Below are 115343 nucleotides of genomic sequence, written 5' to 3' on the forward strand. Positions count from 1 at the left end.
CTGATTGGTGCCGAACAAGGTTACAACATTGGGGTTATCAGAACGCAGGAACTTTTAGGAGCCCGCAGAATAGACGGAGCGCAACAATTTTTTTCAAGAGCTTATGATTTCGGGTTTTCTAAAACACGTGACGAAACTTTAAATTTTTGGGATGGCGATAAAGTTTTAGGTGATGTTATATGGATGATCCGTAAGTTTCAGCCTGATGTCATTATTACCCGCTTTCCACCTGATCCGCGTGCTGGTCATGGCCACCATCAAACATCGGCGTATCTTGCAGAAAAGGCTTTTACTTTGGCAGCGGATTCAAAGTCATATCCGGATCAGTTAAAATTCGTAAAAACATGGCAGGCGAAGAGATTGGTTTGGAATACTTTCACTCCCGGGTTCAGTAACAAACCTCCCACTGATGAGAAAAATCCGTACATATCCATTGAAATCGGTGGCTTTAATTCTGTTTTAGGTAAATCATATACTGAAATTGCGGCAGCAAGCCGTAGCCAGCACCGTAGCCAGGGATTTGGAAGTGCGCCAACCAGGGGTGACAGAATTGATTACTTTTTACACAAAGAAGGTGAACCTGCGCAAAAAACTATTTTTGACGGAATTGATTTGTCGTGGAAAAGAGTAAAGGATGGCGATCAGGCTCAATCCTTAATATCTGATCTGATAAAAAATTATTCAGTTAATAATCCGTCAGCTTCTGTTCCTGAGCTGCTCAAACTCAATCTGCAATTGATGAACATGGATTCTTCCAGTTTGTACATCAAGGCCAAAAAAGAAGAAGTAAAAGATCTGATCATGCAATGTCTCGGACTTTGGTTTGAAACAAATCCAAAAGACTTTTCCGCTGTTCCCGGCGATCTGGCCAATATTAATATATCTGTCATTAAAAGATCTGATTATCCTGTCAAACTGGTTTCAATGCAATGGACAGGCAAAAACGCTGACAGTACCCTGAATTTAGGATTGGAAACAAATCAGGCTAACACATTTCCAATAAAAACTTCCCTGCCACAAACTTTAAAAATAAGCCAGCCTTACTGGTTGGAAAAGCAAATTGTAAAAGGAAATTTTCAAATTGACAATCAGCAGGATATTGGCTATCCGGAAAACAGGCCAGAAACAGCAACTACATTTGTATTTGACGTTGATGGACAAAAATTTAGTTTTTCGCGCCCCTGGATATACAAATCAACCGATCCGGCTCAAGGCGAAATTTACCGTCCTTTTGAAATACGTCCGGCTGTAACTTCCAATATTAATGAACCTGTTTACATTTTTTCATCCGTTGAGCCAAAAGTTTTAAGTGTGATGGTTGAGGCACAAAAAGACAAGGTAAAAGGGAGTGTAAAACTGGATCTGCCTGCTGGATGGAAATCAGAGCCTATTTCAGCGGATTTTGATATTGCTGAAAAATATCAGGAGCAAAATTTCTCATTTACCATAACACCACCTGCAAAAGACCAGGAAGTGTATGTCCATACAATTGCAACAGTAAATGGAAAAACATACGATAAATCAATTAAAACAATTGCATATCAGCACATTCCATCCCAAACCATATTTCCTCCTTCGGCAGCAAAACTGGCTAGAGTTGATGTAAAAACAACAGCAAAAAAGATAGGATACATTGCCGGTGCCGGTGATGACGTCCCGTCTGCTTTAAGGCAAATCGGTTGTCAGGTCACGATATTGAATGAAGCTGAATTAGCAAAAGACCTAAACACGTATGAAGCAATTGTTGTCGGAATCCGTGCTTATAACACAGAAGCACGATTGGCGCATTACCAGTCAAAGCTAATGGATTATGTTAAAAATGGGGGAACGGTAGTGGTTCAGTATACCATACCAAGAAGCCAGAAAGTAGCACAAATCGGACCATATCCATTGGAAACCGGTATGGAAAGAATAGCAGAAGAGAATGCCACAATGAAATTTTTAATTCCTGATCATGTATTGCTTAACTATCCAAATAAAATTACGCAAAAGGATTTTGACGGATGGATTCAGGAACGCGGTTTGTACTTTGCACAGGATTGGGACAAAACAAATTATCAGGCAATTTTTGCTGGTAATGATACAGGGGAAAGTGTTAAAGAGGGAAGTACCCTATATGCCAAATATGGTAAAGGGCATTATATTTATACAGGGTTGTCTTTCTTCCGGGAACTTCCGGCTGGTGTTACAGGAGCATATCGCTTGTTTGCCAATATGATTTCGTTAGGAAAAAAATAGAGTTGGATTTCAGCAATCGGCTTTTAATTATCAAACTTAATAGTCAAAAGCCGATTGCTGACACCCTATTTCACATTTTTTCGACGGTTGCGCTGGAAATCTTCCAGAACGAATCCACCCAATCCCTGCAGGTTGCTGTAATAAGCTCGGCCATTATTAATCTTGGTAAAATTCTGAACAAATTGCTTCAGATATGGATCGGTTGCAATCATAAATGTTGTAACCGGAATATCCAGTTTCCTGCATTGTGCAGCTAATGTCAGAGTTTTATTAATAATCTTACGATCAAGGCCAAAGCTGTTTTTATAGTAACGAATCCCTTCTTTAAGACAAGTCGGTTTTCCGTCAGTAATCATAAATATCTGCTTATTCCGTGTTTTTTTACGGCGCAAAATATCCATAGCAAGTTCCAGCCCGGCAACTGTATTCGTATGATAAGGACCTACTTCCAGGTATGGAAGATCTTTAATCTGAATCTGCCATGCATCATTTCCAAAGACAATAATATCCAGCGAATCTTTTGGATATTTAGTCCTGATTAATTCAGCTAAGGCCAAAGCAACTTTCTTTGCAGGCGTAATTCTATCTTCTCCGTACAGGATCATGGAATGACTGATATCGATCATTACAACAGTAGAAGTGGTCGTTTTTTGCTCCCGTTCCACAACTTCAAGGTCATTTTCCATGAGCATAAAATCACCGATCCCATGATTAACCTGTGCATTTTTTATGGATTCAGTCATTGCAATCTGGTCTAGCGTATCACCAAACTGAAATTGACGGATATCGCTGCTCAGCTCGTCCCCTACTCCCAAATGCGGCGTGTGGTGATTTCCTCCTGATTTAGACCTTTGCAATTTGCCAAATATCTCGTCCAGAGCACTTTTACGAATGCTTTTTTCGGCTTTTGGCGTCATGATGATTTTTGTCTCTCCTTCCTTTTTCTCCTCAGTAATGTAACCTTTCTTTTTAAGGTCATCAAAGAAATCACCGATTCCGTAAGAATCATTCGTAAGCGTATATTGACGGTCCAACTCACTTAACCAGGACATAGCTTCGCTGACGTCTCCGGAAGTCATGAGCAATAACTGCTGAAAAATATCGAACAGCTGATCAAATTTGCTATTGCCATTTTGTTCAGCCGGTACAAATTTGGTGAAACGATGTCCCCGCATAATTTTTGTTTTTAAACCTGTTAACGTTAATAAAGTTACGATTTATTACAACGTATTGTAAAACATCAGATTATCATCATTCAAAAAAAACAGAGAGCCTTTTCTCTGTGGCCCTCTGTTTTGATATGCTCGAATTTTAATATCTTATGCTTCTTCTGCACAAAATTCTTCAAATGCCATTTGCAAATGCTGAGCGATCATTTCAGCAGAACGGCCTTCAATGTGATGACGTTCAACAAAATGGATAAGTTCGCCATCTTTAAACAAAGCTACAGCCGGTGATGAAGGTGGATATGGCAATGTGTATTCGCGCATTTTTGCTACAGCTTCCAGATCAGCACCTGCAAATACAGTTGCCAGATGATCGGGTTTAATTTCGCTGCGTGTTAAAGCAGTTCTTACACCAGGACGTGCTGCACCAGCCGCACAGCCACAAACTGAATTGATTACTACCAAAGCAGTTCCTTTTGTATTTTGCATGAAGTTATCTACTTCTTCAGCAGTCGTTAAGTCCTGAAAGCCAGCATTTACCAGCTCAGCTTTCATTGGAGCCACCATGTGTGGAGGATACATATTTTTATAAGTTTAAAGTTATTTATTAAGCTATAAGCTGCGAGCAATTAGCTCTCTGCTAAAATTGTAATTCGAATATTAAAAATTTCTTTTTTCCAGACTGCCGAAAGCCAACATTACATAAATCCTAATTCCAGCTTCGCTTCTTCTGACATCATCTCGGTGGTATATGGCGGATCAAAAGTAAGTTCAAGACTCACATCATTAACGCCCTCCACTTCCCTGATTTTTTGTTCTACTTCTCCCGGCAAAGTACCTGCTGATGGGCATGAAGGGGAAGTTAACGTCATAGAAACAAATACATTATTAACAGGAAATATTTTCAAATCATATATAAGGCCAAGCTCATACACATCCACGGGAATTTCGGGATCATAAACGGTTTTTATTGCCTTAACTACCTCTTCTCTTAATTCTGCCTCAGACATTGTATCAGCGTTTAGCTATGATTTTTATATATTAATTATTACTTGCTGCAACCGGAATACCTTGATAAGCAACACCGTAAGCCCTCATTTGTTTCAACATGGATGCAAGGCCATTTGATCGTGTTTGTGCCAAATGCTGATGCAACCCGACTTTATCCATAAAATAAATATTAGCCAGCGCAATTTCCTCTGGTTTATGACCCGAAAGTACTTTTACCAGCATATTTACAAGACCTTTCACAATAATAGCATCGCTGTCAGCTTCAAAGACCAACTTTTCTCCATCCATATAGGCATGAAGCCATACTAATGATTGACAGCCTTTTATAATATTTTCGTCAGTTTTAAACTGTTCGTCTAATTTAGGTAACTGCTTTCCGAGATCAATAATATACTCGTACTTGCTTTCCCATTCATCAAACAATTCAAAATCCTCAATTAGTTCGTCCTGTGCTTCGTTTATTGTCATTATTAAACAAATCTTTAATTAAGCAATCGCTGTTCTTTTCTCAATCCAGTCAATAATAGACTCTGCGTCTTCTAATCCGGCCTTGGCAACTTTGACATTTGGATTTCCTTCATAACTCATGGAAAGATGAAGTGTATCATAAGCTGCCACGAACGACGTTAAAAGTTTTTTATCAAAAGCTGATAATTGCTCTGTATACCAATCAACATGCTTTCTGCCTTTACTCTTTTTCCCCAAATAGGAATCCAGAGCTACAATGACACCTGCATAAGCTGCATGCCCTGCTAATTTTACGTATTTTTTATCCTGATAATATCCATCTTCTTTTTGAGCCTTTCACTCAAAATTTCCTTTGCATTGTCTAGATACCTTCTGGCTTCCTGAATAATATTGTTCATTCTCAGTTTGCTGATATATGTTTAGTAACAAATTCTCAGCTCAGCATTCTTTTCACCTTATGTAATCCATTTATAAAAAGATCAACTTCTTCAATTGTGTTGTAAACAGCAAAAGAAGCTCTGGTGGTTCCTGTAATCCCAAAACGCTGCATAAGAGGCTGTGTACAATGATGCCCTGTACGTACTGCTATTCCCTGCTGATCAAGGATCACACCAATATCCTGATGGTGAATTCCTTCTATAACAAATGATACCACACTTACTTTTTCCTTCTGCATTACCAATTATCCTCAACCCATCTATTTCCAGCAAAGCATTTGTTGCATGCTCCAGCAACTCGTGTTCATGACTGGCAATATTATCTTTTCCCAATGTATCTACATAATCCAAAGCATATTTAGCAGCGATTACATCTGCGATATTAGGCGTACCTGCTTCAAATTTGTAGGGTAATTCGTTGTAAGTTGTTTTAGCAAATGTTACTTCCTTAATCATCTCCCCACCACCACGATATGGCGGCATTGCATCAAGCAATTCCTTTTTGCCAAACAAAATACCCATTCCGGTAGGGCCATAAATCTTATGCAATGACAAGGCATAGAAATCACAATCAAGGTCCTGCACATCAATGGTAATATGAGAACTGGCCTGTGCACCGTCAATAAGTACCTTTGCACCAACTTCGTGTGCTTTTTTTATAATTTCTTTAATTGGGTTAATGGTACCCAATGCATTAGAAACATGCACTATAGATACAAATTTTGTTCTGTCTGTAAGCAGTTTCTCATATTCATCCATCAAAAGTTCACCATCATCATTGATCGGAATAACTTTTAAAATGCATCCTTTTTCCTCACACAGCATTTGCCAGGGCACAATATTGGAATGGTGCTCCATGGTGCTGATAATAATTTCATCACCTTCTTTTAAAAACTTCCTGCCATAAGTCTGAGCTATCAGATTGATGCTATCCGTAGTTCCATAAGTAAAAATGACTTCCTCGGAAAGCGGCGCATTGATAAATTTCTGCAAACGCCGACGCGAATCTTCAAAAGCGGACGTAGCTTTTTCCGCCAAATGGTGAATTCCGCGGTGAATATTTGCATTATAATGCTCATAATATCCCGCCAGGGCATCCAAAACCATCCTAGGCTTCTGAGTTGTAGCGGCGTTATCGAAGTAAACGAGTTGTTTCCCGTTAATAACTTCATTCAGAATCGGGAAATCATTTCTAATGGATACTATATCAAGAACTTTTTCGGAAGCTATCATATTTACTCATGTTAATGGAAAAGCAGGTTGTAGTACATACAGTCTTACTCCAGTTTAATCAGGAAACAAGAACTATTTTTCAGTCAGTTTCTCTGCAATTACACCTTCCAGATATTCACGGATAGAGTCAATCTTTATTTGTGAAACCACATCAGCACAAAAAGCAAACATTAATAATGACATTGCTTCCGGTTTGGATATTCCACGTGACCGCATGTAAAATAATGCCTCTTCATCAATTTGCCCGGTAGTAGTTCCATGTGAACATTTCACATCGTCAGCATATATTTCCAGCTGAGGTTTCGTGTTCATTGTGGCTTCGGTGGAAAGCACAATATTTTTACACGACTGAAAAGCATTGGTTTTCTGGGCATCAGGGCGAACGAATATTTTTCCGTTAAAAACACCTTTTGACTTATCTCTCAGAATACCTTTATACAATTCATTGCTTTGAGAATTGGGTTTGCAATGATCCGCTACTGTATGATTGTCAACATGTTGTGTTCCATCTGGAAAATACAGCCCATACATATGCGCCTCACAATGTTCACCATCAATAATAATATTCAGATTGTTACGCGTAAAATGTCCGTTTAAGGTGACGGTTCCAGCGTAAAATTGCGAATTGTCCAGCATGCGAATCTGAGTGGTTCCAATGTGGTAAGCCTTTTCGCTTTCATTCTGTACTTTATAATACTCCACACCTGAATCTTTTTCCATGTGGATTTCAGTAACTGTATTCGTAAAAGAGCGTTCAGTACCTAACGTCCTGAATGCTTCCGCCACTTTCACATGTGCATTACGGCCAACTGCAATAATATTGCGCGGCTGGCTTCCTACATTTTGAGTACGTGCATCGCTCACAAAACGAAGAATTACAGGATGTTCAACAGTTTGGTTCTCAGGAATATGGATGAACAAACCATCATGCGCAAATGCAGTATTTAAAGCTGTAAATGCATCAGTGTCGTCTTTTACAAGCTCATCAAAATAAGTATTGACAAGTGTAGGGTTCTTTTTGTAAGCATTTTGTAAAGAATCAATAATAATCTGATCCGATGAGGAAACAATCCTGGATAATTCAGGATGGAAGTGGCCATTTACAAAATACAAGATATTGGCAACATGCTCCGGAATATTCAGATCTTCAAGATCAGCAATTTCCAAAGAGCTTACTGCATTAAAATTATATGATTCGCTGATCAGTTCCCTGACATTACTGTACTTCCATTCTTCATTTTTAGGAGTAGGAAACCCGAGTAAGTCGAATCGGGCAAGAGCAGCACGTTTTTTCTGGTGAAAAGCTGAACTCGCTTCACCATTCATTACTAATTCCTTTGCATAGAAATCAGCAACTAATTTTGTTTTTAAATCTATTGTTTCAGTACTCATTCCTTAATCTGGGTAATTGGTATTGGAAAATTGTAAAAAGCTATTGATCCGGCACACAGATCAATGCGAATTTTCTTAGCTTATTGCTTCGACTTCTGCCTTAATCCAATCGTATCCTTTTTCTTCCAATTCGAAGGCAAGTTCTTTCGTTCCTGACTTCACAATTCTCCCTTTGTACAATACGTGTACGTAATCAGGAACAATGTAATCCAGCAAGCGCTGATAATGCGTCACCACAATGGCAGAGCGATCCGGAGAACGAAGCGAGTTAACTCCCTCTGCTACAATACGTAAAGCATCAATATCCAAACCAGAATCTGTTTCGTCCAGAATAGCAAGCTTTGGTTCAAGCACAGCCATTTGGAATATTTCATTACGTTTTTTTTCTCCTCCCGAAAATCCTTCATTTAGAGCACGTTTCAGCAGAGAATCATTCATACTAACCAATTTTGCTTTTTCACGTACCATTTTCAAAAACTGGGCTGCATCCAAAGGACTTTCTCCTTTATACTTACGTATTTCATTAACAGCCGTTTTAAGAAAATTAATTGTAGTAACACCCGGGATTTCAACAGGATACTGAAATGCAAGAAAAATTCCTTCTGCGGCTCTTTCTTCTGCTGCCATTTCCAGCAGGTCTTTACCTAAAAACGATACACTGCCAGTTGTCACTTCATATTCTTCTCTTCCTGCCAAAACCGACGCCAAAGTACTTTTTCCGGAACCATTTGGCCCCATAATAGCATGCACTTCACCCGGCCTGATCGTCAAATTGATACCTTTTAATATTTCTTTGCCTTCAATGGAGGCACGTAATTCGTTAATAGAGAGCATACTAAATTTATACTTTTATATGTAGTTCGTGGTAATTTACCGCAAAAGTAGTAAGCTTTGGTGGTATTTTAAAATAACTACCAGGCCCGTAGCCACCTTATGTTTGCATATTCTATAACCTTTTTACCAGCTAGCCCGTTCCTTTTTTTGTATATTTTAATCTTAAAATACAGCTTGTTTAACGTGTATAACTTTTAAATAAAGAATATAGCTTTTACTTTGCACAAAAAGCACTTCATAAATCTGTATGAAAGCAACTATGGTTGAATCCCCTGTTATCAAAGTTTCTTCTGAAACAGCTACGTTAAAAAGATTACTGATCCATAGTCCTGACAGAGGTTTGGGCAAGGTAGTACCATCCAAAGCGCAAGACTGGTTATTCGAAGATATCGTTCATCTGGATACCATGCGCCGTTACGAATATGATTATTATGTAAAACTGCTTCTCTACTTTCTTGATCCGGATAAGATCAAAGGAAAACTTGAAGAAATTGATAATGATCCGTCACGGTCGTTTTATATTCCGGGCAGCAAAAATTATTTCGATTCGGATAAAGTAATTGATATTCAAAAGTTATTGGGAGAAATTCTGGAACTGGAAACAGTTCGTGTAAAACTTACAGCAGCTATTTGCGGTATTGAAAAATGCTCGTTTCAAACCCAGCAGGAACTCAACACGTATGATCCGCATGAACTGGCAAAAATATTCATTTCAGGCTCTTATTCTGATAAAAGGATGCTGTTTGCCCCGCTGCCAAACCTGATTTTTATGCGGGACATTGGTATTGTTATTAATGAATATATCCTGTTGAATAAACCTGCGAAAACGGCACGAACCAGAGAATCCATACTTGCCCAGTTCGTGTTTTTTTATCATCCGATGTTTGCCGATATTAAAGACAATATCATTGAAATACCTGATAATGAGCGGCACTTTTTACTACCGGATGATGAAAAAGCAAGTGATTTTAACCGGTGTACACTGGAAGGAGGTGATGTCATGATGGTTTCTGCCAAACATCTGCTGATCGGATGTAGTGAAAGGACTTCCATTTACGCTGCCCAGCAGGCAATGAAAGTCCTTTTTGAACGAGATATCATCAACACGATAACGATAATAAAAATCCCAAAGAAACGGGACTACATGCACATTGATACCATATTTACGCAGGTAAAAACAAATATCTGGGTATTGCTTGGCTCATTGGCCAGAACTGGTGATGAAGCAAAAAAGAAGGATGTTCTGCACTTTTTTGCACCAAAAGAAGTAAACCACGAATTCAGGATTCTTCAATTTAAAAAAGGACAGGAAGACAAACCCAGGGAAATAGAAAACCTGGAAGACCTTCTGTCAGATATCAGTATCAATGAACTGGGAAGTACTGAAAAAGTACGCTTTATTTATTCGGGTAACAACGAATTTCCATACGGTGAACGTGAACAATGGACCGATTCCTGCAATTTACTGGCTGTGAAAGACGGAGTAGTAATTGGCTACGACAGGAACGACAAAACACTCGACGCCTTTCGTAATGAAGGTTTCCGGATTATCAGTGCCAAAGATCTAATTGATAAATTTGAGCAGAATGAACTATTGCCTGATACTTTAACGAACACATTTATAACACTTCCCTCTGCTGAACTTTCAAGAGCAAGAGGAGGATCACATTGCATGAGCATGCCAATTTTACGGGAATAATTATCTTGGAAAAAGACCATTGTTTTCATAAATTGCAATATAATAAACTAATAAATACTCCTATGCGTACGATAACTTCAACTGCTCAGTTACAGCCGCAGTCGACTTCCCATATCATGATGATACGGCCAGCTCAATTCGGATTTAATGCTGAAACTGCTGAAAGCAATAAATTTCAACGGGACAGCTCTGCTCAGAATACACTCGATTATGCACAGCAGCAGGCAAGAGAGGAATTCGACCTGATGATTTCCCAGATGGAAAAAACGGGCATTGATGTCAATGTTTTTGAAGATAATGATGATAAATACCGTCCTGATGCTGTTTTTTCAAATAACTGGGTTTCTTTTCACCAAAGTGGCAAGGTTGTACTTTATCCGATGATGGCCGAAAACCGTAGAAATGAACGCAGGCTGGATATCATTGAAGATCTGAAAAAAGATTTTAAAGTTGAAGAAATTATTGACCTGACTTATTTCGAAGAACAGGGCAAGTTTTTGGAAGGAACCGGAAGTATGGTTCTGGACAGAAGATATAAAATTGCTTATGCCTGTTTATCACCACGTACACACCCGGAAGTACTCGAAGCATTTGCACAAGCCCTAGGTTATGAAGTAATAAGTTTTACCGCTTCAGACGAAAATGACAATTTGATTTACCATACCAATGTATTAATGTGTGTAGGCGATATTTTTGCAGTTGTTTGCCTTTCAGCTATTAAAGACCCGGATGAGCGGCAAATGGTCAGATCAACCTTGGAAGACACCAATAAATACATTATCGATATATCCCTGGATCAGATGAACCATTTTGCGGGCAATATGCTGATGGTGCGAAATAAGAAACAGGAAAAGTTTGTTATCATGTCCACGCAGGCTTATGAATCGCTTTCTAAAAAACAAAGGGAGGTCTTAAATGATTATGCACGGATTGCCCACACAGATTTATCTTTTATCGAAGGAAATGGCGGAGGTTCAGCACGCTGCATGATGACCGAGATACACTTACCTTTAAAGTAAGATTTGGAAGTTATTAAAAAGATGTCAAGTCAAAAAAAGAAGTCAACTTTTAAAAAGTTGACTTCTTTCCTTCAGTATTACGGGTTAAATTTTAATCCTTCAGATCAGCTTTAACTTTATCAATTTTGTTTTTCGTATTTGCCTTGAATGTATCCCATTTATCCGCAGTTTCGGATTGAACATCTTTCCAGGACGCTTGAAGATCTTCTTTCTCTTCGTTTAATTCTTTTTTACGCTCCTGCCATTTAGCTTTTTCTTTTTCAGTAGCTTTATCCATTTTGGCGTCAGCCTCTTCTATTTTTTTATCAATATTTTTGACTGCATCATCGATATCGGCTTTAAGAGCATCTTTATCTGCTTTTACTTTATCTTCAAATTCGTTGCCTGCTTCTTTAATATCTTCTTTTGCATCTGCAACATTTTCGTCCATATCATTTTTTGCTTCTTCTGCGGTTTCATTGGCAGATTCTTTGGTTTTCTCAGAACAGCTGGTAAAAGTTAATGTCCCAACCATTAGTAATGAAGCAACTAAATAAGTGATCTTTTTCATTTTTTCTGTGTTTATTTTAATATTATATCCCGCTATATTAATAATAGCTAATTCATTTACTGCACTAGAAAAATCCAACCAATACTAATTTTGTACTAATTGTATAAATTTTGTAGAAATAAGTCCTCAAAGTTGTACCTTTTAAAGTAAAGTACCCACAAAATCTGCCGGAATGATATTCAATGGTTAAGTCTCGGTTCTGCTTTCAACACCAATTTTTGGATAACTTTGTATCCTGCTCCTACATAAGTTTTATACTTTACCAATGTTTCAATTAAGCATTATGCAAAAATCAGGTTTACTCATTTTTCTCTTAATTTCAGTTTTAATCCATAAAACCGTTTTTGCTCAAACAGATTCTCTAACTTCAAAAACACTGGATGAAGTTACCATCAATGCCTTCGAGTCTAAAACAAATGCTTTATCAACGACAGCAACAGTCGGGCTACTCACAACAAAATCGCTGGAACGTTATTCTCCCACTACCTGGACTAACGCGATAAATGTCATTGCCGGTGTCAGAATGGAAGAGAGGTCACCGGGAAGTTACCGTTTCTCTATTCGTGGCAGCATGCTTCGCTCTCCTTTTGGAATACGCAACGTCAAGTTCTACTGGAACGGAATACCCTTCACTGATGCTGGTGGCAATACGCCCCTGAACTCTCTGGATTTTAATGCCGTACAAAATATGCAAATTATAAAAGGCCCGGGCAGCAGCTTGTATGGAGCCGGAACTGGCGGTGTGGTTTTATTGCAAAGCCGTACCAGCAATAATGCCCAGAACCGCGCAGAGCAAAGTGTAGGATTTGGAAAATATGGTTTTCAAAGCAGAAGTACCAGCCTTGAACTTGGCGACATCAGCATTCAGTACGGCCATAGTGAACAGGATGGCTACCGTGATCACAGTGCAATGGGCCGCGACGCGATTCGCTTTTCGTCAACCAGCAAAATTGGTGAAAAAGGCATGTTATCCTTATTGGGTATGTATTCTGACCTGCATTATCAGACACCGGGGGGAATAAACCTGGCTCAATACCAGAATAATCCCCGGCTGGCGCGGCAATCTACACAGACGGTACCTGGAAGCGAAGCACAAAAAGCGGCTATTTATACCAAATTTGCTATGTTGGGCGGCAACTACTCCTTACGGCTTTCTGATAGCTGGACGCAGTCAAACGCACTTTATCTGACCACCAACGACTTTGCCAATCCATTTATAGCCAATTACGAAAAACGGGACGAACTGGGAATCGGCGGAAGAAATATCTGGCAGAACATCTCTCAAATTGGCTCAGTCCGAACAAACTGGACAAGTGGATTTGAATGGCAATACAGTAAGTCGGCACAAAGGAATTATGATAATAAAGGTGGTATTCCCGATAAACAGCAAACTGTCGAAGATATCCGTACGACCAATTTATCTGTTTTTAGTCAGCTGGAAGCGGTTTTATTCACTGATCTTACGGTTACTGCGGGATTAAGCTATAATACATCCCGTTACAGATATGAGCGTTTTTTCCTACTTCCCTATACCAACGAGCAGCGTACTTTTGATGGCATAGTTACTCCAAGAATTGCGCTTAATAAAGTAATTGCAAAAACCTGGGCGCTGACCGCTTCTTACAGTAGCGGATTTTCTCCACCAACGTTACAAGAAGTCCGCCCTTCGGCAGGAGGTTTTTACAAAGACCTGAATGCTGAAAAAGGAATGAATACTGAAATTGGTATTCGTAAAATTGATAAAAATTTCAATGGAGGAATCAGTTTGTACAGCTTTGGATTACGACAAGCCATCGTGCGAAGAACCGACGAAGCTGGTGCAGAATACTTTGTCAATGCAGGAAAAACGCGTCAAAATGGGCTGGAATGGAATCTATCCTATGACTTTTTGACCAATGCTCATCTACCTCTGACATTCCGGTTATGGAATTCAGGAACATGGACCAAATATACCTTCGAGGATTTCAAGCAGGCAGAAACAGACCTGAGTGGTAAACTTATTCCGGGAGTTCCCCGTTTTTCACAAAGTACAGGCTTGGATATATTGTTTAAGTATGGTTTTTCAGTATTTGCTACTTATCAGCATGGAGGTTCTTTTTATCTGAATGATGCAAATACAGTTAAAAATACACCTTATAATCAATGGACCGCACGCGCTTCCTGGAAGAAAAACTGGGGATCACACTTTTATAGCGAATTATCAGCTTCCTTGGAAAAAGTAAATGCCGGAATTTACAATCTTGGCTACGACCTCAACGCTTTTGGAAACCGTTATTACAATTCAGCTCCAAAAAATAACCTGTGGGCAGGTGTGAAAGTCGGCTGGGAATGGGGAAGAAAATAATTAACAACTAACAATTAACCATTGCACCTTTACATTCATATTCCTTTTTGCCGGCAGGCTTGTCATTATTGTGACTTTCATTTTAGTACCAATACTGCCAGCAAACGTGCTATTGTTGAGGCTATTGCACGAGAAATTATTCTGCGAAGCTCTTATTTGCCCACAAAAAAGTTAGAAACCATTTATTTTGGCGGAGGGACTCCGTCGCTGTTAGACGAGGCAGAACTTAATTTATTGCTTTCTACTGTTTACACTCAGTTTGAAGTAAATCCGTATGCTGAAATTACGCTGGAAGCTAATCCGGATGATTTAAGTCAAGAAAAACTGGAACAATTAAGCAAAGTAGGGATCAACCGCTTAAGTATTGGTATACAATCTTTTCATGAACCACATCTGACATTATTGAACAGAATTCATACAGCAGGGGAAGGTGAAAATTGTGTAAAATTGGCACAGGGTGCTGGGATCCAAAATATATCGATTGACCTTATCTATGCTATTCCGGCACCGGATCACAGCATCCTGAAAAATGATATTCAAAAGGCGTTTGAGTTAAATATTTCCCACATTTCTGCGTATTGCCTGACTATTGAACCGCAAACGGCTTTCGGCTCATGGCTGAAAAAGAAAAAAATAAGACCGATTGATGAAGAATTTGCAGCCAGCCAGTTTGAAATACTGGTCAGCTCTTTGCGCGAAAATGGTTTTGAACAATATGAGATTTCCAACTTTGCGGCCAATCAGCAATATAGCAAGCATAATAGCTCTTATTGGAAACAGCGGCCATATTTAGGAGTAGGACCTAGCGCACATTCTTACGATGGAATAAGCAGAGAATATAACATATCTAACAACGCGAAATATTTAGCAGCTATTCAGCTGGATGTAATACCGGCTACATATGAATTATTGTCTCCGGAAGATGTAACAAACGAATATCTGCTGACTGGTCTACGAACAAAATGGGGAGTACAACGAGCTAAACTGGATCATTTATCGAATGGCAAGTTCCGCTTACAGCATGCAGATCAATTAAAAAGTTTGTCGGACAAAGGCTGGATAAGTATTGAAGATGAGATCATCACGTTAACAGAATCCGGTAAATTATTCGCTGACCGAATTGCCAGTGATTTGTTTATTGACTGATTTTTTAATTAAAAAAGCAATGTTAAAATGCATTCGAACTTCGGCCGCATTAGTCCGAAAGCTCAACCTGGCAGCATTTTAACATTGCTTTTCTTCTCAGCTTATTCAGAAACCAACTCAGCAGTTAGAGAAAGTTCGGCATTCAGTACCTGAGATACCGGACATTTCTTTTTCGATTTTTCAGAAATTTCTTCAAATTTCTCAGCAGTTATTCCGGGTATTTTTGCCGTCAAATCAATATGACTTTTTGTTATCTGCCCTTTTGAAGGATCAAGTGTAATAGTTGCAGTAGCATTTAATTCGTCAGCTGTGAAACCTTCTGCATTTAAATCAAAGCTTAATTGCATGGCAAAACATCCCGCATGTGCCGCTGCAATGAGTTCTTCCGGATTAGTTCCTTTGCCATCAGCAAAACGTGTGTTGAAAGAGTATTGCGTATTTTCTAAAACAGTGCTCTGGGTGCTCATTGTTCCGGTACCTTCTTTTCCTGTACCTTTCCAAACTGCTGTTGCTTTACGATTGATCATATCTTTTTATTTTTAGAATAATAAATTGTTTTTAATCTTGTAATCACGAAAAGTACGATCTAGCTGCGTTCTACGCAAGTTAATTTATTATTAAGCGTTTCAATTGCAATATCTGGCACTACTTTGTTAACGAAGGTTAACGTCCAATTGGAAATTAAACTTTATCGTTGTAGTTTGATCCAAAGTAAAAATCATTTTTAACTCACCATTACCTAATAAACAAAATGAACAAGAAACTAATCCCGTTGTTATTTATAATTGCAGTACTATTTCAGGCTTGTTCCGGATCCGATGGACGAGATGGATTACCAGGCGCTGATGGCGTAAATATTGTTGCCCAGACTTTCGAAGTTGAAAACGTAAATTTTACTGCTGCTAACTCTTACAGTTATCTTCAAACATATGCTTCCGCAAAACTAATCGATGTGCGTGAATCAGACGCTGTTTTTATATACGTTCTTTGGGAATTAGCTGATAACGGAAATCCGGTGTGGAGATTACTTCCGCAGGCTATTGACATGCCCAGAGGTGTTACTTACAATTTTGATTACTCGCCAGCTGATTTTTCTATTTTCATTGATGCACCTACCACAGCCTTAAAAGCTGCGTTATCTGCTGATTTTACACAGAATCAGACATTTAGAATTGTTGTTGTTCCTTCTGATTTTACTGCAAGAAAAGGAGGAGATTCTGTTGATTTCAATAATTATGAAGCCGTGAAAAAATATTTCAACCTGGACGAAAGCAAAATCCCCAATGTTAAGGCAAATTAATTGCTGGCATTAATTTTTTATTGATTTTATTATCAACATATAATCCGGTAACTTAGGTTACCGGATTTTCTCAAGCTATGAAACTACTATTTACCATTCTTATTGGTTTATTTATCTGCACTACCACTGTTGCACAAAATTTTGCTAAGGAGACCGAAATTTTCAGGCAAAAATACAAGCAGGAATTTATCAAAACAGATAATTCGCCTTTGAAAAAGGATGATTTACAGTATCTTAAATTCTATGATCCTGATTCTACATTTCAGGTTCCTGCCATTTTCAGCAGAGCGAAAAACAGCCAGTCTTTCGAGATGCCAACATACAGCGGGACGAAAAAAACTTTTGTAAAATATGGCACGATCAGGTTCCGGCTTTACGGAAAAAGACAAACTCTGACAGTTTACAGAAGCCTGAGTTTACAAACACTTCCCCAGTACAGAGATTATCTTTTTCTGCCTTTTAAAGATAAAACCAGTGGAAATGAAACCTATGGCGGTGGACGTTATATTGATTTAAAAACCTCTGATGTCAAAGACGGCAATTTTATACTTGATTTTAACAAAGCATATAATCCATATTGCGCTTACAGTGAAGGATATAACTGCCCTATTCCTCCAAAAGTAAATACGATGCCGGTTTCCGTTGAAGCTGGTGAAAAGAATTTTGGCAAAGAGCATGAAGTGAGTACTAAATAAAATTCGCTGTCAAAAGAATAAGAGTCAAAAATTCAGGAATTCAATCAAGCTCAAATAATATGAAAACACCATGAACCGAAATCCCTGTTGATTTGGCTTTCCAGCCATTTTTTTCATAAAATTTAACAGCTTTTATATTATCAACCAAACATTTTAGGGTTAGTGGTTCCTTAATTTTCTTCCTTACTTCATCAATTAGCAGACGCCCTAAACCATTCCCACGGTATTCTTTTTTGATATACAAATGATGTATAAAATTGTCGGGGAGCCATATTGAAACAAACCCGGCCACTTTATCATCAATCTTCGCAACCAGCATTTCTTCTCCTTTGGTATCCAGATTGAAACTATATTTCTCCTGATTTTCAATCCTGCCAAAAGTTTCCTTTTTACTTCTTCATAAAGCTGGCTCAGTTCTGCCCTATCCTCTTCATTAAACTCAGAAATTCTAAATTCCATTTTACGTTATCTTATTTCAGTGCGTTATTACTTTAAAACTGTACCAATGGGTAAATTCATGGACATAAAAAAGCCCGGCAATAAATTACCAGGCAAATTTATTCAGTCTTAAAACTAAACTTTTAGCAATTCTTTTTGTTTAAGAATTCTTTCAAAAACCTTGATATCGTGTTCAGAATTAAAGATACTGAACGGCAGATTGATAAACTGTCCCTTTGAAATTATCAACACATAAGCATCTTTATCCTTATAACCATCCAGGATTTGTTCCCATTTCATCACACTTCCTTCTTTCTGGTTCAGCTTCATTAAAATCTGACGATTGTCAATTTCGTACTGAAACTTTTCAAACATTGGCTTGTACTGTGCTAATTGCGTAATACCCACAAACTGAATTACCCAGAACAGCAGATATAGAATCACACCTACAAAAATTGTTACATAAATCCAGATATTTGGATATAAACCTGTCAGACTAACTACTGCATTGATCAGAATAAGAGCTAACGGAAGTAATCCCCATTTCAGCTGCGATTTTAAAAAATAGCGCATGGCAAGGTTGATGTACTTCTTTGTTGGCAGCGCATATTTTTTTGTACGGACCGCTGCCGGATTCGTAGGCATTTGATAAACAGGCTGGTGTTTGTTCACCGATACTTTGGCCATAATTCAGTTTAAAATTAAGCAGTTTTTTTATTATTAATGTTTGCTCACACAAGACACGAGACACTATAAAATCTACTATCCTATAACAATCAGCAACATTAAAATGAGGTACAAAGTTAGAAAAAAGCAACCGACTTCCACAGAAAGCATTTGAAATAAAAAAACAGTTATCAGATTTTAATGTAATTTGCGTTAGAAGGGCAATCGGTTTTCATATCAGGCTTAGGATTGGTAAACCATAGTTGTAGCCGAATTCGGAAAGCTGAAGTAAATCATCTGAAATAACCAATTTTACATAAATGAGTTTTCTTTTTCCCTCTTTTCTTTGGGGCTTGTTAGCCATTTCCATTCCAATCGCCATACATATATTTAACTTCCGGCGTACCAAACGGGTTTATTTTACGAATGTGGCATTTCTGAAAGCTGTTGAAACTCAGACACGTTCGGTTCGCAAAATTAAACACTGGCTGATCATGGCAGCACGGATACTGGCTGTGGCGAGTTTGGCATTTGCTTTTGCACAACCTTTTTGCCCGGTAAAAACAATTTGGCAACTGACAAAAAGGGGATTACCAGTTTGTACCTGGACAATTCGTTCAGCATGCAGAATGAAGCCAATAACAAACGGTATATAGACTTAGCTACCAGTCATTTGAGTGATTTGCTGGGACTTTTCCGTAATGCAGCTTCACTGCAGTTAATTACCAATGATTTTTCGGCACAAGAACAGGGACTTTATCGTGCTGACAAAATCCGCGATATGCTCACCACCATTGGCCTGGCTCATACACCGCGTACATTACAGGATGTTTATAAACGACAGGAAAACCTGATCGCCAGACACCAGGGAACTGGTAAAAACCAGCTTTTCTGGTTTTCTGATTTTCAAAAAAGTACAGTTGGCGATTTGTCCGCCTTAAAAATTGATACGGCCAACCAGTTATTTATAGTTCCTGTTCAGGCTGTACCTGAGAAAAATGTATTCGTTGACTCTGCCTGGCTCAATACGCCGTTTATCAGGGAATTACAAAACAATGTATTATTTGTAAAAGTCAGTAATTCGGGAAAAGAGGAAGCAAAAAATGTGGTACTCAAACTTAATCTGGATAATACGCAGGCATCTACGGCTTCTGTCAATGTTCCTGCAAATGGCAGTGCTACGGCAAAATTCAATTTTAACCTGAAAGGAAAAGGTTATAAAAAAGGACAAATCACTTTTGATGACTTTCCGGTAACGTTTGATAATGATTATTACTTTGTGTTGAATGCGTCGCCAGTGATTAGGATTTTACATATATATGGCCAGAAAACCAGTGCTAATTATATCCAGAACGTTTATGCAAATGATAGTTTGTTTGCATTGCAAAGTTATAGCGCAGGAAATGTAGACCAGGGATTAATAAAAAATGCTGATATGGTGATATTGGAAGGTGTAGACCAGATCAGCGGATCGTTACCCCAGGAGTTACAGGATTTCGTATTAAAAGGAGGCAGTGTTTCCGTTATTCCTCCTGCTTCTCCGGATGCCGGCAGTTATGCGGCTTTTCTGCAAAATATGGGAATAAATGGTTTATCCGTTGAAAATAATTCTGCCCCTGCTCCTATTGCCATTGCAACCCCGGACAGAAATAATCCATTTTTCAGCGATGTTTTTGAAGAATCCATCCGGCAGGAAATGAACCTGAATTTGCCATCTGCATCACCCGTATGGACCTGGAATAATGTTGGCCAGCAATTGCTTTCCCTACGTAACGGTCAGCAGTATCTGAGTCAGATTACAAGAGGAAACGGAAAGGTATATCTTTTTTCAGCACCACTGAGCGCGGAATACGGATCAATGGCCCAACACGCAATCTTTGTTCCCGTCATGTATAAAATGGCCGCCATGAGCGTGCGTGCCCAGAGAACTGCTTTTACATTTGATGAAAACCCGATCGCACTGAACATTGATAAAGTAACACCAAATGCAGTTTATAAACTTCGTCGTAATAAAGTAGAGATCATTCCGGTTCAGCGGATTACGGGCAACCAGTTATTATTGGAAATCCCGCAGGGTGATCAGCTTGGGGAAGGACTGGACGCCGGATATTTTGAATTGCTGCTTGATAATAAAGTGGAACAGCTTATTGCGCTCAATCACAATAATAAGGAATCGAAACTCGATTATTATTCACCTGAAGAACTCAAAACAATCTTTGCCGGACAAAAAAATGTTCAGATTTTTGATAGCCTGAATGATGATGCATTTTCACAAGAGTTTCAGCAGCAGAATATGGGCACGAGTTTGTGGAAGTATTTTCTGTATGCCGCCTTGTTCTTTTTGCTGGTAGAAATTGCTTTGATCAGGTTTAAGGATTGAGAATTGATTTAAGATTTGATACCGTAAATTATTGTAGTAACATCACGAAACGTTTCTCTGGAACCAGGTAAACGTTTTCATGCTATATTGTCGCTACCGATGAGAAGTCCCGCTATGACGATTTATGAATAAAAACCTTGTTGTATAATTTACTTATTCCTGTAATATTTTACTATAAATAAGTAATTAGACTTCCAAAGGCTTTCTCGTTCTGACTTTTTACCCCAATTTTGCATTGTACATTATTATTATAAAATGCTTTCATCCCGAATAGGAATTCTTGGCGGTGGCCAGCTAGGGCTTATGCTCCTGCAAGCCGCCATTGACTGGAATCTTGATATTCATGTTTTAGATCCCGATGCAGAAGCTCCCTGTCGGAAAATTGCCCCAAAATTTACACAAGGTTCTTTACAGGATTACGATACGGTTTATAATTTTGGTAAAGATCTTGATGTCATTACCATTGAAATAGAAAAAGTAAATGTCGAGGCGCTTGAAGCATTGGAAAAAGAAGGAAAAAAGGTTTATCCCCAGCCTTCTGTAATCCGGCAAATACAGGATAAGAGAATACAAAAGCAGTTTTACCTTGAAAAAAAATTACCAACCGCAGATTTTATCCTGACAGAAAATCGCGAAGATGTTGCCAGGCATCTGGATTTTTTACCCGCATTTCATAAACTGGGACGTGATGGATATGATGGCCGCGGTGTTCAGCGTATTACATCAGCAGCAGATTTAGATAAAGCATTTGACCAGCCGGGTTTATTGGAAAAAGCTATTCCTTTTCAAAAGGAGTTAGCCGTGATCGTAGCAAGAAATCCTTCCGGTGAAGTAAAAACATTCCCTACTGTTGAAATGGTTTTTCACCCGGAGCTGAACCTGGTTGAATACCTTTTTGCACCAGCTGAAATTGATTCTGACATTGATGGCAAAGCCCAGGAAATAGCCAAAAAAACAGCCGAATCCTTTCAAATTGTAGGTTTACTGGCCGTAGAGTTGTTTCTTACAACTGATGGTGAAGTATTGATCAATGAAGTTGCACCCAGACCGCATAACAGCGGCCATCATACGATTAAAGCCAATGCAACTTCTCAATACGAACAGCACTGGCGGGCTATTCTGGATCTGCCGCTGGGAAGTACCCACACATACGGACCTTCTGCAATGGTCAATTTATTAGGTGAAGATGGTTATCAGGGACCAGCGATCTATGAAGGAATGGAGAAGTTATTAAGTACCGAACAGGTATTTCCATTTTTATACTGGAAAGCGATTACGAAACCATTCAGGAAAATGGGTCATATCACCGTCATGGACGCGAATATTAACGCTTTAAAAGAAAAGGTGAAGTACATTAAAGAAAACATAAGAGTAATCAGTAAGTAAAAATGGTTGGAATAATAATGGGCAGCCTTTCGGACAGAAAGGTGATGCAGGAAGCAGCAGATGCACTAAAAGAGCTTGGAATTGCGTTTGAAATGGAGATTGTTTCGGCACATCGTACGCCGGAAAGAATGCTTGAATATGCATCTGCCGCAAGAAGTCGCGGTCTAAAAGTGATTATTGCAGGAGCCGGTGGTGCTGCGCATTTGCCTGGGATGGTTGCTTCGCTTACTTCGTTGCCCGTAATCGGGGTACCGGTATTATCCAGTAATTCTATTGATGGCTGGGATTCTGTTCTTTCAATATTGCAAATGCCATCCGGAGTTCCGGTAGCAACAGTTGCCTTGAACGGAGCAAGAAATGCGGGAATTCTGGCAGCGCAGATTATAGGAGCAAGTGATCAGGAAGTTGGAAAACGCCTTGACGTTTTTAAAGAAAGCTTAAAGGAAAAAGTAGCTTTGATGAATGAGGAGTTAAAAAATCAGGTTGAAAAATAGCCTGTGTTTACTATTTTCGTAAAAAGTATCACTACAACATTGAATCGGTAAATAAACTATGGAAGACGAGTTCCCTAAAAAAAGAAACATACGTCCAGTTGAGAAATCAAATCTGCCGGTAATTACCCTATTTGTTTTAGTACTTTTGGTTTTGGCAATGCTCTACGTTGGTTATGAATACATTTCAGATAGTCCTTCCAATGCTAACGAACTTGCAACTATTGTCGTAGATACATCCGCAGAACAAACAAATACGGCAGAGCCAATTACAGACGAACCCGTTTCAGAAAGCGAAGAGTCAAAGCCCGAAAAATCCAAACCGGAAACTGACGAAGAAAAAAAACTGGATCCGGAGAAAGAAACTGTACGTGCCATTTCTGCTTCATCAATCGGTGGAAAAGAAATTACACATTTGGTTAAAAGTGGTGAAAGTTTTTCAGCTATTGCATCCCGTTATAACCTTAAAACCGAAACCTTAAAAGGATTGAATTCTTCTACACCTGACCTTAAATCGGGGGTTACAAAACTTAAAATACAGGTAAAAGCCATTCATACGGTAGGTCCGGGAGATGTGCTTCGAGTTGTTGCTTCCAAATACGGTGTAACCAAAGAAGCAATTATGAAGGCAAACGGTAAATCCAAAGATTTCACTGAAAGAGGAGAGAAACTGGTCATTCCGTTTCCGAGCAGGAAGTGAGTTTAGGAGTTTAGAGTAAAAAGTCCAAATTAGATCAGTTCAACTGCTATTTTGGACTTTTTACTTTTTATTTTTTACTTCTAAACTCATAAACTCTGAACTCTCTCAAAATCCGCCCGGTCTTCCACCGCCCCCTGGAAAACCACTACCACCGGGAGCACCACCGCCTTCAAAATCCCCTCTTCTGTTGTTATTCTGAACCGGCATTTTTCCAAAATTCCTTAAAGTGTATGTGAAAGTCAGCATGGCGTATTGTGTTAAAACACGGCTTGTTACATCTTGTACGTATGTTTCAGTGACAGTACGGCTGATGCTGTTATTTTGTTTCAGGATATCAAAAACTGTAAGTTTTAATTCACCGGCATTATTTTTCAGGAATTTTTTGCCAACACTTGCATTCCATAAAGTAAAGTTCTGATTATATCCGGCTCCCAGTCCTCTGTAAGACTGGTTACTAATATCTGACTGCACTACAAATCCTTTACCAAAAATCCAGTTCACGCGGCCGGTAATTGACTGTGTATAATAGTTGTTATTTAGATTCGGCTGTATAGAATTACGAACCACATTATAGTTTCCTGAATAAGAAGCCGTAAAATCCAGATTTTCGCTGATATTACTACTCACTACCAAACCCTGCGAATAAGCATAGGTGTTTGAAAAATTGGAAACATCATTGATCATACCAGGAGAACGCACATAATTAAAGCCACTTGTCAGGTTAACGTTCAGTTTTACAGGCGCTATTGGTTTTCCATATGTAAGGAAAGTACGTGCATTCCAGCTTCCGTCAACATTAATTGGTGAGGTAAGCTTGGCCCCCTGTTCAAGCACAATACCGTTTGGCAAAGTCGTAGGTTCCTGGGCAATGAAAGTAGAATTTACAATCGCATTGTTTGTTTGCGTCACCGACACCATAGCATTGAAATTATACGGACGATTGGCTCCTGCAAGCGAATAACGCATATTAAACATGTTTCTGTATTCCTGTTTCAGATCAGGATTCCCCGCAGTAAGAGACAATGGATTGCTGTTGTCAATCACATTTTGCAATTGGGTAATTGATGGCTGGTTGGTTGAACTACGGAAGAAAGTCCGGAATTGCGTGCCTGATTTCGAGCGGTAAGTCAGCATCAAGTTTGGCAGGATATTAGTAAACGACTGGTCAACCGTACCAACATGCGGTGCTAACTGGCGACTGTATAATCCTGTATTCTGCAAATCAACACCAATATTGGCCGACCAGCTATTTTTACGATACCGGTAGCCAATACCTGCACGGTTTGTTGTGTATCTGTTGTCAAAATTATTAGAAAGAAGCGTATCCAGATCAGAATAGGTATTTTGATCAAAAGCCATGTTATAGGTTTCCTTCTGGGAATTACTGTTGCTTACCGTCAGGCCATAATTAAATTGAAGCTGTCCGGTTGTACTGATCGGTTCCGTGTAGATCAGGTTTCCACCCAATGTAGTTCCATTCGAGTTGGTATAACTTTGCTGATCAATGGTATCTCCCCGCATTTCTATATTCTGAAAGTACATGTTTTTAGAATATAGATTACTGCTGCCGTTTTTATCATTCAGCTGTGTGTTCAGGTTAAAAGAAATACTTCTTCCTTTTTTGCTGAATGCGTGACGGTAAAGAATATCATTGTTAAAATTGTATCCGCTGGTTTTGCTGTTCTTGTCATTATCCGAACTGTTCAGGTTACTGCCATGCGCCAGGCTCGTTAAACCTGCTTTCACACTTCCCGAATGATTGTCCTGAAAACTAAGACGAGGCGTAATGATCAATGAGTTATTTTTATCAATGGAGTACTCAACCCGAAAGTTAATTCTGTGATTGGAATTGGTAGTAGAAGTACGGCTTAGTTCGTTATAAAATTGGTTTCCGGTTCCGCCTGATAAAAAATATTGCTGTTCCGTATTTTGTGTGTTGGTATTGCCAGTCCTGTTAAAGAAATAGCTTCCTGTAACGTCGACTTTTTTGCCAAATTTGTTTGCATAATTCAGTCCAAAAGAATTGGTTCCCGTGATACCGCTTTGGTTGCCTACCAGGAAGTTGTTGGATGCACCACCACCTCCTCCCCTTGCGTTGCCGCCACTGCTTCCGCTCACTCCCAGCAGATCCTGGCTCGAAAAGTTTTGCATATTGATATTATTGCTCAGGCCAATCACTGAAATCCGCTGGTCACCTTTGAAAAAACTGACATTACCACCTGCCTGATAACGACCATCCAGACCAATTCCTGCAAACACTTTTCCGAATTGTCCAGCCTTTTTATCTGCTTTGGTAACAATATTGATCGTTTTTTGTCCGCTGCCATCGTCAAAGCCGGTGAACTGTGCCTGATCGCTCAGTTTGTCAAATACCTCAATTTTATCTACAATTTCAGCAGGTAATGATTTCAAAGTAAGCGCGGCATCATCTCCAAAAAATGGCTTACCGTCTACCAATACACGATTCACTGTTTCACCGTGCGCCGTTACTGTCCCATTTGTAATTGTAATTCCCGGCATTTTCTGGATCAGGTCTTCCGTAGTCGCATCACGGTTTGTTTTAAAAGCCGCCGCATTGAATTGTGTCGTATCACCTTTTTGTTCCATGGCCGTCACCTGCCCCACAACCTTCACCTCTTTCAGGGTCGAGGCCGTTTCCACAAGTTGAAAAGTACCCATATCCTGCACATCAGAACTGATAGTAACAATGCGCGAAACATCTTTATAACTCAGGTATGTAACCTTCACCAGATAAGCAGTTTGCACGTTCAGGCCCGAAAACGAAAACTTCCCGTTCACATCCGTAGTAACATATTCAGGCTTGGCATCCGGCACATTACGGCTCACCGCCACATAAGCGCCAACGACAGCCGAACGGTTTGTACTATCAATGACAGTTCCCGTAATCTGCGCATTTTGTGCCTGTGTATATGCTGAAAACGAAAGACATATAAAGAACAGGAAGAGAGTGGTTATTCGGTTCATGATTTCTGGTAAAAAGGTGTTCGCAAGGTTAGAGCACCTTTTCCCGGAATAGTTTAACCGGTTATTGTGTATTGGGGAAATGATCTGCTGATTGGATGGTTTTGTCGATGAGTCGGGAGGATTTGCCGATGGAGGTTAGTTTTTCAAATTTAAGAAAAATGTGAAAATGACTTAAAAGATTTGAAAAACACTTATTATTTCCGGTAATTGTGAAAAGTGCTTAAAAGAATGAGCCGTTGCCTGTATCTTCACAGACTTACTTTACTTGTATTTTTATATTTATAATACAGGAATTCCATGTAATCTTTATTAGTGTCCCGCCAGCGAGTCTGTACAGTAAATGGCAGCTTGTCTTATAACTTAATACTGTCTTTTTGCCCCGCTAATTCTTTCATACTTACAGGAGCCAGCGTATGCCCAAACATCGCCAAAACCTGATTTACCTTTTTCATATTAAGATTTTCTTTCCCCTGCTCTATTATCCTGACCACAGTAAGCGCAACCCCGGCACGTTCTGCAAACTCTTCCTGTGTATGGTTTACTTCCTTGCGTTTAACTTTAACAAATTCAGACAGTGATTTCATTATATGCATTTGCATCGATTATATGTAAATGTATATACATTATATGTGATTGCATATAGTTTTTAGAAATCTAGATGAATTATATTCGATTGCATATAATTAAGGCTTAAAATTAATGCTGATCATCTACGATTAGAATGAACTGCCAATTATTGTTCATCTCTTTTAATATGAGTGCCTGAATATTTAATCCGAAAAGTACCTGATTCATAATATTATCTGCCGTAGGTATATTTGGTGGGTAGAAAATCGATTGTTATATGAGCACGAGGCGTTCCGATGGAACGCTTGGTAATGTCTGTGCTGGTGTTTTTTCTACCCACGAATTGTACCTACGGCACAAGATAGAAATGCGTCTTAACCACTTCACAAATTCTACTTTTACTACAATTGATGGGAATTTCTATTCTATTAAAATCAACTTATCATTAATATAAAGACCATAAATTCACCTTCATTCCATTATTCCAATCAATTTCGATAAGGTGTAAACTTAATTCCTTTTATTTCTTGCAGGTAAGCTGAATAACCAAAATTAGCAACGATAATTATCATGATAATGAGGAAACAGACCGGTGTAACTATTTTTATTTTTTCTGAAAATCTCATCTTTTTAAAAGGAATCAGCGAAATTAACAGACCAGGAGTCAACCCAAATAGAACAATAGTTATCAAACTGCCAACCAAATCAATAGCAAATATTGCCCTATCATCAAGATCAGTAGAATTATACGCTGCAAAATATTTAAACTGGATGAAGAAGTGAACCAGTATCATCAGGAAAACAGCAATCCAGATTATTTTTAATTTCATTTTAACAGGCATATTTAGTTAATAAATTTCATCCATTTGCGAGGATATTGTAAAGTAAGAAATTTCGAAATTCTGATATTATCTGCCGCAGGTAGATCTAGTGGGTAGAAAACCAATTGCTGAACATGACACGAGTCGTTCCGATGGAACGCTTAGTAATATCAGTACTGGTATTTTTTCTACCCACGAATTGAACCTACGGCACAAGGTACAGATGAGCACTCTTAGTAACTATAAGACCAATTCGGTCATTTTACCCAGAACTTCGTGGTACCGATTTGGAATATTGGACTTTTTAGAGCCAATTAAAGTTCTTGGATGTTTTGTTTGAAAAGTAAGGGCAGGCAGTGAACCATCTGTAACAGAAAATTTAGTCAAAAAACCATCTGACATTATAACTTCCCTGTCAGGATTAAACACTTTATTGATCCAGCCATCGTATTTAATTCCTGTAAGAAAAACAACAATATCAGGTTTCAGAATAGCAATTTCAGTTTTTAGTAATTCAAAACCCTCTGCATTTCTTTCTTGCAGTTTATAATCTGGTGTCGTGCTGTTACAATCAAATTTTGAAATGTTTGTCCAAAGAAATCCATTGGTTTTTCTTGATACATCTGCATTTTGCCAATTGATATTATAAAAAAGCTTCTTGAAAAATTCCAGAACGGGCTTTTTAAATATCTTAAAGGCTTATTGTCTTTATAGTCAGCAGATTTACCAAGATTAAAATTTGAGTAATTTGTCTGTAACTCCTGCAAAGTTGGTTCGAGATTCATTTGTCCCCAACTATGCGTTTCTTGCCCTACGAACAGAACTTTATTTTCCATTTTTTCATAATCGTCGAAAACGTCCATGAGTAATGGAGCGGAAACATTATTTTCCCAGAATTGGCTGTAAATGGAGTTTAGATAGATTTGGTAGGTTTCTTGTAATTGTTGGTTGAGGGTTGGGATATTCATGTTTGAAATAAAACTGTTATTTTAATATGGAAATTCTCGTTTACTATCAGTTAAATAATATAATAAAAGCGCACGGCTTATTTTATAATATTCGTAAAAGTCATCTGCTTCTAAAAAAGGATTCCAATCAGAACCCCATTTAGTTTCTGGATGAACAAACTGAATTCTTTTCTTGTACGCTTCTTTGATATAATCAAACAAATCGCTCCCATCTGGAAATTCTTCAGCAAATTTTGTTTCGAGAAATTTAAGATTCATTTTGCCTTTACCACCCCACTTTTGATACAATAACTGTAAGTTGCCTTCCAAACTAAACAGGACGTGCCCAATGGCATCCTCAGCAAATGTACGGTTGTCCCAAAGCATTATTGCCTTCATTAGATGTACAGAAGTCCTCATTAATAATTGATTTCTCACGCTGTATGCCTTTAAGAATGCGAAAAAATCGATTTGACAATTAATAAAATCCTTGAAATGGTAACCAATTTGATTAGCATCTTTTTGCTCTCCTCCATAGTAAGATTGCGAACTGAATTGCAATTTAAAGGACATCAATTCCATAAATACACTTACTATGAGATTATCTGGAATATTATCTACTATCCTTGCATCCAATTCCAGAGTCTCGAAACTGTTAAAATATATATGGTCTAAGCTTTTTGAGGAACAAATAATAGCTGTTGCAAATTTTAATTCATTCCTAGTAATTATTGTAATCTCCGACGAATTATTAAAATGTGTTTCGCTTTGGTAATTATTTTTAGTTAATAAAACCGGTTTAAGATTATACGTAGTGTATCTAAAATTACTGTATGAGAATGAAATGTCAGGATAAAAACCTAGGCTTCCTAAAATTCGAAAACGATAAAAGTATTTTGTTTTATTAAAATTTAATTTGCTTGAAACTATATTAAAAAGTTCAACTTCCTTCTTCTTCAAGTGGATGTTTGCAGGTATGTATGAAAGTAACTTATTTATTATTTCAGGACAAATGAGATAATCTTTCAAGTGAATAGGTGGCTGACCCGCTGACAATAAATATAAAATTTTATCGAATATGTAAGACAGAGTTTCCTTATTCTGAGAGGTCTCCCGAGTAAGTTTTTCAACCATATCTTCTAATGTTTTCTCAAGGCCTTCCCTTTTAGAAAAATCCAATTTTCGAATATTTTAAGTCAATTTTAATATTATCAGACTAATTCGCTAAATTTTGTATTTCTTTCACTTCTTAAGCTTCCCGCAAAACCTGCTGCATCAACTGTTCATTTTGCTGTTGACTTTGTCAATACCTCTTCCAGGTATTGCGTTTGTTTGTACCAACCAGCAGTTTCAATGGCAGGAGAAATGAATTTGGTACAGATATCACGTTCGGAGAGTAGTTTTTTATTCATAGGGTAAATTTTTCCCAATGTACTGATTTTAGTAAGAAGAGTACTAATAGTTACATTTCGGCATATCGAGCAATACTGCTGGCCTTTACAATCCATCCAAGTTTATCAACCTACCCCAAAATTTATTAAATTGAATTTTCCTTACTTCTTTTACAAAAACCTCTTACTTTGTAAAAATCACTTTCCAGCCATGATCAATACATTTTATAAAAATTCTGCTCTCCTTTTGTTTGCTGCTGTTTTCCTGTTTGGCTGTACAGATTCAAAGGATAAATTTCCCAATGAATGGAGTTTCGACAAATCTGAAATTACGGATAACCAGCCAGCCAGTACCGAGAAACTCAATGTGGATGTCTATCTGGATGTTACGGGCTCGATGGAGGGATTTGCGGGTTCTTCGAGTACAAATAATTTTGGCAAACTACTAGATGATATTGAATCTACCTGCCAGAATACCTGGAAAAAAACGGATATTAAATACTATAAATATGGAAGCAGAGTTGATACGATACAGCGCGCGGAATTTGTATCCGCTAAAAGTGACAGAAATACGTTTAAAGGAAAGGACATTAATAACAAGACGGATTTTACCAATGCCATTCAGAATACGGACCCGAAAAGAGTCAGTATTTTTATTACTGATCTGTTTTATAACAACAATGATGTCAATTCGGTAGTGGCTGCAATCAAGGAAAGAAGTATCAAAAATGGCATTGAAATTGGTGTTGTGGGTTTGTCCAGCGATTTCGACGGATGTGTGGGTGACCTGGGGCCCGGCGTTCCGTGTATGCCGGTTAAAGCGCCCAGACAGATTTTTGCTCTTGTTTTTGGTGACAAAACCAACATTGGTTTGTTCTGGAAGAGTCTGAGTAAAAAGTCCTATATCATGCCAAGTCAGTTTTTGCTGCTTACGAATAAACCAACAACAGATTTTACGGTTAAACTGGATAAGGACAGAAAAAGCAAATCGATCAATAAAAGCAGTCTGCCTAAAAAAGACTGGGAGAAATATGAAACGATTTATGCTTTCACAATGAAGGAACGGGAAAAAGAGGCTTTGTTGCATCTGGATATGACTTTGCAGTCGGAGAAGGATATGCCGGTTTTTACTGAAAAGAATCTCAAGACGATGGTTTTTAAAAGATCAGCAGCCAGTAAAGATTCCGTTGCGGCAGACAATGAAGTGAAATTCAGTAATCTTAAATTTTCGGGCAAACAGCTTACAGCCGATGTTGAATTGTCGAATACTGATCCCGAGGGAAAGTATTCTTATGCTGTTTATTTGGGACTGGACAATACGATTCCGCTGCTTATGCCGGCATGGGTCAAAAAAATGAGCACGGATTCCAACAGTGATGTTAAAGATGGCAAAACACTGAATCTGGAAAAGCTGCTTACCGATATTTCAACAAGCCATGTTACGGCCAGGCAGCCTAAAATTGCCAAGTTTTATATCTATCTGGAAAAGAAATAATAAAAAAATAAAATCTAAACCTTCGAGTAAAAATGAATAAGAGTCCGATTAATTATTTACTAACTGCGGTTATTGGTGCTGTTCTCTGGGCAGTCATGGCTATTTTCCTGGCCAGTTATTTTTCAGAAAACCCAAGTCTTGCTGCAAAATACCCGGAAGATCTGGCCACAGAATTACGTTTTGTTTTTGGTCTCGGAACCTTACTGAGTGTTGGATTTGCCTGTTACTGGTACTATTACGGAAGCCAGGACAGAGTTGCAGGGGAATTGTCGGCAGCTAAAACGAAATGGAGGTCTTTCTTTTTTGTACAGATACTCATTGCAGTAGTGCTGACTTTTGTGATCGTTATCCAGAACAGAAAAGAAGGCATTGAACCGGAATGGTTCATCACTTATTTTGGCGTGCTTTGTTTGCTGACTTTCATATTATTCTGGGTTACGACCTTTCTTTTTTCGCCCCGTACGGTGAAATTTATTCCATTCGGCAAATAACTAATTTCCTTCATCATGATCAAAAACGTATTAATAGGAATAGGCGGTACCGGTTCCAGAGTGATTGAATCCGTTGTGCATTTGTGTGCGGCAGGATTAGGTCCGGATAAATTGCATATTTTCATGATCGATCCGGATCAGGGAAATGGTAATCTGACGAGGACAAAAACACTAATTAAAAAATATACTGAGCTGAGACAGAAATTCCAGCGGACAGGAAAAAACAATTCTTTTAAAACTGAAATTATTATCCCGCCAGGTGACGAACCTTTTATCTGGAGTATATTTGAAGAGCGGGATTATAATCTGGCTAAATTTATCAACTACGATAATACAGCCAAGCAATGGCCTGAAATTGCAGATCTTGCCAATATCCTGTTTACCGAAAAAGAACTTACTACGCCTTTAAACGAAGGATTCCGGGGACATCCGTCCATTGGTGCTGTGGTAATGGCCGATCCGCCCATGAATAAGTATCCTTTCAAAATGCTGTGGGATGGAATTGAATCCATGGGCAAAAATGACCTGAGGGTTTTTATCGTCGGTTCCATTTTCGGAGGAACGGGTGCTGCCGGATTTCCAACGCTTGGATCACGCCAGCTGATTAAATTCAATGAAGCCATGCATGCCAGTCTGGGAGGCGAAAACAGCCGTGTACTGCTTGGCGGCGCTTTGGTACTGCCCTATTTCAGTTTTGCGGTGGATCATACCAGAAGTCAGACCGATTCGATGTTTGTAACCACAAGTGATTTCCCGATTGCTACCAAGGCCGCCCTGCAATATTATAATGATAAAGAACTGGGTTTTGACAATTACTATTTCATTGGAGATTCTCTAGCACAGCAGGTTGGGGAATTCAGCGTCGGAAGTTCTACTCAGGAAAATAAACCGCATTATATTGAGATGGTAAGTGCACTTGCCGGATTTGATTTTTTTGAACAGGCCAGCGGAAGTTCCGGAGATGAAAAGAAATACTTTCTGGCAAGCCGGGAAACTGAAAAAATTGACTGGTCAGTTTTGCCGCTCACACGCATCAGTGCTAATCTTACAGACCAGAGAAGAAAATTCAAAAGTGCCGTTTCTGATTTTACCATTTTTGCATATACCTATTTAACCTACGGAAAAAAAGAACTGAAAATGTCGCATAAGGACGTTTCCATTCAGCCATGGTATTCTGATAATTTCAAGAGAGATTACAAAGAAGAAAGTCCGTTATACAATCCGCGCCATAGCCAGAACAGTGATCTGTATGCAGTGGCGGATGATTATCTGAACAGTTTTCTTTTCTGGATAAGTTCGATGGATGATAAAGAAAAGGTGGCGTTGATTGACAGTGAAAAGCTTACGCGAGGTGCTATTACATCAACTAAAAAATTGGATCTGATTGATCCCGAAGAAAACCGCGGAAATATTGGCCAGGTTATAAAAGGAGAATCCAAGCACCTTGATTTCAATGCGTTCCGGGCTGGTGACGGGCTTCAGGACGCCATTATTAACAACAATACCATCAGTGCCGGAAGCAAATACCTGAATATTTTTTATGATGCCGCGGCCAGGTTTAATTCCAAAAATCTGGTGAATAACTAAATCTTCCTGATCTATTATGCCACAAAAACATTTATACCTTCCTAAGCTGGTCACTGGTGCAGATATCAGTGAACCGGCTTCTGATGCACTTTGGGAAGATAAACAACGAAAAGTAATATTATCTATAAGCAACGGAATCGAACTGGACGAGTCTGCCCAGACGAGAGGCGTTTCTTCGATCCCTGATATTTATGCAAGGCCATTAACATTCCTGGGCGCATTGCGTTCAGAAAACCATCCGTTGCGTCAACGAATTGTGCAGGAATGGAGAGGATTACTGAGTTTACTGGCATTGCATAGTGTAAAACCCGATCTGGGAAAACTGCAAATTCTGCCCGTAGCATTTAACAATGAAGCATTTTGTACTGCCTTAAAAAACCTGGCTCCAAAAAGTATTCAACTACAAAAAAACGGTACGGAATATAGCTGGACAGATGTATTAATCATTAAGTTTGGTGATATTCCAATCGGTGCATTTTCTCCTGCTACGCTGGTGTACACATCGGCCGATTATAACAGGAAATTGAAAGACCTGCCCGGATTCGCTCTAAAAGATAGCGACGGCTATTTAAAAGCGCCTGCCAAATCGGAAGGACTGGAATATGTAGGAAAATGGCTGGAAAACTTTATTGCACAATTCAATGCCATTGCCCAGACCAGTGTTTCAGACACCAACGGACATTTGTATGTGGGTGATATGAACAAGCTTCTGGATACGTGGCTGAAAGAAATTAAAGTTGAGCTTGGTGTAGCGCCGCATGACAGCATTCAATCCGTTAAAGTTAAAATAGCGGAGGAAATTCCTGAGGATATCAGTAAGAACCAACCCGGTTTTTTGTCCCGTTATGGCATTTATCAGGAATTGCTTAAACCGCTGATCAAGGAAGATTCCACGGGCGATGGTTTTAAATCGGATTACAGCCTAAGCATGGAGAGAAATCATTCCGGCTTCAAGGAAGTTGTAATCATCACTTCGTCGCTTTTAAAACAGAACAAAAATCTTTGGGATGGAACACATCCGGGTGAATTAGGTGAAATAAACGATTCCTTCATTTCCGGCTTTTTCCCAGGTTCTTCTGGTACGGAAATTAACCGTATCAAATTACAGAATGACAACTCGATATGGGTTCGGCCTGCATTATACTTCCTGACGGATACACTGTTAAAAAATAAAACAGACTATGATATTCTGAATACGGATGAGCGCTTTTTAAATGCAGGAAACACAGAATTTTTGTTGCCGTTTAAAAAAGAAATCCTTCAATTTTTCACACCTGACCAGATTCAGGATATCCTGAAACCAACTTTTTCCAAAACAGACGGTAAGGTAGAATTTACATTTACGATCCCACTGGTAAGTGGACAGTCGGTTGAAATAAAGAAAACTTACCGGTCTAAATCCGATGGATGGAGAATAGGTGACGGAGAAATAGTTGAACTGGAAGTACCGGTTCTGGATATATTCCCCAATTTTCTGGGCGATTTCTGGTGCCAGTATTTTATCCTTTGTTCGGACAGCGATAAATTCAGGATCACTCCGGTTAATTACGCCACACCTTTTGGACTCACAAGAAAAGAGCAGCGACTGGAAACGGATACTTCTAACAGTAAAGCGGAGATCATCAAGGTTTCAGGTTATAATTCATTTCCCGAAGCATTGGAATTACAGGATCTGAAAAATCCATTGGGAATTATTTTCCTTAGAAAGAACCCGGAAATAACGGACGGAGGTTTTGATAAAGAAGAACTGGTTACGATCGGTGTGGATTTTGGTACTTCCAATACCAATATTTATTATCTAAAAAACAATCATCCGCAACGTCTGAAACTGGAATTCACCAAATATGTAAGGAGTGTTTTCAATTCAGTGCCTGCAAAAAGATCCAATCTTTCGAATAACTTTTTTGTCCCGACACAGGATATTGAACTGCCTACGCCTACTACGCTGCGAAGATTTACTTCCGGGGTTTCGGAGAACCTCCTTTTGGATTTCTTTATCTATTTCCCGAACGAGTATACCTATCCAAGAAACGTATTTTCTAATATCAAATGGGATTCGGATGATTCTAAAATGAATTCTTTCATTCAGGCACTGTCATTTCTTTTGCTGATCGACCTGGTAAAAAACAGGCTTGGAAATATCAGGTTTAAATGTACCTATCCAAAGTCATTTTCAGATCAGCGGCAAAGTGCTTACAATGCTATGTGGAAAGCTTGTCTGTCATCGGCTTTTGTATTTGATACAGATCTGAAAGAATCACAGGACTCAAAATGCCTCATATATGTTTCGGCTGACCAGAATCAAAAAAGATCCTATATCAGTAATGACGGGACTTATTTTACAATTCCAACCAAAACAAACGGTGTATTTAATATAGACATTTCACCCATTTTTGTATCCGAAGGAGAATCAGCAGGACATTATTTTTCAAGCCCACAGATTTATTCAAACAATACTGACCGGGCCAACAAAACATTTGGAGCCGTTTGTATTGACGTAGGTGGCGGTACAACAGATTTTAGTGTATGGTTCGATAACAGAATTATTTATGACTGTTCTATAAAACTGGCTGGTGGCCAGTTATCAAGTGTAATCAAAAGTAATCCAAGGATATGGTCATTGCTTTTTTCCGCAGAAGCGGTCAATGCATTACAAAATGTGATAAATCATGACGTCCAGTTTTCATCAGTACTTAATTATGTACTAAAAAAAGAAGATGAGGAAATAGGAAGAAGGTTAATTAGTCATGTAAATAACAGGGATATCGCCTGGCTTCGTCGCACTCTCGCCATTGAATTCGCTGCTTTATCATTTTATGCAGGTCATATCTGTCTTGCTATTGATGAATTTTCCGGAAAGAAATTGTCATCTGCTATCAAAGAACACGGTATCAGGCTTCACTGGGGAGGAAATGCGGCCAAATTTATCAATTGGATCGATTACGGAAAATATGATGCAAATGGAATAGCTGTAAAATTCCTGAATGCCATGTTCCTCAACGCTATTATCAATCCTTTGCTGGAAGCAAGGGTAATGAGGCCCGCGCTATTGGTGCAGGTTCAGTCAAAAAGGCATAAAGATGAAGCCTCGGGAGGTGTAGTACTAATGAACGATCACATTGCAAGTGCGGTAGATGATGCACCGGCATTAGACGATTGGGACATGTACGGGGAAACCAAGGTAGATAAAATGGAAGGTTATGTTGTTGGAGAACCTATTCAGATTTCAGACAAACTTTTACAGCATTTTGATGTAATTTCAAAAGAGATGCTGTTTGATAACAGGACTTCAAAAGTGCGGTCTGTAAAGCTTGAACAGTTTGACGAATTTATCAAATTGCTTAATTTCATTGGCAAACGAACCGGACTCTTTCCGGAAGGCTCGGAAGTAAAACTCTCAGAAGTAAATAAAACCTCGATCCGTTCTGAAATTATTAGTGAATTTGGCGATATCGCATTGTTAGAGGAGTCTAAAAGGACAATTCAACCCGTGTTTATCATGGCTGTAAGCCGACTTTTAACAGAATATAGTAACATAGCAAGATGATCCCGCACGTAGGTATAGATTTGGGTACAACATTTTCGTGTGTCAGTTTTCTGGATGAAAACGGTATTCCCGTTATTATCAGGAGCAGTGACGGACAGCAAACAACGCCCTCTGTAATATGGTATGATGGAAAAGTTGCATATGTAGGAAAAAAGGCCAACGACCGGAAATTACAGGTAAATTCCCCTATTTATGAATTTATTAAAAGAGATATAGGAAAAAAGGTTGCCCATAGATATGTAATCAATGGTTGGGATTTTGGTGCATGCGGAATGTCTGCCGTTATTCTCAAAAAATTAAAAATGGAGGCCTTTTATCACTTTAAAAAAAAGGGATGGCTTTCTCCTGATGATACAATTCAAAATCTGATTATTCCTGCAGTAATTACTGTTCCTGCATACTTTGGGTCAAAAGAACGTCATGAAACAAAATTGGCAGGAAATGCTGCCGGCTTTGAAGTAATTGCCATTATTAATGAACCAACAGCAGCCGCACTGACCTACGGATTTAATTTATCTGACTCAAAAAAAATCCTTGTATTTGATCTGGGCGGTGGGACCTTTGATGTAACGATATTACAAATTGGTAATGGTGAGGCAAAAGCAATTGCTTCGGATGGTGCAGATCAGCTTGGCGGAAAGGATTGGGACGCGATTATCGAAAATTATTTGTTCGCAGAATTCGAACGTCAGACCCAAAACGAAATTCCTGATGATATGAGCTGGGAGTTGCAAAAACAGGCTCTCGAAAGTAAATACCAGCTTTCGGAAAACCCGGAAGCATCTATATTCCTGAATGCCTCGGGAAGTAATGCGGAAATAACTTTGTATCGTGAAAGGGAAGAAGACGACTTTGCTTTTTATGGCGATGGGCTTAGTGCGCTGGATGAGGATAACAAATTCTATTTTGAAGAGCGTTCGGAAAACTTACTTACACTTTGTAAAGCGATCATGCATAGTATGCTTGAAAAAGCAAAACTTACGTGGAATGACATTGACGATATTGTACTGGCCGGCGGTTCATCCCGAATGCCAATGATCCCCAAAATGCTGGAAAATATTTCCGGAAAAGCGATCAGGCGGAATATACCAGGATATAATTTTGATACAGCGGTTTCCCAGGGTGCTGCACTTTATGGAAGGAATACAAACCGGGTGATTGACATCAGTTCCAAATCTATCGGAATAGAAGTAAAGCAGGCCGGCAAACCAATTATTGAACATCTGATTAAAAAAAATACGCCACTGCCGTTTAGAATTACCGACACTTTCCCGGCAGAGGAAAATGCCGTATTGCTTGTTTATGAAGGTGAAAGTACCAATCCTGTTGATTGTATTTTAAGAGGCCGGCTTGAACTTGGAAATCCATCAGGACAGGTTATCGTAGGGTTAGCCATTGATATTTCGGGAGTTATTTATGCAACGGTTGAAGCTAATGGAGCAAAAGCGCAGCTCAAAATAAAATCCGATGATGATGATATAGATTTTAAAGAATTGAAGGAGAAAATTGATCTAATTGATATAAGGCTTTAAATACTTCCTGTTATGAATGACTCTTCTGATTCTCCTGATAAAATAATTGGCGGTAATTCTTCCGGCACTTCTGGTCCCGAAAAGGTAATTGGCAGTGAGTATTCTAAGCAAAATAATTCTGAAAAGGTGCTTTCGGGAGATGAAAAACCTGAACGGGCAGCAGAGCCAAGACCAAGCCAGTCTGAACCGGAGCCTTCCTTTGAGAGCATTGAAACCCTAATATCCAATTCTACAGGAAATGGAGCTTTAAAAGCTATACCTGCCGATTTTGAAAATAAAAACGGCTCCTGGTCTTCCATTTTATCAGATAATCCATTTGATAATTTATACCTTGATTATAAGCAATTCAAAACCATTTCGGATGAAATGGTTTCAGGCAACTATGAAATCCTGACTAAATTCTGGAAAGAAAAATTCCTCAGTTTAAATGGAGTTGCCCGTGAAAAAATCAAGATCAGGTATGGAGAATCAACAATTAATGATGCCCTAAAAAAACTGGATCTTGCACAACAAAGAATAAAAACAGCATCAGGAAGATTATTGTATTTTGAGGAAAGAGAAAAAAACGCAGGCAAAACGGGATCGAATCTGTTAAGGAATTGCTTGAAATGGCTATTAATGAGGGAAGTCTGGCCGAGCGGTCTGCACGTTCACTCGTTAATAAAGGAATAGAAAAAGGCTTAACCCGAATTGAAATTGTTGAATACATTTTAAGTGTGCTCGGGCAAAATAATTTCATGCCACGGGCTACTCAAATTTCTGCCGATCCATTTAAAAATCAATGGATGACAGATGAAGCTTATACCATTTTCAAAAGAAGATTAATTCCGGATCAGGAATGGCTAAACGAAAAGGCAAGTACGCTTGAACAGTTGGGTGAAATAACATTCAGGAAAAAAACAGAATCAGAATACTTTTTAAAAAATACTAATTTTTTACCTCCAATAGTAAATAAGTTAACTGACAGTGCATCAAGGGCTGCTGAGTTCCAAAGAATTATTGAAGAGGAAACAGATACGGAAAAGCGCTACCTGAAGACAATTTATCACATGGACCCAACTTTACCTTTCCGTTTCCGGGGAGGTAAATTCAATGATATTTCCGGGCTTCTGGATAATGCGTGTGAAACGGCTGAGTCATTTTGGGCGGTTGTAGATATATATACAAAGAACCATCTGCATATATGGCTCGCAGAATCGGCACCGGAAGTAGCGAAATTGCTTCCAGAACAAAGAAACCTAATCGGTTTTCTGACTTTTTTGTATATCGTAAACAGGAATTATCCCTTTTATCTTAACAACAATAAATATACGAGTCCGGAATCCCTGGTGCAGGATGCAAAAGTCAATCAGTCGATTTGGATACCAATTGCCCAATCTATGGAAAATGGGTATTTGCCGATCTGGTTCTCAGGTATAGGAAGATCAGGTTTGATTCCAAAATATAATGCTGATTTAGAGAATATTATAAGATCAGGATTGTATGAAGATAAAGAATTAAAACTGGCAGCGGCACAAACTCTAATGTTGGCTATTGACCCCACTGCTACGCCCGTGATCAGGGCAAATGTTAGTGAGATTAAACAATTACAGATTGAGGGTGGCAGTACGGCAAACTCTTCAATTAAGTTTAAATTGACAAATCCGGGATTTGTCAAAGTTTTGGTAAAACTGGATAATGAAATTGAAGGGGTTACTTTGAGCGAAAGCACATTTACATTGAACAGTTATGTTAATGAAATTGAAAAAGAGGTTGTTTTAACAATAGACTCATTAAAATTAATCAAGGATAAACTTTATTCGTTAAATTTTATTCTTGATTCTGCCTATGGAACAATTCAAATACCGGTTGAGATAAATGTCGTTTTCCCGAAAAAAGCTTATGCTGCTAAACTTTTCCAGTATGCAGTTTTTTCAGGACTATATTTTGGTGGTTTTCGCTATCTGTTAGGCTTGTTTTTGGGCTATAGCGGCTGGTTGGTCAATGATCCGTATTTTGGATTTTCTGCTTATGCAATTAAGAGTTCCCCACTTACAGCCTTTTTCGTATTTGCATTATTTATTGCCGGAATTATATATTTTTTTAGATTGGTTAAAAAAATAGAGAAGATATAAAGTTATGAAAAGCGGTAGGTCGATATTCTGGGTTGTGGTAGTTGCAATTTTTGCCATTTATATTTTACGTACTCCATTAGGTATACTAAGCTCTATGTTTTTTATGCCCATGGATAAACTTTTATTTATTTCACATTCAATTCCACCTGTAATTATGTGGGCTTTGTTAGGTATTTCAATAGGCTTGATTTACGGCTCATACATAGCAATTAAAAAATATAAACTGAATTTTAAGCTGCTTCTAACTCCTGTTGGTATTTTAGTATTATTTATAAGTCTGACCTTATTAACTTCTTTCATTAACAGAAAGTGGTTTCCAAATAAAGGCCTGACAGCCGCCTTTGAAAATGCTTATTCGAAAGGAATTCTCGCTGTTGAAAAGGAACAGTATGGTGTAGCAGCGAACTACTTTAGAGAAGCTTATCAATTAGATAGTGAAAACTCAAAATTAAGCAGTCTGGCAACAATCTATAAAAAAATGGCTGATGAAAAATGCGAGCAATACAATTCTGCCAATAAGCCTGACCTGAAATATATTCCCAACGCTTATTATAATTTTACAGCAGCACTTACTGGCAAATTTGTACCTGACGTGTGCAATTGAAATTGGCGTTTCAAAACAAAGTGCGATTACAAAATATAACCGCACTCAACCATTTTTCATTTCAGCCAAACCTTTAGCAATCCCTCATAATTTTCCAAAAACCTCTCGTAAGTCCGCTTTAATTCAGGCAAAGCAACACTTAGTGTACTTGTATCATCCGATTTTAACCTCCATTCTGCATCCCGGGCTATTTCGGCCACTTGTGAAACACCTACGGTGCCGGCACTTCCTTTGAGAGTGTGTAAATTACTTTTTACGGTAGCAATATCTCCGGCCGCATAGGCAGTAATTGCTCCGTCTACAAGCTCATTCGATTCAGTAACGAAGTCTTCAAAGACAGATAATACCAGGTCCGCCCCTCCTATTCCGTTTAACTGGTCTATAATTTCTTTATCTAAAATGGGCAATGCAACGGTTTGAGCTACTTCTTTTTGCTGTGCTTCCAGTTTGTGGACTTCTATATTACTAATGAGGTCTTTAACTTTTCGTATCAAAGTCTGGGCACGGATTGGCTTGGCAATGTAATCATCCATACCCTGGCTCATAAACCGGTCACGATCTTCTTTCATGGAATAGGCCGTCATGGCAACAATTGGTGGCAATTGATTCAGGAAGCGTTTTTTAAGCTCCTGGGTCGTTTCAACACCGTCCATATCAGGCATTTGAATATCCATGAAAATGATATCGTACATCACATCTGGCGATTTCATTTTGGCTTCCACCATATCTATTGCCTGAAAACCGCTCTCCGCCAGGTCAACAACACAACCAGATTTTTTCAGAATTTCATTGGCTACTTTCCTGTTAACTGCATTGTCATCCACCAACAAAATGACAGGATGATAATCAGAAAATATATTTTCAATTGGGACTTCTTCTATCTGGAGCGTAGTACTCATCTGTGCAATGGAAGTTTCCTGGGTTTCAAAAGTAAACCAGAATGTACTTCCCTCACCCGGAACAGAATCGACACCAATCTCTCCATGCATCAACTCACCCAGTTGCTTGGAAATAGCCAGTCCAAGGCCAGTTCCGCCAAAGGATTTACGTGAAGAATTATCCAGCTGAGTGAATGAAGTAAACAAAATCTGCTTGTCCATTGCACTGATCCCTATTCCGGAATCCTGCACTTCCACTTTTATCTTATGAAACTGCCCATCTTTTTTTACCAGTTTCAAAAATACTTTTACAGCTCCGTGATCCGTAAATTTAAGTGCGTTGGATGTCAGGTTTGACAGTATCTGAAGCAATCTGGTTTGGTCAGCAATAATAAATTTTGGTATATCTTCGGCAATGTGGTAAGTAAGCGTATTGCCCTTGCTTTTAGCCGTTTGCCCAAACAATGAAACCAGTTTCAGCAATAGTTCTTCTACTACAATCGGAGCTTCGTGCAGCTCCATTTTGCCTGCTTCAATCTTCGAAAGATCAAGGATATCGTTCAGGATGTTCAGGAGCGTTTCTGAAGATCTTTTGATCGTCAGTACATAATCCTTTTGTTCAGTATTCAGTGGTGTTTCTCCAAGCAAGTCAATCATTCCAATCACACCATTCATAGGTGTACGGATCTCATGGCTCATATTAGCAAGAAATCCCTCTTTCACTTTCAACGAACGTTCGGCATGTTCCTTAGCTTTCAACAATTCGAGCTCATTACGTTTCAATTCTGTTATGTCCCTTGCCAATACTGCTACTTCTGCCGGCTTGCCTTTGTCATCCATGAACATGAGCATATTCACCATGAACTGGCGCTCCGTTCCGTCCTTTCTATACAATGAGATTTCAAAATTCCGTAAACTTCTGCTACGCCGCAGTTTGATTAGCGCAGAATGTATTTTTTTCTGTCTTTGAAAAACTCAAACATCTGATGTCCGATTACTTCATCCGGAAGGTATCCAAGTCGTTTTAAAACAGACTGGCTGATCATTGTAATTTCTCCCTTGCGATTGATACGGCAATAAATATCCTGTAAATTCTCAAAAATTCCACGAAAAAGCTCCTCACTATGCCGAAGTGACAATTCTGCTTCTTTTCTCCTGGTGATATCCCGTGCAATGCCTGAAACCTCCTCGATTACCCCGTCTGCATAATGAATCGGGTTAAGATAAAATTCAAGCCACATTTCTCCGCCGTCTTTTCTTTCAATCCTGAATTCAAAATACTGTGGTTCTCCCCTTAAAGCTTGCCTGTATTTACTTTCCAGCGTCCGGCGGTTATTATTCCCAACCATGCGCCAGCCAAATTTTTCGGCACTCACCTGCAAAGTCGGCCTCACTCCCACCTGATTCTGAATCAGATCTGCATAATTTTTATTGAATGAAGTCAGCTGAAGTGATTTATTAACAGACCATATCAAATGTGAGCTGCTGTCGAAAATTGCATTTAGGCGGGCAACATATTTACTCAGTTCCTCCTCACTTTGTTTTCTTGCAATAGCAATGGCAATCTGTCCGGATATAAATTCCAGCAATTCCAGATCCCTGGCATCGAACATATTCGGATCATCATAGGATTTAACCCCGATTATTCCTGTAACGCGATCGCCAATACGTAAGGGTACGCAAAGTAACAGTTTCGGAGTTATTCCATACAAATGCAAACTATTGGTTTTGGCCAGTTCTTCAATATCCTCTCCAGATAAAAACAAGGGTTTGTTTGATGCAATTGCATATTCTGTCACACCATTTCCTAACCTTCTTCTCGTAAATCTTACATTCCCTTTGAAATACTGATCAACATAATAAGGAAAATACAGGTAACTTTTGCTCGGGTCATATAAAGCAATAAAAAAATTCTCAACATCAATTATTTTGCCTAATTCCTGGTGAATAGTATGGTAAAAATCATCCAGGTTCTGGGTATTAACTGTCCAGTTGGCTATACTGTAATAAAGATTCTGTGCTTTCTCAGCCCTTATTTTTTCTGTAAAATCATTCAGGATACAGCGAAAAGCAGTTGGTTTGCCATTGTCGAAGCGGCAGTTCACGCTTCCGGAGACAAAAACTTTTTTCCCCTCCTTACTCACAAACACGGCTTCAAAATTAGGGTTAGAAAATCCTTGTTCGATAAGCCGTAGCTGTGCCTGAGCTTCTTCCTTATGTTGTGGATGTAGAATATCTTCCATCCTCATTGAAGCGATTTCATCCAGTCCGTAACCCAGGATTTCACGCCAGGCTTTATTTACAAATATAAATTTGCCATCAATAGCAACCAGCTGAATCAGGTCACTCGTATTGTCGACCAGATCCTGCAACTGGGAATTAGACTTGGCAATTGAAGATTCCATTCTGCGGCGACGGGTAATATCGTCCCCTACAACTGTAATGCAGGTAACTTCGTCGTCTTCATTCTGCATCAGAACAGAATTAATAGACAGCGTACGCAGGGTTCCTTTTTTGGCTAAAAATGGAATTTCCCGTTGTTCCAGTTTTCTTTTGCCCTGAATTCCTTCTTCAAGCATATCCCTGATCTCATATTCCTCATCTTTTGGGATCAGTTTATCAAAAATACTTTGTCCGACCAGCTCTTCTTCCGTCCAGCCGGTTTTTAAAAGTGCATGCGTACTCACGTTCCGGATTATAAAGTCCGGCGAAAATGTAATTCCAATCAATTTCAGATGTTGCAGTGTAGCGTGTATTGTGTGCCAGTCAGTTGGGGACGATATCATTTCCATAGTATCCGGATCATCGTATTTTTAAGGTTCCTTCCAATTCTTTATTCGATAAATCTACGAATTAAGCCGTAATTTTGACTCGTGAAAATAAATTATAAAAATCGGAGTGATTCGAAAGTCCGTGCCAAAAAGCATTTAGGCCAGCACTTTCTGAAAGACATGAACATTGCACAACAGATCGTGGACGGTCTGACAGGGCATACAGGTTACAGTAAGGTTCTGGAAATAGGGCCTGGAATGGGAGTATTGACCCAATATCTGTTAAAAAAAACTACATTTAGCACTTATGTAATTGAAATTGATACTGAGTCAGTTACATATCTAAAAAAGCATTTTGAAGAGCTTACGCCACGTATTATTGAGGGAGATTTCCTGAAATATAATACGGGTGAAATTTTTTCTGAACCCTTTGCTATCATTGGTAATTTCCCCTACAATATCTCATCACAGATCTTCTTCAGGGCATTACAAATCAGGGATGAAATACCTGAAATTGTATGTATGTTACAAAAAGAAGTGGCACAGCGCATTGCATCTCCTCCGGGAAATAAGGATTATGGGATTTTGAGCGTTTTGTTACAGGCATTTTATGACATTGATTATCTGGTTTCCGTACCTCCGGGTGCATTTGATCCACCTCCCAAAGTGCAATCTGGTGTGATCAGGTTGCGCCGGAATGCAACAGCTAATCTGGATTGTAATGAAAAATTGTTTTTCAGGGTTGTAAAAACCGCTTTTAATCAAAGAAGAAAAACGTTAAGAAATGCATTGAAGCCCATTGGCGACTTTACTGATCATCCGTTGTTGACTAAACGTGCGGAACAGCTAAGTGTGAGCGATTTTGTAATACTTACACAATTGGCGGAAAAATTAATTAATCCGGCTGAAATCAATATAATAGATGGATTGGAATTAGCAGATGATGAAACATCAATAAGCTGAAGTGATCGAAGATCAATGTTTTCCAAACTGTTAAAAGCCCCAATCGCTAATTGCTAAAAGCTACTACCAATGACTTTTGAATTAACCAAAGAATATGTAGAGAACATTCAGGAATTAATTGCAAATGAGGATTCTGCGGCTATTCAGGCCCAAATGGAAGGACTTTTTGCAGCAGATATTACTGGATTAATTTCAGAACTGGGAACTGATAATGCCAAATTTCTGATCAATCAGCTTGAAACTGAAACGGGTGCAGAAATTCTGGCAGATATGGATCCAAATGAAAGGCGTGAATTCTTAAAAGCGTTTACATCGGAGGAAATTTCAAAGTTTGTCAATCTATTTGATTCAGATGACGCAGTGGATTTGCTGAACGAGCAACCCATCCGGGTTCGTGAAGAAGTAATTGCATGGCTGGAAGACAGGGAACAGGCGCGCTTTATTCTTGATCTGTTACATTATGATGAAGATGTAGCCGGTGGTTTGATGCAGAAAGAACTTGTAAAAGCGAATGTTAACTGGACTGTTAATGAGTGTATTGAAGAGCTGCGCAAACAGGCGGAAGATGTTGGAAAAGTTTATGCTGTGTATGTGATCGAAGATAATGGAAAACTTCTGGGTATATTGTCTTTGAAAAAAATCGTTCTGGCACACAAGGATACCAAGATCGAAAGTTTGTATGATAAGGATGTCATTTTTGTAGAAACCTACCGCCCTGCCGAAGAAGTTGCTGAACTTATGCAACGTTACGATTTGGATGCATTACCGGTTGTGAACGTTCAGGGCAAGCTTTTGGGACGTATAACGATTGATGATGTCATTGACGTAATTACTGAACAGGCTAGTTCTGATACACTGGCAATGGCGGGTATTACCGGTGATGTTGAAGAAGACGATACGATCTGGCAGCAAACAAAAGCAAGGCTTCCCTGGCTTTTAGTAGGAATGATGGGTGGAATTCTGGCCGCAAAATTCATTAGTTTCTTTGAGGGAGATTTGAAAATCATTCCGGCAATGGCCGCTTTTATTCCAATTATCGGTTCAACCGGAGGAAATGTGGGTATCCAGACTTCCTCAATCATATTGCAAAGCCTGGCGGATAAAACAGGGCTGGACACTATAGTTGGTCAGAGACTTGTACGTATGTTTGCTGTTGCTTTCATCAACGGATTAATAATCAGCTGCATTGTTTTTGGTTTTAACCTATTGATAGGCAACCATCTGCAACTGGCATTAGTTGTTTCAACTGCCTTGATGTCAGTTGTATTTCTTGCATCTTTTATGGGGACAGTAACGCCAATAATTCTGGACAAAATTGGGATAAACCCAGCCGTTGCATCCGGTCCTTTCATCACCACGGCCAATGATTTAATTGGTTATGGGGTGTATTTTGGACTGGCGCATTTACTTCTGGATTTGTAAAGATTATGATTTTAATAAGATAAAATCATCCTAAGAAATTTACTGAGTGTAAACCATCTTTTAAGTAAGTTTTATATCCTTTCTTATTTTTTCCACAACTGTTATAGATGCACCCGAAAGTGCAGCTATTTTAGCAATATCAAAGTTGGTATTTAAGAGAAGATTTTTTACAAAATTTGCTTTTTCCTCTTCACGGCCTTCTTCACGGCCTTCTTCCTTAGTTAGCATTTTAATAGTTTCAATGATCCCCATAGTAACTGTTTCTCCCGTTAATCGGCATCTTTAAAAAAATCTCAGTAAATCAGGGAAAGCTTCCTCAAAGGCGCTTTTAGTTAAAAAATCATTTTTTCTGCGCATAAAAAAAGAAATGCGATTTATAGTGTGTGATTCGTACTAAAATCTATGCAAATTTATCCAGAAATATTATTTCCCCTCATAGCTTTTGGGATCGATAGCTTCCGGAGCCCAGTTTTGAAAAATTCCAGCACTTTCTCCGGATCGTGGCCTTTTCCTTTTTCCAGATATGCCGAACTTTGAGTATGTAACCGTTTCCCATCACCATCCAGAACAACAAATACAGGAAAACCGAAACGCTGCGGATAACCCAAAGATGCAAAAACTGCTTCATTTTTGTTTTCCGGACTATAATTTACATGCAGCATCACATAATTCTGATCTCTGAAAGATTTAAGCGTATCATTACTGTTTACCAGTTTATCAAACAAAATACACCAGCTGCACCAATTACCTCCTAGTTGCAGCAAAACATGTTTACCATCTTTTTTTGCCTGTTGCACTGCCTTAGCTATATCTGCTTTTGCATCTGCTTCCGGATGATAAATAGTTGCTTTTTGCGCAGTAGCCCTGAACGAAACAAAAAATATAAAGAGCAATAAAAGGTTTTTCATAATGAAAATATAGAATTGAAAAATTAAAAATTGAATTTAACACTCACTTAAACTGATCGGAATGTTAACCGCCAAACCTGCCTCGGATGTTTCCTTGTACCTGTGATTCATATCCAGTGCAGTTTGCCACATAGTTTTTACCACATTGTCCAATGACACCTTGGCATTTTCAGGATTACTTTGCATGGCAAGCTGGGAAGCTGTTATGGCTTTAATGGCTCCCATTGTATTGCGTTCGATACAAGGTATTTGCACCAGACCTCCTACCGGATCACATGTCATACCAAGATGATGCTCCATAGCAATTTCAGCTGCCATGAGACATTGTTCTACAGATCCGCCGGAAACCTCTGTTAATCCTGCGGCAGCCATAGCGGAAGAGACACCAATTTCTGCCTGACATCCACCCATTGCTGCGGAAATGGTAGCGCCCTTTTTAAAGATACTTCCTATCTCACCAGCTGTTAACAAAAACCTGAAAATGTCTTCCTCTGTGCCGTTACAAAATGCGATATGATATTGGATAACAGCTGGAATAACACCTGCAGCCCCATTTGTTGGTGCGGTCACAACCCGGCTGTATGAGGCATTTTCTTCATTTACTGCCAATGCAAAGCAACTAACCCAATCGAGTGTATAATTGAAACCGGTTCCACCAGAACAAATCGCCCTTAGCCATTGCGCATAATCTGCGCATTGCTTTTCGTTTAAAAGCTTTTGATTTAATCCGGCTGCGCGTCTTTTTACATTTAGGCCACCTGGTAAAATTCCTTCAGTCTGGCTTCCGTGGAAGATACTTTCTCTCATCACATGCCATATATTCATCAAATCTTTCCTGATCACTGTTTCATTACGCCAGACTTTCTCGTTATCCAGTACAATTTCCCATATTGGTTTACCAGAAATCTGATGCCAATTTAACAGATCCGAAGCGTGGTCAATGGGATAAGGCAACACAGAGATTTCTTTTGTATTGTCCTCGTCTGTACTATTTTCCTGAATCACAAAACCTCCTCCAATTGAATAATACGTTTCCCGTTTTTCTCCAAGATTTCCGCAATCTGCAATGAATGTAATTCCGTTGGGATGAAACGGCAATGACTCTTTTATCTTAAAAATGACATCTTCTTTTAGGGTAAAAGCAATTTTCATGTCCCCTTGCAAAAAAATAGTTTCATTGATTGCAATCTCAGCCAGAATACGGTCAATGTCAGTGGTATCAATAGTTACAGGATCATATCCGCTTAACCCCAGAATGACCGCAATATCAGTTCCATGTCCTTTACCAGTTTTGGCTAATGAACCATATAATAAAACTTTTACTAACTGAACATTTTCTAAGCCAATAGTATTTTCAAGCGTTTTCAAAAATAATTGCGCCGCACGCCAGGGACCCAGGGTATGTGAACTGGAAGGACCGATACCAATTTTAAAAATATCAAAAACCGAAATACGCTCTTCTTTCATTATGTTTTATATTCTCTTAAACATGTAATTCAAAATGAATAAATATTTGTTAAATAACGGATATATAAGTTACATGTTAACCAATTAATTACAGAGTCAGATATTCATTAACATAAGATACTATAATTTGTATTTCAATAGCAGTTTGCACCCGACAGAATATTTACCTAATTGACTACATTATAACAAATATTCATAGGATCAGCACCTTCAGGTGGTTCTTTAACAATCAATCCCTCTATTTTGACCATCTTTGCCAAAGACATAAATTTTAAGGATTGGCTCAGTATACCATAGTATTCACACCCAAGAATTATTCTTTTATTCTGCAAAACATTTACAGAAGATTACAACATGTACAAATTCATCGTAACTGTTATGGATTTTGGCACTTTAATGAAACTTTATTCTGCTTGAAACTTAATTAATTTAGTAAAACACGCAAATGATAGCAGTTATCCAAAGAGTAAGTGAAGCTTCTGTAACTATTGAAAATATAATTCATGGTAAGATTGAAAAAGGATTTTTAGTTTTACTTGGTGTAACACACGGAGATACAAAAGAAGATGTGGAATGGCTTGGACGCAAGATTATTGGAATGCGTATTTTTAGCGATGAAGAAGGAAAAATGAATCTGGATTTAGCTGCGATCAATGGTGATGTTTTGTTAATAAGCCAGTTTACATTGCATGCCAGTACAAAAAAGGGAAATCGTCCGTCGTTTATAGAAGCTGCAAAACCAGAAATTGCGATTCCGCTTTACGAATTGATGATTACATTTTTGGAAAAAGAACTGGGAAAGTCAATTCAATGCGGGAAGTTTGGCGCTGATATGAAAGTGGCGCTGATTAACGAGGGCCCAGTTACTATAGTTATTGATTCCAAAAACCGGATTTGAAAATAAGTATTAATTTGTCCATAAAAGCCAATTCTCGTATCTAAAAATCACATAATATGACTATCGAAGAAGCTCAGCAACAGGTTGATCGCTGGATCAAAACATACGGAGTACGTTATTTTTCTGAATTGACAAATATGACTATTCTCACGGAAGAAGTAGGAGAATTGGCTCGAATTATGGCAAGGACTTATGGAGATCAGTCTTTTAAAAAATCAGATTTAGGAAAAGATTTGGGTGATGAAATGGGCGATGTACTGTGGGTATTAATATGCCTGGCTAACCAAACCGGGATTAATCTGACCGAAGCATTTGAAAAAAATATGGCCAAAAAGACTGACAGAGACAAAGACAGGCACAAAGAAAATGAAAAATTACTTTAATCCCTTAAAATTTTAAACCAACCGCAATTCTGTTTGTGGATGGCTTTACATACCAACTATAGCTGCGTTTTTTTATATCTAATGTTTTATTATAGAGATTAACAGCCTTATCTTTTTTATTTTTTCCTGTTACAAAAACAACAAGTCCGGAAACTGTTAATCCTCCGCCTAATGCAAGTATGGTAACGCCATTATTACTGCTTTCCTCATCAGAAAAGCCAGAAGCTATGAGTTCTCCCAGAGCAACAAATACTCCAACAGTTGTTATGCCAGCTCCAACAAAAGCCAAAATCCCACCTGACTTTTGTTCCTGGCGACCCTTAGCAAAAATGTTAAATGCAGTTGAATCGGTGCAACTTAACCTGTCCAATACTTCTCGGGTAGGAAGTTTTCTACTGCCTATAAAATATTTCCCCAGCCTGCTTTGAATAGAAGTTAATGAATCAACATGGGATGTCCGAATATTTATGCCCCTTTTATTTAAACTGTCAGAAACCATTGAAGATTGCCCGTAGGACATGGAGCAAATTAAAAACGGCAATAAACAACAATAATACTTAATACACTGACAATCCATATTGTTAGCAAAGCATAAAATACAAAAAAAGCCCGTCGTTTGACGGGCTTCAAATATTTACATATCAAGTAACAACCTCATTGGATCTTCGAGCAATTGCTTTACCCGAACAAGGAAACTTACTGAATCTTTTCCATCAATTATACGGTGATCATACGATAGGGCCACATACATAATAGGACGGATTACAATTTGCCCGTCTACTACGACTGCTCTTTCAACGATATTGTGCATACCCAAAATCGCAGATTGTGGTGCATTGATGATCGGTGTTGACAACATGGACCCGAAAGTACCACCATTTGTAATGGTGAAAGTACCACCGGACATTTCATCCAGGCCAAGTTTACCATCACGGGCACGAATCGCCAAACGAACGATTTCCTTTTCAACTGCTGCAAAAGAAAGGGTTTCAGCATTTCTGATTACCGGTACAACTAATCCTCTCGGTGTTGAAACTGCAACAGAAACGTCAGCGAAATCATTGTAAACGATTTCTTCTCCGTCAATAGAAGCATTTACTCCCGGGAAATCTTTTAAAGCAACAGTTACCGCTTTTACAAAGAATGACATAAAGCCTAAACCAACCTCATGTTTTTCCTTAAACTTATCTTTGAATTTAGAGCGAACATCCATAACTGGCTTCATATCAACTTCATTGAAGGTAGTTAACATGGCCGTTTCGTTCTTAACTGCAACCAAACGGCGTGCAATTGTCTTACGCAAAGAAGACATTTTTTCACGACGTTGTCCGCGTGATCCCGGTATTACAGGAGCGGATGCTGGTTTGGCAGGTGCCGCAGGAGCTGCTGCTTTTGCAGGCTGGGCAACTTCGGCTGGTTTGCTTCCGGCTTTCAGTGCGTCATCCTTCATAACACGGCCACCTGATCCTGAACCGTTTACATCTTTAACATCTATGCCTTTTTCAGCCAGAATTTTTGCTGCAACAGGGGATGCATGTTTATCTATTGATCCCTTTTCTGATGCATCGGAAGTTGCAGGAGCCGGTGTAGAAGCCATAGGAGCAGATGTACCATTCCCAGCACCTGCTTCAATAGTACAGATTAACGCACCAATTGCAAGTGTATCTCCTTCTTTCCCCACAATCCTCAAAGTTCCGGCTGCTTCAGCAGGAAGTTCAAAAGTTGCTTTATCGGATTCAAGTTCACAAAGGATTTCATCCACTTCTACATGATCACCATCATTTTTGCTCCATGAAGCGATAGTAACTTCTGTAATAGATTCTCCTACAGCTGGAACTTTCATTTCATATGCTTTGCCCGTTGCAGGTGCTGACGGGGCAACTGCGGCAGGAGCTGCTTCCGGCTCTTCAGCTTTTGCAGGTGCTGTTTCCACTGGAGCACTTTCTTTTGCAGCTGGAGCGGGCTCCGCTTTTGGGGCGGCTCCGTTTGCAGCTGAATCTATTGTTGCGATCATATCACCAATATTCAGCGTATCGCCTTCCTGCGCTTTAATATGCAAGACACCTTCTGCTTCCGCAGTTAATTCGAATGTTGCTTTGTCCGAATCAAGTCCGCAAATGACTTCATCCATTTTCACAAAATCCCCATCATTTTTGAACCAGTTTCCTATTGTAACTTCGGTAATCGACTCGCCAACGGGCGGTACTTTTATTTCAATTTCAGCCATTTTATCTGCAATCTTGTTATCGAATTTTTAGTGTCTTAATTTTTTAAAGAATTATTATTCAAAAGCCCTGTTTATAATTTCGGCTTGTTCTTTGGCGTGAATTTTAGAGAAACCTGTTGACGGAGATGCACTCGATTCACGTGCGATCACCTGTAGGAACCTTGAACCTTTATACATACGCAGCATAAATGTCCAGCCTCCCATATTGAAAGGTTCTTCCTGTACCCAATATACTTTTGCATTTTTATATTGATTCAAATGCGCATCAATCTGGCTTTGCGGGAATGGATGCATTTGTTCAAGACGAATAATGGCTACATCATCACGTTTATCCGCTTGCTGTCTTTCAAATAGTTCATAATATAGCTTTCCAGTGCATAGTAATACTTTTTTTACTTTTGCAGGGTCAGCATAGACATCTCCGATTGTTTCCTGAAAAGAACCCTGAACCAGATCGTCAATGGATGAAACACAAAGCGGATGTCTTAACATAGACTTTGGCGACATTACGATCAATGGTTTCCGGAACTGGGATTTTAACTGACGACGCATCATATGAAAGAAGTTGGCCGGAGTTGTAACGTTTGCTACGATCAGGTTGTAATTCGCCGAAAGTTGCAGGTAACGTTCAGGACGGGCATTGGAATGTTCCGGACCTTGTCCTTCATAACCGTGAGGTAATAGCATTACCAAGCCATTCCAACGATCCCATTTAGTTTCACTTGAAGAAATAAACTGGTCAATTATTACCTGTGCACCATTTGCAAAATCACCAAACTGCGCTTCCCAAATCACCAATGCATTAGGATTGGCCATAGAATAACCAAACTCAAATCCAAGTACTGCATACTCTGATAAAAGCGAATTATATATCATGAAAGGACCCTGCCCTTCTTCAATATGCCCCAGACTGTTATAAGAATAATTAGTTTCAACATCGTGCAATACAGCATGACGATGAGAGAACGTACCGCGCTGAACATCCTGCCCGCTCAAACGAACAATATTTCCTTCAACCAGTAATGAACCGTAAGCCAGTAATTCAGCAGTAGCCCAGTTTACCTCTTTTTTGTCAAAGATCATTGTTTCGCGATCTTTGAGCAGTTTATCAATTTGCTTTAACCGGTTAAAACCTTCAGGTGTTTTAATCAAAGCTTTACCAATTTTTTCCAGAACTTCCAGAGGAACTCCGGTTTCAACAGATTTCTCAAAATCAGCAGCGGTGGCTTTGCGTAATGAATGCCATTCCTGTTCCAGTTTGGGCATTACATATGGCAATGTTTTTTGTTTTACCATATCAAGCCGTTCCTGCAAAAGCTGCTTGAACTCCTTATCCATGGTAGCTGCCAACTGCGCATCTACATCACCTCTTTCCACCAAGACTTTCTGATAAATCTCGCGTGGATTCAGGTGGTTTTCTATTGATTTATATAAAACCGGCTGTGTAAACTTTGGTTCATCCGCTTCGTTATGCCCATGACGGCGATAACAAACCATATCAATAAAAATGTCCTTATTGAATTTCTGACGGTACTCCACAGCCAGACGCATACAGAACACCACAGATTCGGGATCATCACCATTCACGTGCAGAACCGGTGCATCAACAATTTTAGCAATATCTGTACAGTAAATACTCGATCTTGCGTCAGCAAAATCAGTTGTAAAACCAACCTGGTTATTAATAACAAAGTGGATAGTTCCACCAGTATAATATCCGTTTAGTCCCGACATTTGGGTTACTTCATAAACAATTCCCTGCCCGGCTACTGCTGCATCACCATGAATCAATACAGGCAAAACACGGTCGTAGTCACTGTCATACATGCCGTCGGCCCTGGCGCGGATATAACCTTCCACAACAGGATTAACAGCTTCTAAGTGTGACGGATTCGGCGCCAATTTCAAATGAACTTTTTCGCCATTTTCAGCTGTGATCTGGCTTGCAAAACCCATATGGTATTTCACATCGCCGTCTCCCCAAACCTGATCCGGTAAATTCCCTTCGAATTCATTAAAGATCTGACCGTATGTTTTTTGCATTACGTTAGCCAATACATTCAGCCTTCCGCGATGCGCCATACCGATCATTACTTCTACCACACCCATTTCCGCTGCCTTGTTGATCATGGCATCAAGCGCTGGAATAGTAGTTTCCCCACCTTCCAATGAAAAACGTTTCTGGCCTAAATATTTGGTATGAAGGAAATTTTCAAAAACAACTGCCTCATTCAACTTGGAAAGTATATGCTTCTTTTCGTCAATAGAAAATTGCATATCGAGTGCTTCCTTCTCAATTTTCTTGCGTAACCAGTTCTTTTGCTCACGGTCACGAATGTATAGATACTCAAAACCAATGTTTCTTGTATAAATAGTTTTCAGCGAATCGACAATCTCACGAAGAGTTGCAGGCCGTCCAAAAACTTCTACTCCTGATTCAAATACGGAATCCAGATCTTCGGGTCCGAGGTTAAAATCTGCAAGGTCAAGCTGTGGCTGGCGGTCTTTTCTCTTTTGAATTGGATTTGTAGTAGCCAAAAGATGGCCTCTTGAACGGTAACCGCGAATAAGATGCACCACTTCCATTTCCTTTCGGACACGGGCCTGATCTATCTTACCTGTAGTTGCTGCCTCCTTGCCATTAACCGTGCCATTTGCATGTCCGTTACCATTAACAGGATACTTTTGAGAGAAATCGAATCCCTCAAAAAACTTTTGCCAGCCTTCATCTACTGAAGCTGCATCTTGCTTATAGGAATTATATAAATCCTCTATGTAAGCGCCGTCGGAATTTGCTATATATGTGTATTTATCCATCACAAATGTGATTATTTCATTTACAGGGCAAAGTTACAAGAGTTACGTAAACAATGCACATAAAATCTCCTTTTAACTTTGTCCAAAATTATATTGAATTGATCTAAATGTTAATACTTCTGAAAACCATTAGGATTAGGCACAAACTTCAGCATAAGCTCATGGATTCCTTTCGGACCAGAGTTGGTACTGTAAATCTGTTCTATTTGCTTGGTGCTATAAAAATATCCAAGCCTGATATTTTTTCCAACCTGAACTTCTGCCGTAAACTGTAAAAAATTTATACCGGTGCCGCCAGTCTTTGCTCCACCGCCCATTCGGTAAGAAGCTCCCAGCCCTATTTTTTCATTAAACCAGAATCTTGCTCCGAGATCAACACGTAAATCCTGGTCTTTTTCCTGAACAATTAATACATGTGGCAATAGCATAACGTCTTCATTCAGATCGTAACTTCCCCCAGCCATTATATATAGCGGGCGACGATAAAAATAACTAAGTGCCTGATCTCCAAATCCATGTTTTAATATTTCCGGTTTTGAAACACCAAGATAAAACTGATCCGAGCGAAGCCATGCACCTAAACCAAAACTCCCCAGCGCCCTGTTATTTGCAAAAGAAGTTCCATTTGAAATAGGCAATACATTTATCCCTCCCTGAGCTCCCAAACCTAATTTCCAGGTATCTGATATTCCCAGGTGATATGCAAAACTAGCGGATAAAGCGGTCGTTGTAAAATAGCTGGTCTGATCGTTCAATGCCTGAAAACCTACACCGAACTTCCCTTCCCCAAAAGTTCCGTCGGCTGCAAAAGTCTGGCTCAATGGAGAATTGGGAATCGAAAACCATTTTCTACGGAGTACAGCAGTCATGTTAAAAGTTTCGCGAACACCCGTAAATCCTGGATTGATTGCCATAGGATTCTGTACATACTGCTCATTCATCACCTCTCTTTGCCCGAAACTTTTTTGGACACCCGCCGAAAGCAATAATAGGGTAAATAATGCTGTATAAATTTGGTGCCGATAATGTGTTGTCATAAAAGCAGTTTTTTAATTATTGGAAATGGCAATTATTAAAAATGGCACGGGAAGATTTCCCCTGCCATTTTAACAGAAAATACTAAAATTTATTTCTTAGAAATCATAACCAAGAGTTAGGTAAGGAATTGGCTTATTCGTATATCCATTATCAACGCCCCAGGCATAATCAAACTTCACATAAAACCCGAATATCGTTGTTCTTGCACCAACACCGTATCCCATCAGATAAGGATTTTTAAAATTAGTAACTGTTGCACGGAACGGATCGTCATCAGTACCAATTATTTGCGTGTTCAAACTGTTGTTTTCACTAAATGGCCCTTTGCCTGTCCAGGCTGTACCAATATCTCCAAAACCAACAATCTGGAAGTTACGCAGAAAGCTTGAAGTGATTGACCCACGGTATAAGTATTTTACTAAAGGAATCCGGAGTTCAGCATTCAAAAGCATATAACTTGTTCCTGAAAGGCGATTCAGATTAAAGCCACGCAAATTAGTAGCAAAGTCGGCGAAGAAAATATCACGGTTATCAATCGTTGGTCCAAAGTTTAGCGGATTATCACCGGTACGCGTTTCTTTTCTGTTTGAAATCCAGTTCTCCATACCTCCCATGATATTCTGTTTAGGAGCCTTCCCGCCCGAATGGCTGGCAGAAGCGCGGATTGCCAGGATCAGATCCCGGTGTATTTTTTGATAATGACGAAAATCAAGGCTAACCCGGTTAAAGCTTTCATTAGAATTACTCATTCCCAGATAATTGTCATACCTGATTTTGAAACGGGTACCTTCCATCATATTCATACCATTGATCCGGGTATTGTCAAATACATACTCGCTCCTTAGTCCGCCGTAATTAGATACAAGATCAGGATTAGGCAAAACGTAAACATCTATCATACGCGTAGAAGTGAACATTGGAGACAAAGTAAGCCTGCTTCTTGTTGAAAACGGATAGGAAGCGGAGAACATCAGCTGATTAAAGCGATATTTCTGCGGGCTTCCTTCTGAATCCATATAAAGACTTTTCCGGTCAATACGAACTCCAAAATCAATGCGATAAGTATTGTTGTTATACTCTGCAAAAAGATCGCTGTTCTTGAAATTGGATGAAATGAAAAACCCTGCTTTAATTACATGATTTTCAAGCAGGTCGTTCATTGACAATGATTGTGCATAACCAAATCCCCGGATCGGATCAATCCGCCAGTCTGAACTTGCATCATTGGTGATAAATAATCCTTTATACTGAAATGGCCCTTTGATAGCAATATTTTCTCTGGTCGCTTTAACTCTGGATAATGTTGGGGTATTAGCAAAAGTTCCTCTGCGTTGTTTGGACTCAAATGCCTGTAATACATCCGGATCAAACTGGTAATTATCTGTATCTACCTCTCCGTCTTTAAGTGCAAGTTTAGAGTTTTCAGCCGGTTTTTCTGTAGTTGCAGCAGAATCTTTTACAATGGGCTTTCCATCAGCAGCGGGATTTACCGGAGCCACACCACTTGTTGTCAGTGATGGCGTATCCATAATAACATTACTGTCAAACCCATTTTTAAAAGCGGCTGTGTAAAAGCCATCATTGAGATAAGTATACGCTATCCCGCCCCCTGATTTCAGGTTAATATCTGCCGATCTGAGATTATAAACATAATTAGTCAACTGCGCACTCGAGCTGGATGAGCGATTAAGCTTATACAAGTTACTGACTCCCTTTGCATTGGAAAGATAAATAACCTCATTTTCGTCCGCATATACAGGTGATACCCGTACTTTTCCGTCAGTCTGCAATAATTTCGTAAGTGTACCGGTTCTTGGCGTACCATCGTGCTGGAAAAGCGAAAGTGAACCAGCGACCGTTTTGTAGCTACCTTTTACACCAAGTGAATCAGAAGGACGATTGGAAGAAAAAACCACTTTTCTGGATGAACCCTGAACGAAACGCGGAGAAAGATCATCAAATAAATCATTCGTTAACGGCAGCAATGATGCCCTCGCAACACTGATCAGAAATAAATCATTCTGACCGCCTTTATCCGCACTCACTGCCAGCATATTGCCGTCTTGTGATATGTCCATATCGACAATCTGATCCAGTCCCCGGATATTGCGCCTCAGTTTAATTTTGACCTTTTTTGTTCCTACATTTTCATACAGATAGAAATTTTTACGGCCGTTTTCAGAAGCAAGAATTGCCAGCGTATTGTTTTTTGACCAGCCCAGAAGCGGTGGCTGGTTATTTACTCTACCTCCAACCAAATCCATTTTACCCTGGCGGATTACTTTTTTTGACCCGCTTTCGCTGTCGAGCAGGTAAACTCTGTAACGGCCATTTTTGATTTCACTTACAGCAGTCCATTTCTTATCCTGTGATATTTTAACTACCGCACCGGCATCGGAAGTGCTGAACTCATTTAATTTAAGTTTCCAGGAAGGCTGGGCATCGGTATAAAACTGTTCAGCATTCTTGTTCAGGTTCATGTAATACGCACGCCAGTCTTTCAGAAAACGGTTGTAGGAGGAAATTCCGAGCGTACTGGTAATGCTGGTTTGTTCTGTTCTGATAATTCTGGTAAGATTAAGGATATCAGAAATTTTGTCCTTGCCATAACGCTCCGCAATATAATTCCAGATCGAATGACCGATCAGCGTAGCATCGTTCCCGGTGAGCAAAGTCGGTTTTCTTACATTTCTGTTCTTGAAAAAATCACGCATGTAATCATTCAGTTCAGGCGACCATCCTTCTGATATGTAAGCCGCCGTTCCAGACATGAACCACTCCGGCAGTGTAAGTAACAAAGAGCTCTGCAAAGCTTCTTTCATGTTACCACCATAGAGCATATCATACACGAAAAGTAAACTGATATCTTTTACCAGTTTCTTTTTAAATCCAATCTGGTCACCGGTGTAGGCAACTTCCACTCGCGATTGGGCAAGATCCAGTTTCTGGTCATCCAGATTATCAGTTGTAGACAAGCCCATATTACTTTGTTCAAGCTCGGCAGGAGAATTATAAAGAAATATTTTTACCCGGCTGTAAGGTGTCCAGCCAAGAATGTCTGTAATTTTATCGAACTCGCTTTCTGCGTACTGGGCAGTAAGCTTGGCAAGTTCCGTCCCACCCTGATAATGGTAAATTTCGAAATTCGTTGTTTTAAAAATCTTCCAGTTGAAAGTTTTGTATTGAACCCGGTTTTTGCCAAAAGTTTCCTGTGAAGGATAACGTTGAGCAACTGATTCCGTACATAACCCCAAAATTGCAATCAGACTAACCGAAACGGTTAATAAAAATATAGATTTTACTCTCATAGTGCTTAGGCTAACTTCAATGGAAATATAACGAAAAATACCTTTTAATATTCGCTAACGGATTCAATTCTTTATTGTTTACTAAATGCTGTACAAACTCATTGGCAAAAAACGGTGCCAGTGTTACGCCTTTCGTCCCCAAACCATTGAATATGCACACATTGTTGTATTCCGGATGAATACCCACCAGAGGCCGCCTGTCCATTACAGAAGGGCGAATTCCCGCAGACTGCCCGGTTACGGTGTAAGGTATCTTTATTAATTGTTTTAATTTATCTTCTAATTCCTTCGCTGCATCATCGGTACATTCCCAATCCAGATCATCCCACGAATAGGTTGCACCTAATCTGAAAGTGTTTTCTGTAACAGGAAGGATAAAAATTCCCTGGTTAATAATGTACGGTTTTATAGCCTTTTCCGTGGCAACTTCAAGAATCTGTCCTTTTACCGGGTTAAAAGCCAGCCAGTCGAACATACGATTATGAACGGCAGCAAATCCCTGGCAAAGTATTATTTTCGCATATTTCTTGCCTTTCCATTCAATATAATTATCGTTTATATTTAAATCATTGATATCAAATTTCTTATCAAGATACTGGCCGTTTTGAGAAAAATACTCTTTGCTTTTATCCAGCAGCAAAGGCAGGTCTATCCAGCCTGAACGGACAACCTCCAATCCGCCATACTCCATCCGTACATACTCCGAAATCGGTTCCTGATCCTGGCTTTCTCCAATGTAATGTGCAATAGAACTATCACCCGAATAGGCTAAATACGTATTCTGTTCTTCAATAGACCTAAAAGGGCGATAAATAGGTGCAGGATGAATAAATTTTGCATGCAGCTTTTCTTCTAAACCGGAATAAAATGATTCTGCATAGGGAAATAAGTCATCTGCAAGCCACGTTTTTGCGAGCTTTTTACCAGTTAGAGGATTAAAAATTCCAGCAGCTACCCTTGACGAAGAAGGAGAAGAATCATCATTAATGATTTGAAAACTCTGACCGCTTTCGTGTAAATGCCAGGCAACCGAAGCTCCGCCAATTCCGTGTCCAATAATAAGGTAATCAAAATCTGTATCCGTACTGTTCATTTTGCCTTTTTCATTTCCCGGCTACGCAACGACGAAGTGATTCTTTCGTCTGCAAGCCTGACAACCATTTCTACCTGTTCATCAAGTGTCATCAGAGAATTATCTATATAAACAGCATCCTCAGCCTGACGTAATGGACTTTCGGCACGATTGGTATCAATGTGGTCACGCATTCTGAGATTTTCAGCAATTTCTTCCAGACCGATTAATTCTCCTTTTTCCAATAATTCCAACTGTCTGCGCTGCGCCCGTATCAACGGATCGGCAGTCATAAATATTTTCAGTTCGGCATGTGGAAATACAACCGTTCCAATATCCCGGCCGTCCATAACAATCCCACGTGACTTGCCCATACGCTGTTGCTGAGCTACCAATGCATGTCTCACTTCTGCAATTGCGCTTACATCACTCACTTTTTCGGATACGTACATTTTCCTGATTTCATCTTCAATATTCAGTCCGTTCAGATAAGTATCGTTGCGGCCCAGTTCAGGATGGCGCCTGAAAGATATCTGGATCTGGCTTAATGCATTTTCAATTTCCCTTTTGTTCGTACTACTTATATGATTTTGTAAAAAATATAAGGTAACAGCTCTGTACATGGCTCCCGTGTCGATGTACGGATAGTTAAGCTGCTTTGCAACCAATTTGGCCGTTGTACTTTTACCACAGCTGGAATAGCCATCAATTGCAACAATTATTTTAGGCATAAAAATCAGGCAAAAATATAATGTCTGCAAAAGGCAGACTGAGTATAGTATGTCATTAATTTTTCAAAAATACTTCAATAAACGTTATGAAGCACTTCAAATTAACCGAAAGTATATAATAGAGATGCTCAACTGTTTTATCAAAAATCAGCTGAGCGTAATTTGCAAAATTAGGGGAAAGTAAATGCGGGAAACACCTTTTTTATAAACTTACTTAGAAAAACAAGCTTACGATTTGATATTCAGCTTGCTTACCTGCTTACCCGGTTTCCAATAAGGGCAATTGGGCTTTGAGTTAATTACAATCTTAATAATCTCAAAACTAAAAATCCAGTAAAAACACTACCAGACTCCTGGCTCCATGTGCACCAATCACAAGCGACTGTTCAATATCAGCAGTCTTCGACGGCCCTGATATAAAACAACCCCAACCCGTTGTATCTGCTAGTATTTGATAGGCATCGTGCATGTTGTTCACAAGTTTGTTCCGTGGAATTACAAAGGCAAGATTTTGCGTAATAAATGGTAATGCACGATGCGGCAGGTGATTATCCGAAATCCATACAGCACCGTTTTCAGCCACACCAAATTCAGCTTCCAGAATTGCAACTTCAATCGTTTCTAGTTCATGAGGATCTGAAATATTCAGGCTAAAATCAGCCCAGTCTGCCAGAGCAGGAATTGTTGTGGCGCGGTTGACGACGCCGGCATACATTTCGTTAGCCTTTGCAAGAAGCTCCGCATAAGAATTTATCACAATTACCTCAGTGTAAACTGCCGCCAGTGTTTCCGTAAATTTCGCTTCTGTATTTTCGTAATTGCTTTCAAAATTAATTTTAGCCGGCAATTCAGTTTCTGCCGGTTTATTTAATTTGATTTGCTGAAGCATTTTTTCGCGTGAACTCATTCTTCTGATTTATAAAAATTTCAATTCAACCTGAAAATATCACTAGTGTTAAGTTAAGCGTAATTTTGCCACAAAGAAACTAAGATACAAAGTATAAGAAATTGAAAATAAGAATCTTAATAAATTTGTGACTTAACGGGTCGCCGCGATGGCAAACGTCGTTTCATTCTTGACTTAACTCTGGTACTACTTATTTCATTACTTTCTAACTCCTAATTTCAGCCCCTACTCTTTCCGGTTTCTTACATACCAATCTCTGAAACTTTCCTTTGGTGGCTCTGGCATATCACGTTGCTTATACCAGGGATTCAATGAATTATTAACCATAAAAGGCATCGCCCTCATCACCGACCTACCCAATTTTCCGGACCATTGATAAAACCTGGGCTGGGACAAGACCATTGACATCGCTTTTACCCCGACTTCCTTTGCTTTGGGAACATGCCCGCCTTTTACCAAAACCTGCCGCCACTTATATAGTTGTTCGTGTATATCTATTTTAACAGGGCAAACATTGGAGCAGCTTCCGCACAAAGTACTGGCAAAAGGAAGATCGGCATATTTTGTCATATCCAGGTTTGGGGCCAGAATTGAACCAATCGGACCGGCTACTGCACTATGATAACTATGTCCGCCACTTCTTCTGTATACAGGACAGGTATTCATGCAAGCTCCGCAACGGATGCATTTTAATGAATTTCTGAAATCCTCACGTCCCAGTTGTGTGGTTCGTCCGTTATCAACTATAATAAGGTGCATTTCCTGCCCTTCTCTTGGTGTCTTAAAATGACTGCTGTAAGTAGTGATCGGCTGGCCCGTCGCACTCCGTGCAAGTAAGCGCAAAAATACACCCAGATGCTCTTGTTTTGGAATAATTTTCTCAAATCCCATACTGGCAATATGTATGTCGGCCAGATGTGCACCCATATCCGCGTTGCCTTCATTGGTGCTTACTACAAATCCACCCGTTTCAGCTATCGCAAAATTAACACCTGTCAACGCGGCTCTTCGGGTCAAAAACTTATCACGTAAATGTTGCCTTGCAGCTTCCGTTAAATATTGCGGATCAGTGGCTCCGGCTTCCGTTCCCAAAAATTCATGAAACAGATCACCAATGTCTTTTTTCTTTAAATGGATGGCAGGAAGTACAATATGACTCGGCGGTTCTTTCCGAAGTTGCACAATCCGCTCACCTAAGTCACTGTCGATCACATCAATACCGTTATGAATCAGAAACTCATTCATATTACACTCTTCGGTCAGCATGGATTTGCTTTTAACCATTTGTGTTATATCGAATTTCTTGAGTAGTCCGAGTACAATCTCGTTATGTTCTGCACCATCAGCAGCCCAATGCACATGTATGCCGTTTTCTTTTGCTTTTTGTTCAAAAGATTCGAGCAAACTATCCATGTGAGAAAGTACATAATGCTTTATCTGAGATGCTGATTCTCTTAATTCTTCCCATTCAGGCAGTTGCATCGCTGATTTATCGCGCTTTTTACGAACAAACCACAATGTTTCGTCATGCCAGTCTACGTATGACTCGTCCTTATTAAAGGTTTCGGCAGCCTCCGAATGTTCAATTACTGATGTAGACATAGTTTTGTTAACAATTAGATAATAGTACTATTTAAAGAACTTGAATTGTACTTTTCACATTCGTTGCATTATTCCAAGTTTGTGAATTATTTAATAAACAACTTTTCAAAATCAGGCAAAAAGCTATTTTATTGTATTGCAATATGTTATACTTTTGACATACAAAGTTTTTCGATCGATGTATCGGAGTTTGATTAAAGTTTAATTAAACTTTTCTTAGACACAATTAAAATTTTCGCTCCTATGAAAACTAAAAACACAATTCTAACAGCTGCCCTGATCGGCTTGCTTTTTTCAGGCTCAGCATTCAATAGCAATGCACAAGCCAACGTAACTACTTCTGATAAAACTGCTTCAACTGAGAACAAGTTGAGCATATTAGAAGTTAAACCTATGCAATTCAGAGTTTCATACAATAAAGTAGCTTCAAATACTGTCCTGGTTCGTATTTTGGATACAGATAAAAATATTCTGTTCTCTGAAAACAAAAAGGCTGATTCAAATTATTTGAAATATTTCGATCTTTCTACACTTCTTGATGGTACTTATACTTTCGAGATCCTGGACGGAAAAGAGAAGTTTTCACAATCATTTGACATTTTGACCAAAACCAGCCGTGTCGTTTCTTCTATCAATTAATGACCGTTTAATTCTCAGATTCTGACACAGGCGCGGTGCGCTTCCGAAACTTTGTAAAATGCCGGTCCTCGTTTAGGGTACCGGTATTTTTTTTATTCCGATTGTCATTGATTGCCTGATTATCAATAATTATGACAATATTCAATAATCACCCCCGTTTTCCCGGGGCTGAGGTATAGGAGCCTTTCGGGCTGGCTTTTGCTATTCATCTTTTTAGCAAATTATTCCGTTTGGCTTTTCGACCTTTTAACCTTTCGCCTCCTACCTTTCAAATTGCATTATTCAAAATTTCTGCAATATGCTTGACCTGAACTGTGGAGTTCTTTCGTTTCAAAATTCCTTCCAGATGTAACAGGCAACTCATATCCGAACCTGTAATATATTCGGCATGATGACGCAAATGATCAGCTACCCGGTCCTTCCCCATTTTAACAGAAACGGCTTCCTCACTTACACAGAAAGTTCCTCCAAATCCGCAGCATTCGTCTTTCCGGTCCAGCTCTACCAATTCAAGTCCCTGGACTTTCCGCAATAATGTTTCTGGCTTGGAGAACGGTGCCGCATTCAATTCTGACATTTGGGCTAAATGCAAACCACGCTGCCCGTGACATCCCTGGTGCAATCCAACCTTATGCGGAAAGTTTGCTACAATGCTGTCGATTTTTAAAACATCAGTAATGAACTCAACCAGTTCATATACTTTCTTTCTAATCACTTTTGCCTCAACTGGCTTGTCTTCCAGCTTCAAATGTTCCTTAATATGCAGTACACAACTACCCGAAGGGGAAACAATGTAGTCAAACTCAGAAAATGAATTTGCAAACAGATTGTTGCAATCCTTGGTCAAATGCTCAAATCCTGAGTTTGCCATCGGCTGTCCACAACAGGTCTGATTGAGCGGAAAACTTACCGTACAACCCAGTTTTTCCAATAGTTCCAGTGTCGCAACCCCAACCTGAGGATAAAACTGATCCACGTAACAAGGAATAAATAATCCGATCTTCAAATGTGAATAATTCATTTTACCAAAATTCTACTGTGGCAAGAATAGGATAATGATCCGAAACCATGGGATAATTTCTTACCACCTTATAGCTCTTCACACGCACTTTGTTATTAAGTAATACAAAAATATAATCCAGCCTGTCTCCTGGTAGCCCTTCATTCCAGGTTTCCAGTTGAGAGCCCTGAGCTGCGTCCTGCCAATTTTTCCTGAAAGAAAAATATGGCTGTTCGTTTGGCTTTGCTCCCATATCCATCCCTAACAAAACAGGCTGTATACTTCCTCCAAGCATCTGATTTATGTAGGCCGCCTGCATAGCCCTGTCAAATACTGATGCATATTCAAGTCTGGAATTACAAAAGCGAAACGTAAGATTTCGTGACTGACGGATCAGTCCGCATAATAAAACTTTCGGGTCAGCTCCAGCCGTATTTGGTAAACTTATCGTCTGGGTTTTTTCAAACGGCCATTTTGACAAAATGCCAACGCCCTGGGTTCCATTTTCCGACCTGTCTGCAACTCCATAAGCGTAATGCATCCCAGTTTGAATAGCCAGCTGACGAAGCTGAAACTGTGTTTTTCCATTACTTATCAAACTATCAACTGCCTGCAATGATACCAGATCAGGCTTATTTTCTTTGATGATCTTTAAGATATCCATCAAGTTCGTTTCACCTCTAGAATTCTCACCATGCCGGATATTGAAACTCATTATTTTGATTTCAACAGAACGGCGGGATTGTGATGCAAGCAAAGCAAATGTGCTGCATAAAAGGATTGCTGTTAATTTAAACTTCTTCAATATGATAATTCAGCTAGGTTAATCACTCTTTCATACATTTTTCGCTATATACGAAAATGTATTTTAAATTAAGTTTCAGAGAGAATTTCAAAGTTGAGTACGTATTGAGCAGTAATAATTTAACTTGAAATAAATCAATCGATTTCTCCTTCCATAGCAAATATTTTTTTCATAATCATCCATTTTTCACCCTCCTTTGCGGAAGGTAACCCTTCCTGGTATTTCCACATTAGCTGTTCCCATTCCTGTACTTTTGGATTTTCGGCGTCCATTTTAGCTTTCTCTTCAAAACTAAAATCATCTTCCGTTTCCATGATCATAAACAGACGGTTTTCAAGCCGGTAAATATCCATTTGTGTCACGCCTGCTTCCCTGATACTTTTTTCAATTTCAGGCCTGATCTTCTTATGGAATGCTTCATATTCAGCAATCATTTCAGGATCATTGACAAGATCTACGGCCAGACAATATCTTTTCATGCTTTTACAAATTCTTTGATTTCCGACCCCTTCGCTGCAAAATACACTACATATCCAAAACAAACCATTGGAACAATTAACGCATAAGCCGGTCCGAATTTAAAAAGTGCACCGGCAATCATCGGCATGACAGCACCTCCTACAATCGACATTATCAAAAGGGACGAGGCCAGTTTAGATTCAACACCTAATCCTTTGGTAGCCAATGCAAAAATCGTAGGAAACATGATCGACTGGCAGAAATACGTAAGACTCAAACAGATTACTGCTATAAGACCGCCTGAAACCATTGCCAGTAATACGAAAACCGTCGCACCGGTTGAGTACCACAAAAGCACCTTATTAGCAGGGAATTTACTCATCAGTGTTGTTCCGACAAAACGGCCTAAAAGGAACAATACCAGAGCAAAAGACGCATGATAACCGGCAATCTGTGTGGAAGTCAGCTCAGTTTTTACACCAGTTATGGAATTGATTATATGCATATAACCTTCTGCCAAAACCCAGTGCGCTTCTCTTGCAAAATCAAGTTTAAAATCTACAAAATATCCCCATAAAACAGTTTGTGCACCCACATTCAAAAACTGTGCGATAATTCCGTAAGTCATATGTTTATGACGGAACAGTGAGAAAATCGAGATTTTTTTACTGCTTTCGCTTTCTGCTTCGCCTACATCGGGCATTTTGGTAAAGGCAAACAAAAGAGTTACGAATAACACTAATGATCCAATAGCCAGATAAGGCGGCTGTACAGAAAGTGCTTCCTGAATACGAATCTGTTCAGCCTGAGCAGGTGGCAATGCAGTCAGTGCTTCCCGTGAATACTCAATAGGTGAGAAGATAAACAGTGCACCAATAATCGGGCCCAAAACCAGGCTGATCCCATTGAAAGACTGTGCAAAATTAATACGCCATTCTGCTTTATCAGGATCTCCAAGTACTGTAACATACAGATTCGCCGCAGTTTCCAAGAAAGCCAGTCCGCTTGCAATAGTGAAGAGGGCAAAAAGAAAAAAACTGTATTCCCGCATGGAAGCCGCAGGATAAAATAAAAATGCACCGCTGGCATAGAGAAGTAATCCTAAAATAATTCCTTTTTTATAACCGTATTTTTTCATGAAATATCCTGCGGGCAAAGCCATGAAAAAATATCCCATATAAAAAGCAAAGTCGATTACACCAGCCTGAAAACGGCTTAAATCCAGCGCAATCTGAAATTGCTTGATTAGTGAACCATTCAGTGAATTGGCTAAGCCCCACAGAAAAAACAGACTGGTTACCAGAATCAAAGGAATCAGATAATTACCCTTTTCACCCGTTTTATTCTTAATTGTAACCTTTTCCTGCGAAGGTATTGCAGCCATGTTTCACTTTTTTAAGAGATTAGGAATAGTAAAAGTTTATTAATTAAGAGTACCGTTTCTTGGGTTTAAACTCTGTTTCGGCTCGTTACTTTTAAGAGACCAGATGTTTTTATTATAATTTAAAACTTAATCATTAATCAAGATTATAAAACTTCACAGCGTTATTGCCCATAATATTTGCCTGCTCGGGTTTAGATAACGTGCCGATAAAATCTGTTACTATTTCTTTCATATCAGCATATTTTGCAGCAACCAGGCATACCGGCCAATCCGATCCGAATAGTAATCTATCTATACCAAAAGATTCGAAAACAACATCCAGATAAGGGTTAAAATCAGATTTTTTCCAGGTATACCAATCTGCTTCTGTAACCATGCCTGAAATTTTGCAGCTTACATTTGATAATTCCGACAGCTTTGTGATACCTTTTGCCCATGAATCAACTTCTGCTTTTTTAATAAAAGGTTTCGCCATGTGATCCAATACAAAACGAACATTCGGCAGTTGTTTTGCAAATTCAAAAGCTTCTGAGAGCTGGTTTGGATAAATCAGAATATCATATGTAAAGTCAAAAGCTGCCAGTTGCCCTACTCCTTTTACAAAATCCGGTTGTAAGAGAAAACCATCCGGTTCGCCCTGGACGATATGACGAAATCCTTTTAGCTGTTCAAATTGTGAACAAACTTCAAGTCGATCATATAAATTGGCAGCTCGAAAATCAATCCAGCCAACTACTCCTTTTATAAAATCATTAGCACCTGCCAAATGCAGTAAAAATTCAGTTTCTGCATCGGACTGATCCGATTGCACTGCTACACATCCATCAATTCTATTTTCATCCAACACAGGTTTCAGATCGGCAGGAAGAAAATCACGCTGAATTGTTTCCATTTCAGGCGTAATCCAGGAATCCTTAACCGGATCAAAAATCCAGAAATGTTGATGGGAATCAATTTTCATTGATTGTAAATGATTAATGGTGAATGATCAATTGGCCGAAAAATATGTTTACAGGTAATAATTTTAATTTTCAACTCTCAATATTCAATAATAAGAAACAATGAAAATTGAGCATTGAACATGATCCGCCGCAGCGATTTGGTTATTGAACCTTAAAAATGTTTCCACGTCAGTTATAGAACCGCTTTCCAGGCGACTGCTTCCTGCTTTTGTGAGCCTAAGCCTTCAATTCCAAGTTCTACAATATCACCTGGTTTCAGATAAACCTGCGGTTTCATTCCAAGGCCAACTCCGGCAGGTGTTCCGGTTGTGATCATATCACCTGGCAGCAAAGTCATAAACTGGCTCAGATAACTCACGAGGAAAGGAATATGGAAAATCATATCAGACGTATTGCTATCCTGTATTTTCTTTCCATTTAATGAAAGCCAAAGATTCAGATCATTTGCATTGGCTACATCCGAAGCAGGAATAAAATACGGTCCAAGTGGTGCAAATGTGTCGTTGCTTTTACCTTTAACCCATTGCCCGCCACGTTCCATCTGAAAAGCACGTTCTGAATAATCATTGTGAACTGCATAACCTGCTACATAATCCAGCGCATCGGCTTCGTCCACATAACTTGTTTTTTTACCAATAATTACCGCCAATTCTACTTCCCAGTCTGTCTTTTCAGAATTTCTTGGAATGATTACATTGTCATTCGGCCCGCACAAAGCAGAAGTTGCTTTAAAAAATATGATCGGTTCCTTAGGCAATTCTGTTGCTCCTGATTCAAAAGCATGTTTGGCATAGTTCATTCCAATGCAAACAATTTTAGACGGACGAGCAATACATGAGCCAAAACGGAAACCTTCTTCTACTTTCGGTGCAGAATCAGCATTTTTTTTAAGCCATTCCGAAAGACGGGTTACGCCATCGGTAGCAAAAAATTTCTCATTATAATCTTCCCCAAATGCGGATACATCAATCTGTGTTCCATCGGAAAGTTCAACACCAGGTTTTTCTTGTTCAAAAGCACCAAAACGGAATAGTTTCATTTTCATAAAAATTTATTGTTACACAGAGGAATTAAGAGTCAACAAAGAGAACCACAGAGTTAAAACATAAATCGAAAATAAACTCTGTGCACCTCTTCCTTCTCAGTGAAACTCTGTGTAATCTACATTAGAGTTTTAATTATTCAGCTTCTCAAATCCTCCGTCGATCAGATAATCGCATCCGGTTACGAAGCCTGCTTCGTCTGAGCAAAGGTATAATGCCAATGCACCAATTTCTTCCGGTTTCGCCATACGGCCAATTGGTTGGGTTTTGGATAATTTTTCAAACATTTCTGCTTCTCTGCCCGGATAGGTTTTAGAAATAAATCCATCCACGAATGGTGTATGTACACGGGCAGGAGAAATGCTGTTGCAGCGAATTCCATCAGCCAGATAATCTTTTGCGACTGACAAAGTCATGGAATAAACAGCTCCTTTTGTGGTTGAATAGGCAAAGCGGTCAGGAATCCCGACGGTTGCGGCAATGGATACCATGTTGAGAATTACTCCCCCGCCATTGGATTTTAAATGTGGAATAGTAGCGAACAGGCAATTGTAAACTCCTTTTACATTTACATTTAACAAGCGGTCAAAATCTGCTTCAGGCGTTGTATCTGCTTTTCCAATGTGCGCAATTCCTGCATTATTTACCAGAATATTAATCGGATGTTTTGTTGCAATAGCATCAATAATACTAATTACACTGCTTTGCTTTGAAATATCCAGCGCATGCGCTTCTGCAGAACCGCCATCTTTTTTAATATCTTCAGCAACCTGATTGGCCAGGTCAATATTTAATTCAAGAATATGAACGTGGGCGCCTTGTTTTGCAAAAGTTTTAGAGATAGCCAAACCAATGCCGCTTGCTCCTCCTGTTACCAGGGCTACTTTGCCAGTTAAATCAAACATGTATTATATTTTAAGTAATTTATATTCTATAACATTTGGTCACCCGCCTGTAAATAAAAGATTTTTAAACTGTTTCTTTACTCAACTAATTTATTTGCCTTGGTAATCTAAGTATGCAGATTTGCTTTATGCCTAAATCTCAACTCATCATTCTGAATTCCTTACAGAGAAACGCCTCTTTTCCAGGGTATGAAATCATCCTGGCCCAATTGCTGAGCTTTTGTCAATTCCCCACTGGCTACTTTAATGACATATTCCAGCAGATTTTCAGCATTTTGTTCAATGGATTGTGTTCCGTCTACAACTGGGCCGCAATCAAAATCTATTACGTCCGGCATACGGTTCGCCAGGATTGTATTCGTTGCCACCTTTGCAACCGGGCAAATCGGGTTACCAGTTGGTGTTCCTAATCCGGTTGTAAATAAAATGACATTAGCACCGGCAGCACTTTGCCCGGTTGTCGCTTCGACGTCATTTCCGGGTGTACATACTAATTGTAAACCTGGTTCTGTTGCACGTTCTGTGTAATTGAGTACATCAGAAATATAGGCATTCCCTCCTTTTCGGGCCGCTCCTGCTGACTTGATAGCGTCGGTAATCAGTCCGTCTTTTATATTTCCCGGTGAAGGATTGAAAGCAAATGCAGAACCAACAGCTTCGGCTTTCCCTGCATAGTCACGCATTAATTTTTCAAACTTTTCCGCTTTTTCTACCGTTACACAGCGGTTGATCAGTTCCTGTTCCACACCATTCAGTTCAGGAAATTCTGCAAGTAAAGTTTGCCCGCCAAGCCCTACAACAATGTCAGACAAGTGGCCCAAAACCGGATTGGCAGATATTCCTGAAAATCCATCAGAACCACCACATTTTAAGCCAACAGATAATTTGGACAACGGCGCATCTTCTCTTTCAAACTGGTTGATTTTCGTCAGGCCCATAAATGTTTCTTTTATGGCGCCGGACATCAAAGAATACTCAGTCCCTTTCTGGTGCTCAAATGCAAAAAATGGTTTATTGAAATGAGGATCACGCTTTTTGATTTCATCTTCAAGTGTAGTAAGCTCTGAGTTTTGGCAACCCAAACTTAAAACAGTAATTCCAGCTACATTCGGATGAACTGCATAGGACGCGAACAGCGAACATAAAGTATTGGCGTCCATCCGTGTACCGCCGCAGCCGCCTTCATGAGTCAGGAATTTCACTCCATCTACATTTTGGAACGGACGGTTATTTATTTTTTTTACAACAGGCTGTTCTGTAAAAGTTTCAAGGCTTTTCAGTGTACGCATATCCCCTGCCTGATACAAATGCAGGAATTCGCGAACGTGCTCACGGTAAATATCAGTTTGTGCATATCCCAGTTCACGCTCAAAAGCGTCTTTCATGATCAGAACATTCCTGTTTTCACAAAAAACCAGCGGAACTACGAGCCAGTAATTATAGGTACCAACGCGGCCATCAGCACGGTGATAACCTTTAAAAGTACGGTTTTGCCATTTGCTTACATCTGGCTGAATATATGAATATGGCTGTCTCCTGGCAGCGCTGTAATCCTGGGAATCATGCTTTAAATTAAAAGTCGTAATTGGTTCGCCGCGTTTGATAGGCTGTTTGGCGCGGCCTACCAGTACTCCGTACATAATAATAGCTCCGCCAGTTTCTATATCTTCGGTAACAAACTTGTGCTTGGCCGAAACGCCGTAAGGTAAATTATAATGCACGCCGCTCCACTCCGCATCCGTACCGGTTGGCAGGTCACGCAGCGCAACAATGACGTTGTCTGAAGGGTGTATTTTTAAAAGGTTAGATGCCATGGTGAATTTTGAAATAGTAAATTCCTGTAAATATCTGTGATGCGTATAAAACAACTCTTTGATCAAAATTACTTCTTAAAACAGAAATAAGATATGAGCCAGGATAGGTTGAAAATGATCTATAACTGCAAAATCAAATACTTACCTTGAATTTTCATACAAATGAATAGAATTATTTAAACACATTATTTTACAATACTAGCATATTTTTCAACTATATTGGCATGTTAATCAAACATAGTCTGCATTAGTTGTTATTATAACTGTGAAACCACAATTATTGAAGGTCCCGAAAGGATTGAAACAGTCATTCAGTATACGGCGCGATGTTGTACTATATTTTTATGATCGCTGGCATTATCACCCTGAATTAGAACTGGTTCATATTGAACAGGGATCGGGAACCCAGTTTGTGGGAGATAATATTCAGAATTTCCAGAGCGGGGATTTAATACTGATTGGCCCGAATCTGCCCCATTACTGGCGCTGTGACGAAAAATATTTTCAGGGTGATACCAGTTTATATGCCCAGGCGACGGTTCTTCATTTTTCCGAAAATCTGTTTGGAGAATCCTTTCTGAATTTACCTGAAAACTCAGCGATCCATGAATTGCTTGAAAAGGCTAAAAGAGGCATGAAGCTTTTTGGTGAAGAGAATAAGCTTGTAAAAGCACTTTTGCAAAATTTACTGGATCAAAAGGAAAGTAATCCGCTGATCGCTTTGATGCAGATATTGCAAACTCTATCCCAAAGCCAGGATATTAAACCGCTTTCCAATACGGATTATCAACAGGAATTCGATCAGCACGATACCGACCGCATCAATCAAATTTATCAATATTCGTTAGCCAATTTTCAGCAAAAAATTTCGATTGAAGATATAGCGGAAGTGGCCAGTATCAGTCCGCATTCATTTTGCAGGTACTTCAAAAGCCGAAGCCGAAAAACTTACACCCAGTTTCTGCTCGAACTCCGGATTGGGCATGCATGCAAACTTTTGCTGGAAGGTAAATTAAGCGTCGCCCAGATTTGCTTTGAAAGCGGTTTCAACAACTTTGCCAATTTCAACAAATATTTCAAAATCCTGACCAGGAAAAGCCCGCTGCAGTATCAAAAGGAATACCGTTTGTGAGGTGGGTGCATTTTAAATTGTCCTAAAAAATCACCATGCGTTTCATCGGAACGCCTTTTGATTTTCTGCAACTGATTTAACATAAGATGCAATCAGCTACAAATTCCATTTATGTAAGAGTAAGATGTAAACCAGTTTTGGTTTCTTAAATAACTAAACAAGAAAAACTGATTTCTAAATATGGCTTGCTTTTTTCATCATAAACTTATAGGGATTGGATTATCTGCATTTTTGTCCTTACAATTGAGTAATTGTTTTGCCATTGATCTTTACATATCAAAAACCGGAAATGACAAAAATCCGGGAACAATTGGCAAGCCGTTAGCAACATTTGAAGCAGCACGAAATAAAATCAGAAACATACATGAACCGGTAGTTGTTCAGATCAGGGAAGGAATTTATTATTTAAAACAACCTGTAATTTTTGCTCCGGAAGATTCGCGTAAGCCGGAGGAAAGTGTAATCTACAAGGCTTATCCGGGAGAAAAAGTGGTGATTAGTGGTGCAATTGAGCTTAATCTCAAATGGAAGAATTACAAAGGAAATATCAAACAGGCTTCTATTTCAGAGAATATCGTTTTTGACCAGCTATTTGTAAACGGGAAACAGCTGCGAATGGCCCGATTTCCCAATTACGATTCTACTGCCAGTCATTTTGGCGGATATTCAGAAGATGTACTTTCCCCCCAGAAGATTAACAACTGGAAAAATCCCGAAGGCGCATATATCCATGCATTGCATAAGCACGAATGGGGTGGTTATCATTATCGCATAACAGGAAAAGATAATGAAGGTAAACTCATAATGGAAGGCGGCTATCAGAATAACCGCCAAATGGGTATGCATGACAAATACCGGTTTATTGAAAATGTTTTTGAAGAACTTGATACGGCCGGGGAATGGTATTACAACAAAAATGAAAAGGTTTTATATGCCTATTTTACTAAAAGCCAGGACATTGCAAAAGTAAAAATAGCAGCACCGCAATTAAAACATCTATTTGAATTCAGGGGAAGTGAAACAAATCCGGTACATAATATTGGTTTGGAAGGTTTAGAATTTGCGCATGTATTACGCACTTTCATGGAAACAAAAGAACCCCTGCTCCGAAGTGACTGGGCGATATATCGTGGTGGAACGGTCGTTTTTGAAGGCACTGAAAATTGTTTTGTCAGGAAATGTTACTTCAATGCAGTGGGTGGAAATGCAGTATTTTTTAGCAACTACAACCGTCATAGTGAAGTGTCAGGATGCCGTATAGAAAATGCCGGAGCCAGCGGTGTCTGTTTTGTGGGTGATCCGGCTGCGGTACGTTCACCTAGTTTTGAGTACAATCAGTCCATTGCATTTGAGGAGCTTGACAAACAGCCCGATCCAAAAACGAATAATTATCCGGCAGAATGCAGTGTTTCTGATAATCTGATGTATGGACTCGGACAGGTCGAAAAGCAGGTTGCCGGTGTGGAAATTTCAATGGCAATGGACATTACTGTGAGCCATAATACGATATATAATGTACCGCGTTCAGGTATTAATGTAAGTGAAGGAACCTGGGGCGGTCATATTATTGAATATAATGACGTGTTTAATACCGTTCTGGAAACCGGCGATCATGGCTCTTTCAACTCATGGGGAAGAGACCGGTTCTGGAATCCAAACCGGGAAGTGATGGATAAAATAACAGCTGCACATCCGGAAATCATACTACTGGATGCACAAAAAACAACGATTATCCGCAATAACCGTTTCAGGTGTGACCATGGCTGGGATATTGACCTGGACGATGGCAGCAGCAATTACCATATATACAATAATCTTTGTCTGAATGGCGGACTTAAATTGCGGGAAGGTTTTCAAAGAATCGTTGAGAATAATATTATAGTTAATAATAGTTTTCACCCACATGTCTGGTTCGCCGGCAGCGGTGATGTTTTCAGGAAAAACGTGGTATTGAAACCATACTATCCAATTCAGATTAAGGAATGGGGAAAAGAGGTAGATAATAACTTTTTTCCGGATAATAAAGCATTAGCCGAGGCACAAAAAAATAAAACAGATATGCACAGCCTTGCAGGTGATCCATTATTTGAAAATCCTGCAAAAGGAAATTATGAATTAATGGCAGGAAGTGCTGCTTTTAAACTGGGTTTTGTAAATTTTCCGATGGACGATTTTGGCGTTGTTTCTCCTGAACTCAAATCGAAAGCAGCAAAAATTCCATTGCCTGACATTAATGCGATTTCTGAAAATAATGGAATAAAAGAAATGACGTGGCTGAAAGCTAAGCTGCGAAATGTAAATGGTTTGGGTGACCGTTCAGCTTTTGGTTTACCAGACGAAAAAGGTGTGATTATAGAAAACATTCCTTCCGAAAGTATTCTTTCAAAATCGGATCTGAAAAATGGTGATGTGATACGTACGATGAATCAGAAAGAAATTGAAAGTATCGTAAATCTCACTGACGTCTACCAGGAAATTAACTGGCAGGGAAAATCCGAAATGGAAGTTTTCAGAAACCAGCAACTGATTAAACTGATTGTTTTATTTAAATGATTTTATTGGACAGAATTTTAGGATCACTTGTTCAAAGTTTTAATGGATTTTATCATTCTCATTTCCTCGTTCCTACACTTCCTCTTTTAACTTTTTTCCATTCACCATTTCCCAAACTTTATGAAATTTAACGCCCGTTTTACTCTCATGAAGCGTTAATTTCTTACTTTCCGCATTTTATTATTCATCCACAAATTCGTTAACCATAATGAACGTAAATCTTATTAATCTTTTTGATAAAACCATTCAGGAAGTTGAAATTTCTATTCAGGAGCAACTCATAAGCCGGATAGAGATTATTGGAGCTGAAAATCCTGCATTATCTTACATTCTCCCTGGATTTGTAGATGCCCATGTACACATTGAAAGTTCTATGCTGACACCAGTTCAATTTGCCCGTCTGGCTGTTGTCCACGGAACGGTTGCTACTGTTTCTGATCCGCATGAAATTGCCAATGTAAACGGTGTGGCCGGAGTGGAATTCATGATCGAAGACAGCAGGCGTGTTCCTTTCAAATTTTGTTTTGGCGCTCCCTCCTGCGTTCCTGCTACAGTTTTTGAAACAGCAGGTGCTATTGTGAGTCCGGATGATATCCGGGACCTTTTAGCAAAAGACGAAATTGGCTATCTGGCGGAAGTGATGAATTTTCCTGGTGTCCTGAACGGAGATCCCGACATGATTGCTAAAATCAATTGGGCAAAACATTTTAACAAACCTATTGACGGCCATGCACCGGGATTACGTGGCGAAGCTGCAAAAAAATATGCAGAGGCCGGCATGACGACCGATCATGAATGTTTTACTTATGACGAAGCACGTGAAAAAATAGATTATGGAATGAAAATCCTTATCAGGGAAGGTAGTGCCGCCAGAAATTTTGATGCACTTATTCCGCTTCTAGCCGAATTCCCGGATCAGATCATGTTCTGTTCCGACGACAAACATCCTGACAATCTGGTAGAAGGACATATCAATGTATTGGTAAAAAGGTCACTGGAACTTGGCCACGATTTGTGGAATATCCTTCGCGCCGCCTGTTTAAACCCGGTTTTGCATTATAAACTCCCGGTTGGCCTGTTAAGGGAAAACGACTTTGCTGATTTTATTGTCATTGATAATCCGACTGAATTCAACATTCAACAAACCTGGCTGAACGGAGAAGTGGTTGCTGAAAATAATAAATCCAACTTTCCTGACCTTCGCAGTAGTCACATTAACCAGTTTAATTGTAATATAAAAAGTCCGGCTGATTTTCAGTGTTTTGCAAATAAAGTTTCATCAGGAATAAGGGTAATTGAGGCACTGGAAGGTCAACTGATTACAAACGAATTAATTGAAGATATTTTAGTAAAAAATGGATTAATCGTTTCTGACACGGAACGAGATATTTTGAAAATTACGGTCGTCAACCGATATCAAAATTCTGAACCGGCAATTGCATTTATCAAAAATTTTGGCATAAAAACAGGGGCAATTGCCTCATCAGTTGCACACGACTCACACAATATTATTGCAGTAGGATGTGACGACGAAAGTATCAGCGAAGCTGTAAATTTGATCATTGAAGCAAAAGGTGGGGTTGCTGCAGTTGGAAACGGAGAAAAACATTTGCTGGAACTGCCCATTGCGGGTTTAATGAGTGATAAGGATGGTTATCTTGTAGCGGAATCTTATACAAGGCTTGATCAGTTTGTGAAGACCACTTTACAATCAACGCTTAAATCTCCATATATGACTTTGTCTTTTATGGCTTTGCTGGTGATTCCTTCTTTGAAACTAAGCGACAAAGGATTGTTTAATGGAGAGAAATTTGAGTTTATATCTCTATCAGTATAATAGGTTAAAATAGCACAGTACAATTGTATCATTAAATTGTTAAATGAAATTTTATCTTAAAATATTTTTATAATATGTTTTTTTATAAATATATTTACAAGTGTAAAAATGACCCTTATTAAATCATATTCCTAAACTCAATTAAATTCCTAACCTAAAATGGCTCACCTGCGCTACAAACAAGAAGAAGAACTCAATTTCTGGGATCAGTTCAGAAAAGGCGACGAAAATGCTTATGCATGCCTTTACCGCTCTTACGTCCACATTCTTTATCAGTATTGTTCACAGTTCACGATTGACAAGCCACTGATTAAAGATTGTATTCACGATCTATTTGTTGAATTATGGAAAAACCGGGCGACATTGGGTGACACCACTTCCGTCCGTTTTTATTTGATGGCCTCTATTAAAAGAAAACTGGTCCGTCATTTAAATGCGCAGCAAAAACACACAAGCAACGAGGATATTCCAGTTGAGTACTGGCATATTCACACACCATCTCACGAACACCAGCTTATTTCAGAAGAAGAATTTGAGGCTACTAATCAGCATTTAAACGTAGCAATCAATGGTTTACCCCGCCGTCAGCGAGAAGCAATCTTCCTGAAATTTTACATGAATCTTAACAACCACGAAATTGCTGATCTGATGAAAATTAACATCCAGTCGGTTTATAACCTGGTTTTTGGCGCATTAGGAAATCTGAAAAAACAAATGACCTTAGAAAGATTAACGTTCTAACTGTTTCCTTTTCCTCTATTGTAATGAGAAAGCGCGGCGAACTATGCCGCGCTTTTTTTGTTACATAAGGAAGTATAATATTCTTAATTTATTCAATAAAACTCATTAATGACTTTGGTAACTACACCACTCGCCGAACGTCTCCGTCCACGACAACTGGATGACTATGTTGGTCAGGATAAGTTATTAGGCCCGAATGGCCCGCTTCGAAGGGCTATACTTCAGAATACCATTCCTTCCATGATTTTGTGGGGTCCTCCCGGCGTAGGTAAAACTACATTGGCATTGCTCATGGCCGATGCCACCAAAAGGCAATTCCATAATTTAAGTGCGATCAGCTCAGGCGTGAAGGATCTGAGAGAAATTCTTTCCCGTCCATCCGGGTTATTCCCACCCATTCTTTTTATTGACGAAATTCACCGGTATAATAAAAGCCAGCAGGATGCATTGCTTGGTGCCGTGGAAAAAGGGCAGGTTACTTTAATTGGGGCTACAACAGAAAATCCTTCCTTTGAGATAAATTCTGCACTTCTCTCCCGCTGTCAGGTTTATATTCTGGAAGCATTTGGAGAAAAGGAATTAAAGGAACTTATTCAGCGGGCGATTACGAAGGACCAGTGGTTAAAAGAAAAAAATATCACTTTTACATCCTATGATGCTTTGTTTCGGTTATCGGGCGGTGATGGGCGAAAGCTGCTTAATCTGCTGGAATTAGCTGTTTTAGGAAAAGGAGAAGTAGCCGAAATTGAAATAACGGATGAGTGGGTAACCGAAGTTGCCCAACAAAACATTGCTCGTTATGACAAATCCGGCGAGCAGCATTATGATATTATTTCAGCATTTATTAAATCATTGCGCGGAAGTGATCCTAATGGTGCTGTTTACTGGATGGCACGTATGATTGTAGCAGGTGAAGACCCATCATTTATAGCCAGAAGAATGCTTATTATGGCATCCGAAGATATTGGAAATGCGAATCCAACTGCGATGATTATGGCCAATGCGTGTATGCAGGCAGTAAATGTGATCGGTTATCCTGAATGCCGTATCATACTTTCCCAGGTTGCGATTTATCTGGCCACTTCTCCGAAGAGCAATGCCAGTTATATGGCCATTGGTGATGCTATTGAAGCTGCCAAAAATACCGCTCATTTGCCCGTACCACTTCATTTACGTAATGCACCAACTAAACTGATGAAACAAATTGGTTACGGAAAGGATTACAAGTATTCACACGACTATGAAGGGAATTTCGCTAAACAAGCTTTTTTACCAGAAGAATTAAAAGGGAAGAAATTTTTTGAACCTGGGCCTAATTCAAGAGAAGAAGAAATCCGCAAGAAATTACAAATGTGGTGGGGAGACTGGTACGGCTATTAGAGTACTACTTGTACCAAAACATGTTTGAAGTGTATTAATAAAAAATGTCTTCCTAATCTTATTGCTTATTAAAATGACTTTTTTTCTCCCGCTCATGAGCAAGATATTCGGAAATTTGCTGTTTGTTACTTTCAAGTTTTTCCTGAAACTTAGAAAATGAACGTTTGACATCCAGAACGCTTTCCTGATTGATCTGTGGCCAGACAATTGAAACTGCTGTGGCTAATTTCCTAAGGTTTTCCGGAGTTTGCTTCCTTAAAATAAATGCTTCCATTAATTCAATTCCTTCTTTTGTGTCTTTAAGGTTTGAACCAAATATTTCATAACCCGCAAGAGTATTTTTTCCTCTTTTCATCATACGAATGAGATTAAAGCAAATATTCTAATTTAGGTACATAGGCATAACTAATCTACGTGTGCAAATTTAGAATAAATTCTATTAAGATGCTAGACTAATCATAGACAATTTACCTCTAACATATTTTATACATTATTATACAACCCGACGTATTGTAAGCATCAAAATCACGTTCTATAAGTAACAGAAGCTATTTTGGTTAAAAATCTATACCATAATATACATGTTGCGTCCAGTCCAACAATTGAGATGAATGAAATTATAGCTGCCCGGTTACAAACCTTTGCTTACACACAGAACTATCATATTGAATCCGAAAATTTGTCCTGATAAGATATTTAAAAAATTGTAAAATACCGTGAAATGCGAACTAATGTAAAACTGTTGACCCTGTGTAAATAACAGCCAATGTGTGGTGAAAAAGGGGCAGTAAAAACTATTTTTATAGCCACATCAACTTTATTTAGCTGCTACTAATAGGTTTCTTTCCGATAATCTGTTAAATTTGTACTCGAGGTCTGTCCAAAACAGAGCTCATAACGTTGAGTAAAATCGGACATCCCTGGGCTTTGCCTTAGGGATGTTTTTTTGTTTAATATAAAACGTTCTGTGTTAGGCAATTATCTTTAACTTAATATACTATTATTTCAATTGATAAAATAAAACTAATTGAAATCAAATATACTTTTCCATGTAGAATTTATTCAATAAATTTAAATGAATAACTATTTTTTCAGATCAAATTGACTGCTTTTATTGCAATTTCGTATCGAAATAAGCTTCTCGAATTAAATTTTGGTATGTTTTTTGCAAGGATTTATAAATAATTTTGCTGCCCGGATTTCAATAATCATGCCAGATTAATTGTATTGCTATCAATCTCTTTTAGGTTGAAAATATCATTTTATTGTTTTCAGCTGCTGGTACTAAACCTTATTTTCAATCTGTTATGATTGAAATCCTCTTAAAAAATTCTGTGTGTTTTAATAAAAAAGAGCCGTCGATCTGGAATCAACGGCTCTTGTCTTTGATAATTTCCCGGTTATAGTTTTATAAAATTGCTTGTATCCTTCTTACCGTTCTTGTATAGAATCTGAACAATATAAAGTCCGGGAGTCAGGTTATTGGTTCTAATACCGGTAGTCTGTGAATTATCTGATTCAAATACCACTTTACCTGATGCATGAACTATCCTGACCGATTTGATCTGATTCCAGTCATTTACCCCTATTTCGAGTTTTTCAGTATTCAGAACAGGATTCGGGTAAATTTTAACTGTCTCATTCTTACCGAAATTAAGGCTTTCAATACGACTATATGCAAAGGTACCGTCATGATCTTTCATCTTTAAGCGATAAAGATTTTCACCTTCGGAAGGTGAATTGTCGGTAAAATAGTAATTTGCCGATGAAGTACTTTCTCCTTTAGCAAGCTGGTATCCAATTTTCAACCATTCCTTTCCATTACGGCTGCGTTCAATATCAAATCCTTCGCTGTTAGATTCTGATGTAGTAATCCACGTCAATGAAGCACTTTGCTCCTCCTTTACTGCTTTAAACAAACTTAATGTGACCGGAAGAGGACTTGCAGCAATTATAAATGTAAAAGTTGCAACATCCTGCTGAATCCCGTCAGTTATATAAATATCAAAGGTATAAGTATCCGCTTTCTCGCTTGTTATCGGAACGGAAGTACTTAATACTCCTGCCGAACTCAGGCTAAAATTTGGCGGAAGGCCGGTCGCCGAAGTCCTTCCCAATGGATTAGTTAATGAATAGGTATAAAAAGCGGCTCCTTTTCCCCCTTCAGATTCAGAATTTGTTATGCTGTTCAATCCACTGGAGTATGAGGTCTGTCCAACATATGCAGGTGCATACTCACCTCCGGTTAAAGCCAGCTCCACGTAAATTGTTACCGAAAAATTTTGTTCTGAAAAAACGACCTTATTTAAAGTTTGATCAAAAACTGTTGCATTAAATGCCACCGGCAAGCCCGTCCCGGTTCCTGGCCCTGGAGTACCAGTAATGGTACCATTTGGATTTAATATCAATCCGGCTGGTAATCCAACAGCATTCGAAAATTGATAATTGCTGCCCGGTTCGCCTGAAATTACGATTTGTTTACCAGAACCCGCATTATACAATTTACCCTCAACCAAACTGGCAGGATTGGTAAAAGTCGGTTCGTTTAGTATGGTAATCTGAGCAGTCGCCACAGCTGACCTGTTTGTACAGCCAGTCCGTGACGCCTGAACGTCGTAGGAAGTATTACTGGTTAAAGCAGGAGTAATATATGGATTGCTGGTACTGCCGGATGGTGTCCATATTACTCCGTCACCAGCACTTACTGTTGCTAATAAGGAAGCTGTATTTCCACTGTATACGGATAAGTTTGGTGTTGTTACCGTTGGTGCCGGTGCAATGCGCTGGATTTCATATACCCTTAGAAAGCCTAATACATTTAACAATCCCCCCACCCGGATCTCTATTCTGTCAAATTTCCCTGAACTGGCAAAAGTGACATACCCTTTTGTTGAACCCGATAAGAGCTGAAGACTCAATAAGCTGGCATCCGCTTTGCTGTCTACTAATGTATCGCCACGGTAAGTATAAACTCCAACTTCGTCTAATAGCCCTAAGCTTAGCAGATTAGCAGGATTTTCCAGTAAAACTTTTACAACATCACCTGTACGTGAAGTACCAGGATACAAAACTTTTAGATATGAATATTCTGCAATAGCTGCAACTGCGGTAATTTGTGCATAATCACTTTCATTTCCGTTAACAGCGTTGGCGGGGTCTGAGACGGTGGTAGTAAGGCCGGAAACCAAACTTCCCGTTGAACCGGAAAGTACATCCACATAATTGTCGCATGCAATAGCACCAGTTTCAGCTTCTTCATAATAAGCGTCATAGAAACTGATAGATGTTGAGCCTATAACTACTGCGCCAAAAGAAACGCGTACACGGTCATATGCCAGCGTGGTAGATGGTGTATAAATATATTCGTATGTATTGGTTCCATTTAAAAGATGCAACAAACTACTTCCTGAAAGCACCTTTGCGGATCCTACCCTGTAATCGGTTGAAAAAAATGACCCGTCTGTGTCACCTCCATTATAAGCCTGAACAGTAATTGTTGGCAATAAGGCAAGCAAGGAAACTCCGGAACCAATTTTTATATGGATCGGCTTATTTGTAACAGCTGCCGGAAATTGTACCCGCTGATACCTCGCGCCTACTAAATTAACTGATAATACAGATGCAGTTGAGATGTCACCGTCTTTTGCTTGATTATCATTTGCTGAAGTTCCCAATCCACCAATCATAGTGGAACCGGTTGCATAAATTCTCTTTACGGGCTGCTGAGCGAAGGAAAATGAAATTGGAAATAATATTAAAAGCAAAAGTGGCAATAAAACAGAAAAAGAATCAGCCTTAAATTTAAAAGTAAAAGATTGTTGATAAAATAACCTGATAAAAGTTTTCATATTATAAGATGAGTTAAAATTTTAGTAAAAAAGAATAAAATGACAGACGTTAATTTTTTTGTTTTTTACAGCATAATTCCCCCTAACACATACCAAAATATGCCAGGGTAAAATGTGAAATGTTTAATTGTTTAAAATTTTGTTTTACTTTCTAATTTGATTAAAACGGTATTTTTTTTACAAAACAAGTTCAACCGGCAAGTCATAATGATTTGCCGCTATTTGCGTGTCATTCAAAATATGTGAAGGATTTTTTTTGGTTTATTAATTCAAATTCTGATAGAGATATTAAACTTAAATTCAATTTTCACTGCTAAACTGTTTTGCAAATAAAATATTATAACCGGTCAAATATTGCCATCAAATGAAACTAATTATTTAATTAAATACAAATTAATACTACCTTTCAAAATTAATTTTAGCTATACAAATAGTAACTAAAAAAGGCTACAATTGTATTATTTAGATAACCAATATTTGATTTATTTTATTTAAATTAAATAGATTTTATAGAATAATATTCTACAATCCCTTTTGCCAGCCCATAAACAACAACCAATGTCAATAATCAAATTATCCTTAATAAATAAAATAAGGCATCGTGTTGTAGAATAAATTTATTCTACAACACGATGCCTTATTTTATGGCTTGCATATTAAAAAATACTGAAAAATTCTTAATTACGTATTCCGGTAACGGTTAGCGAAATAGCAGTAATTCGTGACGGTAATTCTAGAAATTTTTTAAAACTATTTTTCCTATTGCAGAGCCAGACTCTAATCTGGCGTGTGCTATTCTCAGGTTTTCCGCATTTATGGGAGAAAGTGTATCTCCAAGAGTAGTTTTAATCTTACCGCTATCTACCAGACCGGATACTTCATTTAAGAGATTATGCTGTTCAATCATGTCCGTAGTCTGGTAAGTGGACCTTGTGAACATAAGCTCCCAGGAGATGGTGACACTTTTATTTTTGAATAAATTAAAATTCAAATCACCAGCGGCCTCAACGATCATACATATTTTTCCCTGTGGTGCAATCACTTCGGACATTACTTTCCAATATTGTAAAGTGTTATTAACGTTAAATATGTAATCCACCTCATCGGTACCAAATTCTCTTAATTGTTCCGCAATGTCTTTAGAATGATCCACAATATTATCCGCTCCCAATTCTTTTATCCACCTTGCAGATTCGGGGCGGGAAGCCGTAGCAATCACTTTTAATCCTGCAAGTTTAGCAAGTTGTATAGCAATTGATCCAACACCACCGGCACCACCAATAATCAAAATACTTCTATCACTATTTTGCTCAGCATTTCGGCTGATCCCTAACCTGGTAAATAACCCTTCGTAAGCAGTGATGGTTGTAAGTGGCAAGGCTGCTGCCTCTGCAAAACTAAGAGAACCCGGTTTTTTTCCAACCAGGCGCTCATCTACTAAGTGAAATTCACTGTTTCCTCCCTGCCTGGTCATTGTTCCGGAATAATATACTTCATCACCCGCTTTGAATAATGAGACATCTTTTCCCACCTCTTCTACAATCCCGGCTACATCCCATCCCAAAATTTTTGGAACTCCTTCGATCTTATCTTTTGGAGAACGAACTTTATAATCAACCGGATTTACACCAATTGCTTTTACATTTACAAGCAAGTCTCTTCCTGTTGCCACCGGTTTGCCAATTTCCAGGTCCAGTAAACTTTCGGGATCTTCTATGGGCAGGTATTTATGTAATCCTACCGCTTTCATCGTGCTTCTTTCTAAGCCCATAAATAACTCAATTTATAATTTTAAAGTGACTGGCAACGTTACAATTTTTTATAAAAATCAGGGATGGGATTGAGTGCAACATTTTTTCTCTGGTGCCAATATGGATACACAGGCTCTCTTTCACTTGCTGCATCCAGCTTTTTGACCTGTTCCAGCGTCAGGTTCCATCCAACAGCTCCCAAATTTTGTTTCAACTGTTCTTCATTTCTTGCACCAATTACAACATTGCATACAGTCGGCCTTTGCAATACCCAGTTCAGTGCAACCTGAGCCACGGATTTTTCTGTTTCTTCCGCAATTTCGTCTAGTGTATCAATGATTTGATAAAAGAAATCCTCTGCAAGTTCCGGCCCTTCTCCTCCACCCTGTGCAATTCTGCTCTCTGTCGGAATTGGCTGATTTCTACGGTATTTTCCGCCCAGTCTCCCTGCCGACAATGGGCTCCATACTATTGTACCTACCTTTTGATCCAGTCCTAACGGCATCAGTTCCCATTCAAGTTCACGGCTTAGAAGTGAGTAGTGCGCCTGGTGTGCAATGTATCTGGACCAGCCATATTTTTCGGAAACTGACAAGGATTTCATCAAATGCCAACCGGAAAAGTTGGAGCATGCAATGTACCGTATCTTTCCACTTATAACGAGATCATCCAGTGCGCTCAGCGTTTCCTCAACGGGTGTATTACCGTCGAATCCATGCATGTGGTAAATATCAATATAATCGGTTTTTAATCTTCTCAGGCTATCTTCACAGGACTTGATCAAATGAAACCTGGAAGAACCGTAATCGTTCGGCCCATCACCCATTTTGAAAGTCGCCTTGGTAGATAAAAGGATTTTGTCCCTCAATCCGATCACTGCTTTACCCAAAATTTCTTCCGAAAGACCTTGTGAATAAACATCCGCAGTATCAAACAAATTTAGCCCAGCGTCCAGACAAAGATTAACCAAATGGCTTGCTTCGTCGGCCTGTGTATTTCCCCATGCCTTAAAAAATTCACCACCACCTCCAAAAGTGCCTGTTCCAAAACTTAAAACGGGCACTTTAAGTCCCGATGCTCCCAATTGCCTGTATTCCATATTTATGTTCTTTTAGTTAATAATCTATTTACCCTCAAATTCGTGCAATTAATCACAATTTCACCTTTTTTAAACAGACACACGTTATATTCGATAATGCTTATTGATTTATTAAGATTCAAGGATCGAATCCATACTGATTTATCCGGTTGTTAAAAGATACAATGAAGCGTTTCCTGAAAAGAACAGGTTTATCCATATCAATGAAGTAGAAATATCAACGGGAGGCATTAATTATACCAGGTTCTACTCTTTAATTTACCACAACATACCTTTGATACACCACAATTAATTATCAAAGGGAATTAACACTGCGTAAAAACAATTGTATTACCATTCAATTACTAATTAATTATGAAACTCAATCGTTTTTTTACGCATTAGGGCTGCTCGTATTGATATTAACTGCATGTAAAACGGAGGATGAAATTGAATCAGAATCTGCATCAGTAACGGCATTAACCTGCGCATCCGCTACATTTTCAGCAACATCTACCAAAGGAAAAGCTTATAATGGATCCGCAACTGTACCTTATACCGGTGGAAACGCTGTAACTTATTTAGCAGGAAGTGCAGTTTCCTCCACTGGTGTTACAGGACTTACTGCAACATTGACGCCGGGAACACTGACAAGCAATTCCGGTAATCTTTCGTACACTATCACCGGAACTCCGGTATCAGCAGGTTCAGCCGCTTTTGCTATCACTTTTGGCGGAGTGAGCTGCAGCATTTCTCTTACCGTTTCCGACTCAACAACCAACACTGTTGACTGCCGTACAGCCACCACTACCGTAGCAAAGGTAGTTTGTGCTGTACAGGCTTTCCAGGCAACACTTTCCGCAGTACAACTTGCTACGGTTCAATTAAATTTAACCAAGGCAAATGCCATAAAATGGTCAAACCTTCCGGGTGGCGTGAGTATTCGCAATGGACTGGAATTCAGTACACTTACCGCTACGCAACTAGCTGCAGCAAAAGCAGTCATTGCAGCAGCTTCGGGCACCGCAGCGGGCGAAGGTTACAGTGAATTTACCCAGATTAATACGGCTGATAATGTATTGAAAACAAAAGCAGGTAATGGGTATGGTTCTGACTTATATATCATTGCTTTTTTAGGAACTCCAAGTACAACAGGCACCTGGATGCTTCAATTTGGAGGTCACCATTACGCCCAGAACATTACTTATAATGCAGGCGTTGTGGTCAGTTCTACTCCATCACATCAGGGAATTGAACCAAAAACCTGGACAACCACCGGTACCACTTATGCACCTCTGAAGACAGAACATGATGCCATGGCGGCTATGCTTGCTTCACTAACAACTACACAGCTTGCTTCTGCAAAACTGAGTACTACATTCAGTGACGTGTCATTGGGGCCAAATAAAGACGGACAATTTCCAGCAACTAAGGTGGGTTTGGCGGTAAGCTCATTAACTAATGCGCAAAAACTACTGGTACTAGCTGCAATGAAACCATGGACGCAGGATGTGGATGATGCAACGGGAACAGCCATGCTAAAAATATATGAAAATGAACTGAGCGGAACATACATTGCTTTTTCCGGAAATGCTGCACTAACAAATCATGCAGATTATGTGCGGATTGACGGGCCAAGTGTGTGGATTGAATTCGTGTGTCAGTCAGGCGTTGTATATACGGATGAGATCCATTACCATTCTGTATACCGTGATCATACCCGTGATTACAATGGATTATAAAATGAAGCTGATAATCTGATAACTTATTTACCATCAGCCGTATAACAAATCGGCTGATGGCAGTAATCACGTTGGTTTTATACTAAGTAAATGAAACTGTTTAACTGCTCATCACATACCAAATTCATTATTACTGTCGGATATCAAAACGAATGGCGTAGCGATTGAATTGCAAATAGCTCTGGCCAGTCTGGCAATTTAAGCTTAGGATGGAGAAAATCCGAGAAACATTTCAACAGTTTACTGACTTTTATAAATTATTTTCTGCACTGATTTCTGAACGAATCCCAGCTACATATTCTGCTGAAACTTCCAGTGCCTCACATATAGTTTCTTCAGGAAAACCTTTTAGAAGCATAGTACGGGTATTTTTGTATAATGCTTTGTCAAAACCAATTTCCACACCTTTTTCTATACCTTCTTCTATACCTTTTTCAAGCCCTATTTTTTTCCCTTTTCTAGAAAAACATCCAAAGTGCTCATAACTGTTTCCTTTAATGTAAATGGTAAAGATTCTAATATTTCGATAATCCTTGGCTCTTTAAGAGCACTATTTCCGAATAGATAAACGATTAAGCTTTTTTGTAAGTTCACAGTTGCATTTTCCGTAAGAACCAATACTTTACCCGCATTATCGTTTAGCCAATTTTTCTGAAAGCTATGTTTAAGTGCAAGCAGGGCTGCTACTAGAAACTTGTTATTTAATAATTCTACACTTTCATCCGATATTGAACCGAGATCATTGTAAATATAGTCGAAATCGGGAATAAAACGTTTCCACTCCTTTTCTAAATTTGCGAAAAGGCTTCCCACACCTCTATATTCCCATCTTCCCTGTCCATGGTATAGCAGTATTGGAATAATAATTGATAATTTTTCTTTGTTGTCAATCTGTTTCTGAAGAGCCGAAAAAATATATCCCCCAATTTGAATTGGAGTGTATTTATCTGCAAAGCTTTTATGTTCAATTAGTAAAGAAACCTTTACTTCATTTTCATTATTTTTTAACCTACAGGAATAAACAATGTCCGACATCGTTTTTCTTAATTGTTCAGAAACATAAGAATCCGGTATCTGGGTTAAAGTTGAAAAATCCAGTTTATCGGAAACAAATGAGGGTAAAAAATTCTGAAAATAGTCAATTGCAATACCTTTGTCAGCCAGGATTGCTCTTATAAAATTGTCGTGTATTGTGATGTGGTGTTTGCCCATTTTGCAAATATACGTATATACATAGATAGCCGCGATCTGGTCATCGGAATTCTAAGTAATATTGAAATTCGGCAAATCATCCGATGCGCTTCAACGCATAGTATATACATGTATTTTTTATCTTTATATGTGATAGATATTAAACTCAATGTTGATGCGTCTGTTCATATATCTGCTTCTGAATATTATCAGTATTTACTTCTTCTCCTGTTCACCCAGCTTGCCGGAAGATGTAAAAGTTGCTATGCAGGAGCTTCCTGACGATCTGGATTATAACCAGCATGTTAAACCCATAATTTCGGACAAGTGTTTTGCTTGTCACGGGCCTGATAAGGCAAAACAAAAAGCAGGATTACGGCTGGATATAGCCGTAATGGCATATGCAAGCCTGTCTAAAAATCCCGGCAAAGTTGCAATTACTCCGGGCAATCTGGCTGATAGTGAGTTCTTTCATCGGATAGTTTCACAGGATCCTGATTACATGATGCCAACGCCGGAATCACACCTTAGTTTGTCCGCAAAGGAAAAGGCAATTTTGATTAAATGGATTACGGATGGAGCTGAATACAAACCACACTGGGCATTTGTAAAACCAGAAAAAGCGGATATTCCAAAAGTAAAAAGGGATGATTGGGTCATTAATCCAATTGATAATTTTATTCTGAAAAAACTGGAACAGGAAAAGCTCAACCCAACCAGAGAAGCAGAAAAAGAACTTTTATTAAGGCGCGTTTCTTTGGATCTTTCCGGATTACCTCCTACACTCACTGAAATTGATTCTTTTCTAAATGATACTTCTCCTGATGCTTACGAAAAACAGGTAAACCGCTTGTTAAATTCACCGCATTATGGTGAGAAAATGGCAGTCGACTGGCTGGATCTTGCTCGTTTTTCTGATTCGCATGGTTACACGGTTGACAGGCTAAGGGATATGTCGCCATACCGTGACTGGGTAATTGGGGCATTTAATAAAAATATGAAATATGATCAGTTTATTCACTGGCAGCTGGCAGGCGATCTCATGCCAAAACCCACGAAAGAAATGATCATTGCCACAGCGTTCAACCGCAATCATCAACAGAATATGGAAGGCGGAATTGTTGAAGAGGAATTTCAGACAGAATATGTAATTGACCGGACTAATACATTCGGAGATGCTTTTCTGGGCATTTCAATTGGTTGTGCCAAATGCCATGATCACAAATACGACCCTATATCTCAAAAAAATTATTACGAGCTTTTCAGTTTTTTTAATAATGTAAAAGAAGCCGGCCAGATTTCATGGAATGATGCTTTGCCAACGCCAACATTAATGCTTCCGACTGAGGAACAGGAAAAAATGCTGCGTTTCATAAAAACAGAAATAACACAGCAGGAAACGAGGATGGAAGAAACAAAATCAACATCTGACAAGGGTTTTGAAAAATGGATTGCTTCCGGAAGTTATAATAATTTATCAAAGGAAAAACTTCCCAGAAGCGGATTACAGGCACAATATAACTTTGATCAGAATTCACTTAAAAACCTTGTTAATCCGAAGCAAACCGGCGTAATGAAAAGGGAATCCGGACAGGATGGTGGTAAACCTGAATTTGATGCTGATAGAAATGGCAAAGTTCTTAATCTGAATGGAGACGTTTTTTTGGACTTAAACCAAACCGGGATTTTTAGGAAATCGGATCCGTTTAGTATAGGTATTTGGGTAAATGTCCCGGCTGAATTAAAAGAAGGTGTGATTTTGCATAAGAGCCAGGCTGAGCGATTGTACAATTTTCGAGGTTACCATTTGTATCTGAAAAATGACAGACTGGAACTGAATATGGCGCATACGGCTCCTTCTAATGCGATAACCAGAATCACCAGGCAAACAATACCCAGAAATAAATGGATTCAGTTAACGATCACTTACGACGGTACTTCGAAAGCAAATGGTTTCAAATTATATCTGGATGGCAACGAAATGGCTTTGGAAACGACCATGGATCAATTAACAAAAGATATTTTGTTTGATTCTAAAACTGAGCCTGGCTTACAGATTGGCGGATGGTGGCGCGGACTGGGATTCAAAAATGGAAAAGTAGATGATATTTTGGTTTATAACCGTGTATTGACTCCTTTTGAAGTCAGGATAATCGGGAATAAATCAACCTGGCCTACAATTCTGAATAAAGACAAAGAACTATTCTCTGCCAGTGATTTACAATTTTTAAAAGACTATTATTTGACGGTGATCAATCCTGAAATGATTGCCGGTTATAAAAAATTACATGAACTACGAACTGTTTTTAGCGATTCAAGCAAAAATATAAAGGAATTGATGGTCATGCAAGAAATGCCGAAACCCAAAAAAGCGCATATTCTGCTGCGAGGAAATTATGATGCATTTGGAGAAGAAGTTTTTCCCAATACACCGAAATCCATCTTACCGTTTTCAAAAAATCTGCCTAAAAACCGTTACGGTTTAGCACAATGGCTTACCAATAGAAATCACCCGCTTACAGCCAGAGTGGAGGTAAACCGATTATGGCAAAATTTCTTCGGGACGGGTTTAGTTAAAACAACGGAAGATTTTGGAAACCAGGGCGAAATGCCAAGCCATCCTGAATTGCTCGATTGGCTGGCTGTTCATTTTATGGAATCTGGCTGGGATATAAAAAAACTGAATAAGCTGATCGTGATGTCGGCTACCTATCGCCAGGATTCGCATACCAATAATGAAATCCGTGAAAAAGATCCTGAAAACCGCTGGTATGCTCACGGCCCTGCAAACAGAATGACCGCCGAAATGATCCGAGACAATGCGCTGGTAGCAAGTGGATTGATCAATACTCAAATTGGTGGAAAAAGTATAAAACCGTATCAGCCGGAAGGCCTGTGGTCAATTAACAGCAGCAATTATGAACCAGATTCGGGAGAAGCGGTGTATCGGCGCAGCCTGTATGTGATCGTCAAAAGATCTGTCCCCAATCCTACCCTTTCCACTTTTGATGCCACAACCAGAAGTTTCTGTGTGGTAAGGCGTCAAAAAACAAATACGCCATTGCAAGCTTTGGTGACTTTAAATGACCCGACCTTCAATGAAGCAGCAAAAGTTTTAGGCGAACAAATGACCAAAACACCGGATCATAAAAAAGCGATTATTGATACATACAGAAAGCTTACAGGCCGTACTCCAGTTTCCAAAGAAGTTAATTTGCTTGTATTACTTCAAAATGATCAGCAGCAAAAATTTAAGGAAAATCCAAAGAAAGCGATAGGCTGGCTTCATACAGGACAATACCTGATTGACAAAAAACTGGACATTTCACTTATCGCCGCCAACACAGTTGTAGCCAGCACTATACTTAATTCGGATGCAACTTTAACGAAAAGATAAGAGATGTCACATCATCATGACGACGAATTCAGGCTTCATTCACCAGAATTCAATAAAATACATCAATCGCTTGACCGGCGCCGGTTCCTGACCAAAACTTCCCTGGGTCTGGGCGCCTTGGCGATAGGTTCGATATTCGGCGCTGATAAACTTTTCGGATCTGGCGCTAAACCGGCGACTACAAATGTACCAAACCTGGAAGAAGACATATTACGTGCACTTCCGCATATAGCACCCAAGGCAAAACGGGTCGTATATCTTTTCATGAGCGGAGGCCCTTCGCAATTTGAAACATTTGATTATAAGCCAAAACTCGTAGATCTGGCCGGGAAGGATTTACCGGATTCGGTACGTAAAGGACAACGGTTGACAGGAATGAGTGCCAATCAGAGTGCTTTACCCATGGTGCCTTCTATTTACAAATTTAACCAGCATGGCAGGAACAATACCTGGGTCAGTGAATTACTTCCGCATACTGCTAAGGTTGTGGACGATCTTTGTATTGTCAAATCCATTTATTCGGAAGCCATTAACCATGATCCGGCTATTACTTTTTTCCAAACCGGAAACCAGCTTCCAGGCCGGCCTTCTATTGGTTCATGGGTAAGTTACGGATTAGGTTCTGACAATAATAATCTGCCTACTTTCATCGTGCTTGTTTCCAAAAATGCACCGAAAGACCAGCCACTTTATGCGCGTTTGTGGGGAAACGGTTTTTTGGCTTCCAAACATCAGGGTGTTCAGTTCAGATCGGGAAAGGATCCTGTTCTATTTCTAAATAATCCGGAAGGCTATGATGGTACAGATCGTAAGGAAATGCTGGGATATCTGACAAAATTAAACCAGTTACAAAACGAAAGTTTTCAGGATCCGGAAATAGAAAACCGGATTGCACAATATGAAATGGCATACCGGATGCAAACATCGGTACCAGAAGTAATGGATACTTCCGATGAACCGGACGAAGTTTTTGACCTGTACGGGCCGGATAGCCGGGATTCAGGTTCTTATGCGGCCAATTGTATCCTTGCCAGAAAGCTCCTGGAAAAAGACGTCAAATTTGTACAGCTTTATCACCAGGGCTGGGATCAGCACGGAGATTTACCAAAAGGAATTGCAAACCAATGTAAGCAGACCGATCAGGCAACGGCAGCTTTGGTAACAGATCTTAAACGACGGGGATTACTGGATGATACTTTGGTGATCTGGGGTGGTGAATTTGGACGTACTGTTTATTCGCAAGGCAAACTTACTGCAAATGACTACGGCCGCGACCATCATCCGCGCTGTTTCACGATGTGGATGGCTGGCGCAGGAGTAAAACCGGGAATCAGCTATGGAGAAACGGACGAGTTCAGTTATAATATCATCAAAGACCCGGTTCATGTCCATGATTTTCAGGCTACGCTCATGCACCTGATGGGTGTTGATCATGAGCGTTTAACATATAAATTTCAAGGCCGGAGATTTCGCCTGACAGATGTACATGGGAAAGTTGTGAAAGATATTCTGGCATGATTGTCAGTTCTCTACAAATTCCCATGCGCTCTGATAGGCATTTAACTCTTCTGCATAAGTAATAAAATCAGCGTAAAATGGCAATGAGGCCAGCGTTGCACTGTCACCGATCACAACCAGTTTTTTCCGCGCCCTTGTCATAGCAACGTTCATCCTGCGTATGTCTGACAAGAAACCGATTTCACCTTCAGCATTACTTCTTGTCATACTGATATACACTATATCACGTTCCTGCCCCTGAAAACTGTCAATCGTATTGACCGATATTTTATCAAGATAAGGCTGTAGAACCGGCGAATGCAGCAATTGATCTTTCAGTATCTGTATCTGCTGTTTGTATGGAGAAATAACGGCAATAGTAGGAAAATCCTTTACAGAATAATGACCAGGATTTCCATTAGTCAGTTCCAACACAACTTGTGATAAATGTTTGAACAGGAAAACTGCTTCTTCCGGATTTGTGGAACTTGTCCCTTCCAGTTTTTCATCAAAACCACAGCCCGCTGTATCAACAAATGCCAGTGGAGCATCAATTGGAAACAGCAAATGATTCGCAACAGATTGATGCGCTTTTAGTTTACCCTGATAAAACACTTTTGAAGAATAACCCATGATTGCTTTATTCATCCGGTATTGTTCTTCAAGCAACACAACTGCTTCGGGATGTAACGACACGCATTTTTCCAGTAATGTTTCAGCCAAACCATTTTTAGCGGCTTCATTGGATTTAATTGTGGGTGATAACTGAAAGTGATCACCCGCCAAAACTAATTTCTCTGCTTTCAAAATCGGTATCCAGCATGCAGGTTCGAGCGCTTGTCCTGCTTCGTCAATTACAACGGTGTGATATTTGAGATTCCGGACTGTATAATGATTGGAACCAACCAATGTTGCTGTGATAACCTGCGCTTTGGCCACCAGATCATCAATGATATATTGTTCTGAATTACTTACTTCTTTCATGATCCGGTAAGCCTCATCAAAAAGTGCTTTTCGTTGTTCACGTTCGGCTTTACCAAAGCTGCGCTTATACTTATGCGCCATGTTTTTGAACTCGTTCGCCTGCTTTTTCAGATTTTTAATTTCCTTCATACGGCTGTGAGCTGCCATTTTACTATCCAGTGTCAACGACATCAATCGTTCTGAAACACGTGAAGGATTACCAACCCTTAGTACATTTAAACCCTCGTCCGATAATTTTTCACTTAACAGATCAACAGCAGTATTACTGGGTGCAACAACCAGAATTTGTTTATGACCCTGTTTGATTAATGCTTTAATGGCCTGTACCAAAGTGGTGGTTTTACCGGTTCCGGGAGGTCCGTGCACAACAGCCAGTTCATTAGCCGATAAAATTCTGTCAACAGCCAGTTGCTGTGATGCGTTTAGCTTTGGTACTATATACGGATTCTTTAAGGGTAAAAAAGCGGGTTCCTTTTCTCCCGTTAAAATCTTAACTAAACGCCCTTCCGGCTTGTCTTTTAGCACATTAGCCGTCTGAATAGCCGACTGCATTTCATCGTAACTATTGTCATCGAATAGCAGGTCAATCCCCAGCTTTCCATCTCTTGACCAATCCGGCAACTCATCGGTACGTAAAGTTATTTTTAACCGGTTTCCGCTTTGGTGAGAAATGGTACCTTCTACCCTATCCTGCTTTGCATCGTGGTTCGAAAATAAAACTGCCGGTGCACCAAACCTCAGCTGATGCGCAATATCCTGATGCGTGGTACGCTCCACCTCAACAGTCAGATAATCACCGCGGCTCATTTCTGATCCCCTGATTGCGATAGGATACCAGGAAAGCCCGTTTGCCCTGCGCTCAGATACAGACGTTGATTCAGTAAGTTTAAGATAAGACCGTCTGTCTTCCTCCCGTTCTGTTTTCAGTAAATCAAGTAACTTTTTAAAATAATCCATGCTGTAAAGGTAACGGGATATTTTTGGCTTAGGAAAACCATGTTAGACCAACTTATTCAGTAGATTTGGCAAATACTGCCTGAAAAGGCACTTTAAATCATTCTATCCAAAACCACTTCATTTTAAATAAAAAATATATTAATGGGTAGCCCGCTAAAAAACTTATATTCTCTACCATTTTACGACCGCCTGGCCAATACCTTGTCTCGAACGGTTCCAACATTTGATAAGCAAAAATTCATTTCCGGAATTTTTACAAAAGATTTTGAAAACAAAGAGTTGAAAGAACGAATGAAACACACTTCCGCAGTGCTTCATTCATTCTTGCCGGATTATTATCCTGATGCAGTTAATTTGATAGAAGTCATCATCAATAGACTACGGGAAGACGGTTTTGGAGAAAGCCTGGAAATGATGTTTTTTCCGGATTACATCGAAACATATGGTCTTGATGACTATGAAAATTCAGTAAAAGCACTGGAATTTATCACACAATTTGTAAGCTGCGAATTTGCAGTAAGGCCTTTTATCTTAAAATATGGAATCCGAATGATCAGCCAAATGCAAGTCTGGTCATTACATAAAAGCCATAAAGTGAGAAGGTTGGCAAGTGAAGGTTCCAGGCCTCGTTTACCCTGGGCAATGGCTATTCCTGAGTTAAAAAAGAATCCTGCTCCAATTTTACCAATTCTGGAAAACCTAAAATCTGATCCATCGGAATCCGTTCGCCGTAGCGTGGCCAACAGTATCAACGATATTGCCAAAGACCATCCGATGATTGTTATTGAAATTGCAGCTAAATGGAAAGGGATTAGTAAAGAAACAGATGCCATTATTAAACACGGATCCCGAACACTTTTAAAACAAGGACATGCGGACATATTAAAACATTACGGCCTGCAAAGCGACAATCTCCTTGTGACCGGTTTTATCATTCTAACACCAGAGGTAAGTATTGGCAGGAGCCTGGAATTTTCCTTTACGGTCAAAAATAATCAGGATGAAAAACAGGTTGTACGGCTGGAATATGCGGTTTATTATCAAAAAGCCAATGGCCTGCTTGCCAAAAAAGTATTCAAGATCAGCGAGAGGATTTTTTCGCCACAAGAATTTTGCACAATCAATCGCAAACAAAGTTTCCGGTTGATTACTACGCGAACATTTTATCCTGGTCAGCACCAGCTGTCAATCATCGTCAATGGCGAAGAAAAAACTATCGACAATTTTTCTCTGAAATAAACTAATGATGATTCAAAACGCCCCTTTCTTTTACTTTTTCTCTACCGGAACAACAATGAAATTCAGTAGTTCAGTATGCCGGATCACTGAAATGTTTACAATTGAAAGTACCTCTTTGTGTGTCAGCTCCTTAAACAGCTCATTACTGGTATTTACCGTTTTGTCATTGAACGAGATAATAATATCACCTTCCTGAAGCTGTGAGCGCGATGCAGGTGAATTTGCTTCAATGTGCGTAATAAAAATGCCCCTGCGATTCGGAATTTTATAATGCTGCCGAATCTTTTCATTTACCTGCACATCCTGTAATTGTAAACCCAGATACGCCTTAAAAACTTTCCCGTCTTTAATCAACTGTCTGGCAATTTCTTTCGCAGTGTTAATATCAACCGAAAAACTCAATCCCTGTGCACCCTGGATCACGGCAGTATTAACACCAATCACCTCTCCGTCTGTGTTGATCATAGGACCACCTGAATTTCCAGGATTTAATGCCGCATCGGATTGGATCACATTATCTACAAATCGGCCTGATTGTGTTTGTAAAGAGCGGCCGAGCGCACTTACAACACCTGTTGTAACAGTATGCTGATAACCATAAGGATTACCAATGGCAATCACAAACTGGCCAATCTGCAATTGGCTTGCATCGCCAAGTTTCGCAACTGAATATCCCTGCGTATATATTTTAAGAATGGCGATATCTGTATCCGGATCTTTGCCTACCAATGTTGCCTCTATTTCGTTTTCGTTCAGTAGGCTTACCATAATTTTCTCCGCACCGTCAACAACGTGACAATTAGTGAAGACAAAACCATCAGAAGAAAATATAAAACCTGAACCGGAGCCGGATGGACGCAGCTTGCCTTTTTCGGTTTTATAAACATCTATTTTCACGACTGCGTTTTTAGTTTTTTCAACAGCCTCAATGATCATGCTTGAAAAAGTATCCATGTCTGTATTTATTTATACAAACCTGAACATCAAAAATTTAACCAGACTTTAATTAATGTCAAAGTGTCAACATCTAAATTTAATTTATGCCAAAAAGCCATAAAATTTTTGAGTAAATCCGGTTAAAAGGAATCTCGATATTTTACTGGAAAATGACAAAATAAAAAAGTCCCCAAACATCCTGTAAAGATGATTGGAGACTTTAAGAGCCTGTTTACAATAAAATAGTGTGGATTATTTTTTATTAAACTGCCGCATGGATCCGGCGGCTTACTGTGTTGGTTCTGATCGCTTTCAAACCTTTTATTCTTCCTTCTGTCCGGATCGAATCACTGAAAATGTAACCCGGCCCCATTGCCTGTTTAAATTCCCTGATAGCCAGGTTCAATTGTTTTCTTGAAATACCACTGTATTCCAGTTGTAACATCTGCGATTTTTCAGGGGTTAATTTTTTAAGTTTCCAATACTGAGGATGATAAATTCCGATTGGTGCCCTGAAATACCTATCATTTTTATCTTTGATTAAAAATTGCAGATTGATAATTATTTCTCTGCCTAAATTCGGAAAACTACCTTCGACTATAATCTTTGCATCTCTGTCTATTGACAGGTTAAATATTTTTTCGTGTACCATTGTGTGTATTAATTTGTGAACCACCGATAAGAAATATGTATTGGGACGTAATGTTTTAAATAAGTCTCATCTTCCTAGAAAAGATTATGCCAAAGAATGATAATATTTCAAACTATCTTAATAAATCACAAAATAATAAACTAATATTTTAAATTAAAAGCATTAAAACCGGTTAAACCTAGAATTATCATTACATTACTATCAAATTAGGTTACAACTCTAATATTCAGACAATCGGATAGTTACAAAATCGGTTACATAAAATTTGTCTTTACCCATATTATTATCCTGAAATGAGGTAAAATATCAACTAAAATTATACTAACTAGTTGGCTGTAAACTAAATATTCCAATGGAGTTGATTCCATTGGAATATTTAGTTTGTTCAACTGATTACACATTGAACACGTTTTTATTTATCTCTTCTGTTTGGAATTATCTTTATATCTACTTTTAAAATTGCTTACAAATTAATTTAACGGTTAAGTCAGGTCTTCAATTATTGCATTTGGAGCTTCCTGTTTTACAAGCACCATTGCGTTGTCCCTGTCAGCTACGGACAAGTATTTTTTACTTCTTCCAACTGTTTCTCCATTTCCGGCTTTCAACAAAAAAGTATAATAAATACCTTCTTTAAGTTCATAGCTCTGATCAAATCTGGCGTTCCCTCTGGCGGTATCTATTCCTTGCAAAGCAGCGTATTTGGTTGCGTAACCTTCTGATTCTAATATGATTTCCTGATTTCCGGTTGCCCTTAAACGATAATAATACGCGGTGCTTTTGTCACTTTTAAAAATCTGAAAATTTGCCATGCCATATCATTGAGTAGGTCCTTTATTCATCACTTACAGTGATTTCAAATCTATCAAATATAAATCTATTAATCAATATACTTTATACAAGTATTATGCCATTATTCGTTCTTATAGCCTTATTTTTCTACAATAACCAAATAATGCAAACATCCCTTTTAGGACTTATACTATAAAGTCTTTCATAATTATTATACACGCATAGAATAGCATTTAGAATAAATTCTCAGGCAATAGCATCACTCATTTTTCCAGATTTTTTAAGATATCTCACATAGCCGTAAACCACACCTAAAACAATAACAATTGCTATAAACAGCGTTATTTCAATGTCATTTTCAGGAGTAAGTTCGGGATATTTAAAAAGAAGAATCGCAGTGATACCGATCAGCCAGACCAGCAGTGTGTTATACTCTTTTAATATCCACCTTTTGTAATTGAACTCCATGCCGTTCATAGTAGCAGATATTCCTTTAAAGCTAATCATCCAACGGTTGACACGCTGGCAATACTGATCAAACTGTACTCCGAATTTATTGCGAAGGAAATTTTCTTCTGCCAGAACTATAGCCTGGTATATAAAGAGGAAAGCCGGTATTACTATCGCGATATAGAACAACGAATTGGAAAGTATACCGACACCAAGCAGCATAAGAATATTACCAACATACAATGGATTACGGCAATGATTAAAAATACCTTCCGTCACCAGCCTTTCAGCATAAACCTTTTTGTCGCGGCCGCCACGGATAATATAAGCCAGTCCAATTGTAATACCACGTATTATCTCTCCCGAAAAAGTAACAAACAGGCCTAGTATTATTGGAATTAAATAATATTTTTCTCCAAACACTTCGGATGTGAAAAGCTTTGGAGAAGGTACAAATAGTAACAGGTACAGAAATATAAACAGGTTGTTCCTGTATTTAAAAAAAGAAATTACCGATTTTGATCATGATTTTTTATAAGCTATCATTCCTGAAAAATTATACCATTTGAAAAACGTTTCGCAGTAAATAAATCCAGCTTCTTTAAGCAAAAGCAGGTTTTCCGATAATTTATAAGGAATCAAAACATTTTCCAGTGCTTCTCTTTTCTGAGAAATTTCCATTTCACTGTAATGATTGCGGCGCTTATAATTGTAATAATAATTGATAAAATCCCTGTTGAAGATACTGTTTTCTGCCAGCACTTTTTCTACCAGTAATAATACACCGCCAGGGTTAAGTCCGGCATAAATATTCTTAAGCAGGCGCTCACGATAAAGCGGGCGGACAAATTGCAATGTGAGGCAAAGGATTACAACAGATGCATTTTCAATGGGCAGTTCTTCATGTAAATCGCCGACGATCAGATCGTAAGGGCGGACAAAATTACTTTCTTTAAGCTTGGCGTCACATTTATTAAGCATTTCAATAGACTCGTCTATTCCGATAAAACGAATGTCATTTGTAATTAATTTGTCGACTTCAATCATAGTAGTCCCGGTTGAGCAGCCGAGATCGTATACAAATGATCCTTCCTTAGCATGGTCAGCTGCAATTTCGGCGAGCATACGTTGTGTTTCGTTATAAAACGGAACGGATCTGCTTACCATGTCATCAAAAACTTTTACTACTGTTGTCCCGAATTTAAAATCAGAAACCTTGGTAATTTCTTCCTTAAACACGGTATCGTGCTCAATTTTTTCTTTATCCATCATTTTTCATAAGCGTTAGAATGAGTATCGTATGCAATAATGCGAATTTCCCGCTAAAATTCCACAGTATATTTTTAATTATAAATATGCCTCCGGCAATTGGCAAAGGCATATTTATGTGATAAGAAACCGCGAACTTCAGGAAAGTTTTAAATTACTGTACTGCATTCCTAGCTAAAATGTGGCACTTTACTTGTCAGCAAAGTCAGAACCGAAGATTTTATCCCAAAAATTGGAACTCACACCATATCCCTTGTTACTTTCAGAATAATGGTGGGTCATGTGATGTTTTTTGAGATTTTTCCAGAAATTATTTTTGAAATTGGCATGATGCAAAGCGTAATGCGTCATATCATAGATCAGGTAGCCTGAAATAAAACCCGAGAAAAAAGCTGCAACAACAAATTCACCCATCACGGAAGCAAACAGAAAATAAAATCCGGTTGCAAGCGGAATGCTGACGGATGGCGGCATTACCAACCGGTTGGCATCATTGGGATAATCATGGTGAACACCATGAAAAATGAAGTGGATGCGTTCCATTAATTTGCCTTTTGGCGTAAAATGGAATACGAAGCGGTGCATCACATATTCTGTAAGTGTCCAGATAAAAAGCCCGGAGGTATAATATGCCAGAAAAAGAATCCAGGATATTTGTCCGGGCATAAGTGCTTTCCAGGAAAAATATCCGATAACCGGAAGAAAAATAATGAGTGGTACTGTAAAATGTACTTTGGAGAGGGATTCCAGAAAATTGCTTTTGAACATACGTGAGGATTCCCGTGAGTTAGAAACAAAATTCTTTGCCATGTCATCAAGTTGGTTTGATACGTTGAACAATCGTTTTTCCTGTGGTAATTTCTATTCCTTTTAATTCAATATAAAGAACGTTAGGAGACCAGAAAGAACCTCCGTCGATCCGGATAAATACCCGGTTTAATACACATTTTTTACTGTTAATGTCCGCATAAACATGATATTGGTTTTTAACGTCCTTGCGCAAATACAGAGGAAGCTTGGAATATGCAACAGAACGCAGCTCGTAATTTCCGTTTCCGGTTGCTTTGGAATTGATACCGTAAGCAAATTTGCGCTGAAGATAATTCAGGTCCCGGCGTATGCCACCTTCCGGATAACGTATCCAGAAAGAATGAACAGGCTGTTTGTCAATTAATTTTCCATTTTCATCTACATTCAGCTGATAAACTATCGTATTGGAATTAGGATCGCGCTGGATATAAAATAACAATCCTTTCACATCCGCCGAAGTTGGAACAGGAAAAGTATCGGGATCACTCAGGTTTCCTGTTACAACCATTTCTCCGCTTTTCAGGTTTTTATTATCAAAACCTTTGAAAGAAAAAAGAAACGGAACCACAACTATTATGCCTAAAACATACTTCAAAAGAACATTCATTATTTTTCGAATACTGTACTGATGTCCTGGGTATAAGTACCCTGATTTATTACATTTTTAACCAGCTCAGGATATCCTGAAAATGGCCCCGACGTTGCAATCTTTAGAGTTGCCATAGCTGCGCCAAACTCACCGGCTTCCTGAATGGACAATCCTTTTACCTTCTGCAACAAATAACCAGCCATATAGGTGTCACCGCATCCGGTCGCATCTACAATTGCCTCAGGTTTATAAGCCGGAATTTCATGGAAATGACCGTTTGTGTAAATGACCGACCCTTTACTGCCAAGCGTAATTATCACTTCCCGCACACCCATTTCTGCCAGATATTTTGCACCTTCCTGCACATCAGTCAGGCCGGTAACTGCATGCATTTCAAATTCGTTGGCTTTTAAGTAAGTAATGTAAGGAAGTGCCTCTTTTTTATCTGCCCAGTCTGTGTAATATACTTTTTTGTCTTTTACATATCTCAGAAACCCCTGAATATCCAATGAAACTTCTCCTTTTGACGCCAGATGTTTGATAAGTTCCAATGAAATATCGTCTGATAACAATGGGCCGAGGTGATATATTTTGGCGTCCAGTTCCGGCATTTGCCCTACGCCGAAAGGTGCCGCAGTGTGCAGTACATTCTGATCGCGATGGTCCTGGTTATGACTGTAAATGTTTTCAAAATGAACCGTAAAATCACTTGGCAAAGCATGTACGGCAATGTTTGACTCCCTGAGCCCTTCTACAATGTAATTTTCTTCGCTACCCAACGCCGTAACCAGGATATAATTCAGGTCAAAGTGCTGAATCGCTTTTGAAAAATAAAAGGAAGTGCCGCCGGGCATAAATTTTACCGATTGGGACGTTACTACCTTATCCAAAGTAATATGCCCTATTGTGCAGATATCGTACATGTTGTTTTGATGATAAATTCGGGCTGTGAAATATTGAATGCCACAGACAAAACTTGATTACTGATTCATATTTTTTATTCCTTCCACAATCTGGTTAAAATCTGTAATTTCAATATCAGCCTGATGTGCCGGATTGTTTATTACCGCTGATTCCTCCCAACCTTGTACATTGAGCCAGATTGCCTTGCAGCCAAGCTCTTTCGCCGGTACGATATCTTTTACAAAAGAATCGCCGATAACTACGCATTCTTCGGGCAGAAGTCCTAAAAAATCTGCACCTAGCTTATATATTTCCGGGTTAGGTTTTCTGATCCCAACCACGGCAGATTCAATTACTTGTTTGAAGAAGTGGTCAATCCCAAAAACTTCTAGGACTTTGTGAATATTTCCATAGAAATTTGAAACCAATACTATCGGATATTTTTCGGCCAGTTGTGCCAAAATGGGTTTTGCATTTTCTATTGTTCTCTGTGCAAAATCGTTGCAATCATTGGCGATGGATTTTGTTAGGGAAGCCACAAGGGCGTCACCTACCTCGTATCCGTTTTCTTTTAAAAATTTAAACTGCTGTTCTATCTTCAGATACAGGGTATCATAAAAAGTATGGTCCGGCTTGATAATCGGATTGATGGCCAATGATCTTTCTCCAAACGAATAGGCTTTTGAAAATGCCGCTTTATCTATATTGACCTGGTGTTTCTGGTAACTTTCCCATAATACAGAGCCCCAATGCAATCCATTTGTATCAATTGTCCCACCGTAATCCACTAATAATCCCTTTATCATGCTTTTTATTTTTGAGCGACAGAATGCGCGTAATTTAATTTGTTTTGCGTTTCAGCATCCAAGCTTTTATCTTCAATTCCAGCCCCTTTTTTATTCATCAAAGCGAGTCCTATCAAAATCCAGAAAATCTCACGGATGCGCATTACCACACCTATAAAAATTCCACTTGCCGCCGGCATTCCTACACTTCTCAGCGCCATGGCAAGTCCTCCTTCACGGGTTCCCAGCTGCATGGGAAAAAAGAAGATAAGATTGGCAAACAGTGATGATGCCGAGCTAACAATTAGTGCTTCAGTTATTGACATATTTAGTCCGATGGCTATTGCTGTGAAATAAATTTCTGCACAGCCTACTACCCTGGCTGCAAATTCCAGAACCAGTGAAGAATAAAATCTTGATTTTCTGTCCGTATAAAGAATCGTTATCTGATTATCAATTTCCTGCAACGAATCTGCTTTTTCAGCTGCAAAAGCACTTGCCTTCTTTTTAATAAATGGCAGCTTTGTCAGGATATTAATCGTGCTGACTGTAAAACCTTTTTTATAAACCCGGACAAACCAGTAACCCAAGCCCAGACTTATCAGTAACATAAATGCACAGCCGGCAAGCATCAGATTGTTTACCGGAACAAAAGCCAGGATCAAACCAATAGAAACCAGCCAGAACATAACATGCGAAAACATGTGCATAAGGCTGTATAACAATACCGATGAAGATGCTTTGTTGATCCCAAGTTTAGGTTTCAGCTCCATGATACGGTAAGGCTCACCGCCTAACGCTACAAACGGCGTAATATAATTGATGGCATAACCTGTAATTGTCAATCGCAAAACAGACCAGAATGGCAAGTTACTCTGAGGAAGACCAGGCTCCTGAATGATTGCTTTGAATGCAAAAGCATTCAGAATATAAATCAAAAGCCAGCTGCCGATTACGGGAACAAACCAGATACCGGTTTTTTGCATATTCAGCCATATTTCTTCCAGTCCGATGCCATATACCATATAGCCCAGGGAAAATATGCCGATCAGCAAAAAAACAGCTTTATATATTTTGGTCCCCATATTCACTGCCAGTCACAATTTTATTATAAAAATAACCGCTTACCTTTTCCTGATTGGAACACATATAAATCAGTATCGGGTTCAATACAAAAATGTCAAAGAAAAAATAGATCCATGCCTGGTCCAGAAACAACCATAAAAACAGAAATATCACGCGAGTATTGAATTGTATAATATTGGTGTATTTCATTAACGGTTTATTACGCGTCCTGAAATCAATGATCAGGTTCTGTGGTAAACCCATTTTATATTTCGCACGCACTACGGCAAGCAATTTTTGCAGTTTAGGAGAGAATTTTTCCTGCATGCGGGTATAATTCAGGTAGTTTCTGGCTATCAGTTTCATACCAAAATTCCTGCCCCATGTAAGCTGGTCGTATTCCAATTGCAAGTCCCGGCTATTATCCAGTTCACTTCCCGAGGTTCCTTTGATAAAAAACAAATGAACATTCCGGTAATAATCTGCCATGGCCGACTGCACCACGTGAGAGAATCCTGCCAATACACCGGGAATCCAGATTAACGCCGTCCAACCTTCATTCATACTCCGCAGACACAGCGCTATGTGTATGGAAATAAACCAAAAGTCACCCGCAGCACCGTCAAGTATGCGTCCAAGCCTGCTTTTATTGTTGGTCATCCTGGCAAGCTGCCCATCCGCACTATCAAGAGAATTGGCAAATACCAGTGACAACATACCAATTACATTGATCATCAGATCCTGGCTGTAAAACAAAATTCCAGCTGCTACGCCAAAGAAGATACTGATGATAGTTACCGTATTTGGTGTCATTCCGATTTTGGCACAAAACAAGGCAATCTGGTATCCAATCGGGCGATAAAACCAAATGTCAATTTTTTCTTCTGTATCGTTTGATTTCAAAGAATTTTCAAAGGAAGTAACATTTCCCTCAATCAATGGTTTTGTGGATTTGTCTTTTATTAAGTCTTCCATTACGGTTTTTGCGTAAATTTTTGAACAATTCTTTTTGCTATGAAAACTGCTGCGTCGTCCCGGCAAGGTGCAAAACTTGGCCAGTCATTCAGGTCAATAATATGAAAACTACCATCTTTACCTACTATGGCATCACCTCCGTAAATGTCAACACCCAAAACTTCCGCCGAAGCATTTGCCAGCGTTTTCAGATTATTTTCTTCAAAGGAATGATACAGCGACTTTCCGTTAATCTCCTCGTATGCGGAATATTTGTGATGGTTAAGATCGTATGGATAAAACCAAAAGAAAAAGTCAGTACCGTAAACACCATAAAATTTCACAAGATCACCCACAAGATGTTCAGAAATAACGGCATCAGGAATATCGCGTAGCGAATACTCTCTTAGTATTTCTTTTGCTTCCTTTTTGGTATAGGCAAATGTTACGTCCTCTTTATGAATCGCATGAAAATCGCCTCTTTTGATCCAAAATCCTTTCCCAGGTAACTGTTCAAATACTTCATCTCCTGAATACGAAGTAGGTACGACGAAGCTTTTTGGATAAGGAATCTGATTGTCGACCAGGCCATTTGTCATGTTGGTGCGGAAACAATTTTCAATTCCAAAAGCTGAATTAACAATCACTGTGCCGCTTTTTTCCAGATCCTGCATTTTTTTTACTACTTCTTTCTGACGGGCCATTGTAAATATGAAACGTTGGCTCACCTTTTCCATTTTCAGGAATTCATCTTCACTGCATATACTGATATTACAACCTGTTTTTTCCAGGGCTTGTGCTGTTAATGAAAAAATCGCATCATCATTACCGATATGATTGGGTGAAAATTGTTTGTTTCTATGTACTCCTAATATTTCTATATTTTTCATAATAATCAGCTTTCGGCTGTGAGCCATTGGCCTCAGCAGGCAGCTTCTTTAATCTGTGTCAATTCTATTTTACTTAGTGCCTTCCGATTTAAATTTCGTATTCTTCCATTAAAAATAATTCTGCCGTTTGAATATCAGCCACATGGTCCACATCCACAATTTTAGAAAACGGGTATGCTTTTAATTTTACTCCGCTGCTTAACATATTACGCTGAAAATTACGCATCCGGTTGGTGCCGTTTGCTATGGATTCGGCTACAACAGCCAGTGCTTTTCCACGCAGGCAGTAAATACCTCCCGAAATAAATGGCGTTTTTGTTGTGTTATTATCAGTAAATGCCGTGATATTTAAATCCTGGTCTGCGGCAACAAACAATGGGCTTTCGTCATCGACAAAAGAAGTAACCGCCATCAAACCATCAATTTCTTTGTTGTTTTCAAACTCATTAATGTAAGCCTGAAATTCAGCTTCCCTAAAAACAGTATCCGTTGTAGTTAAACAAATTGAATCTACATTCGGGATCGTTTTCAATAGCTCATAAAAACTGTGCAATGAACTTGGAGTAGACTTGCGTACAAGATCAATAGGAAAAGAATAATTCGTTACGGACAAATGATCATCCAGTTTTTCAGAATCTTCATTGATAATAATATGTATGCTATCTGAATTATTATTCATAAAAACACTGATCAGACGATCAATCAACATTTTTCCATGCAGGCTTACCATCGGTTTTGGTAAAGGAAATCCTTCCTTTGCCAAACGTGAACCTTCTCCTGCTGCTATTATTGCGTAATTCATGGTGTTTGTGTTCATCCCGGATCACGCCGGGGTTTCGTAATTTCTGCATATTCCGGTTAATTCCCGTCAATTCCCGTTGATTCCCGTTGATTCCCGTCAATTCCCGTTGATTCCCGTCAATTCCCACAGGGCGATGCCCTGGGCTGAGATATGCAAGCCTTTCAGGCTAACTCTTTTGTTTAAAAATCTAATCTGAACCTTGCCCTAATTCCCCACTTGGAGATGTTCGGATTATTCAGATAATTAAACCGTTTTACATAATCGACCCTCAGGATTTTAAAAATATTGGCAATCCCGATACTACCTTCCATATAAGGCTCCTTTCCAAGCGTGTAAGTAACAGACTGTCCTAATTCATCCACCGGGAATTTAAAAACAGAAGCTCCTTTATTAGGATTATTTTCATCACGCAAACCGCCTCTCACTGCTTTAAAACTTAAAACTTCGCGTAATTTCAGTTTTTTGATGAGTGGTAATTTATTGAATACAAATCCGTTCAGGTAATACTGTACATCAACGCTTGCATAATGGTCACTGGCAAATTCCAGGAAGTTCATCAGGTTATATGAATTGAGCTGATAAGCATAAGTCTGGTTAGCGCGGTGAATGGTCAGCAATGGGAATGGCAGGTTTTTTCCGATAATATAACCACCTTCCAAAGTAAGATCGACATAACCATACTGAGAAAGATAAACTCTCTTGGAAGCGTTCGCCGTAAAGTTGTGGTAACTATGTGAGCTGTTGAAAACATCTTTCAAACCTGCTCCATAGCGGAATGTGAAAATCGGAAATTTATTAATGATCGGAGTACGATATAACTTTCCCTGGTAAAACTGTTCTTTCGGGGCAAATCTTAATTCCAGATTTACTTCTGTATTACTCAATTGCTGGATAAAACGATTTTCTCCCTGCTGATCCGTTTCTTCGTACGTTAATATTCCCGCCGGTTTTTGTGTCCATTGCGTAAAGCCCATTTTATAAGAGAAATGACTCGGGAATTCACGCATATACTCAAAGCGGTATACATCATTATACAACCATCTGTTGTTCTGGCCTCTTTTAAAGGACAAAAGAAAATTATCCTCCTGTACAAATTGCAGATCCTGGCCAGGTATTTTAGTATCGCGCTGATAGCTGGCCTTGATATAATGCAATGGATAATGATATACCGATTTGTTGTTCAAAGAATAAGTGCCACTCAAAAAATACTTCCATTTCTCATCTTTAAAACCGTATGCAGCATAAGTTTCAAAAAATACTCTTTTGCTTAATTCCGTTGTAGTCCGGCCACCAAAGCGTAAACGAAACCCTTCAATCGGATTGAAACTGTAAAAAGTATTAACTGGCCCCACTTCCACAATACCGAATGATTTGTAACCTGCCAGGAACAATGATGTAATATCCATAGTGCGTCGAAAAGAAGGAATTGTCTGAAGTGTATCTACATTTCTGTAAATGTCTTTTTCAACTCTTTCCAATGGAATGTGCCTTGCGCCAGCCCAGTAACTTTCGTCAGATTTAATATCAGGATTATAGATCGCCTGTTCAGCCGGCCCTTTGTAAAGACTGTCAGCCTGAGGTTTGTTGATTTCGTAGTTCTTATAATTTACAACCCTTTGTCCATAAAGTCCTGCACTTTTTTCCCCAAGCGAAAACTCCATACTTAGCGTGGTTTTGCTCGGGTGGTAACGGCCATCCTCACTTTTCTCATATTCCAGGCGTGCTTCCAGATCTCTCATGAAATTGAGATTAATATCCTTGTTCACTGTCAGATATGCATTCTGTACCGCATAATTTCCGTCAAGTGTAATAAAGAGCTTGCCCTCAAACAGCATGTCTGTTTTGTTTCTTGGTACAAATCCAAGTTCGACAAGCCATGGCTCCTGGGTTTTGACGGTATCGCGGATAAAAAACTTATAAAAAGTAGGTGCTGTATTGGCGATCGGACTTAAAAGCAGGTTTGTGGCAATAGAAATATCGTTGTTGTAAAGGTTTATATCTTCATACAACCGGTTGAAATAAGAACTCAATCCGTCATTGTCTACAAATCTGGTATCAAATTCTGCCCTCCTGTTTGCTTTTACCCATTGCTTTTTAGTGTAAGGATCTTTGCGGAAATAGATCTGAGATAGCTTTTCCTGCATGTAAGCGGGCAGAATATTTTTGCCACCGATTGCAGCTGAATCCTGATCCTGGAAAAGAAACTGGTAATTCCTGAAAATCCGCTTTTCCTTGAAATTATTGGAAAGGTTACTTAGCGCAAAAGATATTTTTTCATACTGCTCATATTCCACAAAACTGTTATTGGCCATCTGGTTTTTATCCCTGTTTTCGATCACCTGACGGATCAGCTGTACAGCCGGATTATCCTTGTTCCGATAGCGTGCCCTTCCTTTTACGGTTACTTCTTTAAGCATAGAAGCATCCACGCGCATTTTAATATCCATAACCTGGCTGATTCCCGGAGTTATTGGCTTCACAATACTTTCATACCCAATATAGGTAAACTTGATTGTCGGATTCGTTCCGTCCAGAGTCAGTGCGTATTTCCCATCAATATCCGCAGAAGTACCCATGGTTGTGCCAGGAATAATTACACTTACGTATGGTAGGGTTTCTCCGGTTTTTTCGTCTTTTATTGTTCCTCTTATCGTTGTTGTTTGTGCAACCGTAACGTCATATCCCAGTATGGAAATACCGAATATGAGCACAAATCTTATGTATAATGACTTCAGCATTTCGTAATCGTAAGTGATTTAATTTTCATGGCGTACATTCATTCGGGATAAAATATCCGACAAATGATTATTTCCGTAATCCTGGTTTTAAGCAGATACTTAAAGCCAATTATTCTCTTTATACCAGGCCAGTGTTTCCGAAAGCCCTTTTCTCAGGTTGTATTGCGGTTCATAGTGCAACCCGTTTCTGGCTGCTTCAATACTGCAGTACCAATTGGCTGCTGTTAGCTCATTTACTTTTTCCTTGTTCAGCACCGGTGTTGTCTTTGAAAACATGGAAAATGTTTCAAGTACAGATGCAACCAGTTTGATAAAACCAAGTGGAAGGTGCAGCCTAAAGGGGCTTTTACCACTTAATTCATTGAAAAGATTAGCCAGTGCATAACGGTCATATTCCTGTCCGTCAGATATGTTATAAATACTGCGGCCTTTCTTTTCTTCCTGCAATGCAGACATCGTTACCCCAACCAGATCTTTCACAAAAACAAAACTTAACCACTGCGGTTTCCTTCCGATGTAAAGATCAAGTCCCTTACTTAATGTTTCAAACAGAATAAATATGTCCTTTTCCCGGGGCCCGAAAACAGCGGTCGGCCGGATAATTGTCAAAGGAAGTTCTTTTAAATCTGCCAGATAATTTTCTGCCAGCAACTTACTATTCCCATAAGAAGTTACCGGTTTTGGTACTGTATTTTCTGTAATAGGAGCCTGTGCGGTATAGGCTACCGGTCCAATCGCAGCCAGGCTGCTCATAAAAACAAACCGCTTCAGAGGTACCGAAACCATTAAAGATGCCTGGGCAAGATGCAGCGTGTATTCCGCATTTACCCGGTTATATTCAACAGTATTTTTAGCCCTTGTCGCACCTGCTGCATGAATTATGTAGCTGTAATTACCAGCTTCCAATACAGGCAGTAATGATTCTTTTGAACTAAAATCGGGATAAACAAAATTCAAAATTCCTGTCGCAGTCTGCTGTAAATCAGCTGCTAACTTTTTCAAACCCGCAATATCACTGGAAGGCCTTACCGCAGCATGGACATCATAGCCTTTCTCTAGCGCCGCTTGCACTAAATGATGGCCTATAAATCCACTGGCTCCGGTTATAAGTACCTTTTCGTTCATATCGCCTTTTCAAATATCCTGTAACGTTTGTATAATTTGCCATTGATCTGCTCAATAGCATGGTTCATCAGGTAATTATCTTCCAGCATCCACGAGCATTCTCCACCAGTTACTTTGGTGCCGTATGTATTTTTAATAATGCTGCCATACAAACAGGCTTCAATACCCATTTTTCTGTAACCCTCTATCACACCAAGTGTTAACACTCTAATACGCGTAATATTTTTCTTATTTAAAAGCAGTTTAAAAATACCTGTTGGCAATAAACGGCCTCTTTTTATTTTGATCAGTATCTGATTAATATCAGGAATACCCAATACGAAACCTACCATTTTATTATCCTTTTCTGCTACCAGGCAAAAATTAGGATCCAGTATCATTTTCAGGTCTTTGGCCAGGTATTCAAATTCCTTATCCGTAAATGGAACAAAGCCAAGGTTTTTATCCCAGGCTGCATTATAGACCTCACGCACTTTCCGGACTTCATTATCAAAATCCTTCAGATTGATCTTTCTAATAACAATTCCGCTCCGTTTCAATCTGCCCTGTAAAGCATCCAGTAATCTGACAGACCGGTCATTAGATGAACTAACATTAATTTCGTAGGCCAGCAGATCTGTTTGTTTTACCAATGAATTTGCCAGAAGAAGTTTTTCATAATAGGGTGCATTATAAGGCATCATAGCCATTGGCGGCTTATCAAATCCATCCACTAAAAGCCCGCAGGTTTCATTAGTAGACAAATTTACCGGCCCGATCAAATTGGTTGCTCCCTGCTCTTTCACCCAGTTTGTTGCCGCATTCAGTAATAAATCAGCGGTTTCCTGATCGTCTATACAATCAAAAAATCCAAAAAACCCGTCATTTTTTCCCGTGAATTTAATATGGTTTAAATTCCATATAGCCGCAATCCTTCCGGTAACACGATCCCCATTATACGTCAAAAACAGTTGTATTTTGGCATTTTCATGGAAAGGGTGTTTGCCAGGCGTGAGCATATCACGCTGCGCAATGAAAAGCTCAGGCACATAATTTTCATTTCCTTTGTAGAGGTCATGTGGAAAATCAATAAACCTGCCCAGCTCTTTACCCGAAGTTACAGATACGATTTGCGTCATAGTTTTTCTGTGATTGCTTCGGGACAGATTTCCCGGTAAATTTTAGCCATTTTGTCTATTG

94 protein-coding genes and 3 pseudogenes (2 of these 97 running past the window's edge) are annotated in these 115343 nt (G+C 39.1%); 34 read left to right on the forward strand and 63 right to left on the reverse strand.

Annotated features, from left to right (window positions below; translation table 11 throughout):
• Window positions 1-2238, forward strand: the 3' portion of a protein-coding gene (locus KZC02_RS05230; RefSeq protein WP_221393145.1) for a PIG-L family deacetylase. Its footprint begins 240 nt before the window's first position; only the last 2238 of its 2478 coding nucleotides appear in the window; the start codon falls outside the window, past its left edge; the stop codon is at window positions 2236-2238.
• A 65-nt stretch (window positions 2239-2303) separates the two neighbouring features.
• Here KZC02_RS05230 and KZC02_RS05235 read toward each other — a convergent pair whose 3' ends face one another.
• The 8 genes and pseudogenes from KZC02_RS05235 to sufC all read right to left on the reverse strand — a co-directional run bounded on the left by KZC02_RS05235 (window position 2304) and on the right by sufC (window position 8779).
• The gene (locus KZC02_RS05235; RefSeq protein WP_221393146.1) at window positions 2304-3413 is read right to left on the reverse strand and encodes a VWA domain-containing protein; all 1110 of its coding nucleotides are present in this window, start codon (window positions 3411-3413) and stop codon (window positions 2304-2306) included.
• Window positions 3414-3557: 144 nt separating this feature from the next.
• Complete coding sequence (locus tag KZC02_RS05240) at window positions 3558-3986, reverse strand: BrxA/BrxB family bacilliredoxin (RefSeq protein ID WP_221393147.1); 429 nt, start codon at window positions 3984-3986, stop codon at window positions 3558-3560.
• Between the two features lie 116 nt (window positions 3987-4102).
• On the reverse strand, window positions 4103-4414 hold the full coding sequence (locus tag KZC02_RS05245) for an SUF system Fe-S cluster assembly protein (protein ID WP_221393148.1): 312 nt from the start codon (window positions 4412-4414) through the stop codon (window positions 4103-4105).
• A 31-nt stretch (window positions 4415-4445) separates the two neighbouring features.
• On the reverse strand, window positions 4446-4883 hold the full coding sequence (locus tag KZC02_RS05250) for a SufE family protein (RefSeq protein WP_221393149.1): 438 nt from the start codon (window positions 4881-4883) through the stop codon (window positions 4446-4448).
• A gap of 18 nt (window positions 4884-4901) precedes the next feature.
• A pseudogene (locus KZC02_RS05255) lies at window positions 4902-5159 on the reverse strand (DUF5618 family protein); the annotation flags it as partial.
• A gap of 157 nt (window positions 5160-5316) precedes the next feature.
• Window positions 5317-6553 (reverse strand): annotated as a pseudogene (locus tag KZC02_RS05260) (SufS family cysteine desulfurase).
• Window positions 6554-6625: 72 nt separating this feature from the next.
• Window positions 6626-7945, reverse strand: a complete 1320-nt coding sequence (gene sufD, locus KZC02_RS05265; RefSeq protein ID WP_221393150.1) for a Fe-S cluster assembly protein SufD — start codon at window positions 7943-7945, stop codon at window positions 6626-6628.
• Between the two features lie 75 nt (window positions 7946-8020).
• On the reverse strand, window positions 8021-8779 hold the full coding sequence (sufC, locus tag KZC02_RS05270) for a Fe-S cluster assembly ATPase SufC (RefSeq protein WP_221393151.1): 759 nt from the start codon (window positions 8777-8779) through the stop codon (window positions 8021-8023).
• Window positions 8780-9026: 247 nt separating this feature from the next.
• On the opposite strand from sufC, the gene KZC02_RS05275 reads away from it, so the two are divergent.
• Both KZC02_RS05275 and ctlX read left to right on the forward strand, forming a co-directional pair.
• Window positions 9027-10478, forward strand: a complete 1452-nt coding sequence (locus KZC02_RS05275; RefSeq protein ID WP_221393152.1) for an arginine deiminase family protein — start codon at window positions 9027-9029, stop codon at window positions 10476-10478.
• A gap of 62 nt (window positions 10479-10540) precedes the next feature.
• Window positions 10541-11497 (forward strand): citrulline utilization hydrolase CtlX, encoded by a 957-nt coding sequence (ctlX, locus tag KZC02_RS05280; protein WP_221393153.1) that lies wholly within the window; start codon window positions 10541-10543, stop codon window positions 11495-11497.
• Between the two features lie 91 nt (window positions 11498-11588).
• Here the strand turns inward: ctlX and KZC02_RS05285 are convergent, their stop codons facing one another.
• The gene (locus tag KZC02_RS05285; RefSeq protein WP_221393154.1) at window positions 11589-12047 is read right to left on the reverse strand and encodes a hypothetical protein; all 459 of its coding nucleotides are present in this window, start codon (window positions 12045-12047) and stop codon (window positions 11589-11591) included.
• A gap of 265 nt (window positions 12048-12312) precedes the next feature.
• Here KZC02_RS05285 and KZC02_RS05290 point away from each other — a divergent pair, with 265 nt between their 5' ends.
• Together KZC02_RS05290 and hemW are read left to right on the forward strand one after the other, a co-directional pair.
• Entirely contained in the window at window positions 12313-14391 is a 2079-nt protein-coding gene (locus tag KZC02_RS05290; protein ID WP_229254000.1) for a TonB-dependent receptor, read from the forward strand.
• A 21-nt stretch (window positions 14392-14412) separates the two neighbouring features.
• Window positions 14413-15537: a radical SAM family heme chaperone HemW gene (gene hemW, locus KZC02_RS05295; RefSeq protein ID WP_221393155.1), complete on the forward strand. Its 1125-nt coding sequence runs from the start codon at window positions 14413-14415 to the stop codon at window positions 15535-15537.
• A gap of 101 nt (window positions 15538-15638) precedes the next feature.
• On the opposite strand, the gene KZC02_RS05300 is transcribed toward hemW, so the two are convergent.
• A complete protein-coding gene (locus KZC02_RS05300) occupies window positions 15639-16064 on the reverse strand; it encodes an OsmC family protein (RefSeq protein WP_221393156.1) in 426 nt (141 codons plus the stop codon).
• A 224-nt stretch (window positions 16065-16288) separates the two neighbouring features.
• On the opposite strand from KZC02_RS05300, the gene KZC02_RS05305 reads away from it, so the two are divergent.
• Window positions 16289-16837: a hypothetical protein gene (locus KZC02_RS05305; protein WP_221393157.1), complete on the forward strand. Its 549-nt coding sequence runs from the start codon at window positions 16289-16291 to the stop codon at window positions 16835-16837.
• 77 nt (window positions 16838-16914) lie between these two features.
• Window positions 16915-17532, forward strand: coding sequence for a DUF1684 domain-containing protein (locus KZC02_RS05310; protein ID WP_221393158.1), 618 nt, complete (start codon window positions 16915-16917; stop codon window positions 17530-17532).
• Window positions 17533-17572: 40 nt separating this feature from the next.
• Here the strand turns inward: KZC02_RS05310 and KZC02_RS05315 are convergent.
• Window positions 17573-17905, reverse strand: a pseudogene (locus KZC02_RS05315) (GNAT family N-acetyltransferase); the annotation flags it as partial.
• A 200-nt stretch (window positions 17906-18105) separates the two neighbouring features.
• Window positions 18106-18657: a YcxB family protein gene (locus KZC02_RS05320; protein ID WP_221393159.1), complete on the reverse strand. Its 552-nt coding sequence runs from the start codon at window positions 18655-18657 to the stop codon at window positions 18106-18108.
• A 299-nt stretch (window positions 18658-18956) separates the two neighbouring features.
• Between KZC02_RS05320 and KZC02_RS32815 the strand changes: the two genes are divergently transcribed.
• The 5 genes from KZC02_RS32815 (at window position 18957) to KZC02_RS05340 (ending at window position 23593) form a co-directional block, all read left to right on the forward strand.
• On the forward strand, window positions 18957-19292 hold the full coding sequence (locus KZC02_RS32815) for a BatA domain-containing protein (RefSeq protein ID WP_310590407.1): 336 nt from the start codon (window positions 18957-18959) through the stop codon (window positions 19290-19292).
• Window positions 19259-21016, forward strand: coding sequence for a hypothetical protein (locus tag KZC02_RS05325; RefSeq protein ID WP_310590408.1), 1758 nt, complete (start codon window positions 19259-19261; stop codon window positions 21014-21016). Before KZC02_RS32815 ends, KZC02_RS05325 begins: the two co-directional genes overlap by 34 nt.
• Window positions 21017-21271: 255 nt before the next feature.
• Entirely contained in the window at window positions 21272-22402 is a 1131-nt protein-coding gene (locus KZC02_RS05330) for a 5-(carboxyamino)imidazole ribonucleotide synthase (protein ID WP_221393160.1), read from the forward strand.
• Between the two features lie 2 nt (window positions 22403-22404).
• A complete protein-coding gene (purE, locus tag KZC02_RS05335; RefSeq protein ID WP_221393161.1) occupies window positions 22405-22896 on the forward strand; it encodes a 5-(carboxyamino)imidazole ribonucleotide mutase in 492 nt (163 codons plus the stop codon).
• 58 nt (window positions 22897-22954) lie between these two features.
• Complete coding sequence (locus KZC02_RS05340; RefSeq protein WP_221393162.1) at window positions 22955-23593, forward strand: LysM peptidoglycan-binding domain-containing protein; 639 nt, start codon at window positions 22955-22957, stop codon at window positions 23591-23593.
• A gap of 105 nt (window positions 23594-23698) precedes the next feature.
• On the opposite strand, the gene KZC02_RS05345 is transcribed toward KZC02_RS05340, so the two are convergent.
• The 5 genes from KZC02_RS05345 to KZC02_RS32445 form a co-directional block, all read right to left on the reverse strand.
• On the reverse strand, window positions 23699-26578 hold the full coding sequence (locus KZC02_RS05345; protein WP_221393163.1) for an outer membrane beta-barrel protein: 2880 nt from the start codon (window positions 26576-26578) through the stop codon (window positions 23699-23701).
• A 353-nt stretch (window positions 26579-26931) separates the two neighbouring features.
• Entirely contained in the window at window positions 26932-27162 is a 231-nt protein-coding gene (locus KZC02_RS05350; RefSeq protein ID WP_221393164.1) for a helix-turn-helix domain-containing protein, read from the reverse strand.
• Between the two features lie 1310 nt (window positions 27163-28472).
• Window positions 28473-28934 carry a hypothetical protein gene (locus KZC02_RS05355; protein ID WP_221393165.1) on the reverse strand — a complete coding sequence of 154 codons (462 nt, stop codon included), beginning with the start codon at window positions 28932-28934 and terminating at the stop codon, window positions 28473-28475.
• Window positions 28935-28955: 21 nt separating this feature from the next.
• Window positions 28956-30092, reverse strand: a complete 1137-nt coding sequence (locus tag KZC02_RS05360; RefSeq protein WP_221393166.1) for a hypothetical protein — start codon at window positions 30090-30092, stop codon at window positions 28956-28958.
• Window positions 30093-30196: 104 nt separating this feature from the next.
• On the reverse strand, window positions 30197-30325 hold the full coding sequence (locus KZC02_RS32445) for a hypothetical protein (RefSeq protein ID WP_255637274.1): 129 nt from the start codon (window positions 30323-30325) through the stop codon (window positions 30197-30199).
• Window positions 30326-30515: 190 nt separating this feature from the next.
• Between KZC02_RS32445 and KZC02_RS05365 the strand changes: the two genes are divergently transcribed.
• The 8 genes from KZC02_RS05365 to KZC02_RS05400 are packed head-to-tail and all read left to right on the forward strand — an operon-like array spanning window position 30516 to window position 41674.
• Window positions 30516-31799, forward strand: coding sequence for a hypothetical protein (locus KZC02_RS05365; RefSeq protein WP_221393167.1), 1284 nt, complete (start codon window positions 30516-30518; stop codon window positions 31797-31799).
• A gap of 32 nt (window positions 31800-31831) precedes the next feature.
• Window positions 31832-32290, forward strand: coding sequence for a hypothetical protein (locus KZC02_RS05370; protein ID WP_221393168.1), 459 nt, complete (start codon window positions 31832-31834; stop codon window positions 32288-32290).
• Between the two features lie 15 nt (window positions 32291-32305).
• Window positions 32306-33877, forward strand: a complete 1572-nt coding sequence (locus tag KZC02_RS05375) for a hypothetical protein (protein ID WP_221393169.1) — start codon at window positions 32306-32308, stop codon at window positions 33875-33877.
• 16 nt (window positions 33878-33893) lie between these two features.
• Window positions 33894-37424 carry a hypothetical protein gene (locus KZC02_RS05380; RefSeq protein WP_221393170.1) on the forward strand — a complete coding sequence of 1177 codons (3531 nt, stop codon included), beginning with the start codon at window positions 33894-33896 and terminating at the stop codon, window positions 37422-37424.
• The gene (locus KZC02_RS05385; protein ID WP_221393171.1) at window positions 37421-38956 is read left to right on the forward strand and encodes an Hsp70 family protein; all 1536 of its coding nucleotides are present in this window, start codon (window positions 37421-37423) and stop codon (window positions 38954-38956) included. The genes KZC02_RS05380 and KZC02_RS05385 overlap by 4 nt, the downstream gene beginning before the upstream one ends.
• Before the next feature lie 12 nt (window positions 38957-38968).
• Window positions 38969-39628, forward strand: coding sequence for a hypothetical protein (locus KZC02_RS05390; protein ID WP_221393172.1), 660 nt, complete (start codon window positions 38969-38971; stop codon window positions 39626-39628).
• Entirely contained in the window at window positions 39565-41070 is a 1506-nt protein-coding gene (locus KZC02_RS05395) for a hypothetical protein (RefSeq protein WP_221393173.1), read from the forward strand. Before KZC02_RS05390 ends, KZC02_RS05395 begins: the two co-directional genes overlap by 64 nt.
• A 34-nt stretch (window positions 41071-41104) precedes the next feature.
• On the forward strand, window positions 41105-41674 hold the full coding sequence (locus KZC02_RS05400) for a hypothetical protein (RefSeq protein ID WP_221393174.1): 570 nt from the start codon (window positions 41105-41107) through the stop codon (window positions 41672-41674).
• 56 nt (window positions 41675-41730) lie between these two features.
• Here the strand turns inward: KZC02_RS05400 and KZC02_RS33230 are convergent, their stop codons facing one another.
• Both KZC02_RS33230 and KZC02_RS33235 read right to left on the reverse strand, forming a co-directional pair.
• Window positions 41731-43446: a response regulator gene (locus tag KZC02_RS33230; RefSeq protein ID WP_409014242.1), complete on the reverse strand. Its 1716-nt coding sequence runs from the start codon at window positions 43444-43446 to the stop codon at window positions 41731-41733.
• 44 nt (window positions 43447-43490) lie between these two features.
• Window positions 43491-45344, reverse strand: a complete 1854-nt coding sequence (locus KZC02_RS33235; RefSeq protein WP_409014243.1) for a PAS domain S-box protein — start codon at window positions 45342-45344, stop codon at window positions 43491-43493.
• An 87-nt stretch (window positions 45345-45431) separates the two neighbouring features.
• Here KZC02_RS33235 and rsmA point away from each other — a divergent pair, with 87 nt between their 5' ends.
• Both rsmA and mgtE read left to right on the forward strand, forming a co-directional pair.
• Window positions 45432-46286 carry a 16S rRNA (adenine(1518)-N(6)/adenine(1519)-N(6))-dimethyltransferase RsmA gene (gene rsmA / locus KZC02_RS05410; protein ID WP_221394948.1) on the forward strand — a complete coding sequence of 285 codons (855 nt, stop codon included), beginning with the start codon at window positions 45432-45434 and terminating at the stop codon, window positions 46284-46286.
• A gap of 69 nt (window positions 46287-46355) precedes the next feature.
• On the forward strand, window positions 46356-47708 hold the full coding sequence (mgtE, locus tag KZC02_RS05415; protein WP_221393175.1) for a magnesium transporter: 1353 nt from the start codon (window positions 46356-46358) through the stop codon (window positions 47706-47708).
• A gap of 60 nt (window positions 47709-47768) precedes the next feature.
• Here mgtE and KZC02_RS05420 read toward each other — a convergent pair whose 3' ends face one another.
• The 3 genes from KZC02_RS05420 to KZC02_RS05430 form a co-directional block, all read right to left on the reverse strand.
• Complete coding sequence (locus tag KZC02_RS05420; RefSeq protein ID WP_221393176.1) at window positions 47769-47936, reverse strand: hypothetical protein; 168 nt, start codon at window positions 47934-47936, stop codon at window positions 47769-47771.
• 182 nt (window positions 47937-48118) lie between these two features.
• Window positions 48119-48616 carry a thioredoxin family protein gene (locus KZC02_RS05425; RefSeq protein WP_221393177.1) on the reverse strand — a complete coding sequence of 166 codons (498 nt, stop codon included), beginning with the start codon at window positions 48614-48616 and terminating at the stop codon, window positions 48119-48121.
• A 36-nt stretch (window positions 48617-48652) separates the two neighbouring features.
• A complete protein-coding gene (locus KZC02_RS05430; protein ID WP_221393178.1) occupies window positions 48653-50083 on the reverse strand; it encodes an L-serine ammonia-lyase in 1431 nt (476 codons plus the stop codon).
• Window positions 50084-50528: 445 nt separating this feature from the next.
• Between KZC02_RS05430 and dtd the strand changes: the two genes are divergently transcribed.
• Entirely contained in the window at window positions 50529-50981 is a 453-nt protein-coding gene (dtd, locus tag KZC02_RS05435) for a D-aminoacyl-tRNA deacylase (RefSeq protein WP_221393179.1), read from the forward strand.
• Between the two features lie 56 nt (window positions 50982-51037).
• The gene (locus KZC02_RS05440; protein WP_221393180.1) at window positions 51038-51364 is read left to right on the forward strand and encodes a nucleotide pyrophosphohydrolase; all 327 of its coding nucleotides are present in this window, start codon (window positions 51038-51040) and stop codon (window positions 51362-51364) included.
• Between the two features lie 4 nt (window positions 51365-51368).
• Here KZC02_RS05440 and KZC02_RS05445 read toward each other — a convergent pair whose 3' ends face one another.
• From KZC02_RS05445 to KZC02_RS05485, 9 genes are all read right to left on the reverse strand, one after another.
• Window positions 51369-51863 carry a hypothetical protein gene (locus tag KZC02_RS05445; protein ID WP_221393181.1) on the reverse strand — a complete coding sequence of 165 codons (495 nt, stop codon included), beginning with the start codon at window positions 51861-51863 and terminating at the stop codon, window positions 51369-51371.
• Window positions 51864-51998: 135 nt separating this feature from the next.
• Window positions 51999-53591: a 2-oxoglutarate dehydrogenase complex dihydrolipoyllysine-residue succinyltransferase gene (odhB, locus tag KZC02_RS05450; protein WP_221393182.1), complete on the reverse strand. Its 1593-nt coding sequence runs from the start codon at window positions 53589-53591 to the stop codon at window positions 51999-52001.
• A gap of 54 nt (window positions 53592-53645) precedes the next feature.
• Window positions 53646-56408 (reverse strand): 2-oxoglutarate dehydrogenase E1 component, encoded by a 2763-nt coding sequence (locus tag KZC02_RS05455; RefSeq protein ID WP_221393183.1) that lies wholly within the window; start codon window positions 56406-56408, stop codon window positions 53646-53648.
• 110 nt (window positions 56409-56518) lie between these two features.
• Window positions 56519-57445 carry a PorP/SprF family type IX secretion system membrane protein gene (locus KZC02_RS05460; protein WP_221393184.1) on the reverse strand — a complete coding sequence of 309 codons (927 nt, stop codon included), beginning with the start codon at window positions 57443-57445 and terminating at the stop codon, window positions 56519-56521.
• A 96-nt stretch (window positions 57446-57541) separates the two neighbouring features.
• Window positions 57542-60754, reverse strand: a complete 3213-nt coding sequence (locus KZC02_RS05465; RefSeq protein ID WP_221393185.1) for a hypothetical protein — start codon at window positions 60752-60754, stop codon at window positions 57542-57544.
• Window positions 60755-60770: 16 nt separating this feature from the next.
• The gene (locus KZC02_RS05470; protein WP_221393186.1) at window positions 60771-61847 is read right to left on the reverse strand and encodes an FAD-binding oxidoreductase; all 1077 of its coding nucleotides are present in this window, start codon (window positions 61845-61847) and stop codon (window positions 60771-60773) included.
• Window positions 61844-62557 (reverse strand): (d)CMP kinase, encoded by a 714-nt coding sequence (gene cmk / locus KZC02_RS05475; protein ID WP_221393187.1) that lies wholly within the window; start codon window positions 62555-62557, stop codon window positions 61844-61846. The genes KZC02_RS05470 and cmk overlap by 4 nt, the downstream gene beginning before the upstream one ends.
• Window positions 62558-62879: 322 nt before the next feature.
• Window positions 62880-63464 (reverse strand): LUD domain-containing protein, encoded by a 585-nt coding sequence (locus tag KZC02_RS05480; protein WP_221393188.1) that lies wholly within the window; start codon window positions 63462-63464, stop codon window positions 62880-62882.
• 225 nt (window positions 63465-63689) lie between these two features.
• Window positions 63690-65066 (reverse strand): lactate utilization protein B, encoded by a 1377-nt coding sequence (locus KZC02_RS05485; protein WP_221393189.1) that lies wholly within the window; start codon window positions 65064-65066, stop codon window positions 63690-63692.
• Between the two features lie 243 nt (window positions 65067-65309).
• On the opposite strand from KZC02_RS05485, the gene KZC02_RS05490 reads away from it, so the two are divergent.
• Window positions 65310-65705, forward strand: a complete 396-nt coding sequence (locus KZC02_RS05490) for a hypothetical protein (RefSeq protein ID WP_221393190.1) — start codon at window positions 65310-65312, stop codon at window positions 65703-65705.
• A gap of 268 nt (window positions 65706-65973) precedes the next feature.
• On the opposite strand, the gene KZC02_RS05495 is transcribed toward KZC02_RS05490, so the two are convergent.
• From KZC02_RS05495 to KZC02_RS05530, 8 genes are all read right to left on the reverse strand, one after another.
• Complete coding sequence (locus KZC02_RS05495) at window positions 65974-66726, reverse strand: (Fe-S)-binding protein (protein WP_221393191.1); 753 nt, start codon at window positions 66724-66726, stop codon at window positions 65974-65976.
• 1 nt (window position 66727) lies between these two features.
• Window positions 66728-67510 carry an endonuclease/exonuclease/phosphatase family protein gene (locus tag KZC02_RS05500; protein ID WP_229254001.1) on the reverse strand — a complete coding sequence of 261 codons (783 nt, stop codon included), beginning with the start codon at window positions 67508-67510 and terminating at the stop codon, window positions 66728-66730.
• A gap of 134 nt (window positions 67511-67644) precedes the next feature.
• A complete protein-coding gene (locus tag KZC02_RS05505) occupies window positions 67645-67989 on the reverse strand; it encodes an L-rhamnose mutarotase (protein WP_221393192.1) in 345 nt (114 codons plus the stop codon).
• Window positions 67986-69353: an L-fucose:H+ symporter permease gene (gene fucP, locus KZC02_RS05510; RefSeq protein ID WP_221393193.1), complete on the reverse strand. Its 1368-nt coding sequence runs from the start codon at window positions 69351-69353 to the stop codon at window positions 67986-67988. Before fucP ends, KZC02_RS05505 begins: the two co-directional genes overlap by 4 nt.
• 133 nt (window positions 69354-69486) lie before the next feature.
• A complete protein-coding gene (locus KZC02_RS05515) occupies window positions 69487-70314 on the reverse strand; it encodes an amidohydrolase (RefSeq protein ID WP_221393194.1) in 828 nt (275 codons plus the stop codon).
• Between the two features lie 173 nt (window positions 70315-70487).
• Window positions 70488-71354, reverse strand: coding sequence for a fumarylacetoacetate hydrolase family protein (locus tag KZC02_RS05520; RefSeq protein ID WP_221393195.1), 867 nt, complete (start codon window positions 71352-71354; stop codon window positions 70488-70490).
• A gap of 135 nt (window positions 71355-71489) precedes the next feature.
• Window positions 71490-72263 carry an SDR family NAD(P)-dependent oxidoreductase gene (locus KZC02_RS05525; protein ID WP_221393196.1) on the reverse strand — a complete coding sequence of 258 codons (774 nt, stop codon included), beginning with the start codon at window positions 72261-72263 and terminating at the stop codon, window positions 71490-71492.
• A gap of 161 nt (window positions 72264-72424) precedes the next feature.
• Window positions 72425-74077: a UxaA family hydrolase gene (locus tag KZC02_RS05530; RefSeq protein ID WP_221393197.1), complete on the reverse strand. Its 1653-nt coding sequence runs from the start codon at window positions 74075-74077 to the stop codon at window positions 72425-72427.
• 265 nt (window positions 74078-74342) lie between these two features.
• Between KZC02_RS05530 and KZC02_RS05535 the strand changes: the two genes are divergently transcribed.
• The 5 genes from KZC02_RS05535 to KZC02_RS05555 all read left to right on the forward strand — a co-directional run bounded on the left by KZC02_RS05535 (window position 74343) and on the right by KZC02_RS05555 (window position 81720).
• Window positions 74343-75209 carry an AraC family transcriptional regulator gene (locus tag KZC02_RS05535; protein ID WP_221393198.1) on the forward strand — a complete coding sequence of 289 codons (867 nt, stop codon included), beginning with the start codon at window positions 74343-74345 and terminating at the stop codon, window positions 75207-75209.
• Window positions 75210-75389: 180 nt separating this feature from the next.
• The gene (locus KZC02_RS05540; protein ID WP_221393199.1) at window positions 75390-77762 is read left to right on the forward strand and encodes a right-handed parallel beta-helix repeat-containing protein; all 2373 of its coding nucleotides are present in this window, start codon (window positions 75390-75392) and stop codon (window positions 77760-77762) included.
• Window positions 77763-77970: 208 nt separating this feature from the next.
• Complete coding sequence (gene ade / locus KZC02_RS05545; RefSeq protein WP_221393200.1) at window positions 77971-79599, forward strand: adenine deaminase; 1629 nt, start codon at window positions 77971-77973, stop codon at window positions 79597-79599.
• A 159-nt stretch (window positions 79600-79758) separates the two neighbouring features.
• On the forward strand, window positions 79759-80340 hold the full coding sequence (locus KZC02_RS05550) for an RNA polymerase sigma factor (RefSeq protein ID WP_221393201.1): 582 nt from the start codon (window positions 79759-79761) through the stop codon (window positions 80338-80340).
• 108 nt (window positions 80341-80448) lie between these two features.
• The gene (locus tag KZC02_RS05555; protein WP_221393202.1) at window positions 80449-81720 is read left to right on the forward strand and encodes a replication-associated recombination protein A; all 1272 of its coding nucleotides are present in this window, start codon (window positions 80449-80451) and stop codon (window positions 81718-81720) included.
• A 58-nt stretch (window positions 81721-81778) separates the two neighbouring features.
• Here the strand turns inward: KZC02_RS05555 and KZC02_RS05560 are convergent, their stop codons facing one another.
• The 4 genes from KZC02_RS05560 to KZC02_RS05575 all read right to left on the reverse strand — a co-directional run bounded on the left by KZC02_RS05560 (window position 81779) and on the right by KZC02_RS05575 (window position 88418).
• On the reverse strand, window positions 81779-82078 hold the full coding sequence (locus KZC02_RS05560) for a hypothetical protein (RefSeq protein WP_221393203.1): 300 nt from the start codon (window positions 82076-82078) through the stop codon (window positions 81779-81781).
• Window positions 82079-83120: 1042 nt separating this feature from the next.
• The gene (locus tag KZC02_RS05565) at window positions 83121-85568 is read right to left on the reverse strand and encodes a T9SS type A sorting domain-containing protein (protein WP_221393204.1); all 2448 of its coding nucleotides are present in this window, start codon (window positions 85566-85568) and stop codon (window positions 83121-83123) included.
• Window positions 85569-86301: 733 nt separating this feature from the next.
• Complete coding sequence (locus KZC02_RS05570) at window positions 86302-87318, reverse strand: zinc-binding alcohol dehydrogenase family protein (RefSeq protein WP_221394950.1); 1017 nt, start codon at window positions 87316-87318, stop codon at window positions 86302-86304.
• Between the two features lie 59 nt (window positions 87319-87377).
• Window positions 87378-88418, reverse strand: coding sequence for an aldo/keto reductase (locus tag KZC02_RS05575; RefSeq protein WP_221393205.1), 1041 nt, complete (start codon window positions 88416-88418; stop codon window positions 87378-87380).
• Between the two features lie 395 nt (window positions 88419-88813).
• Here KZC02_RS05575 and KZC02_RS05580 point away from each other — a divergent pair, with 395 nt between their 5' ends.
• Complete coding sequence (locus tag KZC02_RS05580) at window positions 88814-90139, forward strand: DUF3500 domain-containing protein (RefSeq protein ID WP_229254003.1); 1326 nt, start codon at window positions 88814-88816, stop codon at window positions 90137-90139.
• Window positions 90140-90389: 250 nt separating this feature from the next.
• Here the strand turns inward: KZC02_RS05580 and KZC02_RS05585 are convergent, their stop codons facing one another.
• Both KZC02_RS05585 and KZC02_RS05590 read right to left on the reverse strand, forming a co-directional pair.
• Window positions 90390-90542 (reverse strand): hypothetical protein, encoded by a 153-nt coding sequence (locus KZC02_RS05585; RefSeq protein WP_221393206.1) that lies wholly within the window; start codon window positions 90540-90542, stop codon window positions 90390-90392.
• Window positions 90543-90580: 38 nt separating this feature from the next.
• On the reverse strand, window positions 90581-91351 hold the full coding sequence (locus tag KZC02_RS05590) for an Rpn family recombination-promoting nuclease/putative transposase (RefSeq protein ID WP_221393207.1): 771 nt from the start codon (window positions 91349-91351) through the stop codon (window positions 90581-90583).
• Window positions 91352-91505: 154 nt separating this feature from the next.
• Here KZC02_RS05590 and KZC02_RS05595 point away from each other — a divergent pair, with 154 nt between their 5' ends.
• Window positions 91506-94727: a DUF1553 domain-containing protein gene (locus KZC02_RS05595; RefSeq protein WP_221393208.1), complete on the forward strand. Its 3222-nt coding sequence runs from the start codon at window positions 91506-91508 to the stop codon at window positions 94725-94727.
• 3 nt (window positions 94728-94730) lie between these two features.
• The gene (locus tag KZC02_RS05600) at window positions 94731-96245 is read left to right on the forward strand and encodes a DUF1501 domain-containing protein (RefSeq protein WP_221393209.1); all 1515 of its coding nucleotides are present in this window, start codon (window positions 94731-94733) and stop codon (window positions 96243-96245) included.
• 3 nt (window positions 96246-96248) lie between these two features.
• Here KZC02_RS05600 and KZC02_RS05605 read toward each other — a convergent pair whose 3' ends face one another.
• Window positions 96249-98165, reverse strand: coding sequence for an AAA domain-containing protein (locus tag KZC02_RS05605; RefSeq protein WP_221393210.1), 1917 nt, complete (start codon window positions 98163-98165; stop codon window positions 96249-96251).
• A 141-nt stretch (window positions 98166-98306) separates the two neighbouring features.
• Between KZC02_RS05605 and KZC02_RS05610 the strand changes: the two genes are divergently transcribed.
• Window positions 98307-99404: a DNA alkylation repair protein gene (locus KZC02_RS05610; RefSeq protein WP_221393211.1), complete on the forward strand. Its 1098-nt coding sequence runs from the start codon at window positions 98307-98309 to the stop codon at window positions 99402-99404.
• Between the two features lie 30 nt (window positions 99405-99434).
• Here KZC02_RS05610 and KZC02_RS05615 read toward each other — a convergent pair whose 3' ends face one another.
• From KZC02_RS05615 to spt, 17 genes are all read right to left on the reverse strand, one after another.
• Window positions 99435-100358 (reverse strand): S1C family serine protease, encoded by a 924-nt coding sequence (locus KZC02_RS05615; RefSeq protein WP_221393212.1) that lies wholly within the window; start codon window positions 100356-100358, stop codon window positions 99435-99437.
• Between the two features lie 244 nt (window positions 100359-100602).
• The gene (locus tag KZC02_RS05620) at window positions 100603-100992 is read right to left on the reverse strand and encodes a hypothetical protein (protein WP_221393213.1); all 390 of its coding nucleotides are present in this window, start codon (window positions 100990-100992) and stop codon (window positions 100603-100605) included.
• 482 nt (window positions 100993-101474) lie between these two features.
• Window positions 101475-101804, reverse strand: a complete 330-nt coding sequence (locus tag KZC02_RS05625; protein WP_221393214.1) for a YegP family protein — start codon at window positions 101802-101804, stop codon at window positions 101475-101477.
• 226 nt (window positions 101805-102030) lie between these two features.
• Window positions 102031-102657 (reverse strand): isoprenylcysteine carboxylmethyltransferase family protein, encoded by a 627-nt coding sequence (locus tag KZC02_RS05630; protein WP_229254004.1) that lies wholly within the window; start codon window positions 102655-102657, stop codon window positions 102031-102033.
• A gap of 99 nt (window positions 102658-102756) precedes the next feature.
• Entirely contained in the window at window positions 102757-103506 is a 750-nt protein-coding gene (gene cmoA / locus KZC02_RS05635; protein ID WP_229254005.1) for a carboxy-S-adenosyl-L-methionine synthase CmoA, read from the reverse strand.
• A 186-nt stretch (window positions 103507-103692) separates the two neighbouring features.
• Window positions 103693-104313, reverse strand: a complete 621-nt coding sequence (locus KZC02_RS05640) for a sterol desaturase family protein (RefSeq protein ID WP_221393215.1) — start codon at window positions 104311-104313, stop codon at window positions 103693-103695.
• Between the two features lie 4 nt (window positions 104314-104317).
• A complete protein-coding gene (locus tag KZC02_RS05645) occupies window positions 104318-104920 on the reverse strand; it encodes a DUF4833 domain-containing protein (protein WP_221393216.1) in 603 nt (200 codons plus the stop codon).
• Window positions 104920-105825: a PfkB family carbohydrate kinase gene (locus tag KZC02_RS05650; RefSeq protein ID WP_221393217.1), complete on the reverse strand. Its 906-nt coding sequence runs from the start codon at window positions 105823-105825 to the stop codon at window positions 104920-104922. Before KZC02_RS05650 ends, KZC02_RS05645 begins: the two co-directional genes overlap by 1 nt.
• A 57-nt stretch (window positions 105826-105882) precedes the next feature.
• Entirely contained in the window at window positions 105883-106611 is a 729-nt protein-coding gene (locus tag KZC02_RS05655) for an HAD family hydrolase (RefSeq protein ID WP_221393218.1), read from the reverse strand.
• A gap of 5 nt (window positions 106612-106616) precedes the next feature.
• Window positions 106617-107675, reverse strand: a complete 1059-nt coding sequence (locus KZC02_RS05660; RefSeq protein WP_221393219.1) for a lysylphosphatidylglycerol synthase transmembrane domain-containing protein — start codon at window positions 107673-107675, stop codon at window positions 106617-106619.
• A complete protein-coding gene (locus KZC02_RS05665) occupies window positions 107656-108630 on the reverse strand; it encodes a CDP-alcohol phosphatidyltransferase family protein (RefSeq protein ID WP_221393220.1) in 975 nt (324 codons plus the stop codon). The genes KZC02_RS05660 and KZC02_RS05665 overlap by 20 nt, the downstream gene beginning before the upstream one ends.
• Window positions 108630-109499, reverse strand: coding sequence for a hypothetical protein (locus tag KZC02_RS05670; RefSeq protein WP_221393221.1), 870 nt, complete (start codon window positions 109497-109499; stop codon window positions 108630-108632). Before KZC02_RS05670 ends, KZC02_RS05665 begins: the two co-directional genes overlap by 1 nt.
• Before the next feature lie 88 nt (window positions 109500-109587).
• Window positions 109588-110301: a sugar phosphate nucleotidyltransferase gene (locus tag KZC02_RS05675; RefSeq protein WP_221393222.1), complete on the reverse strand. Its 714-nt coding sequence runs from the start codon at window positions 110299-110301 to the stop codon at window positions 109588-109590.
• 179 nt (window positions 110302-110480) lie between these two features.
• Window positions 110481-113039 (reverse strand): DUF5686 and carboxypeptidase-like regulatory domain-containing protein, encoded by a 2559-nt coding sequence (locus tag KZC02_RS05680; RefSeq protein ID WP_221393223.1) that lies wholly within the window; start codon window positions 113037-113039, stop codon window positions 110481-110483.
• A gap of 99 nt (window positions 113040-113138) precedes the next feature.
• Entirely contained in the window at window positions 113139-114164 is a 1026-nt protein-coding gene (locus tag KZC02_RS05685) for an NAD(P)-dependent oxidoreductase (RefSeq protein ID WP_221393224.1), read from the reverse strand.
• Complete coding sequence (locus KZC02_RS05690) at window positions 114161-115282, reverse strand: hypothetical protein (RefSeq protein ID WP_221393225.1); 1122 nt, start codon at window positions 115280-115282, stop codon at window positions 114161-114163. Before KZC02_RS05690 ends, KZC02_RS05685 begins: the two co-directional genes overlap by 4 nt.
• Window positions 115279-115343, reverse strand: the 3' end of a protein-coding gene (spt, locus tag KZC02_RS05695; protein ID WP_221393226.1) for a serine palmitoyltransferase. 1141 nt of this gene lie beyond the right edge of the window; only the last 65 of its 1206 coding nucleotides appear in the window; its start codon lies beyond the right edge, outside the window; it ends in the stop codon at window positions 115279-115281. The genes KZC02_RS05690 and spt overlap by 4 nt, the downstream gene beginning before the upstream one ends.

It is taken from the genome of Dyadobacter sp. NIV53 (assembly GCF_019711195.1).
GTDB lineage: Bacteria > Bacteroidota > Bacteroidia > Cytophagales > Spirosomataceae > Dyadobacter.

Excerpts from the sequence above, each read along its gene's own strand:
- KZC02_RS05290 (WP_229254000.1), top strand. The coding sequence starts at position 12,313 with ATGTTTCAATTAAGCATTATGCAAAAATCAGGTTTACTCATTTTTCTC.
- KZC02_RS05525 (WP_221393196.1), bottom strand. The coding sequence starts at position 72,263 with ATGTTTGATTTAACTGGCAAAGTAGCCCTGGTAACAGGAGGAGCAAGC.
- KZC02_RS05325 (WP_310590408.1), top strand. The coding sequence starts at position 19,259 with ATGCAGAATGAAGCCAATAACAAACGGTATATAGACTTAGCTACCAGT.
- KZC02_RS05370 (WP_221393168.1), top strand. The coding sequence starts at position 31,832 with ATGAATAAGAGTCCGATTAATTATTTACTAACTGCGGTTATTGGTGCT.
- KZC02_RS05375 (WP_221393169.1), top strand. The coding sequence starts at position 32,306 with ATGATCAAAAACGTATTAATAGGAATAGGCGGTACCGGTTCCAGAGTG.
- KZC02_RS05505 (WP_221393192.1), bottom strand. The coding sequence starts at position 67,989 with ATGAAAAGATATTGTCTGGCCGTAGATCTTGTCAATGATCCTGAAATG.
- dtd (WP_221393179.1), top strand. The coding sequence starts at position 50,529 with ATGATAGCAGTTATCCAAAGAGTAAGTGAAGCTTCTGTAACTATTGAA.
- KZC02_RS05650 (WP_221393217.1), bottom strand. The coding sequence starts at position 105,825 with ATGTACGATATCTGCACAATAGGGCATATTACTTTGGATAAGGTAGTA.
- ade (WP_221393200.1), top strand. The coding sequence starts at position 77,971 with ATGAACGTAAATCTTATTAATCTTTTTGATAAAACCATTCAGGAAGTT.
- KZC02_RS05285 (WP_221393154.1), bottom strand. The coding sequence starts at position 12,047 with ATGAAAAAGATCACTTATTTAGTTGCTTCATTACTAATGGTTGGGACA.
- KZC02_RS05430 (WP_221393178.1), bottom strand. The coding sequence starts at position 50,083 with ATGAAAGAAGAGCGTATTTCGGTTTTTGATATTTTTAAAATTGGTATC.
- KZC02_RS05690 (WP_221393225.1), bottom strand. The coding sequence starts at position 115,282 with ATGACGCAAATCGTATCTGTAACTTCGGGTAAAGAGCTGGGCAGGTTT.
- mgtE (WP_221393175.1), top strand. The coding sequence starts at position 46,356 with ATGACTTTTGAATTAACCAAAGAATATGTAGAGAACATTCAGGAATTA.
- KZC02_RS05675 (WP_221393222.1), bottom strand. The coding sequence starts at position 110,301 with ATGAATTACGCAATAATAGCAGCAGGAGAAGGTTCACGTTTGGCAAAG.
- KZC02_RS05395 (WP_221393173.1), top strand. The coding sequence starts at position 39,565 with ATGGCTATTAATGAGGGAAGTCTGGCCGAGCGGTCTGCACGTTCACTC.
- KZC02_RS05685 (WP_221393224.1), bottom strand. The coding sequence starts at position 114,164 with ATGAACGAAAAGGTACTTATAACCGGAGCCAGTGGATTTATAGGCCAT.
- KZC02_RS05595 (WP_221393208.1), top strand. The coding sequence starts at position 91,506 with ATGCGTCTGTTCATATATCTGCTTCTGAATATTATCAGTATTTACTTC.
- KZC02_RS05660 (WP_221393219.1), bottom strand. The coding sequence starts at position 107,675 with ATGGGGACCAAAATATATAAAGCTGTTTTTTTGCTGATCGGCATATTT.
- KZC02_RS32445 (WP_255637274.1), bottom strand. The coding sequence starts at position 30,325 with ATGAATAAAAAACTACTCTCCGAACGTGATATCTGTACCAAATTCATT.
- KZC02_RS05425 (WP_221393177.1), bottom strand. The coding sequence starts at position 48,616 with ATGAAAAACCTTTTATTGCTCTTTATATTTTTTGTTTCGTTCAGGGCT.
- KZC02_RS33235 (WP_409014243.1), bottom strand. The coding sequence starts at position 45,344 with ATGGAAATGATATCGTCCCCAACTGACTGGCACACAATACACGCTACA.
- KZC02_RS05655 (WP_221393218.1), bottom strand. The coding sequence starts at position 106,611 with ATGATAAAGGGATTATTAGTGGATTACGGTGGGACAATTGATACAAAT.
- KZC02_RS05485 (WP_221393189.1), bottom strand. The coding sequence starts at position 65,066 with ATGTCTACATCAGTAATTGAACATTCGGAGGCTGCCGAAACCTTTAAT.
- KZC02_RS05490 (WP_221393190.1), top strand. The coding sequence starts at position 65,310 with ATGAAAACTAAAAACACAATTCTAACAGCTGCCCTGATCGGCTTGCTT.
- KZC02_RS05380 (WP_221393170.1), top strand. The coding sequence starts at position 33,894 with ATGCCACAAAAACATTTATACCTTCCTAAGCTGGTCACTGGTGCAGAT.
- KZC02_RS05345 (WP_221393163.1), bottom strand. The coding sequence starts at position 26,578 with ATGAACCGAATAACCACTCTCTTCCTGTTCTTTATATGTCTTTCGTTT.
- KZC02_RS05605 (WP_221393210.1), bottom strand. The coding sequence starts at position 98,165 with ATGGATTATTTTAAAAAGTTACTTGATTTACTGAAAACAGAACGGGAG.
- KZC02_RS05460 (WP_221393184.1), bottom strand. The coding sequence starts at position 57,445 with ATGACAACACATTATCGGCACCAAATTTATACAGCATTATTTACCCTA.
- KZC02_RS05570 (WP_221394950.1), bottom strand. The coding sequence starts at position 87,318 with ATGAAAGCGGTAGGATTACATAAATACCTGCCCATAGAAGATCCCGAA.
- sufC (WP_221393151.1), bottom strand. The coding sequence starts at position 8,779 with ATGCTCTCTATTAACGAATTACGTGCCTCCATTGAAGGCAAAGAAATA.
- KZC02_RS05495 (WP_221393191.1), bottom strand. The coding sequence starts at position 66,726 with ATGAATTATTCACATTTGAAGATCGGATTATTTATTCCTTGTTACGTG.
- KZC02_RS05625 (WP_221393214.1), bottom strand. The coding sequence starts at position 101,804 with ATGGCAAATTTTCAGATTTTTAAAAGTGACAAAAGCACCGCGTATTAT.
- fucP (WP_221393193.1), bottom strand. The coding sequence starts at position 69,353 with ATGGCTGCAATACCTTCGCAGGAAAAGGTTACAATTAAGAATAAAACG.
- KZC02_RS05245 (WP_221393148.1), bottom strand. The coding sequence starts at position 4,414 with ATGTCTGAGGCAGAATTAAGAGAAGAGGTAGTTAAGGCAATAAAAACC.
- ctlX (WP_221393153.1), top strand. The coding sequence starts at position 10,541 with ATGCGTACGATAACTTCAACTGCTCAGTTACAGCCGCAGTCGACTTCC.
- KZC02_RS05530 (WP_221393197.1), bottom strand. The coding sequence starts at position 74,077 with ATGGCATCTAACCTTTTAAAAATACACCCTTCAGACAACGTCATTGTT.
- sufD (WP_221393150.1), bottom strand. The coding sequence starts at position 7,945 with ATGAGTACTGAAACAATAGATTTAAAAACAAAATTAGTTGCTGATTTC.
- KZC02_RS05385 (WP_221393171.1), top strand. The coding sequence starts at position 37,421 with ATGATCCCGCACGTAGGTATAGATTTGGGTACAACATTTTCGTGTGTC.
- KZC02_RS05640 (WP_221393215.1), bottom strand. The coding sequence starts at position 104,313 with ATGGCAAAGAATTTTGTTTCTAACTCACGGGAATCCTCACGTATGTTC.
- odhB (WP_221393182.1), bottom strand. The coding sequence starts at position 53,591 with ATGGCTGAAATTGAAATAAAAGTACCGCCCGTTGGCGAGTCGATTACC.
- KZC02_RS05610 (WP_221393211.1), top strand. The coding sequence starts at position 98,307 with ATGGGTAGCCCGCTAAAAAACTTATATTCTCTACCATTTTACGACCGC.
- KZC02_RS05365 (WP_221393167.1), top strand. The coding sequence starts at position 30,516 with ATGATCAATACATTTTATAAAAATTCTGCTCTCCTTTTGTTTGCTGCT.
- KZC02_RS05440 (WP_221393180.1), top strand. The coding sequence starts at position 51,038 with ATGACTATCGAAGAAGCTCAGCAACAGGTTGATCGCTGGATCAAAACA.
- KZC02_RS05680 (WP_221393223.1), bottom strand. The coding sequence starts at position 113,039 with ATGCTGAAGTCATTATACATAAGATTTGTGCTCATATTCGGTATTTCC.
- KZC02_RS05330 (WP_221393160.1), top strand. The coding sequence starts at position 21,272 with ATGCTTTCATCCCGAATAGGAATTCTTGGCGGTGGCCAGCTAGGGCTT.
- KZC02_RS05350 (WP_221393164.1), bottom strand. The coding sequence starts at position 27,162 with ATGAAATCACTGTCTGAATTTGTTAAAGTTAAACGCAAGGAAGTAAAC.
- purE (WP_221393161.1), top strand. The coding sequence starts at position 22,405 with ATGGTTGGAATAATAATGGGCAGCCTTTCGGACAGAAAGGTGATGCAG.
- KZC02_RS05575 (WP_221393205.1), bottom strand. The coding sequence starts at position 88,418 with ATGGAATACAGGCAATTGGGAGCATCGGGACTTAAAGTGCCCGTTTTA.
- KZC02_RS05550 (WP_221393201.1), top strand. The coding sequence starts at position 79,759 with ATGGCTCACCTGCGCTACAAACAAGAAGAAGAACTCAATTTCTGGGAT.
- KZC02_RS05665 (WP_221393220.1), bottom strand. The coding sequence starts at position 108,630 with ATGGAAGACTTAATAAAAGACAAATCCACAAAACCATTGATTGAGGGA.
- KZC02_RS05555 (WP_221393202.1), top strand. The coding sequence starts at position 80,449 with ATGACTTTGGTAACTACACCACTCGCCGAACGTCTCCGTCCACGACAA.
- KZC02_RS05560 (WP_221393203.1), bottom strand. The coding sequence starts at position 82,078 with ATGATGAAAAGAGGAAAAAATACTCTTGCGGGTTATGAAATATTTGGT.
- KZC02_RS05235 (WP_221393146.1), bottom strand. The coding sequence starts at position 3,413 with ATGCGGGGACATCGTTTCACCAAATTTGTACCGGCTGAACAAAATGGC.
- cmk (WP_221393187.1), bottom strand. The coding sequence starts at position 62,557 with ATGCCTAAAATAATTGTTGCAATTGATGGCTATTCCAGCTGTGGTAAA.
- KZC02_RS05670 (WP_221393221.1), bottom strand. The coding sequence starts at position 109,499 with ATGAAAAATATAGAAATATTAGGAGTACATAGAAACAAACAATTTTCA.
- KZC02_RS05320 (WP_221393159.1), bottom strand. The coding sequence starts at position 18,657 with ATGGCCAAAGTATCGGTGAACAAACACCAGCCTGTTTATCAAATGCCT.
- KZC02_RS05565 (WP_221393204.1), bottom strand. The coding sequence starts at position 85,568 with ATGAAAACTTTTATCAGGTTATTTTATCAACAATCTTTTACTTTTAAA.
- KZC02_RS05480 (WP_221393188.1), bottom strand. The coding sequence starts at position 63,464 with ATGAGTTCACGCGAAAAAATGCTTCAGCAAATCAAATTAAATAAACCG.
- KZC02_RS05305 (WP_221393157.1), top strand. The coding sequence starts at position 16,289 with ATGAACAAGAAACTAATCCCGTTGTTATTTATAATTGCAGTACTATTT.
- KZC02_RS05620 (WP_221393213.1), bottom strand. The coding sequence starts at position 100,992 with ATGGTACACGAAAAAATATTTAACCTGTCAATAGACAGAGATGCAAAG.
- KZC02_RS05645 (WP_221393216.1), bottom strand. The coding sequence starts at position 104,920 with ATGAATGTTCTTTTGAAGTATGTTTTAGGCATAATAGTTGTGGTTCCG.
- KZC02_RS32815 (WP_310590407.1), top strand. The coding sequence starts at position 18,957 with ATGAGTTTTCTTTTTCCCTCTTTTCTTTGGGGCTTGTTAGCCATTTCC.
- KZC02_RS05420 (WP_221393176.1), bottom strand. The coding sequence starts at position 47,936 with ATGCTAACTAAGGAAGAAGGCCGTGAAGAAGGCCGTGAAGAGGAAAAA.
- KZC02_RS05275 (WP_221393152.1), top strand. The coding sequence starts at position 9,027 with ATGAAAGCAACTATGGTTGAATCCCCTGTTATCAAAGTTTCTTCTGAA.
- KZC02_RS05600 (WP_221393209.1), top strand. The coding sequence starts at position 94,731 with ATGTCACATCATCATGACGACGAATTCAGGCTTCATTCACCAGAATTC.
- KZC02_RS05470 (WP_221393186.1), bottom strand. The coding sequence starts at position 61,847 with ATGAACAGTACGGATACAGATTTTGATTACCTTATTATTGGACACGGA.
- KZC02_RS05520 (WP_221393195.1), bottom strand. The coding sequence starts at position 71,354 with ATGAAACTATTCCGTTTTGGTGCTTTTGAACAAGAAAAACCTGGTGTT.
- KZC02_RS05540 (WP_221393199.1), top strand. The coding sequence starts at position 75,390 with ATGGCTTGCTTTTTTCATCATAAACTTATAGGGATTGGATTATCTGCA.
- KZC02_RS05310 (WP_221393158.1), top strand. The coding sequence starts at position 16,915 with ATGAAACTACTATTTACCATTCTTATTGGTTTATTTATCTGCACTACC.
- KZC02_RS05515 (WP_221393194.1), bottom strand. The coding sequence starts at position 70,314 with ATGAAAATTGATTCCCATCAACATTTCTGGATTTTTGATCCGGTTAAG.
- KZC02_RS05340 (WP_221393162.1), top strand. The coding sequence starts at position 22,955 with ATGGAAGACGAGTTCCCTAAAAAAAGAAACATACGTCCAGTTGAGAAA.
- KZC02_RS05465 (WP_221393185.1), bottom strand. The coding sequence starts at position 60,754 with ATGAGAGTAAAATCTATATTTTTATTAACCGTTTCGGTTAGTCTGATT.
- KZC02_RS05355 (WP_221393165.1), bottom strand. The coding sequence starts at position 28,934 with ATGAATATCCCAACCCTCAACCAACAATTACAAGAAACCTACCAAATC.
- KZC02_RS05455 (WP_221393183.1), bottom strand. The coding sequence starts at position 56,408 with ATGGATAAATACACATATATAGCAAATTCCGACGGCGCTTACATAGAG.
- KZC02_RS05300 (WP_221393156.1), bottom strand. The coding sequence starts at position 16,064 with ATGATCAATCGTAAAGCAACAGCAGTTTGGAAAGGTACAGGAAAAGAA.
- cmoA (WP_229254005.1), bottom strand. The coding sequence starts at position 103,506 with ATGATGGATAAAGAAAAAATTGAGCACGATACCGTGTTTAAGGAAGAA.
- KZC02_RS05390 (WP_221393172.1), top strand. The coding sequence starts at position 38,969 with ATGAATGACTCTTCTGATTCTCCTGATAAAATAATTGGCGGTAATTCT.
- KZC02_RS05445 (WP_221393181.1), bottom strand. The coding sequence starts at position 51,863 with ATGGTTTCTGACAGTTTAAATAAAAGGGGCATAAATATTCGGACATCC.
- KZC02_RS05240 (WP_221393147.1), bottom strand. The coding sequence starts at position 3,986 with ATGTATCCTCCACACATGGTGGCTCCAATGAAAGCTGAGCTGGTAAAT.
- KZC02_RS05615 (WP_221393212.1), bottom strand. The coding sequence starts at position 100,358 with ATGGATACTTTTTCAAGCATGATCATTGAGGCTGTTGAAAAAACTAAA.
- KZC02_RS05250 (WP_221393149.1), bottom strand. The coding sequence starts at position 4,883 with ATGACAATAAACGAAGCACAGGACGAACTAATTGAGGATTTTGAATTG.
- KZC02_RS05590 (WP_221393207.1), bottom strand. The coding sequence starts at position 91,351 with ATGGGCAAACACCACATCACAATACACGACAATTTTATAAGAGCAATC.